The organism is Actinokineospora spheciospongiae (assembly GCF_003182415.1).
In the GTDB taxonomy this organism is placed as follows: domain Bacteria; phylum Actinomycetota; class Actinomycetes; order Mycobacteriales; family Pseudonocardiaceae; genus Actinokineospora; species Actinokineospora spheciospongiae.
In genome coordinates this window covers 57,672-173,014 of the sequence record NZ_QHCP01000013.1, presented here as the reverse complement: position 1 = coordinate 173,014, position 115,343 = coordinate 57,672, and the positions used below count along the sequence as shown (strand labels likewise).

The window sequence follows — 115,343 nt, the reverse complement described above, 5'->3', positions numbered from 1 at the left end:
AGGCTGGTCACCTCCAGCGCGGACTCCTACGACTCGACCGCGCAGCAACGCCTCTGGGCCGTCTCGGAAGACCTCACCGGCGTGCGGTTCCCGGTCGGTCGGGCAACTGTCGCGGCGTGAGCTGCGCCGGGGGACGCCACCCTTGTCCTCGCACTGTTGCGCGCGAGCGAAAGCCTCGGGTTCCGCGGGCGGCGGCGCCCGGCCTCGGGGCGAGGACCGGGCGCCGCCGGGCGATCAGGAGACGGTGTGGACGATCAGGACGTCCACCGAGGACTTGCGGGCGGCCTCGGCCGGGACCGAGCCGAGGATGCGCCCGGCCAGGGTGTTGAGGCCGCGGTTGCCGACCACCAGCAGGTCGGCGTCGCGCTCGAAGACGACCTTGGACAGGACCGAGACGGGGTTGCCGTCGCGGACGAGGGTCTCCACGTCCTTGGCGCCCTGCTTGGCGGCGCGGTCGTGGGCGGTGCGGACGGTGTCCTCGGCCGGGTTGGCGCCGACGACCTGGTAGCCGACGTCGTCGCCGAGGCGGTCCTGGGCGGCTTCGACCTTGCGCGGGTCCGGGGCCTGGTAGGCGCACACCACGAGCAGCTTCGCCCCGGTGTCGGCGGCGAGGGCGGCGGCGCGGTCGACGGCGCGGTAGGAGGAGTTCGAGCCGTCGGTGCCGACGACGATGGTGCGGTAGGCGGTCATGGGTTCTTTCCTGTTCGTTGTCGACTGCGGGCGGACGAGGCGGGGTGGCGGGTCAGCGCCAGGAGGGGAGCCAGAGTTCGGCCTGCCAGTGGCCCTCGGTGATCACGTCGCCGTTGAGGATCGGCCACAGCCAGACGAAGTTGGCCACGACCAGGACGAGGTAGGCGCCGACGAGGACCCGGCCGGTGGTGCGGCCGGTGGCCTTGAGCACGTCGGACAGGACCAGGGTCAGGCCCAGGACCAGGAAGGCGGCCATCGGGGTGGCGTAGAAGAAGTACATCTGCCGGTCGATGTTGGCGAACCAGGGCAGCAGGCCCGCCAGGTAGCCCACCAGCACCGCCGCGTAGCGCCAGTCGAACCGGCCCAGGGCCCGCCACAGCGACCAGCCAAGGAGCGGGAAGGACAGCCACCACAGGGCGGGAGTGCCGACGAGCATGGTGGCCGCCACGCACCGGGCCTCGCCGCAGCCGGTGAGGCCGCCCTCGTAGTAGTAGAGCATCGGCCGCAGGCCCATCGGCCACGTCCACGGCTTGGACTCCCACGGGTGCGGCTTCTCCGGGGTCACCAGCGACTCGTGGAAGTCCAGGACCTTCGACGAGTTCTGCCACAGCGACCCCAGCGCCCCCTTGGCGATCGACAGCGGGTCCGAGCCGCCCGTCTCCACCAGGTGCCGGGCGAACGCGGTCTCCGAGGCGAACCAGCCCCAGTAGGTGGTCAGGTACGCGGTGGCGCCGACGCCCACGAACGCCCACAGGCCCGGCAGCACGTCGCGGCCGAGGGCGCCCAGCCACGGGTGGCGCACCCCGGCCGCCCGGCGGGCGGTCACGTCGAACAGGACGGTCAGCAGGCCGAAGGCGGCGACGAAGTACAGGCCCGACCACTTCACCCCGCACGCCAGCCCGAGCAGGGCGCCCGCGCCGAGGCGCCACCAGCGCACGCCCAGGCGCGGCCCGAGCCCGGATTCGTCGGCCCAGCCCTCGGCGACCGCCACGGTGAGGCGGGCGCGGACCTGGTCGCGGTCGACCAGGACGCAGCCGAAGGCCGCCAGCACGAAGAAGGCCAGGAAGATGTCGAGCATCCCCATCCGCGATTGCAGGTGGGACACCCCGTCGGCGATGAGCAGCAGGCCCGCGACCGCGCCGAGCAGGGTGGAGCGGGTCAGCCTGCGGGCGATCCGCACCACCATGATGATCATCAGCGTGCCGCACAGCGCGGCGGTGAACCGCCACCCCCAACCGCTGTAGCCGAAGAGCCACTCGCCCAGCGAGATCAGCGTCTTGCCCAGCGGGGGGTGCACGGTGAGCATGTAGCCGGGGTTGTCCTCGACGCCGCCGTTGCGCAGCATCTGCCACGCCTGCGGGGTGTAGTGCTTCTCGTCGAAGACCGGGGTGCCCTTGTCGGTGGGCGAGCCCAGGTTCTGGAACCGCACGATCCCGCCGACGAGCCCCAGCACAGCCGCGACGACCCAGCCGCGCAGCCGGTCGGTGGGGGCGGGGTCGGCGGCGACGGCCGGGGGTGGCGGTGGGACGACCGGGTCGGGGGTCGGCTGGGCGGTCCGCTCCGCGGTGGCCTCAGCCGACATGGGCGGGCTCCTCGGGCGCGGGGCGGGCGAGGGGGACCACGCGGAAGCCGCGCAGCCGCCAGCGGTCGGGCTCGTCGGCGGTGACGCCCGCGATCGGGTCGCCCACGCCGTCGACGCGGACCCGGTCGCGCTCCGGGCGGTGGATCTCGCGCACGACCAGCGCGCACAGCAGCAGCAGCGCGAGGTCGCGGGCGATCACGGTGTAGAGGAACGGTTCGGCGGGCAGGCCGTCCGGCCCACCCATGAAGTACAGCATCCGGGGGAACCACACCGCGGCGTCGACGAGCATCCACGCCAGCAGCGGCTTCCACCTCGGCAGCGCCAGCACCGCCAGCGGGACCAGCCACAGCGAGTACTGCGGGCTCCACACCTTGTTGGTGAGCAGGAAGGCCGCGATGATCAGGAACCCCAACTGCGCGACCCGCGGCCGCACCGGCGCGCTCAGGCCGACGTAGGCGATCACCAGGCACACCGCGAGGAACAGCAGCAGGCTCACCGTGTTGAGCACCTCGGGCCCCTCCCCCGGCGGGAACGGCGGGGTGTCGAAGCCGGGCCACGTGGTGAGGGTGCGCAGCACGTAGTAGATCGAGTCCGGGTCCATGTCGCGGGTGGTGTTGAGGCGGAAGAACTCGCCCCAGCCCGCCTTGGTCTCCGGCAGCAGCGCGATGGGGGCGTTCACCGCCACCCACGTGGTGACCGTGGCGGCGGTGGTCGTCCAGAACTCCGACATCCGCCCGGCCCGCAGGCACGGGATGAGCAGCGCGCCGAGCAGCAGCAGCGGGAACAGCTTGAGCGCGCCGCCGATGCCCAGCAGCACCCCGGCGAGCACCGGCCTGCGCCGCGCCCAGGCCAGCAGGGCCAGCACGGCGGCGGCGACCGCGAGGGTGTCGAAGTTGGTGAAGGCGTGCACGACCACCAGCGGCGACGCGGCGATGAGCAGCGCGTCCCAAGGCCTGCGCGCGGTCAGCCGCAGGCTGGCCCAGACCGCCGCCAGCCAGGCCAGGGCCAGCAGCACGGCGGTGATGTCGAAGTAGGCGATCACCGGCACCTCGGCGCCGACCGCGTCCAGCCACACCAGGGTCAGGTGGGCGTTGAGGTACATGAACAGCCCGGTGAGCACCGGGTACTCCATGTACCGCGCCTTCGGCTTCCCGCTGCCGAGGTCGACCCAGCGGGTGGCGTAGGGGAGCGCGCCCTCGGCGAGGTGGTTGTACGAGTAGAGCGGGACGGTGTCGGAGTAGCAGAACCGCTTGTACTGCGACCCCTCGCGCCAGTCGAGCTGGGCGACGCCCGCGCCGTCGACGTAGGTGCCCAGGCAGGGGGCCTTGGCGCCGAAGGCCAGCCCGAGGGCCAGCACGGCGATGACCATCATCAGCTTCAGGGGGGAGAGCGCGCGAGCCCGCGGCGTCGTCGCCGCGGGCTGCTCGGACCGCTCGGAACCGCGCTCCGGTCCGGGTGGCGCGGGTGGCGCGGTCGGTTCGGCGTCCGCCCCGGGCCCCGCCGGGGTCTGCTCCATCACCTGCCCCCGAGCAGTCGGGCGGCGTCGAGCAGGACCTGCACCGGGTTCGGCACGATCGACCGGGTGCGCCTCGGCTCGGTGTCGGCCGCCCGCTGCGTCCGCTCCGGCTGCGCCTGCCGTGCGGGGGCCTCCCGCTCGACCGGGGGCGCGGCCGCGGTGGTGGGGGCGGTGACGACCTCGCCGGTGGCCACGCGCGGGCCGACGACCTCGGTGGCGGCCACCGTGGTCGGCGGGACGGGGGTCTCGGTGAACGGGGTGGAGCGCCCCGGTTCGGCGGAGACCCCGGTGTGGTCGGGGGCGAACTGGTCGTGCAGACCCCACAGGGCGCCGACGACGACCGCCGCCCCCGCCGCGGTCTTGAGGACGCGGCGGGGGCGGTCGGCGCGGCGGCGGACGGCGGGGTCGTCACGGCCCTCGCGGGTCAGCACGTCGGCGACGGGCACCGACCGGACCCGGGACTCGGGACGATCTGTCACGCGGCCACCTCCGAAGGGGTGCGGGGACTGCGGCGCGGGGCCTGGGGCACCGGCAGGGTGCCACACCCGGAGCCGGACCGGCAGGCCCAGGCGGTCGGGATCAGGAGGTCGGGACCGTGCTGGCGGACTCGGAGTCGACCTGCTTGCACCCGGGGGCCTGCTCGAACGCGGTGTTCAGCTCGGGGTTCGCGCGCAGGTCCTTGAGCGCGCCGTCGGTGTTGTTCAGGGCGGTCAGGGAGGGTGCCAGCTCCACCAAGGCCTGCTGGAAGGCGATCGGGTCGGCGGTGTTGATGCCCGCCAGCTTGGTCTTGGCCGAGTCGACGGAGGTCTTGGCACCGTCGATGGTGGCCTTTGCCTTGTCGACGGTGGCCTGGCCATCGGTCACCGGGGGGACGCCCGCCTCGGTGAGGCCGTTCGACAGCGTGGTCAGCGTGTCGGAGAAGTTGGCGAAGAAGGTGATCAGGCCTTCCTTTGCCGCGGCCGGGTTGGCGGGGTCGACGGCGGGCATCTGCGACAGCTTCTGCCCACCGGTCACCATCGTCCCGCAGACCTTGTCGATCCACTGCACAGCGGGGCTGGCCTGGGGGGTGTTGCCACCCTCGGGCGTCGACCCGGAATCCGAACCGCAGGCGGACAGGGTGCCGATGGCGATGGCCATCGAGGCGAGCGCAGGAACGACACGACGACCGATCATTAGTCTGCTTCCTTCTTGGATCGCAAAATAGAGAACGCGCCGAAAGCATTGGTCCCGGCTGCGAATGTCCGACCCCGGAGCCACCGGGCGACTACTGCCTGAAACCCTACTGAAACAACCGGCCCGGCGGCAAGAACCCGTCGGTAACCAACCTCGAAAACCCTCGGTTTTGTCAAGGTGACACAGTTCTCACCGGTGGGTTTTGTGGGAACGGTCAGCTCGTCACCGTGGGCATCCGCTGGGCCGTTCGGGTGAACAAGTGTCAGCCACAAGCCCTGACGTGGGAAAATCTTCCCGAACAGCACGGTATCCGGTGACCCTGCGTTGATGCTACTGCGCGGACAGGTGACGGAGCGTTCCCTGTTTTGTCACAGACCCACAAGATGGGCATCTCGGTTCCACCACATCCATTAAAACGGACCGAAAACCCTGGACCAATCGAGTGTCCGGGACGTCACGTAACGGTTGCATTTGACACCGCGCCGCCTCCGAACTTATGGTCGTCGTCACAAAATGGCGCCCGCCCGACGGCGCGCTGCGGCGGAGTTTTGTGAGCGACAAGGGGACGAGAATGCCAATAGAACTGGGCAACCGACCCGCACCCTCGACCATCCGGAAGGACCAACGCAAAGGAAGCCACCCCGCGGTTCCGGCACCGGCCGGGGCGGGTGGGCGCCTGTCGGTCCAGGACGACCGTGCGACCGCACTGTGGGCCAGCCTGCCCCGGGAGTTGGTGGCGCGGTTCCGACCCATGGTCGGGCAGCTCACCCAGGACATGATCCGCGAGATCCAGCGCGCGGTGCCCGCCTACGCCCAGCCCCTGGAGGGCCACTTCGGCGCCATCATGGTCGCCGGGGTGGAGCAGTCGGTGCTGCGCATCATGGACACCATCGGCATCGGCGGCACCCCGGACGAGAACTGGGCCAACGTCTTCCGCCAGCTCGGCCGGGTGGAGTTCGGCGAGGGCCGCAGCCTGGACTGCCTGCAGACCGCCTACCGGGTCGGCGGCCGGGTCGCCTGGCGGCACCTGGCGGCCTGGGGCCAGCAGCAGCGGCTGCCCACGGCGATGCTGACCGTGGCCGCCGAGGCGATCTTCGCCTACGTCGACGAGATCTCCACGCTGTCGATCGAGGGCTACACCGCCGCGCAGGCGCAGTCGGTCGGCGTGATCGAGCGGTGCAGGCGCAGGCTGGTCGAGCTGATCCTCTCCGAGCCCCCCGCCTCCATGGCGACCATCACCAAGCTGGCGGCCACCGCGCGCTGGCGGGTGCCCGACCAGGTGGCCGTGGTGGTCATCGAGCCCGCCGCGGACGGCGGCGGCGACGAGCTGACCGGGCCCGGCCTGCACGAGGACGTGCTGACCGACTTCGACGGCGACATGCCGTGCCTGGTCATGTCCGACCCGCAGCGGCAGCTCCGCGGGCTGCGCGAGCAGCTTCGCGGGCGCCGGGCGGTGATCGGCCCGATGGTGTCGCTGCGCGAGGCGGCCACCTCGTTGCGCTGGGCGCGGCGGGCGATGAGCCTGGTGCACCGCGGCATCATCGACGACGGCCCGGTCACCTGGTGCCGCGACCACCTCTCGACGCTGTGGCTGCTGGCCGACGAGTTCCTGGTGCGCGAGCTGCTCAAGCGCACGCTGGCCCCGTTGCAGGACCTGACGGTCAAGCAGCGCGCCCGCACCGCGGAGACGCTGCTGGCGTGGCTGGAGACCCGCGGCAGCGCCCCCGAGATCGCCGAGCGGTTGGCGATCCACCCGCAGACCGTGCGCTACCGCATGCGCCAGGTGGAGAAGCTGTTCGGCGACCAGCTCGCCGACCCCGACTCCCGCCTGGACCTGGAGATCGCGCTGCGCGCCCACCGGCTGCTGTGGCCCACCGACCGCGCCCCCGAGGCGGGCCGCCCGGAGCGCCGGGAGGTGCCCGCACGGGCCAGCTAGACCCCACCGGGGCGCTCCTCCACCGGGTCGGGGCGTCCCTCCGAATCCCCACCGCCGACGGCCGGTCCCGCACCCGCGGGGCCGGCCGTCGGCGCGTGCGGTGCGGGAGCACGCCCCGCCACGGTCGGGGGGCGGCGGGACCGGGGCGGGCGACCTTCAAGTACCGCTCAGTACCTGATTCTGCTCCGCTGCGCCGCAGAAGCGCACACCCCGACTGTGGCGTGATGACAAAGTTCCGCGCGCGGCCCGCCACATTCCAGAATAAATGTGGAAAAAGTTCCGGCGAACGCTGTGGCGATGTAGATTCCAGGACGTGCGGCGCTGATACCAGACAAGCGTCGGCGCACTATTCGTGCCCTATTGCAGGCGGCAATCCCACCGACGCGGTCGGGATTGCCACGCCCCGAGGAGGCGACCGTGTCAGAGCAGCGGGACGAACCGGACGGGCTCGCCGAGTTCCCGCTGCGGATCGCCTTCGACTCCCTGCTGTCCCCGGCGAGCACGGCGACCGACCGCGACGACCAGGACGTCACCTCGATCGACCTGTGGTCGTTGCTGCCGTCGGACCTGGCGCCGCTGTTCCGGCCGGGCGTGCAGGACCTGACCGAGGAGATCCGCAGCGAGCTCAGCCGGGCCATCCCGGCGTTCAGCAGGCGCATGGACGGCCCGTTCGGCAAGACCGTGACCGAGGGCATCCAGCAGGCGGTGATGCAGTTCATCGACCGGCTGGCCGACCCGGCGGCACCGCAGGACGACCGGGCGCAGCTTTTCCGGGACATGGGCCTGCACGACTTCTACGACGGCCCGATCCTCGACGTGCTGCAGACCGCGTACCGCATCGGCGCGCGCGTCGCCTGGCGGCGGATCGCGCAGGTCGGCGACCGGGCCGGGGTGCCCACGGCGACGCTGTGCCTGCTCGCCGAGGCCATCTTCGCCTACATCGACGAGCTCTCGGCGCTGTCGGTGGAGGGCCACGCCTCCGTGCGCGCCAGGGAGATGGGCGCCTTGGAGCGGCGGCGCAGGCAACTGCTGGAGGTCATCCTCTCCCCCGCCGCGGCCACCCCGCAGGCGCTGACCAGGCTGGCCGAGGCGGCCCGCTGGCCGGTGCCGGAGCGGATCGTCACCGTCGCCCTGGAGCTGCGCGACGAGCACTCCGAGCTGCCCGGGGCGAGCATGGACGGCCGGGTGCTGGTGGACCTGGAGGGCAGCGAGCCGTGCCTGGTCCTCGCCGAGGAGCACCGCGACCTGCTGCACAAGCTGCCCGAGGAGCTGCCCGGCTGGCGGGCCGCGGTGGGCCCCACGGTGCCGGTCACCGAGGCGGCCGAGTCGCTGCGCTGGGCCCGGCGGACGCTGGTGCTGGTCGGGCAGGGCGCGCTGCCCGACACCGAGGTCACCTGGTTCGAGCGGCACATGTCGGTGCTGTGGCTGCTCAACGACCCGTTCCTGGTGCAGGAGATCTCCGAGCGGGCGCTGGCCCCGATGGCCGAGCTGACCGGCAAGCAGCGCGACAAGCTCAGCGAGACGCTGCTGATCTGGCTGGAGACCCGGCGCAGCGCCCCGGAGATCGCCCAGCTCCTCGACGTGCACCCGCAGACCGTCCGCTACCGCCTGCGGCAGCTCGAGCGGCTGTTCGGGGCCTCGCTGGACGACCCGGACCGGCGCTTCGACATCGAGGTGGCGCTGCGGGCGCGGCGCACCCTGCGCGGGGTCGAGCTGACCCGCTAGCACCCGGCAGAACCGCGAAGGCCCCCGGTGTCCACACCGGGGGCCTTTGACTGCGCAGGGGGTTCGTGGTGCTGTCGGAGCTTCGGTGGTCCGCCGCCGCGCCGCGGCGGTGGACCGGGGCCGGGCACACGGGAGGGCAGGCGCGGTGCGGGCGCCTGCCCTCCCGGGCGGATGCTCGCCCAACAGCAGCCGGGGCCTGAACCACCACCGGGGCATCACGCGGGTGCGGGCACCGTTGCCCGCGAACTCCGGGTGGCGGCACCCGCACCCACCCGGGGTGCGAAGCCATTCCACTCGGCAGCGCATTTGTGTGAACCGTCCACCCGAACGAGTGAGTTTCGCCGGGCAGGGTCGACTTTACCCATTTCGTCAATTACTGGACAATAGCCGGACGGTAATTCACCGGTTGCCGAGTGGACCGGTCGCCGGAATTGTCACGACCGCGGCGTTCCCGAGCCCGCTAGTACGGGTCGATCGAGGAAATCCGCCATACCCCGTCCACCCGCTGCGCGCCGACGGCCAGTTGCGCGCCGCCCACGGTCGCCTCGCCGTTGTCGCCGCGGGTGGAGGTCTGGTCCATGAACACGAGCATGGTGGCGTGGTCCCCGTCGAGCTGGGACACCCCGGACAGGACCACCTTGGACTTGTGCACCAGCTTCTGCGCGGGTGCCAGTTCCCGGACCTTCTTGAACAGCTCCTCGTACTGGCTCGACGCCTTGCCGACGAGGACGGTCTTGGCCGCGGCCTCGGTCAGGGCGGTGTTGTCGTAGCGGTAGGAGAAGACCTGCTCCAGCGCCTCGCGCACGGCCGTGGTGACGGCCACGGTCTGCCCGGCGTCGACCACGGCGACGTTGTTGCCCGCCGCGTCGTCGATCCGCTCGGCGCGCAGCCACAGGAACAGGCCGCCCGCGGCGACCAGCAGGGCCGCGACCAGCAGGACGACCGACAGCCGGGTGGAGAAGGCGGGGGTGCCCACGTCGTCCGCGTCGTCGGGGTCGTCCGGGCCGTCCCGGTCGTCCAGGTCGCCGGGGTCGGCCTCGAGAGCCTCGTCCGCGTCCGGCTCGTCCGGGGTGGCGTACCCGGCCGCGGAGGTCTCGTCGACCTCCTCGACGCCGACGGTGTCGGGGGTGTCGGGAGCCTCACCGGGGGCCGGGTCGACGTGCGGGGCGGGGCGCGGTCGGCTCGTGGGCCTGCCCGCCACCCGGCGGCCCGCCACCCTGGGCGTGCGGCCCCGGGTGGAGGCGTCGCGGCGTCCGGTGCTGCTCATGGGATCTGCTCCTCTGCCTTCGCCCGGTCAGGCCGTCTGGATCTTGACCAGGTCGAGCGACGAGAGCAGCCACCCCTGATCGGTCCTGGTCAGCGTGCCCTGCATCCGGATGCGCTTGGACGACTCGGCGCCGCCCTCCGGGGTCACCGCCGTGAGCACCGAGGCGATGAAGCCCGCGGCGCCCCGGTCGGCGTCGAGTTCGGTCAGCGCGGCGTCGACGACCTCGCCCCGGGTCACCGTGCGCCCGGCGGCCAGGTTCTTGACCGTCACGTCCTTCTCGGTCTCCAGCAGGTCGTGCAGGTCGCCGGTGGACTGGGCCAGCCAGCCGTCCATGGCCGCCGGGGCGTTGCGGTAGTCGAAGGTGTTGAACTGGCCCACGATCGACTTGGCCGCGCGCAGCGCCTCGTCCCGGGCGGTGGCGTCGGCGGCGCGGACGTCGTCGGCGCCGAGCAGCCGCACACCCGAGACGCAGGCGAACACCACGGCCAGCACCAGCAGCACCACCGAGGCCACCCGCAACGGCCCGCCCGCTCGCCTGGTGCGGGTGTCCTCGTCGGTCTCGCTCATCCGGTGCTCCAGCTCCTACGGGGTCAGCGCGAGCAGCTCGTCGAGCGAGCTGCGCATGTTGTCGGTCCCCCCGGGGGCGTTGTTGTCCTGCTCCGGCAGCTCACCCCCGGGACCGAAGTCCGCGGGCTTGACCGCCGGGGGGACGCCACCGTTGGGCGCGTTCTGCGACCCCCGCACGTTACCGCTGCCCGGGGCGAGCACGCAGCGCGCGTTGGTGTTCAGCGGCGCCCCGGAGGTGTCGAGGCCGTTGCGGTAGCGGGTGCCCTCGTAGCCCTGGGTGCAGGGCATGGGGTCGAAGAAGGTCGCCGACAGGCCGAAGTTGGCGCCGTTGGGGGTGATGACGTCGCGGGCCGCGGCGATGGCCTGCGGGGCCACCACCAGCAGCTGCTCCAGGCCCGCCTGCCGGGTGACCAGCACGTTCGAGGTGGTCAGCAGGTTGGCGAACACGCCGCCGAGGCTCTTGCCGCTCTCGCGCAGCAGGCCGGAGATCTGCTCGGCCGCCGCCGGGGCGTTGGCCAGGATGGTGCGGATGTCGCCGTCGGACTTGCTGAGCTGCTCGGCGATGACCTTGGCGTTGACGCCGAAGTCCTGGATCGCCTGCTGCGACTCCACCTGGGTGGTCAGCACGGTGCCCGCGTCGGTGATGAGCTGCAGGGTCTGCGGCAGGTGCTCGGTGGCCAACTGGGTGAAGCTGCTCGCCGAGTCCAGCAGGACCTGCAGGCTGGGGCCGGTGCCCTGGGTGGCCAGGTACAGCTCGTCGACGACGGTGCGCAGCTCGTCCTCCGGCACCGACTCGACCAGCTTGTCCAGGTTGAGCAGGACGGTCTCGTTCGGCAGCGGCAGCGAGGTCGCGTCCTTGGAGATGACCGAGCCCTCGGTCAGGTAGGGCTGGCCGTCGCGGCGGGGGCGCAGGTCGAGGTACTGCTCGCCGACCGCGGAGCGGTTGGCGACCACGGCCTCGACGTCGGCGGGGACCTGCGGGGCGTCGTCGCGGATGCGCAGGTCGACCTCGACGCCGTCGTTGACCAGGTGCAGCTCGTCGACCCGGCCGATGCCGACGCCGCGGTAGGTGACCTCGGCGTTGGTGAAGATGCCGCCGGAGTCGGGCAGGCGCACCTTCACGATGTAGCCCGCGGCGCCGAACATGGTGTCCAGGCCCGCGTACTTGGCGCCGACGTAGCTGATGCCCGCCAGGGCGATCAGCACGAAGACGGTGATCTGGACTCGTACCCGTCGGGTGATCATCAGCCGTTCCCCTCCGGGGCCTGGTCCGCCGAGGGCAGCGACAGCGGGGCCGAGGCGGGGGCGGCCCCCCTCGACTTCGAGTCGAAGTTCAGGTACACGTTCAGGTAGTCGCCCTTGATCGCGTTCAACGCCGAGTCCGGGAACGGGAACGTGAACAGCAGTTCCATGGCCTGCGGCAGGTTCTGCCCGGCCTCGTTGAGCTTGCGCAGCGTCGGCTCCAGGGCCTTGAGGTCGGCCACCAGGTCGTCCTTGCTGGCGTTGACCACCCCCACGGCGGTCGACGACAGCGAGTCCAGCGACTTGAGCATGGTGACGAACTGCTCGCGCTGCTGCGAGAGCACCTCGATGCCCGGGCCGAGGCCCTCCAGGAGCTGGGCGATCTGGTCCTTGCGCTGCCCGAGCGAGCCGGAGAGCCGGTCCAGGCCGTCGAGGGCCCTGGTGATCTCGGCGCGGTGCGTGTCCAGGCCACCGGCGAAGGTGTTGAGGTTGGTCAGCAGCGCCTTGATGTCCTGGGAGTTGCCGCCCAGCGCCGCGTTCAGCTCCTTGGTGATCAACTGGATCTGCCCGACGCCGCCGCCGTTGAGCAGCATCGACAGCGCGCCGAACACCTCCTCGATCTCCGGGTTGCGGTTGGTGCGCTCCAGCGGGATGTTGGCGCCGTCGGCGAGGGTGCCCTGCTTGGCGTCGTCGCTCGGGTCGGCCAGCTCGACGAACTTCTCGCCCAGCACGCTGGACTGGCGCAGCCGGGCCACCGCGGTGCCCGCGAGCTTGACCGAGCCGTTGACGACCATGCTGACCCGCGCGCTGCGGCCGTCGGGGGACAGCTCGATCGCCTCGACCTTGCCGATGGCCACGTCGTTGACCTTGACCCCGGACTGCGGGACCAGGTCCAGCACGTCCTTGAAGTCGGCGGTGACGTGGTAGGGGCGGTCGCCGACGTCGGCGCCGCCGGGGAGGTCGACGTCGTAGAGACCGCCGCCGCAGCCCGCGAGCACGGTCATCCCCAGCCCCGCCGCCACGGCGGCGCGGAGCCCGGGGAACAGCCGGGTGCGCATCAGTTGCCTCCCTGCGCGTTGGCCGTGGCGGGCAGCGGCAGCAACGAGAACTCGTTGAGGTTGCCCCGGCCGTCGAGCGTGCGGGTGTTCGGGTCGTAGGCGTTGAGCAGGTTGCTCAGCGCCAGCGGCGTGGCGTCCAGCGCCTCCGACAGCGAGGCCCGCTGCTGCGAGAGCAGCGCGGTGGTGCCCGCCAGCTTGTCCACGTTGGTCTTGATCAGGCCGCGGTTGTCCTTGATGAAGCCCTGCACCGTGCCCAGGGCGGAGGCCAGTTCGCGCAGCGCCTCGTCGAAGTTGCCGCGCTCGTCGGCGAGGTTCTTCGACACCGACGACAACAGGTCGTCGAGCTGGCGGACCTGGCCGTCGCTCTGCGCCAGCGTGGTGGTGAACTTCTGCAGCCCGTCGACGGTGGCGAACAGGTCGTCCTGGGAGTTGCCCAGGGTGCGGGCAAGGTCGCCGAGGTCGCGCACGGTCTGGCCGAACTCCGCGCCGTTGCCCTCGAGGTAGGTGGCGCCGGTCTTGAGCAGGTCGCTGAGCGCGCCGTCCTTGTTGGACCCCTCCGGGCCCAGGGCGGTGGTCACGTCGTTGAGGCTGGAGAAGAGCTGGTCGATCTCGACCGGGACGACGGTGCGCTCCAGCGGGATCGTGGTGTCGTCGGCCAGCCGGGGGCCGCTGGTGTCGACCGGGCTGAGCTGCACGTACCGGTCGGCGACCAGGCTGGGGGTGACGATCAGCGCGTTGGCGCCCTGCGGGATCGGGGCGTCGGCGTCGATGGTCATGGTGACCTTGACGTTGGGGCCCTGCGGCTCCACGGTGTCCACCGAGCCGATCTTGACGCCGAGCGCGCGCACGTCGGAGTCGGTGTAGAGGCCGACCGCGGCGGTGAAGTACGCCGTCACCGACTTGGTCTTGCCCGCGTTGAGCAGCGCCCAGGTGCCCGCGGCGACCAGCAGGACCGCCGCCGCGCCGATGGCGATCGCGCGGATCAGCTTGTAGCGGGTCTTCGTGGCGGCCATCAGCGTCCTCCTGCCTTGGGTGGCACGCAGCCCGCCGAACCGTCCGTGGACGGGATCAGGCCGCAGATGTAGCTGTCGAGCCAGCGGCCATTGCCGACGGCGTTTCCGATGAGCCGGTAGAACGGGCCCGCCAGGCGCAGCGCCTTGTCCAGGTTGTCCTGGTTGCGCTGGAGCACGTCGGTGACCCGGTTGAGCTGTTCCAGGGCGGGGCCGATCTGCTGCTGGTTGTCGGCGACCAGGCCCTGGAGCTGGCGGGACAGGTCGCGGGTGCCGACCAGCAGGTCGTGGATCGCCTGGCGGCGGCGGTCGAACTCGCCGAGCAGCGTGTTGCCGTCGTTGATCAGCGCGGTGAACTGGTCGGAGCGGTCGGCGATGGTCTTGCTGACCCCGCTGGAGCTCTCCAGGAGCTGCTTGAGGTCCTGGTCCCGGGAGGAGATCGTCTTCGACAGCGACGAGAGGCCGTCCAGGGCGCTCTTGACGGTCTCCGGGGTGGAGGCCGAGAAGGTCTGCGCCAGGGTCTTGAAGCTCTCCGCCAGCCGGTCGGTGTCGATCTCGCCGGAGGTCTTGGCCAGGTCGGCGAACGCGTCGTTCACGTCGTAGGGGGTGATCGTGCGCTCGCTCGGGATCGGGTTGTCCGGGTCGAGTTCCTCGGTGCCCACCGGGTCCAGCGCCAGGTTCTTCTGGCCCAGCAGGGTCTTGATCTTGATGGCGGCGACGGTCTGGTCACCCAGCCACACCCCGCGCGCCCGGAAGGTCACCTTGACGTAGGTGTTCTCCAGCTCGACCGCGGTCACCTTGCCGACCTTGACCCCGGCCACCCGGACCTCGTCGTCGGGCTTGAGCCCCGCGGCCTCCTTGAAGTGCGCGGTGTACTCCCGGCCGCCGATGATCGGCAGCGAGTCCCAGGAGAAGATCAGCAGACCCACCAGCGCCATCAACGCGATGCCGACGAGGCCGACCTTGACGGTGTTGCGTTCGCGGAACGGTTTCACGACCGGCACCTCGCAGCGGTGTTCGGCAGGCCGATGTCGCCGGGACCCTGACCGGGTGCGGGGTCGACGTCGGTGGTGGCCGAGCACAGGTAGAAGTTGAGCCAGGACCCGTAGGAGGCCATCCGGCCGATGGCCTCGTACTTGATCGGCAGGTTCTTGAGGAAGGACTCGAACTGCGGGGTGTTGTTCGCCAGCGTGTTCGAAAGCTGCCCGAGGGCGTCGATGTCGCGCTTGAGCGGCTCCCGGCCCTGCGCGAGCAGGTCCGAGGTGCTGGTGGTCAGCTCGGCGATGCTGGAGATCGCGTCGCCGATCGGCTTGGCGTCCTTGGCCAGGCCGGACACCAACTGCTGGGTGGTCAGCAGCAGCGACGAGAGCTGGTCGCCCTGGGAGTTGACCTGCCCGAGCACGGTGTTCAGGTTCGTGATCACCCGACCGATGACGTCGTCCTTCTGCGCCAGCGTGGTGGTCAGCGAGGCGACGTGGGTCAGCAGGTTGTCCACCGTGCCGCCCTCGCCCTGCAGGACCTGCACGACCTCCAGCGACAGCTTGTTGACGTCCTCGGGCGAGAGCGCCTGGAACAGCGGCTTGAACCCGTTGAACATCGCGGTCAGGTCCAGGGCGGGCCGGGTGCGGTCCAGCGGGATGACCGAGTCCTCCGGCAGCGTGCCGGAACCGGTGCCCTGGTCGATGGAGATGTAGCGCTGGCCGATCAGGTTGCGGAACTTCACCGTGGCGATGGCCGTGGGCGACAGCGCCCAGCGGCGGTCCACGCTGAACTCCACCTGGCTGAACTTGCGGTCCACCACCTCGATGTCCTCGACCTGCCCGACGCGCACACCCGACATGCGGATGTCGTCGCCGGTGTTGAGCGAGGTGACGTCGGTGAACTTCGCCGAGTAGCTGATGGTGTCGCCGCTGCCCTTGTTGGCGATCGTCACGCCGAGCACGATCGTGGCCACCAGCGTGACCACCGTGAAGATCAGGCCCTTGACCAGCGGTCCGGTCACGGACTTCATGACAGGTTCACCTCAGCTCCGCGCAGCAGGGGTCCGACCAGCAGGCTGCTCCAGTCCGCGAGGTCGGCCGGTGCCAGGTTGTCGGTGGTGGGGGCGATCAGCTCGTTGATGAACTGGCTCTCCTCCGCCGAGTTGACGGTGCCCAGCCCGTCGGTGCCGCTCGCCGTGTCCATCGCCACCGCGGGGGTCGCGCCCCCGGAGAGCCCGCCGGGGTAGCAGCGGGGACCGCTCTTGGCGGTGAAGGCCGGGCGGTCGCGGCCGGGGACGTAGGCGCCCCGCGACTGCTTGACGACCAGGTTGACGTGCATGCCCGGCTCGTTGGTGCCGACGCCGAGCGCCCGCTCCACGTCCGGCTTGACGTTGACGACCGCCTGCGCCAGGCAGGGGAACTCCGGGGAGTACCTGGCCAGCAGCTCCAGCGTGGGCCTGCTGCTGTCCGCCAGCCCGATCAGCGTGTTCGCGTTGCCGCGGACGAACTCGCCCAGGTCGTTCGACGCGGTGGTGAGCGAACCGAACAGGTTGGTGAGCTGGTCCTTCTGCTCGGCGATCGTCTTGCTCGTCGTGGTCAGCTCGTCGAGGGCGTCGATGATGTCCGGTGCCGCCTTCTCGTAGACCCCGACGGTGTCGGCGAACTTGGTGATGTCCGCCTGGATCTGCGGCATCTGCGGGTTCAGCTCGGCGAGGTACTTGTTGAGCGAGACCATGGTCTCACCCAGGGTCTTGCCCCGGCCCTCCAGCGCCTGCGACAGCGCGCCGAGGGTGGAGTTGAGCTTCTGCGGCTGCACCGCCTGCAGCACCGGCAGCAGGTCGCGCAGCGCCTTCTCCAGCTCGACCGAGCGCTCGGAGGTGTCCTGGTTGATCGCGTCGCCCTCGCGCAGCGGGCGCGCCGGGCTCTCCGGGACCACCAGGGCCACGTACCGCTGGCCGAAGAGGGTCTTGGGCAGCAGCCGGGCGGTGACGTTGCTGGGCAGGAGCTGCAGCTTGTCCGGCTCCAGCGCCAGCTCGATCGCCACCCCGTCGCCGTCGGTGACGATCGAGTCGACGGTGCCCACGATCATGCCGCGGACCTTGACGTCGGCGTTCTCCTTGAGCTGGTTGCCCACCCGGTCGGCGTGCAGCACGACCCGGGTGGAGCTGACGAACGCCTTGTCGTAGATGGCGATCGCCAGCCAGCCCAGCAGCAGGATGATGATGAGGAAGAAGACACCCATCGTCTGGTTGCGCAGTCGCGTGTTCACCCGGCCACCCGCACCGTCGTCGTCGCGCCCCAGATCGCGAGGCTGAGGAAGAAGTCCAGGACGCTGATGATCACGATCGAGGTCCGCACGGAGCGGCCGACCGCGACACCCACGCCCGCCGGGCCGCCGCTGGCGCGGTAGCCGTAGAAGCAGTGCGTCAGGATGATCGCCACGCTGAAGATCAGCACCTTGACGAACGACCACACCACGTCCTCCGGGGGGAGGAACAGCGAGAAGTAGTGGTCGTAGGTGCCCGCCGACTGCCCGTAGACGCTGACGGTGATCGTCCGCGCCGCCAGGTACGACGTCAGCAGGCCGATCGTGTACAGCGGGATGATCGCCACGAACCCGGCGATGATCCGCGAGGTCACCAGGTACGGCATCGACCGGATCGCCATGACCTCCAGCGCGTCGATCTCCTCGGAGATCCGCATGGCGCCGAGCTGGGCGGTGAAGCCGGAGCCGACCGTGGACGACAGCGCCAGGCTGGCGGCCAGCGGGGCGATCTCGCGGGTGTTGAAGTACGCCGAGAGGAAGCCCGCGAACGCCGAGGTGCCGATCTGGTTCAGCGCCGCGAAGCCCTGCAGGCCGACGACCGTGCCGGTGAAGACCGACAGGCCGACCATGACGCCGATGGTGCCGCCGATGACCGCCAGCGCGCCGGAGCCGAAGCTCACCTCGGCCAGCAGCCGGATGATCTCCCGCAGGTAGCGGGTGAGCGCGAACGGAATCCAGGCCAGCGCGCGGGCGTAGAACACGAGCTGGTCGCCGAGCCGTTCCAGCGCGTTGAACGGGCGCTGGAAGGACACCCGGCCCTTGCCGCGGAGCGTTACCACGTCACGCTCCCTTCGCGGGGACGAGCTGCAGGTAGACCACGGAGATCACCAGGTTCACCAGGAACAGCAGGAGGAAGGTGATGACCACGGACTGGTTCACCACGTCGCCGACGCCCTTCGGGCCGCCCTTGGGGTTCAACCCCCGGTAGGAGGCCACCAGGCCGGCGAGGAAACCGAAGATCACGGCCTTGAGCGTGCCGACCCACAGGTCCGAGAGCTGCGCCAGGGCCGAGAAGCTGGAGAGGAAGGCACCGGGGGTGCCGCCCTGCACGACCACGTTGAAGAAGTAGCCGCCGCACACGCCGACGACCGAGACCATGCCGTTGAGCAGCGCGGCCACACCCATGGCGGCGAGCACGCGGGGCACCACCAGGCGCTGGATCGGGGAGACGCCGAGCACCATCATCGCGTCGATCTCCTCGCGGATGGTCCGCGAGCCCAGGTCCGCGCAGATCGCCGAGCCACCGGCACCGGCGACCACCAGCGTGGTCACGATCGGGCTGGCCTGCTGGATGACCGCGAGCACGCTGGCCGCGCCGTTGAACGAGTCGGCGCCGATCTGCGCGGTCAGCGACCCCAACTGCAGGGTGATGACCGCGCCGAACGGGATGGCGACCAGGGCGGCGGGCATGATCGAGACGCTGGCGATGAACCAGAACTGCTGGATGAACTCCTTGGCCTGGAAGGGCCGCTTGAACATCTGCACGATGACGTCGAGCGCCATGGCGAAGATGTTGCCGAACTCGCGCATGGCCCCCGTGGCCTTGGCCGCGACCGGGGCCAGCGGGGAGGTCTTGCGGGACGTGCGGGTGCTCACTGGTCCCCCTCCTCGCGGCGCCACGGGCGGGGCCGCGGGCGCATGGGCGGGGACTGCTGCGGCTGCTGCGGGGCGGGCGGGCGCGACTGGGCGACCGGGCGCGGGATCTGCTGGGTGGGCTGGGCACCCGCCGCGGGCCGGGTGGGCAACTCCTGGCTGACCCGGGTCTGCTCCCGGGTGGCGGTGGCCGTGCCGGTGGTGCCCGGGCCCGAGGGCATCGCCATGCCGGTGGTGCGGCGGCGCCACTCCTGGTAGCGGTCGTAGTCGTCGCGGCTGAGGCTGGCCAGGATGCCGTGCTGGGCGGACTCGGGCAGCGTGTGCAGGATCTGCATGACCCGCTGGCGGCGGCGCCGGGCGGCGTCGCGCGGCGGCAGCCCCGGGGTCGGCTCGAGCTGCGGGACGACCCCGCGCATGTCCTCCTCGAGCGAGCCGTCGCTGTGCCCGGCGTCCAGGTGCGCCTGCTCCTGGGCCATCTGCGCCTGGTCCTTCTCCTCGGACATGCCGATGGGACCGATGCGGCGACCGTTGAGGAACTGCTCGACGACCGGCTCCTCGCTGGTCAGCAGCACCTCGCGGGGCCCGAACATCACCAGTTCCTTGCGGAACAGCATCCCCAGGTTGTCCGGGACGGTGCGGGCCACGTTGATGTTGTGCGTGACGATGAGGATCGTCGCGTCGATCTGCGCGTTCAGGTCGATCAGCAACTGCGACAGGTACGCGGTGCGGACCGGGTCGAGACCGGAGTCCGGCTCGTCGCACAGGATGATCTGCGGGTCGAGCACCAACGCCCGCGCCAGCCCGGCGCGCTTGCGCATACCACCGGAGATCTCCCCCGGCAGCTTGCCCTCCGCACCGAGCATGCCCACCATGTCGATCTTCGACATGACGATGTCGCGGACCTCCTTCTCGCTCTTGCGCGTGTGCTCGCGCAGCGGGAAGGCGACGTTGTCGAAGATGTTCATCGACCCGAACAGCGCACCGTCCTGGAACAGCACGCCGAACAGCTTGCGGATCTCGTAGAGGTCGCGCTCCGGGCAGGAGCACAGGTCGACCCCGTTGATGACCACGCGGCCCTTCTCCGGCTTGAGCAGCCCGATCAGGCACTTGAGGAACACCGACTTGCCGGTACCGGACGGCCCGAGCAGCACGCTGACCTCACCGGAGGGCAGCGTGAGCGTGACGTCCCGCCAGATGGCCTGCTTGCCGAACGACTTGCTCAGGCCCTCGACGGCGACCTCGACACCCATCACACCTCCTGTGGGAAAACGGCTTGCTTGCTTGACGCGTCGTGCTCGGCTAGTTGGTGCAGCCGACGCACTCGTTCTCCAGGATCACCCGCACCGGGTTGTCCGGGCCGGACACCAGACCGGTCATCAGCCTGCTCAAGTCCTCACCCTGGGCGGTGCGGCAGCCGGTGAACGGCGGGATGGTGGCCACGGTGTTCAGCTCGCTCTTGACGCCCTGCGCGAGCTGGACGTCGCCGTTGAGCTGGGTCACGAGCGGGCTCGCGGTCTTGCAGCCGGGGAGCACGCCGAGGTTCACGCCGCCGTTGGGGTTCTCCGGCGTGGCGCCTTGGCGGATGTTGGAGACGTTGAGGTCGATCGTCGCGGTGGCCTTGGTGCGCGCGAGCGGCAGCTGCAGCTCCATCGTGCCCTCGACCGGCTTGTTCTGCGTGGCCTGGATGTCGTTGAGCACCGGGATGAAGCGGAAGACGACCATGTAGGTGTCCTTGGCGAGGTCGAACTCCACCTCACCGGTGAGCGTGCCGCCGGTGAAGGGCGTGTCGATGGTCAGCTTGCCCTTCAGGGTGACCTCGGCGCCGACCTTCTTGATCTTGGTGATCACGGTCATCTTGAACCGGGACTTCAGCGACTGCAGCGTGCCGACCGGAGGGGCGGCGGGCTGGGCTTGGGCCTGGGGCGCGGCGGGGGCAGCGGCGGTCACCTCGAAGGTGCCCAGCGCGCCGGAATCGGTGGTGGCGGCGCAGGTGATCTCGGTGGTGCCGACGACCATTTGCGCTGTGAGCCCGGTCAGCTCGACCTGGGCGGTGCCCGCCGCTTTGGGGGTGAACGCGACCGGCGCGCCCTCCAGGGTGAGGTTCAGGGCGCCCTGGGCCGGAAGGGTCATGGCCTTCACCGCGAGCGGGGTGGCCTTGAGGTCGGTCCTGGTGGCGCCCTCGACCAGGGTCATGGTGGGGGTGAGGCTGGCGTCCAGGGCGGTCTCGCCGCCCGCGCGCAGCTTGTCCACCGCGGTCGCCGGGAGGGCGATCTTGGCGCTGGGCTTGGCCACCACCTCGGCGCCCGCGGCGGCGGTGTCCGGGATGCCGACGCCGAACTCGATCGGGACGTCGACCCTGTCGCCGCCGGGGAGCACGCAGCCGAAGGCGGTGCCGACCGGGGTCTCACCCGCCGTCGCCGCGCTGGTGCTGTAGTAGATGCCGCCGCCCGCTGCGCCGAGGACGACCGCGGCCAGGGCGGACTTCACCGCGAGGCGACGCCGCTTGCGCGTCTCGGAAACGTTCATGAGATGACCACTCACCTGCCGATGAATATACGGGCAAAATGACGTGAAGGACACGCCGCGAGCACGGGCTCGGACGTTACCAGCGTGTCACCACCGTGACAACAGCGCTTTCCATACCGGCCGGTAACGCTTCTGTTGTTGTCACCCCCGGCGCAGGACCGAGGGGGTGGTTTGTGGTCCACTGGCAACATCATCTGACACCCCCACCAGCGGATTAGTACGTTCGGGCTCCCCGGTTGTCCGGAGTTGAGCATCCATCAGGTCAAACTTGTCACCGTCGGGTGAACCTGCGGTCGGGGTGGTCATAAATCGGATCGATGCCTTTTCGCAGTGCTTTGCCGCCTGCTTTGTTCGGCGTAAGGCGGGCCGGAAAAATCTCCGCCATTGCTCCGGTGGGGGGCGCTAGGCGCCTTCGCGGACCATTCGCAGATCGTCGCGGCTGTCGCGGATGAGGGCGCACGCCTCGGTCAGGTCCAGCGGGTGGCGGGCGGCGTCGAGCAGGCGGGCCGCCTCGGCGTAGGCCAGGGCGGAGCGGCGGCGCTGCTCGGCGACGATGCCGTTGCAGCGGCGCGGGACCGAGGCCAGTTCGTCGGCCAGCGCGGAGATCTCCAGGGTCACCTCGTCGAGCACGAGCCGGAACCGGGCGCGCGCCCGGCGGGCCCGCCACCGCAGCAGGCAGCGGGCTCCGACAGCGCCGGACAGGAGCGGGACGACGGCGGTGACGGTCCACCACCCGGCGCTCACGCGGCGTCGCCGTCGCCCGCGTGCTCGAAGAGGTCACCGTCGGTCAGGACCCGCTTGAGCACCTTGCCGGTCTGGTTGCGCGGCAGTTCGTCGACGAAGATGACCTCGCGCGGCACCGAGAACCGGGCCAGCCGCTGGTGGACGTAGGCGCGGATGGAGTCCTCGTCGAGCCGGGCGCCGGGGCGCACCACCACGTAGGCCACCAGGCGCTGCCCGTACTCGCTGTCCGGGACGCCGACCACCGCGGCCTCGTCGACCTGCGGCAGGTCGACCAGGACCTCCTCCACCGGGCGCGGGAAGACGTTCTCGCCGCCGGAGACGATCATCTCGTCGTCGCGGCCGGAGACGAACAGGCGCCCGTCGGCGTCGAAGTAGCCGCGGTCGCCGGTGTCCATCAGGTCGTGCCGGATCTCGCGGCCCTGCCCGTCGGTGTAGCCGTCGAAGAGCATGTCGTTGCCGACGAAGATGCGCCCGACGACCCCGGGCGGCACCGGGTCGCCGTCCGGGCCGAGCAGCCCGATCCGGGTGCCCTGCGGTGGGCGGCCCGCGGTGGTGGGCGCGGCGCGCAGGTCGGCGGGTCCGGCCACGGTCGCCGAGGAGACCTCGGTGGAGCCGTAGAAGTTGTAGAGCACGTCGCCGAACTCGTCCATGAAGCCGGTGACGAGCTGGCGGGGCAGGGCCGAGCCGCTGGAGGCGACGATGCGCAGCGAGGAGGTGTCGTAGCGGGCCTTGACCTCGCGCGGCAGGTTCAGGATGCGCTGGAGCATGATCGGCACGGCGAACAGCGCGGTGCACTTCGACTCGGCGATGGCGCGCAGGGTGCCCTCGGCGTCGAAGCGGCGCTGCACCACCAGCCCGGCGCGCAGCGGCATGGCGATCTGCAGCGCGGTCAGGCCCCAACTGTGGAAGATCGGCGCGGCCACGAAGATGCGGTCGCCCGCGCGCAGCGGGATGCGGGAGAGCACCTGGGCGGAGTCGGCCAGGCCCGGGGTGGGCCTGCGGGCGCCCTTGGGGGTGCCGGTGGTGCCCGAGGTGAGCACGATCAGCCTGCCCGGCTCGGCGGGGGCGGGCAGGGTGGTGGTGGCGCCCTCGTCGATCAGCTCGTCGATGGTGGTGTCGGTGTCCTCGGTGGGCCGCCCGGTGCCGATCAGCGGCACGTCCTGGGGCAGGTAGCGCAGCAGCGGGACGAACTCGTCGTCGGCGACGAGGGCGGCCACGGTGTGCCTGCGCACCATGTCGTCGATCTGCGACCCGGCCAGGCCGGTGTTGAGCAGGACGGCGTCCGCGCCGAGCTTGCCCAGCGCCACCAGGGTCTGCACCAGGTAGCGGTGGTTGCGGCAGAGCACGCCGACCTTCTTGCCCGTCCCGGCGCCCAGCTCGGCCAGGCCGTGCGCGAGCCGGGTGCTGCGCGCGTCGACCTCGGCGAAGGTCAGCTCGCCCTCCTCGTCGCCGACGGCCAGCGACTTCGGCGAGCGGGCCGAGGCGGCGCAGTAGCCGCCCGCCAGGGTGGCGCCCCACTTGAACAGGGCGTGCAACTGCCGGACCGTGCGGTCGGGGCGGGCCGGGGAGAAGATGCCCGCGCCGACCAGGGTCTTGGCCACGTGCAGCTTGGTGCCGCCGGGCTCGCGGTGCCGGTCGGCGCGCGCGTCGGGCACCCTGGCCAGGAAGTCGCAGACCCGGCGCAGGCCGTCGCGGGCCCAGGTGCGGATCTCCGACTCCGACCAGGTGGCGCCGCGCTCGTGGCGCAGCATCGGCTTGAAGAACACGATCTTGACCTGGGTGCGGCCGGTGCCCGCGTCGGACAGCCGCAGCGAGACCCAGCCGCCGGTGTCCGGCACGCCCGCGAGCACCAACTGCTCGTCGCGGCGGTTGATCACGGTGCGCAGCCGGTGCTCGATGACGGCGAAGTCGCCGAGGCAGGCGCGCAGCGCGTACTCGTCCGGCGCGCCGTACTCGTCGGTGGCGAGCTTGTCGCAGCTGCTGATGCCGCGGAAGAACCGGGGGTAGCGGTCCGGCTCGCCGAGCACCTCCCAGAGGGCGGACCGGGAGTGGTCCACCGTCATGTCGAAAACCACGCAGTCGGCAGCCATCACAACCGTCCTCGCCTCGCGTCCGCGGTCCGATCGCACCTCGGTTCACCGAATGAATCACCCGAATTAACCCCGGGTCAAGGGCGCGCGCGCAGCTACGGGAAAAGTACTCGGTGAACGCACAATCAGCGGGGGTTTTTGTACCCGGTGGACAGTTCGCCGATCTTGGACCGCGACTGGGTTCGCGGCGGCGACCTGCGGCTATGCCGGGGTGCCGGAGGCCGGGGTGTGGGCCGTACGGAGCAACGCGTCGGCGGCCGTGCGCGCTCCGCCCGCCGCCCGCAGCGACTCGGCGACCGCTTGTGCGTTGGCACGGTATCGAGGTTCCGCGAGAATCCCGTCGAGTGCTTTTCCGAGGTGCCCGGCCCCCGCGCGCGCGAATCGCACCCGCACCCCGGACCCGGTCGCCACGACCTGCTCGGCGACCACCGGCTGGTCGTCGCGGATCGGGGCCACCACCAGCGGCAGCCCGCGGGCCAGCGCCTCGCACACGGTGTTGTGCCCGCCGTGGCAGAGCACCGCCCCGCCGGTGGCCGCCGCCCGGTCGAGCACGGCCTGCTGCGGCACGTGCGGCAGCGCCAGCACGTTCGGCGGCGGGTCGGCCAGCGCGCCACCGGGGTCGACCACGACGGCCTGCAGGCCCGGGCGCTCGGCCAGGGCGGCGGCGCACTCGCGCAGGAACCGGTCCCCCGCGTCCGCGCTGACGGTGCCCAGGCTGACCAGCACCAGCGGGCGGTCGTCGAGGCGGTCCCAGGGGAAGTCGGGGGCGGGGACGTCCGGCCGGGGCACCTGCCCGGCGAAGGTGATCGCGCCGCCGCCGGGGTTGCCCACCGGGCCCGCGAGCGCGGGGCTGGTGAAGGCCAGCAGCAGCAGCGGGGAGAAGCGGGGGTCGGTGGTGGCGGCCGGGTCGCCGAAGCGGGCGCGCAGGTCGGCAAGCTGCCCGGCCACCCGCTCGGCCACCGCGGGCACCAGCGCCAGCGGGTCGGTCAGCTCCGCGGAGGTGCTCGCCGAGGTCACCCAGGGCAGGCCCGCGCGCTCGGCGGCGAACGCCCCGGCGAACGCCTGCTGGTCGGCGACCACCAGGTCCGGGGCGGTGTCGGCGATCGCGCGCTCGACGCCGGGGGCCATCGCCTCGGTCAGCGGCACGAAGACGTGGTCCCACAGGTGCTTGAACGCGGCGAAGCCCGAGGCCGCGGGCCTGGGCACGTCCGGGTGGGACCGGCAGGGCCGCACGACAGCGCTGTCGGGCAGCATCCGGCGCAGCAGGTCGGGGTCCCCGGCCCAGACGACCTCGTGGCCGCGCGCGCCCAGCTCGGCCGCCACCCCCACCAGGGGGCTGACGTGGCCGGTGAACGGCGGCACGACCAGGAGGAGACGGCTCACGCGGCCGCCCGCTCGTGCAGCGAGTCGACCCAGTCGAGCACCAGCTCGCGGACCGTGCGGTGCCGCTCGACGAGCACCGAGTGGTTCTGCCCGGCGATGACCTCGGTGCGGCAGTCCGGCAGCAGCCGCCCCACCGCGGCCAGGTCGTCGCTCTGGAACCCGTCGCTGCCCAGGATCGACAGCACCGGGCAGCGGATGGCGGCCAGGCCCTCGGCGTCGAGCAGCGGGCCCGATGGCACGTCCTCGACGATGCTGGTGGCCCGGATCATCGCCGCCGCGCCCTTGGCCAGCCGGGCGTGGTGGGCGCCGAAGGTCTCCGCCAGCCAGCGCAGGTTGTCCTCGTCGTCCATCGCGGCCACGGTGTTGCGCAGGGTGCGCGCCATCTTCGCCGACCAGTCGCCGGTGGCGGGCTCGGCCTCGATGGACACGATCCCGGCCACCCGGTCGGGGTGGCGGGCGGCGAAGCTGAAGGCGATGGTGCCGCCGAAGCTGTTGCCGACCAGGTGCACCGGCCCGGCGACCCCGGTCCGGTCGAGCAGTTCGGCCAGGTCGTCGACGAAGTCGTCGAGGGTGTAGCCGGTGGCCGGGCGCTCGGAGCGGCCGTGGGCGCGCAGGTCGTAGGTGAACACGTCCATGCCCGCCTCGGCCAGCGGGGCGGCGAGGGTCAGGTAGAAGCTGGCCAGGCTGTCGTAGCCGAGGCCGTGCACGAACACCACGGTCGGCGGGGTCGACGCGCCCGCGTTCTTCGCGGGCATCCGCTGGTAGTGCGTGCGGACGCCGTTGACCTCGATCATGGCCATGTCAGTGCCCCGCGGTGTCGGACCCGGCGGTGCTGGATTCCGAGGTGCTGGACTCCACGAAGGACACCAGGTCGCCGACGGTGATGCCGATGACGTCGTCGAGGTCCTTCTCGGCCAGGAAGGCGGCCAGGTTGACCTGCTCGCCGTAGTGCTCGGCCAGCATCTGCCCGACCGCCACCAGGTCGATGCTCTCCAGCCCGAGGTCGTCGTGGAAGGTGGTGTCCTCGGTGATCTCGGAGTCGTCCAGGCCGTACTGGTCGAGCACCTTCTCCAGGACGTCGGTGATCACGGCGAGGATCTCGGTGCGGGTTTCCCGGCTGACCGGCGTGCGGAACTGGGTCACTGCTGCTCCCTCGGGTTCGGTCGGGCCGTGTGCGCCACGGCGTACCTGCGGTCCGGCAGCCCGGGCGGGCTGCCGACGATCTCGGTGGTGGCGGTTCCCCGCCCGGCCCGGGCCAGGGCGGCCGCCTCGGCGGTGGCGGGGTCGCCGGTCACCTCGACCACGGCGACCACCGGCCGGGTGCCGGGGTCGGCGACCACGGCGACGCCCAGCTCCCGGCAGGTCGCCACGGCCAGGTCCAGGGCGGGCAGCTCCAGCCCCTGCCTGCCGCGGGCGACGAGCCCGCCGTCGGCGCCGGTGGCGATCTCGACCTCGGCGGGGAACAGCGGCCCGAAGCCGGTGTCCCACAGCCTGCCGCGCACGGCGTCCTTGAGCACGATCCGGCCCAGCAGCCACTCGCGGCGCTCGCGCGGGGGGCAGCGCTCGTACTCGGCGCGCTCGGCGGCGCCCAGGTACTTGCGCAGGTAGAACTCGCGGGAGGCCAGCGACGCCCACCGCTCGTCGGCGCGCCACCAGCCGCCGTCGTGCCGCCGCGAGAGCGTGCTGGTCTCGGGGAAGCGGTGCACGGCGCTGATGTCGGGGTCGCTGTCGAAGCGGTGGTCGACCCACCCCTCGATGTCGACGACGGTCCGCCCGCCCGCGCTGAGCCGCAGGTCGACCGTCGCCTCCCGGTCGTCGACCGACACCAGCCGCAGCGCGCAGTCCACAGTGGAACCGGCAACGGGTTCCGGGGCGTGGAAGCGGATGCGGCGCACCGACACCGGGAAGGCGATCCAGCGGCGCGGGTGGCACTCCACCAGCCACTGGCCGATGAGCTGACCCGCGTTGTCCAGCAGCGCCCCCGGCGCGGCGGGAGCGGTCAGCTCGGCGCGGGCGGAGGTCTCGGACATGCCCACCGTGCGGGTGATGCCCTGGTAGGCCGGACCGTGGAACAGCCAGCGCTCGTCGTAGAGGCGGGCGGCGGTCAGCGCGGGCGGGCGCTCGTCGGCGGCGGGCTCCCACGGCAGCGGGCCGGGGGCGTACTCGTCGCCGAGGAGGACCAGGGCGTCGGCGTACTGCCCCACGCGGACCTGGAGCCGGTCGGTGCCCATCGGGCGGACGGTGATGGTGAGGGTGTGCGCGGGGGCGGCGACGAGCCACTGGTGCAGCCGCAGCCCCTCCACCCCGGTGACCACGCGGCCGGGTGCGGCGGCCTCGGCGGCGCGCACCATGTGCCAGAGCACGGTGGTGGCGGGCATGACCGGGCGGCGGTCGGTCTCGTCGGTCCAGCCGGGGCGCTGGTGGGCGAAGCAGTGGTCCAGCAGGTACGGCATGTCCCGGGTGGACACGGTCAGGCTGGTCTCCAGCACCGGCTCGGGCACCGCGGCGGCCGGGTGGGCGGTGGGTGCGGCGGCGTGCGGTGCGGTGCTGCGCGGGGCGGCGGTGGGCGCGGCGGTGCTGTAGGCGGCGGTGCTGTGGGCGGCGGCGAGGACGGCGGTGATCGAGTCGGCGGTCTCCCGCACGAGCGCGTCGAGTTCGGCGAACGCCGGGTAGCGGTCCGCCAGCGCCCGCAGGTCCGCCAGCGCGGAGACCCCCGCCACCGCCGGGACGGGGGGCGCGGCGGCGGGAGCGGACCGCCCGCCGGGAGCTGCGAAGCCCGCACCGGGAGCGGTGGGCAGGGCGGCGGACGCGGCGGAAGCCGGGGTGCCGGTTGAGGCGGGGGCGGCAGCCGGGGTGGCTGAGGCTGCGGTGGTTGAGGTGGTGGCGGAGGCCGGGGTGGCTGAGGTGGCCAGGGCGGCGGTGCCTGCCGAGGTGGCGGCGGTGCCTGCCGAGGTCTGGGCGGCCGGGCGTTGGGCGGACTCGATCCGGGTGGGGGCCTGGTCGAGGGCGGCGAAGTCGGGGGCGGCGCCCTCGACCCAGAGGGCCAGGGCGGTGCGGCGCAGTTGGCGCATCCCGGTGGAGCGGGCGGCGTTGGCGGCGACGGTGAGGTGGTCGTGCTCGCGCAGGGTGTCGTCCACCAGCGAGCCGAGCTGCCCCGGTCCGGCCTGCACGAAGGCGCGGATGCCCTCCGCGTGCAGGTCGAGCACCAGGTCGCGGAAGCGCACCGGCTCCAGCAGGTGCCGCACGCACAGCTCGCGGGTGGCGCCGGGGTCGGCGGGGAAGGGGCGGGCGGTGGTGGCCGACCAGACCGGCACGTGCGCCGGGTGCACGCGCAGGCTGGGCACCCCGGACTCGCGGAACGGCGCCAGGTAGGGGGCGAGCATCGGGGTGTGGAAGCCGGAGCGGAAGGGCATGACCTGGCAGATGACCGAGCGGGCGCGCAGGTCCTCCACCACCCCGGCGATCGCCTCGGCGGGCCCGCACACCACGGTCTGGTTGGTGGAGTTCTCGTGCGAGACCACCACCCCCGCCACCCCGTCGACCGCCTCGGCGGCGCGGTCGGCGGGGCAGCCGAGGACGGCGAACTCGACCCCGGGGACGCGCAGCGCGTCGAGGTCGGTGCGGGTGAGCATGGCGTCGAAGTCGGCGCCGGAGAACAGCCCGCCGCAGATCATGGCGGTCCACTCCCCCACGCTGTGCCCGGCGACCGCGGCGGGGGTGATGCCGAGCCTGCGCAGCGCCGCGTCCAGCAGCCTGCCGACGGCGACGACCGAGGCGCCGTGCCTGCCCAGGGTGTCGGTGCTCAGATCCGGGCGCGGCACGCCCAGCCAGTCGGCGACGTCGTCGACGCTGGGGTCGAACTCGGCCTCCAGGCCGGGGTAGAGGAAGGCGATGCCCGCGCCGCCGGGCAGCAGCGGGGCCGGGCTGAACCAGATGTCCTTGCGGGCGCGCCACTCCCGCCCCTTGGCCACGACCTTGCGGGCCAGCGCGAGCCGTTCGTCGGTCGGGTCGAGCAGGCCGAGCCGGGGGCCGGGGGCAGAGGTGGGGCGGCTCGCCCGCAGCTCGACCCCCGGGCGGTCGAGCAGCTCCACCAGCGCCGCGGGGGTGGGCGCGGCGAGGAGCAGGTGCTCGGTGCTCATGCCCGGCTCACCACCCCGAGGCCGTGTAGACGACCGAGCGGACCGACGGCGAACCCCAGGCCAGTTCGGCCAGCAGCGCGGCCACGCCGTCGGCGGGGGCGATGAGCTTGATGCCGCGCTCGGCGTAGGAGCGGCCCAGTTCGGCGCTGACCATGCCGCCGTGCTCGGCGTCCGGCGCCCACGGTCCCCAGTGGACGGTCAGGGCGCGGTGGCCGGTGCGCAGCGCCCACGCCGAGGACAGGGTGTCCAGGGCGTCGTTGGCGGCGGCGTAGTCGGCCTGGCCGCGGTTGCCCAGGGCGGCGGCGATGCTGCCGAAGGACACCACGAACCGGGGTGCGGCGCCGACGTCGTCGAGGCCGTCGAGCAGGGCGGTGAGGCCGTCGACCTTGGTGGTGTAGACGCGGTGGAACGACTCCGGGTCCTTGTCGGCGATGAGCCGGTCCTCGATGACCCCGGCCGCGTGCACGACGCCGTCGATGCGGCCGTGCTCGGCGTGCAGTTGCTTGACCAGCCCGCGCACCGCGTCCGGGTCGCGCACGTCGAGGGTGTGGAAGTCGGCCTGGGCGCCCGCCCGGCGCAGGCCGTCCAGGGTGGCGGCCACCTCGCGGCGGGCCAGGATGTCGCGGGCGGCCCGGTCGACCGCGGCCGGTCCGCTGTGCCCGCCCAGCCCGGCGAGCGCGGCGCGCAGCCCGGCCAGGTCGGCAGCGGCGGCGGTGGCCGGGTGCTCGGCCGCGGTGGGCGGCCCGGTGCGGCCCGCGAGCACGATCCGGCAGCGCGCCGCCGTGGCGAAGGCGGTGGCCACCCTGGCGGTGATGCCGCGGGCGCCGCCGACGAGCAGCACCACCGAGTCCGGGGTCAGGCCGATGGCCTCGGCCTCGGCGTCGCCGGTCCCGGCCGGGCCCGCGCCGGTGGCGGCGAGCGCGCCCAGCGGGGTGGGCACCAGGTCGAAGGCGAGCCTGCTCGCCCCCGCGACCACGACCGGCTCGGCGCCGGGGGTGAGCAGTTCGCCGATGATCGCCCCGGCCGCGTCGGCGGGCAGCCCGTCCCACTCCACCAGCCGGGACGTGGTGTCCGGGTACTCCCGGCGCAGCGTGCGGAAGAACCCGCGCATCCCCGCGGTGCGCGCCGGGTCGCCGTGGGCGACGCCGAGGAGCCAGCGGGGCCGCCGGGTGAGCACGGACCGGAACATGGTGAACGCGGCGGGCAGCAGCGGTTCCTCGGTGGGCAGGCAGACCAGCCCGTCGACCCGGTCGACCCACTCGGCCAGCTCGGGGAACCCGGTCAGCGGCACGGCCAGCGCCCCGCGCGCCGAGAGCTGCCCGGCCAGTTCCTCGACCAGTTCCGGGGTGCCGCCCGCGATGAGGACGGAGCAGCCGAACAGCGCCGCGGGGTCGTCGGAGGGCACCCCGGCCGCGTCGACCAGCCCGAGCACGTACCGCCCCGGCGCCTCCCCCGGCACCTCGGGTGCCCGCACCGCGACGGGGGTGGGAACCGCGGCGGGTGCCTGGGTGGTGGGCGGGGCTGCGAGCAGCGCGGCGAGTTCCGCCGCGGTCCGCGCCCGCACCAGTTCCTCGATGTCGGCCGAGCCGCCGAACCGGGCGATCAGCTCGCCCGCGATCTCGGTCCGCTTGATGGAGTCGACGCTCAGGTCGGCTTCCAGGTCCAGCCCCGGCTCGACCATCTCGACGGGATAACCGGTGCGCTCCGCGATCACGCCGAGCACCGAGCCCAGCGCGTCCTCGACCGGGGCGGCGGGCGCGGCGACCGGGGCGGGCGGCGGGCCCAGCAGCGCGGCCAGCTCCGCGGCGGTCCGCGCCCGCACCAGCTCCTCCACGTCGACCGAACCACCGACCCGGGCCACCAGCTCCCCGGCGATCTCCGTGCGCTTGATCGAGTCCACGCTCAGGTCGGCTTCCAGGTCCAGCCCCGGCTCCACCATCTCCACCGGGTAACCGGTCCGCTCCGCGATCACGCCGAGCACAGTGGACAGCGCGTCCACTGCGGGCGCCGCGTTCCCCACGAGTCCGGTGGCACCCTGCGGCACAGCGGCGCCCACCGGCGCGACGGTGGCCGGTGCGAGCAGTGCCGCCAACTCACCCGCCGTGCGGGCGCGCACCAGGTCCTCGACGTCCGCGCCGCCGCCGAGGCGGGAGCGCAGTTCACCCGCGATCTCCGTGCGCTTGATCGAGTCCACGCTCAGGTCGGCTTCCAGGTCCAGCCCCGGCTCCACCATCTCCACCGGGTAACCGGTCCGCTCCGCGATCACGCCGAGCACAGTGGACAGCGCGTCCACCGTCGGCGCGGGCGCGGCGGGCGTCGGCACGGTCAGCGGGAGCGGTGCGGCGGTCGGCAGCGTGGTCGGCAGCGCGGCGGGCAGGGTGGTCGGCGCGGCGGGAGCGGCGCCGAGGTAGCCGAGCAGCACGTCGCGCTGGGCGGCCATCAGTTCCCGGCTGGAGCGGATGTACTCCGCCACCAACTGGTCCCGCGTGCCTGCCGCGGCGACCGGCACGGGCGCGGCCGAGAGCGGCGCCACCCGGCGGGCGGGCGCGAGCCCCCCGGCGACCGGCTGACCGGACGCGGTGCGCACCAACTGCCCGTCAACAGTCCACTGTGGAGCAGTAGGGGCGGGCAGCGAGCCGACGTCCAGGCCACCGCGGCCCGAGGTGAGCCAGCCGGTGCGCAGCCGCACCCCCGCGACCGCCAACTGGGCCAGCGCGTGCAGCAGCGCGGGCAGCCCACCGTCGCGGGTGGACTCCAGGCTGACGACGGTGTGCGGGCGCTCGCCCAGGGTGGCGCGGACCAGGTTGCCCAGCACCCGGCCGGGCCCGGCCTCCAGGAACACCCGGGCGCCGTCGGCGTACATGGCCTCGACCTGGCCGACGAACAGCACCGGCGAGGCGAGCTGCGCCGACAGCTCGTGCCGGATGCCCGGCGCGTCGTCGACGTACGGACGGGCGGTGCGGTTGGCCCACACCGGCACCCTGGGCGGGGCGAAGTCCACCCCGGCCAGCCGCTCGGCGAACGCGTCGGCGGCCCCGGCGACGACCGGGCTGTGGAACGCGCAGGCCACCTCGATGCGCTTGGCGGGCAGCCCGGCCGCGCGCAGCACCTCGACGGCCTCGGCGACCAGCGCGGTCGGCCCGGAGACCACCATCTGCCGGTGCGCGTTGTGGTTGGCGACCACGACCCGACCGGCCAGCATCGCCGACTCCAGCGCGGCCTGCACCTCGCCGTACTCGCCGGTGACCGCGGCCATCGTGCCCGGGTCCGCGCCCGCGGCGGCCAGGATGGTCTCCGCGCGCACCTCGCTCAGCGGCAGCAGCCGCGCCGGGTCCAGCGACCCGGCCGCGACCAGGGCGACCAGTTCGCCGTAGGAGTGCCCGGCGTACATGTCCGGTTCGACGCCGAGCTTGCCGAGCAGCTCGTTCGCGGCCAGGCCGGTGGCGCCGAGCGCGGGCTGGGCCACCCTGGTGTCGCGCAGCGCGTCGCGCTGGGCGGCGGCGGTCTCGGGGGTGAACGCGTCCGGCGGGAAGATCGCCTCGGCGAGCGCGCCGCGGCCCAGGTGCCTGGCCAGGTCGGGGAAGGCGACGAACAGCTCGGCGAGCATCCCCGGCCGCTGGCTGCCCTGCCCGGGGAACAGCACGGCGAGCTTGCCCGCGGGCTGCCCGCCGGCCCGGTGCAGCCCGGCCTTCGGGTCGGTCTCCCCCGCCAGCGCCCGGCGCAGCAGGGTGGTCAGCGAGTCCAGGTCCGACGCCACGACGGCGACCCGCACCGGGGCGGTCTCCCGCTCGGTGCGCAGCGCGGTCGTGCGGGCCAGGTCGAGCAGCGTCCACGGGTTGCCCGCGGCGGCGTTGGCGGTGGCGGTTTGCAGCAACCGGTCGACCTGGCGGTGCGCGGCGGCGTCGTCGGCGCCGTGGAAGGTGAACAGCTCCGCGGGCCAGCGGCGCACGCCGCGGCGGGTGAACGCGGCCGAGGCGTGCCCGGTGAGCACGACGTGGAAGTTGGTGCCGCCGAAGCCGAAGGCGCTGACCCCGGCCACCCGCTCGGCCGGGTCGCGCGGCCACGGGGTGGCGGTGGCGCGGAAGGCGAGCGGGCCGTCCGGGGTCCAGGCCGGGTTCGGCGCGGTGACGTGCAGGGTGGGCGGGCGGACCCCGGTGTGCAGGGCCATCGCGGTCTTGATCAGCCCGGCCAGGCCCGCGGCGCACTTGGTGTGCCCGATCTGGGACTTGACCGAGCCCACGACGGTGCCGCCGGGGCGGGCGCCCGCCTCGGTGAAGACCTCGGTGAGGGTGCGCAGCTCGGTGCGGTCGCCGACCACGGTGCCGGTGCCGTGCGCCTCGACCAGTTCGACGTCGGCGGGTGAGACCCCGGCGGCTGCGTAGGCGCGGTGCAGCGCGCGGCGCTGGCCGTCGGCGCGCGGGGCGGTCAGGCCGAGGGCCTTGCCGTCGCTGGCGCTGCCGACGGCCTTGATCACCGCGTAGACCCGGTCGCCGTCGTGCTCGGCGTCGGCGAGGCGCTTGAGCACCACGCAGGCCACGCCCTCGCCCAGGGCGATGCCGTCGGCCCGGGAGTCGAAGGTGCGGCAGGCGCCGGTCGGCGACAGCGCGCCGACGGAGGAGAACAGCAGGTAGTCGTCGATGGCGTTGTGCAGGTCGGCGCCACCGGCGAGCATCACCTCGGCGCTGCCGGAGGCGAGTTCCTTGCACGCCACGTCCACCGCGGCCAGCGAGGACGCGCAGGCGGCGTCGACGGTGTAGTTGGCGCCGCCGAGGTCGAGCCGGTTGGCGATGCGCCCGGAGATGACGTTGGCCAGCCTGCCGGGGAAGGAGTCCTCGGTGAGCCGGGGCAGTTGGTCGTCGAGTTCCGGGGGCACCGCGCCGAAGTAGGCGGGCAGCGCCATCCGCAGGTTCGCCGCGGTGGCCAGGTCGGACCCGGCCTCGGCGCCGAACACCACACCGGTCCGGTCGCGGTCGAAGCCGCCGTTGGCGTAACCGGCGTCGACCAGCGCGCGGTGCGCCGCCTCCAGGGCGAGGAGCTGCACCGGCTCGACGGCCGCGAGCGCGGCGGGCGGGATGCCGTAGCGCAGCGGGTCGAACGGGACGGGGTCGAGGAAGCCGCCCCACTTGGACGGGGTGCGGTCGCCGGAGCCGCGGGTGGCCGCGGGGTCGTGGTAGACCTCCGGGTCCCAGCGGTGCGCGGGGACCTCGGTGACGCTGTCGAGGTTGCCGACGACGTTCGCCCAGAACGACGCCAGGTCACCGGCCCCGGGGAACAGGCAGGACATGCCGACCACGGCGATGTCCAGCGGTTCCGGCTCGGGGCGCTGCGGGCGCTCGACGCCCAGTTCGGCGCGCACGGCGACGGCCCTGGCCCGGTGGAACTCCGCGGCCCGGGTGGTCACGTCGGCGTGCAGCCCGGCCACGGTGGTGACGGCCGAGCGCAGCGTGGCGACCTGACCGGCCATGAACAGCCCCTGCTCGAGCTGCCCGGCGGCGTCCACGTCGACCAGTTGCGGCCCCTCGCGGCGCAGTCCCTTGCTGGCGATGCGCAGCCGCCCGGTGTTGAGCCGCTCCAGCTCCTCCCACACCTCGCGCTGCGGCACGCCGGACTCCAGCAGCCGCCTGCCGGTCTCGTCGAAGGTGTCGGTGAACGGGCTGGGCACGCAGCGGGTGGCGTGCCCGGGGGCGGTGCGCAGCACGGCGGTGGTCTCGGCGGCCACGACCTGCCGCTGGAAGGTCTCGGTGACCGCGCCGTGCGCGACGGCCTCCTCGGTGAACAGGTACCCGGTGCCCATGAGCACCCCGACCTCGGCTCCCCGGTCGGCCAGCGGGCCCGCGAGCGCGGCGACCATCGCCGCGGAGCGGGCGTCGTGCACCCCACCGGCGAACAGGACCTGCACACCCGCGACGTCGGGGCGGTCGCGCAGCACGTCGAGCTGGGCCTGCCAGAGCGCGAAGCTGGTGCGCGGGCCGACGTGGCCGCCGCACTCGGCGCCCTCGAAGACGAACCGGCGCGCGCCCGCGTCGAGGAACTGGGTCAGCAGCCCGGGTGAGGGCACGTGCAGGAACGTGGCGATCCCGACGTCCTCCAGCGCCCTGGCCTGGTCCGGGCGGCCCCCGGCGATCAGCGCCACCGGCGGGCGCAGCTCGCGGATCACCTCGAGCTGCGCGGCGCGCAGCTCGGCCGGGGCGAACCCGAGCACGCCGACGCCCCACGGCCGCTCGCCGACCCGGGCGGCGGTCTCGACCATCAGCTCCCGGCTGCGCTCGCCGGAGGACAGCGCCAGCGCCAGGAACGGCAGCCCGCCCTCGGCGGCGACGGCGGCGGCGAACCCGGCGGTGTCGCTCACCCTGGTCATCGGGCCCTGCGCGACCGGCAGCCCGGTGCCCAGCGCGGCGGCCAGCGGCGAACCGGGGCGCAACACGGCCGGGCGGTCCTCGCGCACGGCGTCGCTCACGGCGTTGAGCACAGCGCGGACGGCGCGGGCGACACCGCCGAAGCGGGTCAGGAAGCCCGCGGCGAGGTAGGCGTCCTGGCCGATCGGCAGGCTGCCGGTGGCCGGGGCGCGGCGGGGCAGCACCCGGTGCCCGTCGACGACCACGGTGTCGGTGCCGTCCCCGGTGGACAGGGCGGCGACCAGCGCGTCCGGCACGTCGGCCTCGGGCAGCAGGGCGAGCTGGGTGTCCAGGACGACGCCCGCCGCGCCGCCGACCACGGCCGCGGCGGCGGTGTCCGGGCCGATCCCGCCGCACAGCCACACCGGCAGCGACAGGCCGGGGGCGGACAGGAGCTGTTGCAGCAGCACGAACGCGCCGGTGTCGCCGACCCGGCCGCCCGCCTCGTTGCCGCGGGCGATCACCCCGTCGGCGCCCTGGTCGTCCGCGGCCCTGGCCTCGGCCAGGGAGGTGACCTCGACCAGCACGAAGTACCGGTCGGGCACGTCGGCGACCCGCCAGGCGGAGTCGCCGCCGAGGACCACCACGGCCAGCCGCTCGACCGCCGCGCCGAGCACGGCGGCGACGTCGGCGAACCCGAGGTCGCAGTCGGCGGGCACCCGGATGCCGAAGCGGCGGTCGGCGGGCCAGCCCGCCGCGTAGCGCAGGGCGGCGCGGGCGACCCGGTCGCCCGCGCCGAGGTCGAGCACGCCCAGGCCGCCCGCGGCGCTGACCGCGCCGCAGAGCCCGGCGCAGGGCTGCCCGCCGGGGCCGATGCCCAGCACCAGCTCGGGCCGCTCGTCCCGCGCTCCCGCCGACGCCTCCGTCATCTCCGCGCCTCCGTCGTGTCCGCGTTTCCGCGTGGTGTGGCCTGGTCTGCTGGTCAGGGGGTGGGCTGCGCGCGGCGCCCGGCACCGCGGCGGGCCGTCGCGGCCGCGCGCCGCTCGGCGACCCAGGTCTCCAGGTCGGCGGCCCGGCGGGCGTGCAGCACGCCCACCTCGGGGTGCGGCAGGATCAGGAACCGGTCCTCGGCGATGCCCGCGACGGCGGCCTCGGCGACCTGCTCGGGTTCGATGATCGGAGCGGTCGCGGTGATCGCCCGCGCCGCCGGGTGCCCGGCCTCGACGCCGGGCATCAGGAAGTCGGTGCGCACGCCCATCGGGCACAGCGCGCTCACGCCGATGCCCAGGTGGCCGTAGGAGCAGGCCAGCCACTCGGCCAGGGCGACCGCGGCGTGCTTGGTGACGGTGTAGGGGGCGTCGCCGGGCAGGCCGAGCAGGCCCACCCCGGAGGCGGTGATCAGCAGGTGCCCGCCGCGGCGGCGGGACATGCCCGGCAGCGCAGCCTGGGCCAGGTGCACGTGCGCCATCACGTTGACCGACCAGGAGTCCGCCCACTGCGCCGGGCTCGCGTGCACGCCCATGCCGGTGGCGACGCCCGCGTTGGAGCAGATCAGGTCGGCGCCGCCGTGGTCGCGCTCGGCCAGGGCGACGAGTTCGCGCACCTGGTCGGGGTCGGACACGTCGGTGCGCACCGCGACGGCCGCGACGCCGAGGGCGCGCACCCGGTCGGCGACCGCGCCCGCGGCGTCGGCGTCGAGGTCGGACACGAGCACCACCCGGGGGCGCTCGGCCGCCAGCCGCAGCGCGAGGGCGGCCCCGATGCCGTTGCCCGCGCCGGTGACCAGCACCGACCTGCCCGGGATTTCCATGCCTTGTCCTCCGACCGGAATTGTTCCGCCTACCCGGTCAGCTCGACCGGGTGCGGGCCGAGGAGTTTCCGGCACCTGCCGGGCGAATTTAGAATGCGCCGTCAGACAACGTCAAGCAGGGGTCGTGAAGTTCTCACGGCGAACACTGTTTCTTTATGCCTTCTTGTTGGTCGGTGAGCAGTTACGCCGAGTGGAGCAGCGTGCGACCGCGCGTCAGTCTTGTGCCCTAACAGGTGATAGGTGCAGGTCAGAGGCTCGAAGAGGCGATTTACGCGAGGATTGTTCGCAATCCGTTCGGCGGGCGGCATGTGTCGGATGTGCCAAACATGAGCAGAACCCGCATTCATCGCACCGCGGGCCGGTGTCGCCCAATACCACCACCCCGACCGGTTCGACGAATCGGTCACGCACCGTTCACAATTCCCCCCGGTAACCGCAATTGGCGACCGGGGGCGTTCACAATTCCCCCCAACCGGCGGTTAGGGGAACCGAGCCGCGAAGGCGACCGATCCCCGTGTCCCCCGCCACACGACGGCGGAGCCCAGGGGGACCGGTCTCGGTCCCCCCGGGCTCCGCCGGGGTCGTGCGCGGGCGACTCAGGCCCGCCGCGCCGGGATCAGGCGCAGTTCGGGGTCGCGGGCTTGCCCTCGATCCGGTCCTTCACGAACGCCAGCGCGTCCTTGTTTCCGGTGTAGACCAGGGTGATGTGGTCGGACTGGAACTCCTTGAACTGCACCGAGGTGCCGTTGGCGCAGAGGTCCTTGCGCAGCGTGCGGCCCTGGCTCGGGTCGACGAGGTCGTCCTGGGCACCCAGGTACTGGTAGACCGGCACGGAGAGCTTCTTGGTGCCGAGCTTGTTCTCCGCGACCCTGGCCAGCCACGGCGGGGTGAGCACCGGGCTGGTGGTCGTGTAGTCGAGCAGCTTCTTGTTCGCGTAGGTGGTCAGCAGCTCCACGGTGCAGGCACCGTTCTCCAGGTCGCTGAACATCTTCTTGCCCGCGTCGTTCATGTAGCTCGCGAGCTTGAGGTCCGGGTACGCGTGGTCGAGGCCGAGCAGGGCGTAGGCCAGGAAGCCGAAGCCCTTCTTGCCGTCGAGGGAGAGCGCCACCTGGGTCAGGTCGGCCGGGACGCCGCCCGCGGCCACGCCCACCAGGTTGACGTCGGGGGCGTAGGTGGGCTGGACCTGCGCGCCCCACAGCGCGGCGCCGCCGCCCTGGGAGTAGCCGCGCAGCACGACCTTGGCCGACGGGCTCCACGCCACGTCCGGCAGGCGCTGGCCCGCGCGCACGATGTCGAGCATGGCCGGGCCCTCGGCCTTGCCGGTGATGTAGGTGGTCTTGCTGGGGTTGGGGCCGTAGCCCTCGTAGTCGGTCATCGCGACGGAGTAGCCGGCGGCGATGAAGTCGTTGACCGCGGGCTGCTCGTAGAGCGCGCCGATCTCGGACATGTACGACGGGGTGCACTTGAACGCCGGGCCGTGCGTGCCGACCCCGAAGCTGATCACCGGGGTGGTCTTGGGGTCCTTGCCCTTGGGGGTCAGGATCGTGCCGGTCACCGCGATCGGGGCGCCCAGGGCGTTGGTCGACAGGTACATGACCTGCCAGGCGTTGATCTTGTCGGTCGCGGCGCCCGCTTTCGACGGCTTCGACCGGATGATGTCACCGGGCTTTCCCGCGGGCAGCGGGTTCGGCGGCACGTAGAAAGCGGGGTCTTCCGGTTCGGTGGAGTAGGCGGGCGCCGCAGCGGCGACGGCCTGCGCTTTCACACCCTCGGCAGCCACTCCGGCTGGCGCCTGCCACACGGCCGTGACCAGGCCCAATGCCAGCAGCGGCACCATGACCGCCGCACGTGGCACACGCGTTTTCATCCTGGACAACTCGACCTCCGGAACGGCGGGAAATTATTTTCGGAAACGACGGGGAAATATTACCACCAGATAGCGCGACAATTCCTCATTGGATTCTCACAAATAGCACCATTGCGCTTTTAGTGCCCATGACAAGCCGGATGCCCGGCGGAGCCGAGGCTCCGCCGGGCATCCGGGGGTCGTGCTGGTGGGGATCAGGCCTCGTTGCGGGTCCGGCGGCGCTGCCAGAACAGCGCACCGGTACCGGCGAGCAGGAGCGCCCCGCCGATGGCCAGCGGCAGGCCGATCGAGGCACCGGTGGAGGCGAGGCCGCCACTGTTGCCCGTCGGGTAGCTGCTGCCGGGGTAGCTGCCGCCACCGGGGTAGTTGCCGCCGCCGGAGTAGGCGGGCGGGTCCTGGGTCAGGACCGGCGGCAGGGTGGTGGTGACGTCAGTGGTCGTGGTGACCGGCGGGGTCGTCGAACCCGAGGTGGGCGGGGTGGTCGAGCCCGAGGTCGGCGGCGTGGTCGACCCGGAGGTCGGCGGGGTCGTCGAACCCGAGGTCGGCGGGGTGGTGGAGCCCGAGGTGGGCGGGGTGGTCGAGCCCGAGGTCGGCGGCGTGGTGGTGCCACCGCCGCCACCGATGGTGAAGCGGCCCAGCTCGGTGTCCTGGCCCTCGACGAGCTTGCACGGCGCGTCGAAGGTGCCCAGGCCGGTGGCGGTGCCGTCGGCCTTCTTCGGGGTCAGCGTCGTGGTGAAGTCGCCGACGTTGATGACGGTCTCGCCCGCGGCCGGGACCGGCTGCGGCGCGACGTCACCCGAGGCGGTCACGGTGAAGCTGCCGCTGGCCGGGACGTCGGTCTTGGGCACGTTCAGACCCGGGATGGTGATGTCGATCTTGCTGCCCGCGTTGTCCGCGATGACCTTGGCCTCGGCCGAGCCCTCGACGGTGGCCGCACCGACCAGGGACAGGCCCTGGGTGGCGGTCGGCGGCACCGTGGCGATGGCGGAGAAGTCCGTCGTGGTCAGGTCGCCACCGGCGGCGGCGGGCGGGGTCAGCGTGGCCTTGATCTGCACCGCGAGCTGCTGCGAACCGATCAGCGGGAACGGGCAGAGGTAGTTCAGCGACTTGTCGACCGTGATCGGCGTGCCGCCGCCACCGGGCTCGCTGGTGGGCGGCTCGCTGGTGCCCGAGGTGGGCTCGGTGGTGCCGGAGGTCGGCTCGGTCGTGCCCGAGGTCGGCTCCGTGGTGCCCGAGGTGGGCTCCGTGGTGCCGGAGGTCGGCTCCGTGGTCGGGGCGGTCGTGCCGCCGCCACCCGGGGCGCCGACGACGAAGTCGAGGATCTTGGCGTCCTGGCCCGCGTCCATCTTGCACTTGGACTCGAAGGTGCCCAGGCCGGTGGGGGTGCCGTCGGCCCGCTTCGGGGTCAGGGTGGTGGAGAAGTCGCCGACCACGACCGTGGTCGGGCCCTGCTTCGGGTACGCGGTGGGCACCTGACCCTTGGCGGTCACCGTGAACGAGCCGGAGGCGGGCACGTTCGTCTTGGCCACGGCGAGGTCGGGGATGGCGATCGGCAGCGCGATGCCCGCGTTGTTCAGCGTGATCCCCGCGCTGCCGCCGCCCTCGACGGTGGCGGCGCCGACCAGGGTCAGGCCCTGGGTGGCGGTCTCCGGCACGGTCACCGTGGCGGTGAACTCACCGGCCTTGAGCTCGCCGCCCTCGTTGGCGGGCGTCTCCACGACCGTCTGGATCTGCACAACCAGCTTCTGATCGCCGATCAGCGGGAACGGGCAGGTGTAGTTGAGCGTCTTGTCGACGGTCACCGTGGCGGCGGAGCTCTGCCCGGCCGACAGCAGCAGTCCGCCGATCACCACCCCGGTCACTCCGATGGCGGACGTCGCCGCCATCAGCTTATTCGACTTCAGAATCCTCATGTCCTCTTCCGTTTCCCGTGGGGACGCACTCGGCCCGCCGGTGGCGGGGTCGAGCCCGGGGGGTTGGGTGGTCAGCCCGGAACCGCGCTGACCACGGTGGCACCTATCTCGTGTCGGTCAACGCGGTCTCAGGGGTGTTGCGGACGCGGCTCCCGGCCGTGCCCCGGTGGCGGGGACCGGACGGACGGGGGGCGCGCGGGCAGCCGGAACCGACGGCGGCTCTCGCACGATCCGCTCCGTTGCGCGATCCCATTGTTCGTCTCCCAGCGGGACAAATCACGATCGGTTGTCAACACACCGGCGAGAATGCTGACTTCACCAGCGCCCTACCACCCTTGCCGAATCCTGAAACACACTGACCGAATGCGCTCCGGGGACGCCGGTGGGTGGCTGAAACTTTCCAGCCACTTCAGGGCAACTTACCCATTGGTAAGATGTGATGCAAGACCCCGATAAGACGCAGATATCGGCAATTGATTGGCCGCCAATGCCAAGTGGCGGCACCCACGCGCGCATCCCCGTGACAACTGTGACGCGCTGCACCCGAATGGACGCACAGCGTGTGCCAAGCCTCCGGACGGGGCATGACCAGGAGTTTCTGTATACCGCAGGTCGCCGAGCGGTGCTTGTCATGATCGGACGATGTTCCCGGCGCCAGGTCGTCACCCAGTGACAATAAATTTTTTCATGTTCCCGCTCACAGTGGGATTTCCGGCGTGTTTCACGAACTGTTTGACACCCGAGACGACACATATTTATCGTCAGCGGAGCAAACCGGTCACCGTCCCTGTTGACACGGACGGCTGTTTTGTCACGAAGAGGTGGCGCATGACGATGGAACCGACACGGAACTTCGCAACACCGAGTTCGACCGCGGTCGGGTTGCGACTCGCGGCCCACCACGGCGCCACCACCCACGCGGCCGAGCGCGCCGCCGCCCCCGGCACCCCCACCGGGCGCGGGATCAGCGCCGCCCGCGCCCTCTGGTCGGCCATCCCCCCGGAGCTGTCGGTGCGCATGCGCAGGCAGTCCGTCGACCTCGTGCGCGAGGTGATCGGGGAGATCCAGGCCGCCGTGCCCGCCTACGCCCAACCGCTGCAGGGCCAGTTCCGCGAGGTGCTGGTCGGCTCGGTGGAGATGGCGATCGTGCGCTGCTTCGACAGCTCCGGCGACGTCAACGGGGCCGTGCACGACTGGACGAACGCCTTCACCTACGCGGGCAAGGTCGAGTACGCCCAGGGCCGCACCATGGACGCGCTGCAGACCGCGGTCCGCGTCGGCGCCCGGGTGGTCTGGCGGCGGATGAGCGCCGTCGGCCGCACCATGGGCGTGCCCACCGAGACCCTGTTCACCCTGGCCGACCGGATCTTCGCCTACGTCGACGAGGTCTGCGCGATCGCCATCGCCGGCTACACCGAGGCGCAGGGCAACGCGACCGGCGCACTGGAGCGCCGCCGCAGGCAACTGCTCAAGCTGATCCTGTCCAACCCGCCGGTGCCCCCGCAGGCGATCGCCGACCTGGCGGGCACCACCGACTGGGCGGTGCCGGAGCGGCTGGCGGTGATCGCCCTGGAGTACCGGCCCGCCGCCGACCAGCTCCCCGCCTCCGTCTTCGGCGGCGACGTGCTGGTCGACCTGGAGAGCGCCGACCCGTGCCTGGTCGTGGCCGACCCGGACGCGCACCTGCCCGCGCTGGTGCGCGAACTGGCGGGCCGCCGCGCCGCCATCGGCCCCACCGTCCCACTGGCCGAGGCCCACCGCTCGCTGTCCTGCGCCCGGCGCACCCTGCTGCTGGCCCAGCGCGGGGTGCTGCCCGACGAGAAGGTGCTGCGCTGCTCCGACCACCTGTCCGCGCTGGTGCTGCTCTCCGACGAGTTCCTGCTCGACCAGCTCACCCAGCGCGCCCTGGAGCCGTTCGCCGACCTCACCCCCAAGCAGCGCGACCGGCTGACCACGACCCTGCTGGCCTGGCTGGAGACCCGGGGCGGCATCAACGAGATCGCCACCCGCCTCGACGTGCACCCGCAGACCGTGCGCTACCGCATGCACCAGATCGAGGAACTCCTCGGCGACCGGATCGACGACCCGCAGGAGCGGCTGTGCATGGAGATCGCCCTGCGCGCCCGCACCCTGCTCGACCCCGGCGTGCCCGCGCAGCGCAGCCCCCACGACGAGGACGACGAGGAGACCGCCCCGGCACCGGTCTCCCTGGCGGACCGGCGCCGCTGACCCCGCCCGGGTGGCGCGAAAGCGCCACGGCCCGCGATATCCAGGCCGATCACCAGGGGTGAACACGCAGCGCGAGCAACCGGTCGCCGACAGCACCCGACCGTGGGGTTGTGTCCTGCGGGCCGAAGCGTAGCGTCGGAGGGGTCCCACTCTTGGTGACGCTGCGTTGGGAATGCCGCCCGGACCCCTGCTCCGGGCAGCGACCGAGCATTTTCATCGTGGCCGCCCCGACCCCCCGGAGCGCCACATGCCCGAGACGATGACCCTGTCCGTGCGGCACGACCACATCGCCGACGTGCCGGTGCTGCGGCTGTCCGGCGACATCGACCTGGCCACCCGCGACACCGCCGCCGCGGCCATCGCCGTCCGCCAGCGCGGCAGGCCACCGGTGCTGGTCCTCGACCTCGGCGGGGTCGACTTCGTCGGCGCCTGCGGGCTGTCCCTGCTGGTCCGCGCCCGGCACCGGGCGGCGGACGACGGTGGGGTGCTGCTGGTGGTCGGGTGCGGGCGGTCGGTGCTGCGGGGGCTCGAGGTGACGGGGCTGCTGGGAGTGGTCCAGCCGTACACGAGCATCGCGGAGGCGCTGGTGGCGATCGGCACCATCCCGAGGCAGCGCACGCGCTGACGCTGGTGCGGGGTGCCGGTGTTCGCCGTGTGCTTCGGTCCGAAGCCCGGGGTTTCGGTGGTGGTGCCCGGGTGGGCTGATCTGTTCAGCCGTGGCTGTGGTTCAAGGGCCCGGTCGTTTTCGGGGCGTGCCCAGGTGGATCTGCCCAACCGTGCCGTGGTTTCAAAGCCCGGTCGTTTGTTGGGCGTGCCCAGGTGCGCTGACCTGCTCGGCCGTGCCGTGTTTTCAAAGCCCGGTCGTTTTGTGGGCGTGCCCGGGTGGGTGGATCTGCTTGGGCGGGGCCCCTACAGCGATCATGTGCCTGGTGTGACCGAGTGGGGCGAAAAGAGTGCCCCACTGCCCAGGCAGGCTTGCACATGATCGCTTCCCCCACCCAAGCACATCCACCCACCCGGGCATGTCCGTAGCCGGGCCGGCGGTTGCGGGGGTGGTCGGCGGCTGCGCCGCTGACGGCTCGGGGTGGCTGGCCGCCAGGCTGGTGGTTTGTGGGGTGGCTGGCCGCCAGGCCGGCGGCTGGCGGGCCGGCGGCTGGCGGGGTGATCGGCGGCTGGCGGGGTGATCGGCGGCTGCGCGCGATGGGATTCAGCGCGACTGGCCGCCAGGCTGGTGGTCTGTGGGGTGGCTGGCCGCCGGGCCGCCGGTTTGGAGGTGGTCGGTGGCTGTGCGCGGTGGGGGTCGGTGTGGCTGGCCGCTGGCCGGCGGTTTGTGGGGTGGCTGGCGGCCGGGCTGGGCTGGTGGTTCTCGGGGGGTCGACTTCCTCCGGAACAGCCCGGCTGCTCGCCGTGGTGGTGGGTGGTCAGTCCCTCTCGATCAGGTGGCCGACCACGTCCGGTCCCGGGTGTGCCGCTCCGGAGCCGTCGCGGCGGGGTTCGATGGCGGGGAGTTCCACTGCGGAGCCGTTCTTGCCGGCGGCGGCGGGGCGGGAGCCGACCCAGGCCAGGACTAGGCCGGTTTCGCCCTTGAGGAACCGGTGGGCGCGGACACCCCCGGTGGCCCGGCCCTTCGCCGGGTACTCGGCGAAGGGGGTGACCTTGACCGACTGGCCCGTGGAGGTGACCACCACCGGGTCGCCGTGCGTGGGATCGGCTGTGGCCACCGCGCCGAAGAACAGGGCGTGGGCGTTCGCGGGGAGGTTGATGCCCGCCATGCCGCCGCCCTTGAGGCCCTGGGGGCGGACCAGGCCTGCCGCGTAGCGCAGCAGTGATGCCTCCGAGGAGACGAAGACCAGGGACTCGGTGCCGTCGCCGAGCCAGGTGGCGCCGACGATCTCGTCGCCCGGTTTGAGGGAGATGACCTCGAACTCGTCGGAGCGGACGGGCCATTCCGGGGCGCAGACCTTGACCACGCCCTGGCGGGTGCCCAGGGCCAGGCCGGGTGATCCGGCCGCCTGCTCGCCCAGCGGGGCGATGCCGACGACCTTCTCACCCTTGACCAGCGGGACCAGTTCGCCCGCCGCCATGCCGCCGCTGAGCGACACGGTGCCCACCTGCTCCGGCAGCACCGGCAGTGGGAGCACATCGGTCTTGAACGCGCGTCCGTGGTTGGTCACCAGCAACACCTGGCCGCGCGCGGTGGAGTGGACCACGGCGCTGACCGCGTCGTGGCGGGCGCGGCCGTTGCGCCTGCGGGCCTCGGAGGACTCCTCGGATTCCGCCGCCGTGCGGGCCACCAGGCCGGTGGCCGAGAGGATCACCTGGCACGGGTCGTCGGCGACCTCCAGGGGGCCCGCGGGCTTGGACGCGGCCAGGACCTCCTTGAGGTCGCCGTCGATCAGGGCGGTCCGCCGCTCGGCGGTGAGGTCCTTGGCCACCCGGCCCAGCTCGGCCGACACGACCCGGCGCAGCACGGCGTCGTCGTCGAGGATCTTGGCCAGTTCGGCGATCTCGGCGGTGAGGCGGTCCTGTTCGGTCTCGAGTTCGAGCTTGTCGAACTTGGTCAACCGGCGCAGCGGCGTGTCCAGGATGTACGTCGACTGGACCTCCGAGAGGCCGAAGCGCGACATCAGCCCGGACTTCGCGGCGGCGGCGTCCGCGCTGGAGCGGATGAGCGCGATGACCTTGTCGATGTCGACCAGGGCCCGCAGCAGGCCCTCGACCAGGTGCAGCCGCTCCTCGCGCTTGCGCTTGCGGTACCGGGTGCGCCGGGTGACCACCTCGTAGCGGTGCCCGAGGAACACCTCCAGCAGCGCCTTGAGCCCGAGGGTGCGCGGCTGCCCCTCGACGAGCACCAGGTTGTTGATGCCGAAGGACTGCTCCATGGGCGTCAGCCGGTACAGGTCGGCCAGCAGCGCCTGCGGGTTCACCCCCACCTTGCACTCGATCACCAACCGGGTCCCGTTCTCCCGGTCGGTCAGGTCCTTGACGTCGGCGATCCCGGTGAGCCGCTTGGACTTGGTGACCTCGTCGGTGATCTTCTCGATGATCTTCTCCGAGCCCACCTGGTAGGGCAGCTCGGTCACCGTGATCGCCTGCCGCCCCCGGCTGCCCTCCAGCGGGCCGATCTGCACCTTGGCCCGCATCCGCACGATCCCGCGCCCGGTCTCGTAGGCCTTGCGCACCTCGTCGAGGCCCAGCAGCATCCCCCCGGTCGGCAGGTCCGGGCCGGGGACGAACTCCATCAACTTGTCCAGCGTCGCCGTCGGGTGGTTGATCAGCCACCGCGCGGCGGCCACCACCTCCCCCAGGTTGTGCGGGATCATGTTGGTGGCCATGCCCACGGCGATGCCGGAGGTCCCGTTGACCAGCAGGTTCGGGAACGCGGCGGGCAACACGGTCGGTTCGAGCAGCGACCCGTCGTAGTTGGGCCGGAAGTCGACCGTGTCCTCCCCCAGCTCCCCGACGAGCAGCATCGCCTCGGCCGACATCCTGGCCTCGGTGTTGTGGTTGACGAACCCGCCCGCGAGGAAGGAGTGGTCCTCGGTCACGACGCGGACCGAGTACACCTCCTCCGGCGCCCCGGCCTCCACCGAGGCCACGGTCTCGAACCGGTACCCGGAGTCCATGACGGGCAGGACCGTGGCGAGGACCTCCGGGTCCTCGATCCGCTCGATGATCCGCAGCCGCTCGGTCTCCCAGCGCTCCACGCGGTCGAAGTCGTGCCGGGTCGACTCCCCGCCGCCACGCCCGTCCTCCTCGACGGCGCCGCGGACGAAGTCGCCGACGAACGGCACCCGCTCCTCGTCCGGCCCGGCCGGGGAGCGCCGGATCAGGTCGTCGAGCCCGGACTGCCCGGCGCCGGGGAACCCGACCCGCTCGGCGAACACCCGCACGTCGCGGAGCCCCGACACGGTGAGGCGGTGCTCGCCCGAACCGTCCGACCGCACGTGGTCGCGGAGCCGGGCGAGGACACCGAACTCGGCCAGGAGTTCCTGGACCTCCCGGCCCAGCCGCACCCCGGGGGTGCCGCAGTGGACGGTGACACCACCCTCGGCTGCCTGCACCGCACCGCCGTGCTCGAACAGCGACATCAGGAAGGCCCGCTTGATCCCCCAGCCCCCGGACCACACGGACTCGGGGATGCCCTCGTCCGACGCCGGGTCCGCGGAGACCCGGGCTGCCGCCCGGACGCCGAGCGCCCGCTCCTCGGCGGTGGGCGTGACCTGCTGCCAGGCGTTGCGGGCCACGCAGACCGTCATGCCCGGGGTGAGCTCGTCGAGCCTGCGCCACTGGAACAGGGGGACGCCCATCGGCGCTTCGAGGCAGAGAACGAGGTGGTTCTCACTGCCGCGCAGCGAGAACCCGCTGTCGGTCTCCAGGCGGAGCGTGGGGTGCACGCCGGAGTTGAAGACCCGGTTGACGCGGACCGCCTTGCCGTCCTTGTCCAGGACTTCGAAGTCCGCCTCGACCTCGGTGTCCGGGTCGAGGTCGGCCAGGTCGGCGATGCGCGGGCTGGTGCCGTCGGCCAGGCGGATGCGGGTGTCACCGACGACGCAGTAGCGGCTGGCCGCCGGGCCGTCGTCCGGGGAGCCGAAGTTGCCGTGGCCGTCGATCAGGGGGGCGTTGAGGGAGAAGTCCTGGGCGAGGCGGACCATCGCGTCGTAGATGGCGGTGTCGCCGTGGGGGTGGTACTTGCCCATGCAGTTGTGCACGACGTGGCCTTCGACGACGAAGGCGTGGTCCGGGGAGCCGACCTGGATGTCGTGGGTGGTGGCGGGGGTGACCGGGGTGACCGAGACGACCGGCCGGGGGTCGGTGGGGGCGGTCATGGCGCGTAGCTGGCGGTGCAGTTCGGGGTCGGTGGCCGCGCAGGCGATGCCGGTGGGGTCGAGGCCGCCGTCGGTGAGGCCGGCGAGGAAGCGGGGCCAGGTGGCGCGGTCGGACAGGACGTCCTCGGGGACGCGGCCCGCCAGGGCCTCGGTCATCGGGCGGGCGACCGGCTCGACCGGGGTGAAGGCCAGCACGTGCAGGTCGCGGCCGTCGGGGGCGGCGGCCTCGCGCTTGTCGCGGCTGACCGCGACGCCCGCGCCGATGGCCCAGCCGTGGGCCCGGTCGACGGCGTCGACCTCGGGGGTGCGCAGCAGCACCCGGCCGTCGGCGTCGACCGCGCCGAGGGCGGTGAGCAGGCCGAGGACGTACTCGGTGCCGGTGTCCTCCGCGCGGACCGGGGGGCGGGGGGCGGCGGGGACGGTCGTGGCGCCTGCCAGGGACCGGGCCTCCACCCAGCCGTCGGGGGTCATGAAGCGCTGGCCGGGGGTGACCACCAGGGTGTGGCCGTCGGCCCAGGTGAGGCGGACCAGGTCGGACACCGGGTTCTCGTAGACCTCGACCACCGGGACCGGTGCGCCCGCGCCGTCGAGCACCAGGTCGCCGACCTCCAGGGCCTCGATCGGGCGCAGCCCGGCCGGGGTGGAGACCAGGGCGCCGCGCACGAAGCAGTCGCCGACCACGCGGGAGGACTTCACGTAGGCGTGGGTGGGCCGGTAGCCCTGCTCGTTCATCGAGTACAGGATGCGGCGGTGCACCGGCTTGAGGCCGTCGCGCGCGTCGGGGAGGGCGCGGGAGTGGATGACCGAGTAGGCGTACTCCAGGTAGGAGTCCTCGATCTCGGTCTTCACCGGGTTGTCGAACACCTGGGCGCCCGCCTGGTCGAAGGCGGTGGGGTCGACCTTGGTGGTGGGGCCCTTGCGGCGTGCCATGACTCAGCAGCTCTCTCTCGCGGTGGTTCTCAGGCTCTCGCGGTGTTCAGCGGGTTCGGGGCTCAGACGGCTCACACGTCGATGGCGGACTGGTCGACCCGGTCGGAGGACTCCACCAGCCACGCCCGCCGCGGTTCGACCTTCTCGCCCATCAGCAGTTCCAGCGCGGTCTCGGCGGCCTCGGCGTCGTCGAGGGTGATCCGCCGGACCGAGCGGGTGGCCGGGTTCATCGTGGTGTCCCACAGCTCGTCGGCGTCCATCTCGCCGAGCCCCTTGAACCGGGGCACCGGGGTCACGACCTGCTTGCCCGCCTTCTCCAGCGCGGCGAGGGTGGTCTCCATCTCGCGCTGGGTGAAGGTGAACCGGGTCTCCGGGTTGCGCCCCTTGGTGGTGATCTTGTGCAGGGGCGGCATGGCGGCGTAGAGCCGCCCGTCCTCGATGACCGGCCGCATGTACTTGGCGAACAGGGTGATCAGCAGGGTGCGGATGTGCGAGCCGTCGACGTCGGCGTCGGCCATCAGGATGACCCGCCCGTAGCGCATGGTCGACAGGTCGAACGTGCGCCCGGTGCCCGCCCCGAGGACCTGCACGATGGAGGCGATCTCGGCGTTGCGCAGGGTGTCGGCGAGGCTGGCCTTCTGCACGTTGAGGATCTTGCCGCGCAGCGGGAGCAGCGCCTGGTACTCCGAGACCCTGGCCATCCTGGCCGAGCCCAGGGCGCTGTCACCCTCCACCAGGAACAGTTCGCTGCGGGCCAGGCCGGTGGTGCGGCAGTCGACGAGCTTGGCGGGCATGGCCGCGCCCTCCAGCGCGGTCTTGCGGCGGGCGGCGTCCTTCTGCTGCTTCTGCGTGAGCCGGACCCGGCTGGCGTCGACGACCTTCTGCAGCACGACCTTGGCCTCTGCCTTGGTCCTGCGGTCGTCGACCCAGGCCTTGAGCTCGCGCTCGACCACGGCGCCGATGACCTTGGTGATGCCCGCGGTGGACAGCTCGTCCTTGGTCTGGGAGGTGAACTGCGGTTCCGGGACGCGGACGTGGACGACCGCGGTCATGCCCTCCAGCACGTCGTCGAGGGTGGGCGGGTCCTCTTTGGGCTTGAGCAGGCCCCGGGTGCGGGCGATGGCCTCCTGCACGGACTTGAGCGCCGCCCGCTCGAAGCCCTTGCGGTGGGTGCCGCCGTGGACGTTGCGGATGGTGTTGGTGAAGCACTCGACGGTGCGCTCGTAGCCGGTGCCCCAGCGGAAGGCGACCTCGACCTCGGCCCGGCGCTCCACTTTGGAGCGCATGACGCCGTTCTCGTCGGCGGCGTTCTCGGTGTAGGTGCCCTCGCCCACGGCGAGCAGGGTGCCCGAGACCGCGCGGTCGCCCGCGGGGGTGAGGAATTCGACCATGTCGGTGAGGCCGTGCGGGAAGTGGAACGACTCCTCGGAGATCGCGTCGTCGACGGCGGTGCGCAGCACGTAGGCGACGCCGGGGACGAGGAACGCGGTGTTGCGCATCTTCTGCCGGACGCCGTCGACGTCGAGCTTGGCGCCGTTCTCGAAGTACCGCGCGTCGTACCAGTAGCGGATGGACGTGCCGGTGCGCTCACCGCGCTTCATCTTCCCGGTGATCTCCAGCCCCGACCTGCGGGTGAACTTCGCCGTCGGGCCGGGACCGTCGAAGACGCCGGGGACGCCGTGCGCGAAGGACATCTGGTGGACCTTGCCCTCGCGCTTGACCACCACGTCGAAGCGGTGCGACAGGGCGTTGACCGCGGAGGCGCCGACGCCGTGCAGGCCGCCGGAGGTCTTGTAGCCGGAGCCGCCGAACTTGCCGCCCGCGTGCAGCCGGGTGAGGACGAGTTCCACTCCCGAGAGGCCCGACTTGGCGTGCGTGCCGGTGGGGATGCCGCGGCCGTCGTCGTCGACCTGGACGCTGCCGTCGGCGTGCAGGGTGACGACCACCCTGGTGGCCTCCCCGGCGACGCCCTCGTCGGTGGAGTTGTCGACGATCTCGGCGAACAGGTGGTTGATGCCGCGGCTGTCGGTGGACCCGATGTACATGCCGGGGCGCTTGCGGACCGCCTCGAGCCCTTCGAGGTGGGTGAGGTCGTCCGCCCCGTAGAGGGTCTCGGCAGTCACCGCGCAGCACTCCAATGCAGGTCTGGCCCAGGTCAGTCGAACAGGTGTCCCAAGGTACCGGAGGGTATCGGCCCGCCCCGACACGATGAGGGAACCGCCACCCGGGGCTCGGTCGGGTTCCGCCGGGATACCTTGACGGATTGTCCGAAACCGACTTATGGTCTAGACCAAATTCTCTCCGGCACCCCTGGTCCAGCCCGTTTCACCCCCCGACCCGCGGGGGTGGACACCCCGTCTCACCCCCCGACCCGCGGGGGTGGACACCCTGTGGAGGAGCAGCCCATGAGATTCCCGCGCAAGCTCGCCGCCCTCGCCGCCGTCCCGCTGCTGTGGCTCGCCGTCCCGGCGACCCCGGCGCTGGCCCACGGCTACGTCGACTTCCCACCGAGCCGCCAGGCCAACTGCGCCGCGGGCCGGGTCGCCGGGTGCGGCGAGATCATCTGGGAACCGCAGAGCGTCGAGGGCCCCAAGGGCCTGCGGAGCTGCCACGGCGGCAACGCCAGGTTCGCCCAGCTCAGCGACGAGACGAAGACCTGGCCGACGACGTGGGTCGGCAGGCAGGTGGCCTTCACCTGGCGGCTGACCGCCCGGCACGCCACCAGCACCTGGCAGTACTTCATCGGCTCCACGAAGATCGCCGAGTTCAACGACGGCGGCGCGCAGCCCGGCTCCACGGTGACCCACCAGGTCGACACGGCCGGGTTCACCGGGCGGCAGAAGGTGCTGGCGGTGTGGAACATCGCCGACACGCCGAACGCCTTCTACGCCTGCGTCGACCTGCAGATCGGCTGATCCACCGCGGGCCGCCTCCCCGTCGTCCCGCGGGGAGGCGGTCCGCGTTCAGCGGCCCGCGGTGATCTCGTCGAAGGTCGGGAAGCGGGCGGCGATCGAGTCCTCCAGGAAGGAGGCCACCCAGCCGTCGTCGTCGTGGAAGAAGCGGATGGACACGTAGTCCGGGGTGGTGCCCATGTCGAACCAGTGGGTGGTCCGGGCGGGCACGCTGAGCAGGTCGCCCGCCTCGCAGAGCACCGCGTGGACGCGACCGGCGACGTGCAGGTAGAAGATGCCGGAGCCGCGGGCGAAGAAGCGGTCCTCGTCGTCGTCGTGGGTGTGCTCGGCGAGGAACTTCGCCCTGGCCTTCGCGGCGTCCTCCGCTGGGGCGGCCGGGGTCATGGCGACCGCGTCCACGAAGCCGTAGCCCTCGCGGGTGGACACCTCCTCGACCCGGTCGCGGTAGGCCGCCAGGACCTCATCCGACGTCGGGTCGGCGGGCAGGTCGACCAGCGGCCAGCGGGTGAAGCGGACCCCCAGCGCGGACAGCACGCCGGTGATCTCCCCGACGTCCTCGGTCCGGGTCAGCACGGTCCCCGGGTCGTCCTCGGGCCACACCGTCAACAGCGTCACGCGAAACCCCCGGCCGTGTCGATCCCCTGTACCGAGTTCACGAACCGCAGCAGCCACTCCAGGCACTCGGCGCGGTGGCGGGCCTGCTCCAGGTCCGCCCCCCACACGTACACCCCGTGCCGGGCGACGACAAGGGCCGGGGTGGCCGGGTCGAAGCCCGCCTCGAACGCGTCGCCGAGCACGCGCATGTCCTGGCTGTTGGGCACGACCGGGACGCGCACCTCGTCGTCGTGGGCCGCCCGGCCGAAGCCCTTGAGCATCTCCAGGTCGCGCAGCACGATCCCGCCGGGGTTGCGCTCGGCGGCGATCACCGGGGCCAGTTGGTGCAGGTGCACCACCGCCCCCGCCCGCGCCACCCTGGCGATCCTGGCGTGCAGCGCCGCCTCCGCCGACGGGGGCAGCGTCCCGGAGACGGGGTCGCCGTGGAAGTCGACCTCCACCACGTCGGTCTCGGTCAGGGTCCCCTTGTCCAAACCGCTGGCGGTGACGGCGAGGCGCAGCGGGTCGCGCCCCAGCGTGACCGACAGGTTGCCCGAGGTGCCGCGCATCCAGCCCAGGGCGGCGAAGCGCGCGGACTCCGCCGCCAGCGCCCGGCCCGCCTCGACGAGGTTCACGCGGCCTCGATCCGCAGGTCGTCGAACGTGCCGACCACGAGGTGCGCGCCGAAGTCGGCGTCGGCGTACGGCTCCCCCGCGCGCGCCAGCCCCACGGTCTGCCACCCGGCCTCGGCCGCCGCGTCGAGTTCGGCGGGCACGTCGGACAGGAACACGACCGCCCCGGGGTCGGGGTCCCCCAGGCCCGCGGTGATGGCCGCGTACGACGGCGCCTCCCGCTTCGGGCCGGCGTTGACGGTGTCGAAGTGGGAGCGGAACAGGCCGGTCAGGTCGCCGTCGGTGGTGTTGGAGAAGGACGCGACCTGGCCCTTCACCGCCCCGGAGGAGAACACCGCCAGCGCCAGCCCGGCCGCGTGCCAGGCGCGCAGGGCCCCGACCACGTCGGGGAAGTAGGACGAGACCAGTTCCCCGGAGGCGTACCCCTGCTGCCAGATCTCGCCCTGGAGGTCCTTGAGCGGGGCGGCCTTGCGGTCCTCGGCCATCCACCGGTGCAGCACGGCGACGACCTCGGCGGTCCCGGCGTCGTCGGGCAGACCGGCCTCCGCCCTGGTCCTGGCCACCGCGGAGCGGACCAACTCGGAGTCGGGGTGCGCGTCGATCCACGGCCCCAGCCGGGGGCGGGCGAAGTCGTAGAGCCCGACGTGGACGGCGCTGGTCGGCATCAGGGTGCCCTCGATGTCGAGGACGACCCACTGCGCCCGCAGGACCTCAGTCACTGACTGCCTTTCGGTGGTATCCGTCGAGTGCGTCCGGCGCGAACGGGCCGCGGTCGGTCACGACGGTGTGCACGAACCGCGGCGGCGTCACGTCGAAGGCAGGGTAGTGCCCGCGCACCCGGGTGCTGGCGGTGCGCACGCCGAGCGTGTGCAGGACCTCATCGCCGCAGCGGTGCTCGATCGGCACGTCGGCGGCCGTCGGCGCGGCCGGGTCGGGGGCCTGCACCTGCGCCAGGAACGGCACGCCGAAGGCGTGCGCGGCGACGGCGAGGCCCAGCGTGCCGACCTTGTTGACCACGTGCCCGTCCATGGTGACCCGGTCGGCGGCGGTGAGCAGCGCGTCGACCTCCCCGGCGGCCAGCACGGCCGCGCCCATGCCGTCGGTGATCAGCGTGGTGTCCACGCCCATCTCGGCCAGGGTCTCCGCGGTGAGCCGGGCGCCCTGCAGGTACGGGCGGGTCTCGGTGCAGACGAAGGACACCTCGTTGCCCAGCGCGCGCACGGCGTTGACCGTCTCGATCAGGTAGGAGTCGGCCCAGCAGTGCGTCAGCACCCGCGCGCCCGGGGGCAGCAGCCGGGCGCTGTGCTCCCCCAGGGCGCGGCTGCGGGCGTGGTAGACCTCCGCGCCCCGCCGGGCGCCCAGTTCCGCCGCCGCCACCAGTTCCGCCCCGGACACCGGGCCGCACGGTGCCAGCACGGCGTCCACGGCCTTGCGCAGGTGGTTGTTGGTGGACCGGCTGGCGACCAGCAGCGCCCCGGCCCGCTCCAGCTCCGCCCTGGCCTCGGCGGGCGGGCGGGTCGCGGCGGCGCGGGCGGCGAGGACCATGCCGTGCAGGGCGGCGAAGTACGGGCCCGAGGACTGGGTGACCATGTCGGCGATGGCCGCCGCGACCTCCTCCACGCTCGCGCAGCGCACCCAGTTCCGCTCGAACGGGAAGCGGCGCCGGTCCAGGATCAGCACCGCGTCGTCGGTCAGCCGGACGCTGTCGGCGAGCGTGGGCACGGTCCACGGTGCCGTCGGCTCCGCCACCGGGTGCGCTGCCTGCCCTGTCACCGGCTCTGCCGTCGGGTGTGCCATCAGCTGTAGCCGTCGGGCACCGGCAGCTCACCGGTGAGCAGGTGCCTGCCGAGCTCGGTCGCCTTGTAGACGGTGGGGTCGTGCAGGGTGAGGGTGCGGGCGTTGCGCCAGAAGCGGTCCAGCCCGACCCTGGCGGAGGTGGCGCGGGCACCGGTCAGCTCGAAGACCCGGTTCGCGACCTCCACGGCGAGGTCGGCGGTGACCACCTTGGCGGCGGACACGCGCAGGGCCAGCTCACCGCGCGCCCCGGCGGTGAGCGCGGCCCCGGCCAGGTCGGCCTCGGCGAAGGCGGCGGTGGCCGCGTCCACCAGCAGGTCGGCGGCGTCGAGCCGGGCGCTCAGGCCCCCGTAGGCGGCGAGCACGTGCGGGTCCTCGACCGCCCGCTCAACCCCGGCGGCGGGCCAGGCGCGCGACTGGGTGCGGGTGTAGTCGGCCGCGGTCCCCAGCGCGCCACGACCCACGGCGGCCAACACCCGGCTCAACACGAGCTGGAAGCCCAGCGCGGGCAGCGAGTCGCGCGGGGCGGTGGGGGCGTCGTGGGCGGGCTGGGCGCCGAGGACGTCGCGGGCGGGCACGGCGACCCCGCGGAAGTCGACCCCGCCGCTGGCCGACATCCGCTGCCCGAGGTTGTCCCAGTCGCCCAGGTAGCGGATGCCGGGGGCGCCCGCGTCCACGACGAAGGTGAGCTTGCCCCCGGTGGGCGGGTGCACCCCGCTGACCACCAGCCGGTCGGCGACGCTGGCCCCGGTGGCGAAGAACTTCCGCCCGTCGACGGTGAACCCGCCGCCGGGGGCGTCGGTGAGCACCAGGGCGTCGTCGCGCGGGTTGGCCACCCCCGCCCAGAACCACCCGTGCTCGACCGTCGCCCGCACCAGCTCGGCGGCCCGCTCGGGGACGTCGAAGAGCCACAGCCGCCACAGGTGCAGGTAGTGGTAGCCGAGCAGGTGCCCCACGGAGGCGTCGGCGGCGGCGACCTCGGCCAGGACCGCGTGCGCGGTGGCCCAGTCCTGCCCGTGCCCGCCCAGCCCGGCGGGGGCGGTCAGCGCCAGCAGCCCGCTCTCGCGCAGCAGGGCGATCTCCGGCAGCGGCTCGGCCCCCTTGCCCTCCCGCTCCACCGCGTCCCCGGCCAACCGGTCGGCGACACCGCGCGCGACCCCCACCCACCGCTGCCTGCCCATGCCCCACCCCTCCCGGTCCCGGCGCCGCAGTATCGCAACGTCCGCCGCCCCCCGGAACCCGTCGCCGGCATGTGGGACGGACACCACCACCCCGAACCCCACCGGGCGCAGCAACAACCAGCCACAGGCCCGCCTCCAGCCACCCCGAACCCCACCGGCGCAGCGGCCCAACCGGCCACCCCGAGAACCGGCGGCCTGGCGAGCGAACTGCCCGGGTGGGTGGATGTGCTCGGCCAGCCGACCACCCAACAAACCGCCGCCCCGGCTACGGCCCTGCCCGGGTGGGTGGATGTGTTTGGCCGGGGGTGGCGATCATGTGACAGCCTGCCTGGGCGGTGGGGCATCTTTTCAGCCCCACCTGACGCACTGGAGCACATGATCGCCATAGGGGCCCCGGCCAAACACATCCACCCAGCCGGGCACCACCCACAAACAACCGGGCTCGAAAGCCGAGCACATCCACCACCCGAGCACCCCAACGAAGCGCCCTCGGTGACACAGCACCGGTCAACCCCCGAGGCGACGAGGTCGCCCGGACGGCCGAACTTCGAGGGCGAACCGGTTCGCCCGGCGCCCGAACGGAGTACCCGGTTCGGCCGGGACTGATCATCGCCACTAAATTGTGCCGACATGGCGGGTGTTGAGGAGATCCGGGCCGCGATCGCGCAGGCCACCGAGAAGGCGCAGTCCGGCATCGCCGCGATCACCCAGGCCTCGATGCAGCTCGACGAGGCCCAGAGCGCGCTGCTGAACGCGACCCGGGGCAGCACCCGGGCGGAGGCGTCGCAGTCTCAGGCGTTGCTCGCGGAGGCGTTGCAGGCCCTGCGGGGCGTGCAGACGACCATCCAGTCGAGCATCGCCTCGGCGGAGGAGTACGCGGAGCGGCTGTGAGCACCCGGCCGGGACCCCGCGCGCGGTCCCGGCGGCGGCCGAACCCGTGGCGTGGGCGCGGGAGACAATCGACGACTACCGGACGAGGCTGTGGGACATGGCCAGGGGTGAGCGCAGGCGGCGGGTCGACGAGGCGCTGACGGCGTTGCGGACCGTGCTCGGGCACGCGCTGGGCGCCGCCGAGGGCGCGCGGGTGCGCGCGGAGACCCGGCACCGGCAACTGGAGTTCGAGAAGGAGATCCGCCTGCTCGGGCTGGCCGCCGCGGCCACCGACGCGGACCTGGCCCGGCGGATGGCCGAGGACGACGCGCTGCGCGCGGTGTGGGACGGCATCACCGCCCGCCGCGACGCCGGTTACGAGCAGTGGCACCGCGAGGGCCTGGCCCAGGTGCACCGGCTGGTGCTCGACGAGGCCCCGGGGGCCGCGGGCGAGCCGTGGCAGACCTGGCTGGGTCCGGCGGGCACCGACCCGGGCGCGCACGCGCCGCGGCTGTGGCGCATCGGGTCGGCCCTGGTGGAGCACTCCGCGCCGGAGGACGCCTTCCCGCTGGCGGTGCCGCTGCTCGACGTCGGGCACCTGCGGGTCAACACCACCACCGGCAGCAGGCCCGCCGCCGACGCGCTGGTCGAGACCCTGGTGATGCGGCTGGTCAGCGCCTTCGCCCCGGGCCTGGTGCGGCTGCACCTGTGGGACGTGGGGCACCTGACCGGGCCGCTGCCGTCGCTGCACCCGCTGACCGCCGCGGGTGTGATGGTGGTGCACGACCCCACCCGGCTCGACGACCTGCTGGCGCAGCTCGCCGGGCACATCCGCCGGGTGCACGCGCAGTCGCTGCGGGTGCACCAGACGCCGCGGGCGGCCAGCGCCGCGGCGGGCAGGCGGGTGGAGCCGTGGCGGGTGGCGGTGCTGTTCGGCAACGGCGACCCGCTGCCCGACGAGCAGTACCGCGAGCTCAACCGCATCGCCCGCACCGGCCCGGAGGCCGGGGTGCACCTGGTGCTGGTGGACATGCCGATCACGGCGAACTCCCCGGTGGAGACGGTCACCTTCACCGACGCCGAGCGGGCCACGTGCAGCATGACCGGCCCCGGCGTGGTGGTCCGCGCCGACCCGGCGCCGCCGCCCGCGCAGGTCAACCACGCCGCCACCACCATCGCCGCGGACGTGCTGGTGCGCCGGGGTCGCCCGCGCGAGTTCGCCGACCTGTTCCCGGACACCCTGGGCACCGGCAGCTCGGTGGAGGAGCTGCGCACCCCGATCGGCTTCCACGAGGGCGAACCGGTCGAGGTGGTGCTCGGCGACGCCACCCCGCACGCCCTGGTCGCGGGCCCCAGCGGCTCGGGCAAGACGAACCTGCTCTACGCCGTGCTCGGCGGGCTGGCCGCGCGCTACCCGCCGTCGGAGCTGGAGCTGTACCTGCTGGACTTCAAGGAGGGCGTGTCCTTCGCGGGCCTGACCCCGGGCCGCAAGGACCCGTCCTGGCTGCCGCAGGCGCGGCTGGTCGGGGTGAACGTCAACACCGACCGCGAGTTCGGGTTGGCGCTGCTGCGGTTCCTGACCGGGGAACTGGCCAGGCGGGCGGCGGCGGCCAAGCGCCAGGAGGTCACCAAGCTCGCCGAGCTGCGCGAAGCCGACCCGGACGGGCACTGGCCGCGGATCGTCGCGGTCATCGACGAGTTCCAGGCGCTGTTCGGCGGGCGCGACCAGATCACCCAGCAGGCCGCGGCGCTGCTGGAGGACGTGGCCCGCCGCGGTCGCTCGCAGGGCATCCACCTGGTGCTGGCCAGCCAGGACATCGCCGGGATCGAGGCGTTCTGGGGCAAGCCCGCGGTCTACGACCAGTGCACGCTGCGCATCGCCATGCCCAAGGCCAAGCGGGTGCTGGCGCAGGAGAACAACGCCGCGCTGGCGCTGCCGCGCTGGCACGCGGTGGTCAACCACGAGTCGGGGGTGGCGCACGGCAACGAGGTCGCCCACGTCCCCGACGCGTCGAGCCGGGGCACCTTCGACGAGTTGCAGCGCACCCTGTGGGCGCGGATGACCTCGCCGAAACCGCGCCTGTTCGACGGCGCGCACCAGCCGGAACTGGTGCACGCGGCCGACTTCACCGGCCCGCGCGGACCGGTGCTGGGCCAGATCATCGAGGTGGACGACAAGGCGGCGGTGTTCCGGCTGGAACCGGTGCCCGGCCGCAACCTCGCGGTGATCGGCACCGCCACCGCCGACGCCCTGTCGGTGCTGGAGAGCGCCGCGCTGTCGCTGGGCGAACTGCACTCCGCGGGCGAGTGCGAGTTCCACCTGTGGTGCCCGGTGCAGTCGCTGGAGCCCAGGGTGACCGCCGCGGCGGACCGGTTGCGCGCGAAGGGGCACGAGGTGTCGGTGCGCACCGGCGACGACGTCGCCAAGATCACCGAGGAGATCACCAAGCTCGCCGACGTGACCGCCCCGGTGCGGCAGTACGTGTTCTTCTACGCCGTCGACGCCACCGCGCACCTGCTGGAGGCCAAGGAGACACCGCTGGCCAAGAGCGGGTTCGACAAGCTGCGCGAACTGCTCAAGAACGGACCCGCCCGGCACGTGCACACCTTCGGCTGGTGGCGCGGCATGGGCCGGTTCAAGGAAACCCTCGGCTTCGCGGGCATGGACGACATCGGCGGCTGGGTGGCGCTCGACGTGCAGGGCGCGGAGCTCAACACCCTCGCCGCCGGGCAGGTCGTCGACTGGTCGCCGCGACCGCACCGGGCGGTGTTCTTCGACCGCACCACGCACAGCCGCCCCGACGTGCTGATCCCGTTCGACACCACCAGCGCCCTGGAGCTGCCATGACGGCCCCCGACCCGGCGAACCGCTACAAGGCCCTGCTCGGCCTGGCCCACCAGGCCGAGCAGGAGTTCCGCCAGCAGGAATCCGTCCGCGCGGCGAAGCTCGGCGGGGAGCTGTTCGAGGCCGGGCGCGCGGTGGAGGCCACCACCAAGCACGAGGCGGAGGTCGTCCGGGAGGTCACCGCATGGTGGTCGGACGTGACCGCGAAGCTGCTCAGGGTGAGCTGGGCGCACCCCGGCCCGCGCCCCAAACCGGACCCGGCGGGCCACCCCGAACTGCTGGGCGACTACCTCGCCGAGGTGGAACCGAAGACCGAGGCGCTGTTCGCCGCGCTGCGCCGGGCGGTCTGGCCGCGCAAGCTCTGACCCCGGCGGGCAGCGCCCTCAGGAACGGTCTGAGAGGGTGGGCGCGTGACTGATGTGGACTGGGAAGCCCGGCTCGCGGGCACGTGGGCGGAGCTGGACACCCGAGGCGAGGCCGAGTTCCGGGCCCTCATCACGGACCTGACCGAGGAACTGCCCGCCGACGACCCGCGCTCGCCGTTCGAACGGGCCGCGGCGCTGGACTCCACCGGGCACTCCGACCTGGCGGTGCCGCTCTACCGGGACGCGCTGGCGGCGGGGCTGGTCGGGGAGCGCCGTCGGCGGGCGCTGATCCAGCTCGCGAGCTCACTGCGCAACACGGGTGACCCGGCGGCGGGGGTGGCCCTGCTGGAACCCGAGCTGTCGGCGCCGTCGGATCACCTGGACGGTGCGGTGCGGGGGTTCCTGGCGTTGTGCCTGGCCGATGTGGGGCGGGAGCGGGAGGCGGTGGCGGTGGCGTTGGGGGCGTTGGCTCCGCTGCTGCCGCGCTACCAGCGTTCGCTGGCGAACTACGCGCGGGCGCTGGTGTAGTTCAAGCCCGGGGTTTGGTGGGGCGCCCGATCGTTTGTGGGTGGTGCCCGGGTGGGTGGATGTGCTTCGCCGCGCGCTTCGGCTCAGGCCCGGTCGTTTGGTGGGTGGTGCCCGGCTGGGTGGATGTGTTTGGCCGGGGCCCCTATGGCGATCATGTGCTCCAGTGTGACCGGGTGGGGCTGAAAAGATGCCCCACCGCCCAGGCAGGCTGTCACATGATCGCCACCCCCGGCCAAACACATCCACCCACCCGGGCAGGGCCGTAGCCGGGCCGGCGGTTCTCGGGGTGGTCGGCCTGCGTTCAGGACCTCCACCCACCCGGGCAGTTCGCTCGCCGGGCCGGCGGTTTTGGGGGTGGCTGGTCTGCGTTCAGGACCTCCGCCCACCGCGCAGGGGCGTAGCCGGGCCAGCGGTTTTCGGGGTGGTCGGTTGGGCTGCTGCGCCGGTGGGGTTTCGGGTGGCTGGTGGCCGGGGCCGGCGGTTGGCGGGGTGATCGGGTGGCGGGCCAAGCACCTCCACCCAGCCGGGCATCCGCTCGCCGGGCCGGCGGCTTTCGGGGTGGCTGCCTGGTTGTTGCTGCGCCGGTGGGGTTCGGGGGTGGTCCGGTCCGGTCTCTTGTGGTCCGGGCCGGTGGGGTTTGACGGTCCCGCCCCGGGAGCGCTCGGGGTGTTCCCGGGGCGGTGCCGCCGTCCGGCCGGGGGCATCGGCCGGACCAGTGCCGCCGCCGAAGTCGGACACCCCACTGCTACCAGGCGAAACGGTTCGCGGCCAGCCCGTGGCCGGGTCGGGGTCGGGGATAACCCGGTTCAGGTGACAACCGCCCGGTGTGGGCTTGGCCGGTCGGATCGGGCGGTGGGTGCGACGATCGGGGTATGCAGACACGCAGCATCGGAACCGCCACCGTCAGCGCCATCGGCCTGGGGGGCATGCCCCTGTCGGTTTCCGGGAGGCCTGATCGGGACCGGGCCGTGGCCACCATCCGGGCCGCTGTGGAGGCCGGGGTCACCCTCATCGACACCGCTGACGCCTACTCCCTGGACGACAGCGACTTCGGGCACAACGAGGAGTTGATCGCCGAGGTCCTGCGCGGCACCCGGGAGGAGGTGCTGGTTTCCACGAAGGGTGGGCACACCCGGGTCCCGGGGGGTGGCTGGGAGCTGGACGGGCGGCCGGAGCACCTCAAGTCCGCCTGCGAGGCCTCGCTGCGCAGGCTCGGGGTGGAGGCGATCGACCTGTACCACTTCCACCGGCCGGACCCGAAGGTGCCGACCGCCGAATCGGTGGGTGCGCTGGCCGACCTGCTCGACGCCGGGAAGATCCGGATGGCGGCGGTGTCCAACTTCGACCCGGACCAGATCCGGGAGGCGCACGAGGTGCTCGGCGGGCGGCTCTCGGCGGTGCAGAACCAGTACTCGCCCGTGTTCCGCAGCAGCGAGCCGGAGCTGGAGCTGTGCGCGGAGCTGGGGGTGGCCTTCCTGCCCTGGAGCCCGTTGGGCGGCATCGGCAAGGCGGGTGACCTCGGCGGCGGGGCGGAGCCGTTCGCGGCGGTGGCGCGGGCGCGCGGGGTGAGCCCGCAGCAGGTGGCGCTGGCCTGGATGCTGGCGAAGGCGCCGGTCGTGGTGCCGATCCCCGGTTCGTCTCGGCCGGAGAGCATCCGCGACTCCGCTGCCGCCGCCGAGCTGACCCTCACCGGGGCGGAGCTGGCCGACCTGGGGTAGACCGCGCCCTCCTCCGCGCTGCGGTGCCCGGGGCTGTCGTGCCGGGTGCGGTGGGGTGTGCCAGCCTCGGATCATGACCACCCGCACCCGGCTCTACCGCGACGGCAAGCCCGTCGAGGAGGACTTCGCGCTGTGCGACCTGGCCGACCTCCTGGTGGAGCCGGGTCCGGTGGCCTGGGTCGACCTGCACGACCCGGACGACGGGGACTTGGCGCAGCTCGGGGACGTGCTCGGGCTGCACCAGCTCGCCCTGGAGGACGTGCGGGAGAGCAGGCAGCGGCCCAAGGTCGACCACTACAAGAGCCACCTGTTCCTCACCGTCTACAGCACGCGCGTCGGCGAGGACGGTGAGCTGGCCACGGCCGAGCTGGGGTTGTTCGTCACCGGGCGGGCGCTGGTCACCGTGCACGACGGGTTCGACATGGACGACGTGCTGCGCCGCTGGGACACCGCCGACCTGGCCGAGGACCGGGTCGGGGTGCTGCTGCACGGGGTTCTCGACGCCGTGGTGGACGGGCACCTGGAGTCCGCGCTGGCGCTGGAGGAGGACCTGGAGCAACTGGAGGACGCGGTCTTCGAGGAGCGGGTGGGCGACCGCGAGCTGCAGCGCGACACCGTGCGGCTGCGGCGCAGCCTCAGCGGGCTGCGGCGGGTGGTGCAGCCGATGCGCGAGGTGATGGTGGCCCTGTCCCGGGACCGGACGCTGGTGGACGACGACCTGCGGCCCTACTTCGCCGACATCCGCGACCACGTCTCGCACGCGGCGGAGATGACCGACTCGCTGCGCGACCAGTTGACGACCGTGCGGGAGACGCAGCTCAACATCCAGAGCAACCGGCTGAACCTGATCATGAAGAAGGTCACCGGGTGGGCGGCGGTCATCGCCATCCCGACCGCCATCACCGGGTTCTACGGGCAGAACGTGCCGTACCCGGGGGCCGAGCAACCGTGGGGGTTCTGGGTGTCGACCACCGCCATCGTGGTGCTCTCCGGTGGCCTCTACCTCATGTTCAAGCGCCGGGACTGGCTCTGAGGCCGCGTATCCGGCTGACCCGCGGCGGGGTTTCTGGTAGACCGGGGCCGAACGGGGGAAGGGGTGTCCGTGGCTGAGTTCAAGCTGGTGGAGGTCGACCGGGCGGAAGCGCCCGCGGTGTACCTGGTGGTGGGGATACCGGGCAGCGGCAAGACCACGGTGGCCCGGGAGCTGGCCGGGCGGTTCCCGTTGGCCGCGCACATCGAGGTCGACGCGTTGCAGGACATGGTGGTCTCGGGCGGGCGGTGGCCGGGGCCGGAACCGGAGGACGAGGCCGACCGGCAGTTGTTCCTGCGCGCCCGCAACGCGTGCCTGCTCGCCCGCAGCTTCCACGCCGCCGGGGTGGTGCCGGTGGTCGACGACGTCGTGGTGCGGTCGGTGCACCTGGGGTTCTACCGGGAGCACCTGGCCGGGCTGCCGGTGCGCCTGGTCGTGCTGGCCCCCGGCCCGCGGGTCGCGGCCGCGCGGATCGCCGCGCGGGACAAGCAGCTCGCCCACGACTGGGGCTTCCTGGACGCGGTGATGCGGACCGAGCTCGCCGAGCAGGGCCGCTGGATCGACACCTCGGAGCTGGACCCGGACCAGACCGTGGCGCTGGCGCTCGCCGAGCACACCATGTCCACCTAGGACGGGCCGGGCGGGCGCCGTGGGCGCCCGGGTGCGGTTAACCTGGCGGTGGGAAGGCGGTGGAGACGATGTCAGACCCGGCGCGGTGCCCGCTCCCGCCCGAACCCACCACCTACGTCGGCCGGGGCGCGGAGATCGACGCGGCGGCGCGGCTGCTGACCCGCTCCCCCCTGGTCACGCTGACCGGGCCGGGGGGCGTCGGCAAGACCCGGCTGGCGCTGCGGGTGGCCGACCGGGCGCGCGCCGCCTTCCCCGACGGCGCGGTGTTCGTCGGCCTGGCCGAGCTGCGCGAGCCGGAACTGCTGGTCAACACCGTCGCCGACCACCTGGGGCTGGGCAGCCGCTCGGCGAAGCCGCCGATCGAGCTGCTGGTGGAGCAGTTGGCCGGGAGCAGGTTGCTGCTGGTGCTGGACAACTGCGAGCACCTGGTGCAGGCGTGCGCGGAGGTGGTGCACGCCCTGCTGCGCTCCTGCCCGGAGCTGGCCGTGCTGGCCACCAGCAGGCAGTCGCTGGGCGTGGTCGGGGAACGGGTGCTGCCGGTGGGGCCGCTGCCGGTCGACGGGGACGCGGTGGCGCTGTTCACCGACCGGGCGACGGCGGTGGTGCCGTCGTTCACCGTCGACGGGGGCAACCGGGACGACGTGGTGCGGCTGTGCCGGGCGCTGGAGGGGCTGCCGCTGGCGATCGAGCTGGCGGCGGTGCGGCTGCGGTCGCTGTCGGTGCGCCAGCTCGCCGACCGGCTCGACGGGCGGATGACGCTGCTCAGCGACAACCGAGGGCGGCTGCCGGACCGGCACGGCACGATCGCCGCGCTGATCGGCTGGAGCCACGAGCTGTGCACCGACCGGGAGCGGCTGCTGTGGGCGCGGGCGTCGGTGTTCGCGGGCACCTTCGACCTCGACGCCGCCGAACTGGTGTGCGCCGGGCCGGGCCTGGCCGCCACCGACGTGCTGGACGTGGTCGACAGCCTGGTCGACAAGTCGGTGCTGCTGCGCGGGGAGCACGCGGGCACGGTCCGCTACCGGATGCTGGAGATGCTGCGCCACCACGGCGAGGAGCGCGCCCGGGCCGCGGGCGAGCACGACCGCCTGCGCCGCGCGCACCGCGACTGGTGCCTGGGGCTGACCGCCCGGTTCGCCGAGGACTGGTTCGGGCCGAGGCAGCCGGAGTGGGTCGAGCGGTTCCGGCTGGAGCAGCCGAACCTGCGCGCCGCCCTGGATTTCTGCCGCACCGACCCGGCCGAGGCGGTGGTGGGGTTGGGGATGGTGCACGCGGTGAAGGAGCTGTGGGTCGCCCACGGCCTCAACACCGAGGGCCGGATCTGGCTGGACAAGCTGTCGGCGGTGGCCCCGCCGGACGCCCCGGTGCGCGGCAGCGCGTCCTGGATGTACGCCTTCCTCGCCCTGGTGCAGAACGACATCCCCGCCTACGAGCGCGCCCTCGCCGACGCCGCCCGCTCCACCGACGAGACCACCCTGGCCTACGTCGACCACGTCCACGGCTACCAGGCGCTGATCGACGCGGACTTCCCCACCGCCACCGACCTGTTCGACGCCGCCGCCAAGTCCTTCACCACCCTGGGCGACGAGGGCGGCCGGGTCTGGGCCACCCTCAACCACGGCCTGGCCCTGATGCTCGACGGCCACCTGGACGAGGGCCGCCGGGTCCTGCGCGAGAGCGAGGCGGCCTGCGCCGCCCACCAAGAGGTCTTCTGGCGCTCCTGGGCCCTCTGGTCCCGGGGCGCGGGCGAATACGTCCGCGGCGACCTCACCACCGCCGCCGACCTGATCCGCGAACTCCTGCGCCTGCAGGCCCACCTCACCGACCGGGTGCTGACGGCGTTCTCGCTGACCGTGCTCGCGGGCTGCGCCACCCACCTGTCCGACCCGCGCCGCGCCGCCCGCCTGATGGGCGCGGCGAGCACGGTCTGGCGCTCGGTGGGCGCCTCCCCCACCCGGTACCCGTCCTTCACCGGCCCGATCGAACGCGACACGAACCTGGTCATCGCCGCCATCGGCCCCGAGGCCGCGGTGGCCGAGTTCACCGCGGGCGCGGCGCTGTCCACCCGGGAAGCGGTGGCCCACGCCCTGGACGAGCACGAACGCGCCACCCCACCCCTGGCGGTGCTGACCCCCCGGGAGACCGAGATCGCCGCCCTGGTCGCCGAGGGCCTGACCAACCGCCAGATCGCCGAACGCCTGGTCATCGCGATCCGCACCGCCGACACCCACGTCGAGCACATCCTGACCAAACTGGACTTCAACACCCGCGCCCAGATCGCGGCCTGGTTCGTCCGCTCGGGCCACCCCGGAACCCGCGGGCCCGACGCCCCACCACCCCGGTAGCCGCCGACCAGCCGCTCGGACACGCCGGGACCACCGGAACACCCGGTCCCCGGCACGGCCGGACGAACGTCAGGCGTCGCGGACCTCGGCGTAGCGGGCGCGCACGTGGGGTGTGGGGTCCGCCTCGTACAGCGACGTCCGCGCGCTCCCCCACCGCGGCGGTTCCGCTTCGCCGGTGAGGGTCCAGGCGGCTTGGCGGGCGGCGCCTTCCGCGGCGTACTCGGCTGGTTCGGGGACGAGGACCGGGCGGCCGAAGATGCCGGGGGCGATGGCGCGCAGGGCGGCGGAGCGGGCGCCGCCGCCGACCAGGACGACGCGGTCGGCGCGGACGCCCGCGGTGGTGAGGGCGTCGAGGCCGTCGGCGAGGCCGCAGAGGACGCCTTCGACGGCGGCCCGGGCCAGGTGGGCGGGGGTGCTGGTGGCGAGGGTGAGGCCGTGGACGCTGCCGGTGGCGTCCGGGCGGTTGGGGGTGCGTTCGCCTTCCAGGTACGGGAGGAACACGACGCCGTCGGCGCCGGGTGGGGCGGACAGGGCCAACTCGCTGAGCCGGTCCAGGTCGACCGAGAGGATTTCGCGGGTGGCGGTGAGGACGCGGGCGGCGTTGAGGGTGCAGACCAGGGGGAGGTGGCGGCCGGTGGCGTCGGCGAAGCCCGCGATGGTGCCGGTCTCGTCGGCGGTGGGGGTGTCGCTGACGGCGAAGACCGTGCCGGAGGTGCCGATGGAGACGACCACGTCGCCCGGTTCGGCGCCGACGCCGAGGGCGACGGCGGCGTTGTCGCCGGTGCCGGGGCCGAGGCGGACGGGGCCCGCGGTGCCGACCTGTTCGGCCGGTCCGGCGACCCGGGGCAGGTGGGCGCCGTGGCCGAGGGCGCGGGTCAGGTGCTCGGGCAGGTAGGTGCCGGTGCGGGTGGCGTAGTAGCCGGTGCCGCTGGCGTCGCCGCGGTCGGTGGTGAGGGTGTCGAGGTCAGCGTGGTCGGCACCGCCCGCGAGGCGCCAGGTCAGCCAGTCGTGCGGGAGGGCGACCGCGGCGACCCTGGCGGCGTTGTCCGGCTCGTGCTCGGCGAGCCAGCGCAGCTTGGTGACGGTGAACGACGCCGTGGGCACGGTGCCGACGGCGTCCGCCCACGCCTTCGGCCCGCCCAGTTCGGCGATCAGGTCGGCCGCCGCCCGGGCCGAGCGGGTGTCGTTCCACAGCAGCGCGTCGCGGATGACCGCGCCGGTGTCGTCGAGGGCGACCATGCCGTGCTGCTGCCCGCCGACCGACAGGGCGGCCACGTCGTCCAGGCCGCCCGCCCGCTCGATCGCCAGGGCCAGCGCCGACCACCAGTGCCGGGGGTCCACTTCGGACCCGTCGGGGTGGGCGGCGCTGCCCGAGCGCACCGCGGTGCCGTCCTCGGCGTCGCGGACGACGACCTTGCAGGACTGGGTGGAGGAGTCGACGCCCGCGACCAGGGTCCTCATCCCCGGGCGCCCATGAGGTGCTCCATCGCCAGTTGGGCGAGCGCGACGAACCCGTAGCCGCGCTCCCCGGCCTTGTCGGCGTCGAAGTCCTCGAAGGCGGACCGGTCGGCCAGCAGGTCGGCGGTGGTCTCACCGGCGGCCAGGGTCGGCCGGGTCAGCTCGTCCACCCCGGACACCGCCAGCGCCGCGCGCACCTCCGGGTCGGCCCGGAACGCCGCCGCCCGCTCCTTGAGCAGCAGGTACATCCGCATGTTCGCCGCCGCCGACGCCCACACCCCGGTCATGTCCTCGGTGCGGGTCGGCTTGTAGTCGAAGTGCCTCGGCCCGGTGTACCCGGCGGACTCCAGCAGGTCGACGAGGAAGAACGCCGAGACCAGGTCGCCGTGGCCGAAGACCATGTCCTGGTCGTAGCGCGGGCCCTTCTGGCCGTTGAGGTCGAGGTGGAACAGCTTGCCCGCCCACAGCGCCTGCGCCGCGCCGTGCACGAAGTCCAGCCCGGCCATCTGCTCGTGCCCGACCTCGGGGTTCACCCCGACGATGTCGCCGTGCTCCAGTTCGGCGATGAACGCCAGCGCGTGCCCGATGGTGGGCAGCAGGATGTCGCCGCGCGGCTCGTTCGGCTTGGGTTCCAGGGCCAGCCGCAGGTCGTAGCCCTGGTCCTTGACGTACCCGGCGACGGTGTCGATGCCCTCCCGGTAGCGGTCGAGGGCGACCCGGAAGTCCTTGGCGGCGTCGGTCTCGGAGCCCTCGCGGCCACCCCAGAGCACGAAGGTCCGCGCGCCCAGCTCGGCGGCCAGGTCGACGTTGCGCAGCGCCTTGCGCAGCGCGAAGCGGCGGACCGAGCGGTCGTTGCTGGTGAACGCGCCGTCCTTGAACACCGGGTGGCCGAACAGGTTCGTGGTGACCATCGGCGCGACCATGCCGGTCTCGTCGAGCGCGGCCCGGAACCGGGCGACGTGCGCGTCGCGGGCGGCGGTGTCGGAGCCGAAGGGGATGAGGTCGTCGTCGTGGAAGGTGATGCCCCACGCGCCGAGTTCGGCCAGCCGGTGCACGGCCTCGACCGGGTCGAGCTCGGGCCGGGTCGCCGAACCGAACGGGTCGGCCGCCCGCCAGCCGACCGTCCAGAGGCCGAAGCTGAACCTGTCGTCCGGGCTGGGTGTTGGCATCGTCGCCTCCGATGGCAGTATTCGTTCAGTCGCTGAACTTAAATCGGGGTTCGGCGTCCGTCAAGCGCGGGAGGTCCCGGGGTGCGCCCAGCAGGTCAGCTCGACGTGCGCAGGCACAACAGCGCCCTGCTGCTCGCCGCCGTCACCGCCAACCCGGGCTGCTCCCGCGCGGGCCTGGCCGCGATGACCGGCCTGGCCAAGGCCACGGTGTCCAGCCTGGTCGACCACCTGGTCGCGGGCGGGCTGGTCGCCGAGACGGGCCCGGTCGAGCGGACCGGCCGCGGTCGCACCGGCACCGGGCTGGCCCTGTCGGCCACCGGCCCGCACGGGGTGGGGGTGGCCGTCGGCGTCGACCACGTGACGGCCTGCCTGGTCGACCCGCTCGGCGGTGTCCGCGCCCGCCGGGTGCGCTCCGGCGACAACCGCGGCCGGGCCCCGGAGCAGGTGCTGGCGGTCGTCACCCGGGTTGTCCGGTCCCTGGCCGGGCAGGGGGTGCCGGTGGGCGGGGTGGGCGTCGCGGTGCCCGGCCTGGTCCGCGGCGGCGTGCTGCTCTCCGCGCCGAACCTGGACTGGTCCGAAGTGGACATCGCGCTGGACGTCGGCGTGCCGGTCACCGTCGCCAACGAGGCCAACGCGGCGGCCCTGGCCGAACTGCGCCCCGACGGCCCCCGCGACTACGTCCTCGTCTCCGGCGAGGTCGGCGTCGGCGCGGGCATCGTCCGCGACGGCGCCCTGCTGACCGGGGTCCACGGCTTCGCGGGCGAACTGGGCCACCTCTGCGTCGACCCCACCGGCCCCCGCTGCGGCTGCGGGGCCCGCGGCTGCCTGGAGACCTACGCGGGCACGGCCGCGCTGCCCACCCGCCAGGCGGCGGCGGACGGCGACCCGGAAGCGTTGTCGGCGCTGGAAAGCGCGGGCACCCGCCTGGGCCAGGCCCTGTCCGGGTTGGTCAACCTGCTGGACATCCCGACGATCGTGCTCGGCGGGGACCACGCCCGCCTCGCCCCCTGGCTGCTCGGCCCACTGCGCGCGGAACTGGCCCGCCGGGTGATCGGCGCGCGCTGGTCCCCGCCCACGGTGGTCGCGTCCACCCTCGGCCGCGAGGCGGCGGCCCTGGGCGTGGCCAGGGCCGCCGTCGACCACATCCGCGCGGACCCCGATTCCTACCTGCGGGGCGCCGGTCAGGCGCTGTGACCCTTGGGCAGGGCGGGAGTGGCGACGATCGTCCCGGCCCATTCCGACCACGGTCGCACCGGGCGCAGGCGCCCTCCCGCGTTGGCAGACACCGGAGCGCCTGCGGGAGCCGGGCCACGCCGCGGTGCGCGCCGCCCACTGGCCGCTCTGCGGTCCGATCGACGAACACGCCGCACCCTGGATGTGGTTGCCGCGCCGAACCCGCCGGTGGAGCGACCTAGTCCTGGTCGGCGCGGGGCGCGGGGAGGTTGCGCGCGTCGCGGGCGCGGCGGCGGAACTCCTCGACCAGGTGGTCGTTGGCGTCGTGGTCGTTGGCGTCGGCGTTGGCGAGGAAGTACCCCAGCAACGCGCGGGCGGCGTCTTGCCGGTCCAGGATCACCGGGTCCTGGGTCGATTCGACGACCCCCTCGGTGTGCTCGCAGTCGAACATGCGCTCCCCCATCCGTGTACGGGTCCAGCATCTCGAGTGGACGCCACGGAGGGGTCACGAAAGGGTGAACAAGACTGCTGAATTCAGTTACTTCCGGTTCACGTACCCCATCCTGCAGCAGTGCGGCCACCCTAATGGCCTAGCACACGAGGCGCCAGTCGACACTTACCGTTGCGAATCCCCTTCAGGTTCCCGCATGCAGCGCGATCGCGTCCCCGGCGCCCACCGTTGCGGTGAAAGTACCGTCGGATGCGATGGTGTAGCGCGTGGTGCACCCGGCGCCCGGTTCTGCATGTTGCACGTCGCAATAGGATGCCGCGGGGAGCGAGGTCTGGAACACCCGGGTCAGCGGTGCCCCCTCGCGGTTGATCACCACGTAGCCCTTCGAGCCGCGGCCGAAGGCGATCGCGTTGGCGCCGTTGGACCACCACCGCGTCACCGGCTGCCCGGCGACCGCGTTGCGGAACCCGACCATGTTCGCGATCTGCCGCCACAGGTGCTGGCACCGCCACCCGTCGGCGAAGCAGGCGTTCACCGCGCCGCCGTTGGGCGGTCCGTCGTCGGTGGAGCCGAAGCTGTAGCCCGAGTACACGTTCGGCGACCCGTACGGCCACGCCAGCATGAACACGTTGGCCAGCGTGTAGGTCGACCCGTACCGCTCGTTCAGCGTCGACCCGTTGCGCTCGGTGTCCCAGTTGTCCACGAACGACCGGGCCTTGGCCGAGGGCACGAACCCCCACGCCTCGCCGAACTGGCTCAGGTCCGCCAACTTCCCGCCGCTGAACACCGACTTGAGGCTCGTGGCGTAGCGGAACTCGTCGACGTCGCCGATCGACAGGTACTCCGAGGGTTGCACTGCCTCGCCCGCGCCGTGGATGACCTCCTGCACCCAGTACTTCGACGGGTCGGTCAGCCGGGACTTGATCGCCGCGACGTCGGCGGCGGCCATGTGCTTCGCCGCGTCCACGCGGAAACCGTCGACCCCGAGCGACGACAGGTCGTTGAGGTACGCGGCGATGGCGCCGCGCACGTAGTCGTTGCCGGTGTCCAGATCGGACAGGTTGACCAGCTCGCAGTTCTGCACGTTGTAGCGGTCGCCGTAGTTGGTGATCGGCTGGCGGCAGGAGTGGAAGTCCTGGTTCTGGTAGTACCCGGGGTAGTTGTACTTGCTGTAGGACGTGCCGCCGGTGCCGGTGCCCGAACCCGCCGACATGTGGTTGACCACCGCGTCCGCGACGACGCGCACCCCCGCCGCGTGGCAGGTGTCGACCATGTTCTTGAATGCGGCCCGGTCGCCGAGCCGCCCGGCGATGCGGTAGCTGACCGGCTGGTAGGAGGTCCACCACTGCGGGCCCCGGATGTGCTCGGTGGCGGGTGAGACCTCCACGTACCCGTACCCCTCCGGGCCGAGGACGTCGCGGCACTCGCGCGCCACGGAGTCGTAGCGCCACTCGAACAGGGTGGCGGTGACGTCCTTGGCGCCCGGTGGCGCGGCCCCGGCCGGGGCCGCCGGGGCGACGACACCGACGGAGAGGACGGCCAGGGCGGCGAGCAGCGGGCGCAGGGTCGAGACCACGGTGTCTCCTCGTCGGTCGGCTTCGCGGGAGCGGCGGGACACGACTGGAACTTTCTGAAACCCAGCATCGGGACGGTGGGCACGGCCGTCAAGCCCCCGAGCGGCGCTGCCAGTTCCCAGAGTTGCGGTGTGTCGGGAACCACCGGGATGCGGGGAAGAGCGGGGGCTTGCCACAAAGTTGCTGAATCGGGTTGCAAGCCCTTTCGAGTCGTCGTTCCCCGCTGCTAGCGTCGATCCCGGACCTGAGCAACCGGGAGGGGTGCCATGGCTGGGGACTGGTGGCGGGACGCGGTCATCTACCAGGTGTACGTGCGCAGCTTCGCCGACGGCAACGGCGACGGGATCGGCGACCTGCCGGGCATCCGGTCGCGGCTGCCGTACCTGGCGGGCCTGGGCGTCGACGCGCTGTGGATCACCCCGTTCTACACCTCGCCGATGGCCGACGGCGGCTACGACGTCGCCGACTACCGCGACGTCGACCCGACCCTGGGCACCCTGGACGACGCGCGCGGGCTGGTGCGGGCCGCGCACGAGCAGGGCCTCAAGGTCATCGTCGACATCGTCCCCAACCACACCTCGTCGCGGCACGAGTGGTTCCGGCAGGCCCTGCAGAGCGCGCCGGGCTCCCCCGAGCGCGACCGCTACCTCTTCCGCGAGGGCACCGGCGACGCGCCGCCCAACGACTGGGAGTCGGTCTTCGGCGGCGGGGCGTGGACCCGGCTGCCCGACGGCCAGTGGTACCTGCACCTGTTCGACCCCACCCAGCCGGACCTGAACTGGGCCAACCCGCAGGTGCGCGACGAGTTCCACGACGTGCTGCGGTTCTGGCTCGACCTGGGCGTCGACGGCTTCCGCATCGACGTGGCGCACGGCATGGTCAAGCAGGACGGGTTCCCCGACGTCGGCGCCCAGGAGCAGCACAAGCTCCTGGAGACCCGCCCGCTGCCGTACTTCGACCAGGACGGCGTGCACGAGATCTACCGCGAGTGGCGCAAGGTCCTCGACACCTACGACCCGCCGCGCATCGGGGTCGCCGAGGCGTGGACGGCCACCGCCGAGCGGCTCGCCCGCTACCTGCGCCCGGACGAACTGCACCAGGCGTTCAACTTCCACTACCTGACGACCGGCTGGGAGGCGCGGGCCCTGCGCGAGGTCGTCGACCACTCGCTGACCGCCATCCCGGCCGTGGGCGCCCCCGCCACCTGGGTGCTGTCCAACCACGACGTGCACCGGCACGCCACCCGCTACGGCGGCGGCCCGGCGGGGGTCCGCCGGGCCCGCGCGGCGATCCTGCTCATGCTGGCGCTGCCCGGTTCGGTCTACCTCTACCAGGGCGAGGAACTGGGCCTGGAGGAAGTGCTGGACTTGCCCGAGGAGGTGTTGCAGGACCCGATGTGGGAGCGCTCCGGGCACACCGACCGCGGCCGCGACGGCTGCCGGGTGCCGATCCCGTGGACCCGGGGCGGCAGCGCGCTCGGCTTCGGCGCGGACGGCTCGACCCCGTGGCTGCCGCAGCCGGAGGCGTGGTCCGAGCTGTCGGTCGAGGCGCAGACCGGCGTGGAGGGCTCCACCCTGGAGCTGTACCGCGGCGCCCTGCACACCCGCCGCGAACACCCCGCCCTGGGCGCGGGCGACGCGGTGGACTGGCAGGACAGCGAACCGGAGGTGCTGTGGTTCTCCCGCACGGCGGCCGGTCGCACCCTGCACTGCGCGGTCAACCTCGGCCCCGAACCGGCCCGGCTGCCCGCCGGGACCGTGCTGCTGGCCTCGGACGAGTACGAAGTGGACGGTTCGGACACCCTGCTGCCGACCGACACCTCGGTGTGGTGGGAAGCCTGACGTGCCAACACCCCCCGCGTCCGGGTCCACCGCGCGGCTGAGCGACATCGCCGCGCAGGCCGGGGTCAGCGAGGCCACGGTCAGCCGGGTGCTCAACGGCAAGGCGGGCGTGTCCACCACGACCCGCCAGACCGTGCTGGCCGCCCTCGACACCCTCGGCTACGAACGCCCCGCCCGCCTCCAGGCCCGCAGCGCGGGCCTCATCGGCCTGATCACCCCGGAACTGAGCAACCCCATCTTCCCGGCGTTCGCCCAGGTGATCGAACAGGTCCTGACCCGCGACGGCTACACCCCGGTCCTGTGCACGCAGAGCCCCGGCGGCTCCACCGAGGACGAACTGACCAACACCCTGGTCGACCGGGGCGTCAACGGCATCATCTACGTCTCCGGCCTGCACGCGGACTCCACCGCCGACATGGACCGCTACGTCAAGCTGGCGGGCCGGGGCGTCCCCTTCGTGATGATCAACGGCTACACCGAACGCGTCTCGGCCCCCTTCGTCTCCACCGACGACCGCTCGGCCATGAGGCTGGCGGTGCAACACCTGGTGGAACTGGGCCACGAACGCATCGGCCTGGCCGTGGGCCCCCGCCGCTACGTCCCGGTCGTCCGCAAGATCGAGGGCTTCGTCCAGCACATGCGCACCGCCCTCCCCCTGTCGGCGGAGCAGGCGGAGGGCTTCATCCAACACTCCCTGTTCACCGTCGAGGGCGGCCAAGCGGCGGCCAACGCCCTCATCGACCGCGACTGCACGGCGATCATCTGCGGCAGCGACCTGATGGCCTTCGGCGCCATCCGAGCCGCCCGCCAACGCGGCCTCGCCGTCCCCAGGGACATCTCGGTGGTCGGCTTCGACGACTCCCCCCTGATCGTCTTCGCCGACCCCCCGCTGACCACGCTGCGCCAACCGGTCGACGCGATGGGCCAGGCGGCGGTGAACGCCCTGCTGGAGGAGGTCACCGGCAACCCGGCCCCGCACGCGGAGTACGTGTTCATGCCGGAACTGGTCGTACGCGGCTCCACCGCCGCCGCCCGCCACCCGGGCTGACCGCCACAGGCCACCCGACAAACCGCAGGCCCGGCGAACGAATGCCCGGTGGGCGGATGCGCTTGGCGGTCAGCCAGCCACCCCCGCAACCGCCGGCCCGGCGAGCGAACTGCCCGGGTGGGTGGAGGTCCTGAACGCAGGCCGACCACCCGAGAACCGGCGGCCCGGCCAAGCAACTGCCCGGGTGGGTGGAGGTCCTGAACGCAGGCCGACCACCCCGAAACCGCCGGCCCGGCCACAAAATGCCCGGGTGGGTGGATGTGTTTGGCCGGGGGTGGCGATCATGTGACAGCCTGCCTGGGCGGTGGGGCATCTTTTCAGCCCCACCTGACGCACTGGAGCACATGATCGCCATAGGGGCCCCGGCCAAACACATCCACCCAGCCGGGCACCACCCACCAAACAACCGGGCCTGAGCCGAAGCTCGCGGCGAAGCACATCCACCCACCCGGGCACCAGCCACACAAAGACCGGGCTCTGAAACCAGAGCACATCCACCCACCCGGGCACCCCGGCAAAAGACCGGCGCTTTACAAACACAGACACGGCGCACCAACAGCCGCAGCGCGTAAAGCACCGGACGCCCCGCGGGCCCTGAGTCCGCGGGGCGTCCGGCACCACACATCAAACCAGGCGAGCGCCACTGCGCGGGTCGAACAGGTGCAACTCGCCCGCATCGCGGACGGTCACCGTCACCGTCTGCCCCAGCGCGGGCGGCGTGCGCCCGTCGACCCGCATCACCAACCGGTCCCCGCCCTCCCCGGCGATGGACCCGTGCACCAGCGCGTCCGCCCCCAACTCCTCGACCAGCTCAACCACCAGCTCGAACCCACCGTCGCTGCCCGAGGGAACCAGCCCCAGCGACTCCGGCCGAACACCCAGCGTGACCTCCGACAGACCGGCGTCACCAATGGCCTTGATCGTCTCCCGGGGCAGCGGAACCGCCAGCCCACCCAGCAGAACCGCGTCCCCCTCCACCCGAGCGGTGTGCAGGTTCATCGCGGGCGACCCGATGAACCCCGCGACAAAAGCGTTCTGCGGCCGGTCGTACAAAGCGCGCGGAGTGTCACACTGCTGCAACAACCCATCCTTGAGCACCGCCACCCGATGCCCCATCGTCATCGCCTCAACCTGATCATGCGTCACATAGATCGTCGTCGTCCCCAACCGCCGCTGCAACGCGGCAATGTTCGCCCGCGTCTCCACCCGCAACTTCGCATCCAAGTTCGACAACGGCTCATCCATCAAGAACACCGCCGGATCACGCACGATCGCCCGCCCCATCGCCACCCGCTGCCGCTGCCCACCCGACAACGCCTTCGGCTTCCGAGCCAGATACTTCTCCAAGTCAAGCAACCTGGCAGCTTCCTGCACCTTGGTCTCGATCTCCGACTTCGCCAACCCCTGCAACTTCAGCGCGAACCCCATGTTCTGCGCCACCGTCATATGCGGGTACAACGCATACGACTGAAACACCATCGCGATATCCCGCCCCTTCGGCGGCACATTGGTCACATCCCGATCACCGATGCGGATGACGCCCTCGTTGACGTCCTCCAGGCCCGCCAACATCCGCAGGGCGGTGGACTTGCCGGAACCGGACGGGCCGACCAGGACCAGGAACTCCCCGTCGGCGACCTCCAGGTCGAGGCCGTCGACCGCCTTCACCGGGGGCGATCCCGGGTAGATCCTCGACGCTGCCTCGTAACGCACCTCGGCCATCTCGCGTCATCCTTCATCAGCTCGGCGATGGGGTGCCCGGCGGCGGCCGCGATCGCGACACCGCGCCGGGGTCGCCCCAGGATGCCGGAAACCCCTGTGCCGCACCAGGGGAACCTGCAAGGCTTTCCGCAATTCCATGACGGAGGCGTCACGGTTCCAGTCTCGAAACGGTAACGACGAACCCATGTGCGTTCCCTTGGCGGCAACTTGCGTGAACAGTCCGCTTAACACTGAGCGGGGCCCGGCGTCGATCGGCGCACGCGCGCCCCGGAGTCGAATCACCTGTGGAGGCGTCGTGGTAACGCAAGGTCGTGTCGCACGCGGTGCCGCATTAGCGGCCGCCCTGGTCCTGGGCGTCAGCGCGTGCGGGTCGTCGGATTCCGGTTCGTCCCCCAGTTCCGGGTCGACCCCGGCGGCCCTGGAGGGCGTCGGTCCGATCACCCTGGTGACGGGCAAGGACTTCTCCGGCAACCTGCAGAACCAGGTCGACACCTGGAACCAGCAGCACCCGGACCAGATCGTGAAGGTCATCGAGCTGCCCGAGGACGCCGACGCGCAGCGCCAGCAGATGGTGCAGAACGCGACGACGAAGTCCGACGCGTACACCGTGCTCAACCTCGACGTCATCTGGACCGCGGAGTTCGCGGCCAACCAGTGGGTCACCCAGCTTCCCGAGTCGGAGCTGCCGCTGGACAAGCTGCTGCCCGCCACCGTCGAGACCGGCAAGTACTTCAACAAGCTCTACGCGGTGCCGACCACCTCCGACGGCGGCCTGCTGTACTACCGCAAGGACCTGCTCGACGCGGCGGGCGTGAAGCCGCCGACCACGTGGGCGGAGATGAAGGCGGCCTGCGACAAGGTCCTGCCGACCGCGCCCGGGACCTCCTGCTACGCCGGGCAGTTCGAGAAGTACGAGGGCCTGACGGTCAACTTCTCCGAGGCGGTCAACTCCGCGGGCGGTGTCGTCGTCGGTGACGACGGCAAGCCGAACGTCAACACCCCGGAGGCCAAGAAGGGCCTGGACTTCCTCGTCGAGGGCATCAAGTCCGGCCAGATCAGCCAGAAGGCGCGCACCTTCAAGGAGGAGGAGGGCCGCCGCGCCTTCCAGGCCGGTGAGCTGCTGTTCCAGCGCCAGTGGCCGTACCAGTACGCCAAGGCCAACGCGACCGACGGTTCCTCGCAGGTGGCGGGCAAGTTCGCCGTCGCCCCGCTGCCCGGCCTCGACGGCCCCGGCGCCTCGACCCTGGGCGGGCACAACTACGCCATCTCCAGCTTCGCCAAGAACAAGAAGACCGCGCTGGACTTCATCAAGTACTCGATCGACGAGAAGCAGCAGCGCGACAACCTGGAGAAGACCTCGCAGGCGCCGACCTGGGCCTCCCTGTACGACGAGCAGGCCCTGATCGCGCAGTTCCCGTACCTGACCGAGCTGAAGAAGAGCATCGAGGCGGCCAAGAAGCGCCCCGCGGTGGTCAAGTACCAGGAGGTGTCCTCGGCGATCCAGCAGGCCGCCTACGACGCCATGGGCGGCACCACGACCAGTGAGGACGCGCTCAAGAAGTTGCAGTCCAAGCTGGAAGAGCTGACCAAGCAGTAGTCGCGCGGCACGGGGCCTCGGCGGATCAGCCGAGGCCCCGTTCCCGTACCGGAAGCACCCCTGTTCCCGTTCCGCCGCTGGAGATCCCGCATGGCGACCACTGTCGACGCACCGCCCACACCACCCCCTCCCGCCCCGCCCGTGAAGCAGGACCGGCGCGCGGGCACCGGCCGACTGGCCGCGCTGCTGGTCTCCCCCACCATGCTCGTGCTGGCACTGGTGGTGGCCTACCCGATCCTCGCGGCGTTCCGGCTGTCCTTCTACCGCGACAACGACGGCATCGACCCGGAGACGGGCCTGGTGCAGTCCGGCGAGACGTTCGTCGGACTGGACAACTTCACCGACATGTTCAGCGGGGACGCCGGTGAGCGCTTCCGCAACGCGCTGATGAACACCACCACGTTCACCGTCGTCGCGGTGTCCATCGAGGTCGTGCTCGGGGTGCTGATGGCGCTGGTGATGCACCGGGCGTTCAAGGGCCGGGCACTGGTGCGCGCGGCGATCCTGGTGCCGTGGGCGGTGCCCACGGCGATCGCCGGTCTGCTGTGGCGGTGGATCTTCCAGGCCGACGGCGTGGTGAACAAGGTCCTGGACCTGGACGAGCCGGTCCTGTGGACCACCGACGGCATCCAGGCCTGGTTCGCCGTCATCATCGCCGACACGTGGAAGACCGCGCCGTTCATCGGCCTGCTGGTCCTGGCGGGCCTGCAGGTCATCTCCAACGAGGTGTACGAGGCGGCCAAGCTGGACGGCGCGTCGCCGTGGAAGACCTTCTGGTCGATCACGCTGCCGCTGGTCAAGCCGACGCTGCTGGTGGCGGTGCTGTTCCGCATCCTCGACACGCTGCGCCTGTTCGACCTGCCGTTCACCCTGATCGGGCCGGGCAAGGACGCCACCGACACCATCACCGTGATCGCCTACGAGGAGGCGGTGAAGTTCGGCAAGTACGGCCCGGCGTCGGCGTACTCGATCTTCCTGTTCGCCTACGTCGCGGTCGTGGCGTTCGTGTTCGTCAAACTCCTCGGCGCCGACGTCCTCGGCACCCGCGACGGGAAGAAGGGCCGATGACCACCACCCTCGACGCACCCCCGCGGGCCGCCGCGGCCACGCTGGGCAAGGGCCGCCCCTGGTACTGGTGGGCGCCGTACGCGGGCATCGGCGCGATCGTGCTGTACTGCCTGTCGCCGTTCTACTGGATGCTGGTCTCCAGCCTGCGCCGCTCGAACGACATCTTCTCCGACGCCCCGGTGCCCAGCCCGTTCTCGGTGGAGAACTACAGCGCCGCGTTCTCGGAGGACAACGGCTTCCTGCGCGCGCTGCTCAACTCGTTCCTGGTCGCGGGCATCACCACGGTGCTGGTCCTGCTGATCGGCACGCTCACCGCGTACGCCCTGGCCCGGTTGGACTTCAGGTTCAAGAACCTGGTGCTGGGCATCGTCATGGTCACCTCGATGTTCCCGACGATCTCCCTGCTGGTGCCGCTGCTGGAGCTGTTCAGCTCGATCGGCTGGATCAACACCTACCAGGCGATGATCGTGCCGAGCATGAGCTTCGCCCTGCCGCTGGCGGTGTGGAACCTGACCGCGTTCTTCCGGCAGATGCCCACCGAGCTGGAGGAGGCTGCCCAGATCGACGGCTGCACCCCGGCGCAGGCCTTCCGGAAGGTCATCCTCCCGCTGGCCGCCCCCGGGGTGTTCACCACCGCGATCATCACCTTCATCGCGGCGTGGAACGAGTTCATCATCGCCCTGTCGGTGGTGAACGAGAAGAGCCTCAAGACGGCGCCGGTCATCAGCTCCCAGTTCACCGGCACCACCGACTTCGACGCCCCCTTCGGCACCCAGATGGCGGCGGGCGTGATCGTCACCATCCCGCTGGTGATCCTGGTGCTGCTCTTCCAGCGCCGGATCGTCGCCGGGCTGACCGCGGGCGGCGTCAAGTAGCCGACCGCGCATGCACACCGAGGCCGTTCCCGCCCCCGGGAACGGCCTCGTTGCTTTGTGAAACCGATCACGCACCCCCCGTGACGGGGGGCGTTTTTGTTGTGATCGACCAAGCAAGATCCACGCTGTTGCGCACGATGGTGTGGATTCACCCGAAAAACTGACACTTTGTTGCGGAGCGCCACTTTTCTCCCGAAAAAGGTCACGGTTGTGGACTTGATCCGCCAAAGGGATGACGGCCATCCTGGCGGTCCCGATCGGCCATTCGGCCCCGTCCGACCTTGGAGTCCCCCGTGCGTCCTCCCCGCCTGTTCGCTCTCTCCGCCGCTGTTGCAGGCACCGCCGCGCTGACCGCGCTGACCGCCCCGTTCGCGGCCGCCACCGGTGGTCCCACGGGTAGCGCCTTCGCCGTGTCCGTGCAGGCCAAGGCGCTCAACGCCGCCTCGGTGTCGGTCGGCCCGGCGCCGCTGGCCACCTACCCGGCCGGGGACGACAAGTCGGTCGTCAAGGTGGACCTGGCCAAGGCGGGCGTGGTGGCGAAGGTCGTCAACGCGTCCTCCGACCTCACCGGCTCGAAGCTGGTCAGCACCGCCAGCATCGCCGAGGTCGACGTGCTGGGCATCCTCAAGGCGAAGATCGTCGAGGCCACCTGCACCAGCGACGGCAAGACCGTCACCGGCAAGTCCACCCTGGCCGAGGTGACCCTGATGGGTCACAAGGTCGACGTCTCGGCGCGCGGCAAGGTCGACGTCGCGGGCCTGGCGACCGTCTCGGTGGACGAGCAGATCACCGGCGCCGACGGTTCGCTGACCGTCAACGCCCTGCACGTCAGCTTCGGCGGCCAGCTCAAGAACCTGGCGCAGGGCGACATCATCCTGTCGCAGGCCAAGTGCGGCAAGACCACGGGCGGCGGCGACGGCGGCCCGTCGACCACCGCCCCGAACGCGGGCGGCGGCGACAAGGACGTGGAGACGCCCTCCAACCCCACCTCCTCCCCCGTGGCCACCACCCCGGGCTCCGGCTCCGGTTCGGACTCGGGTTCGGGCTCCGGTGACAACGGCGGCGTGACCCCGGTCGCCAACGAGGACGACCTGGCCAACACCGGCGCCACCGGCATCCTCCCGCTGGCCATCGGCGGCGTCGCCCTCGTCGGCGGCGGCGCGGGCGCGTTCTGGTACGCCCGCCGCAAGCGCACCGCCTGAGCACGGCACTGACCGGAAGGGCCGTCCCCCGGCGGGGCGGCCCTTCCGCGCGTCCCGGGCTCGGCCGAGTGCCGCTGTTCGGCTGAGCGTGGCCCTCCCCGCAACCGGGTACCCCGGGCAGATGAAGCTCTACGCCGACGAACCGACCCGCCGCACCAGGCAGGCGGTCGGCGACCTGGTCGCCCTCCTCCTGGTCCTGCTCGCCACCTGGCTGGCCAAGGAGGTCCGCGAGCGCATCCTCGAACTCCGCGGCCCCGGCGACGGCCTCATCACCGCGGGCACCAACCTGCGCGACACCTTCGACCAGGCCGCCTCCCACGCCGACGACGTCCCCCTGGTCGGCGACGAACTGGCGGGCGCCCTCAAGACCGGCTCCGGCGCGGGCGACAAGCTCACCGCGGCGGGCCAGTGGCAGATCGAGGCGGTCCAGGACCTCGCCCTCTGGGTCACCGTCGCCCTCATCGCCGTCCCGATCGCCTTCCTCCTCATCGTCTGGTTCCCCCGCCGCCACCGCTACGTCCGCGAGGCCACCGCCGCCACCCGCCTGCGCGCCGCGGGCACCGAGGGCCACGACCTCCTCGCCCTGCGCGCCCTGGTCACCACCTCCCTCCCCCGCCTCGCCAAGACCAAGGGCATCGCCACCGGCTGGCGCACCGGCGACCCCGACGCCATCGACACCCTCGCCCGCCACGAACTCCGCAGGCTCGGCCTGGACCTCTAGACCCCGCCCCCGACGCCACCCCGGCCACCCGAGAACCGGCGGCCTGGCACCCACCGAAACCCGGATTCCAAACAGACACCCAGTTGCGCAACCCCTCGCAAGCCATTGCAGCCAAACGGACCTATACCCCGACATGCAGCCGTGGTTTGGTGCTCTGGCCTGCCCCGCCACGCGACGGCAGGCGTGCAAGGGCTTACGACAAGGAGGTCGTCATGGGTGGACGCAGGCGCAGCGGAGTGGCGCTCGGCCTCGCGGCACTGCTCGCACTCCCGGCAGCCCCCGGCCAGGCCCAGGCAACCCCCGCACCACCGGCACCCCGACGCCTCGCGGTCGGCGCCGTCACCGACATCGCCCCGGGCACCCGCCCGCAGGACCGCCACCTCGCGGGCGAAGCCCTCCGCGACGACCTCACCGGCGAGCGCTTCTACTTCGTCATGCCCGACCGCTTCGCCAACGGCGACCCGCGCAACGACCGCGGCGGCACAGCCGACCCCGACCGCCTCAGGACCGGCTTCGACCCCACCGACAAGGGCTTCTACCACGGCGGCGACCTCCCCGGTCTCCGGTCCAAACTGGACTACCTGGACGGCATGGGCACCACCGCCATCTGGATGACCCCGATGTTCGCCAACCAGTGGGTGCAGGGCAGCGGCGCCGACGTCTCGGCCGGGTACCACGGCTACTGGACCACCGACTTCACCCGCCTCGACCCGCACTTCGGGACCACGGCGGACATGCGGGCCCTGATCCGGGACGCGCACCGCAGGGGCATCAAGGTCTTCTTCGACATCGTCGCCAACCACACCGCCGACGTGATCGACTACGCCGAGGGCGAGCACGACTACATCGGCACCGGCGCGCAGCCCTACCTCGACGCCCGGGGCAACGTCGTCGACATCGGGGCCGCCGCGGGCAAGCCGGGCTTCCCCGCCCTGGACCCGGCGAAGTCCTTCCCGTACACCCCCGTCTTCCGCACCCCCGCCGACGCCACCAAGAAGGTCCCCGCCTGGCTCAACGACCCGGCGCTCTACCACAACCGCGGCGACTCGACCTACACCGGCGAGTCCACCGAGTACGGCGACTTCTCCGGCCTCGACGACCTGATGACCGAGAACCCGAGGGTCGTCGACGGCATGGAGCGGATCTTCACGAGCTGGATCGACACCCTCGGCATCGACGGCTACCGGGTGGACACCGTCAAGCACGTGAACATGGAGTTCTGGCAAGCGCTCGCCCCGCACGTCAAGGCGTACGCGAAGGCCAGGGGCAAGGAGGACTTCTTCGTCTTCGGCGAGGTCTACGACTCCGACGCGGCCAACACCTCCGCCTACACCACGACCGGCCGGATGCAGGCCACCCTGGACTTCCCGTTCCAGAGCGGCGCACTGGACTTCCTGTCCGGCAGGGGCTCCGCCCGCCTGGCCGAGGTGCTGACCGACGACGACCGCTACACCGACGCCGACTCCAACGCGTCCTCCCTGCCCACGTTCCTCGGCAACCACGACATGGGCCGGATGGCGTGGATGCTGCGCCAGCAGGGCGTGCCCGAAGACCAGCTCCTCAACCGGCTCAAGCTCGGCAACACCCTGATGTACCTGTGGCGCGGCAACCCGGTCGTCTACTACGGCGACGAGCAGGGCTTCGCGGGCGGTGGCGGCGACAAGCTGGCCCGGCAGGACATGTTCGCCAGCAAGACCCCCGAGTACGCCGGTGAGCGGTTCATCGGCAGCGACCGCACCGGCGCGGTGGACAACTTCAACACCGCCCACCCCCTCTACCGCCAGCTCGCCGACCTGGCGGAGTTCGTCGACCGCGATCGCGTCTGGGCGGACGGCAACCAGACCCTGCGCTTCAACCAGGGTGACGTGCTCGCGTTCAGCCGCACCACCCGCTGGGAGCAGCGCGAGCACCTGGTGGTGGCCAACGCGGGCGCGGCCCCGGCGACCGTGGACATCCCGGCCGCCGCCGCGAACCTGCGCTACCGCACCGAGTTCCCCGCCCAGGGCGCCGGTCCGACCAGCGGCGCCGACGGCAAGGTGCGGGTCACCGTCCCCGCCTTCTCCGTCGTCTCCCTGGTCGCCACCGACCGCGTCCGCGCCACGGCGGGCGACCCGACGCTGATCGCCCCGGCCGCGGGCACGGTCCTCGACACCCGCGTGGAGGTCAAGGCCGACGGTGTCGGCGCGGGCCAGGCCACCTTCGCCGCGAAGGTCGAGGGCAGCCGCGACTGGACCACCCTGGGCACCGACGACTCCGCGCCGCACCGCGTCTTCGCCGACCTGGGTTCGCTGCCCGGCGCGGGCGTGGGCAAGAAGGTCGAGCTGCGCGTGGTGACCAGGGGCTCGACCGGTCAGGTCGGTGCCGACGGCGCCACCATCACCCTCGCCGCCGCCCCGCCGGTCCAGCCGCCGGGCGCGGGTCAGAGCCCGGACTGGCTGGTGGTGCACTACGCCCGCGCCGACCACGCGGGGTGGGGCCTGCACGTCTGGGGCGACGTGGAGACCCCGACCGAGTGGTCCGCGCCGCTGCCGTTCGCGGGTGAGACCCCCTTCGGCCGGTTCGCCTGGGTGAAGCTCAAGCCGGGCGCCAAGTCCGTCGGCATGATCACGCACCGGGGTGACGAGAAGGACGGCGGGGACCGCGTGGTCGACCCGTCGGTCACCCCGCAGGTGTGGTTGGAGCAGGGCGCGGCGGAGGTGTTCCCCAGTGAGGTCGCGGCCACCGGACAGGCCGTCGTGCACGTGCAGCGAGCTTCGGGCGACTACGCGGGCCTCGCGGTGAGGGTCGCCGGGCAGCCCGATGTGCCGCTGTCCGGCCGCGACGACTTCGGCGCCGTCGCCACCGTGCCCACCACCGTGTCCCCACTCGACTTCACCATCGTCAACGGCGCGACCACCGTGGCCACCGGCAAGCTGACCGGCGCGCGGGCGTGGGTGAAGGAGACCACCACCTTCGCCAGTCGGGCGGCGGCGGAGAACCGCGCGGTCATCCACTACCACCGCCCCGACGGCAACTACGCCGACTGGGTCCTCTACCACTGGACCGGTTCCCTGGAACCGAGTCCGGGGTGGACGCGGTCGCGGCAGCCGGACGCCACCGACGGCTTCGGCGTGACCTGGTCCGTGCCGCTGGCACCGGGCGCGGGCGGGCTGGCCAACATCATCCACCGGGGCGACACCAAGGACCCCGGCGCCGACCAGTTCCTCGACGTGGCGGGCACCGGGTACGAGGTGTGGTTCGTCTCCGGCTCGGCGAAGGCGGACGGTTCCGCGTCCTTCGTCCTCCCGTCGTCGTCCGCCCCGGCCGCCGACGCCGACCTGGGCAAGGCCAAAGCGGTCTGGGTCGCCAAGGACCGGCTGGTGTGGGAGGTCCCCGCGGTCGCCGGTGACGGCTACCAGGTCCGCTACGACGCCGACGGCGGGATCGCCGTGGTCGACGGCCGGATCAGCGGCGGCAAGGTCCTGCGCCTGGACCCCGGCGGCGCCCTCGGCGGGGACCTCGCGGCGAAGTACCCGCACCTGGCGGGCAAGCCCACCTTCACCGTGCGGGCGGCCGACGCGGGCCGGGTCGACGAGGCGCTGCGCGCCCAGCAGGCCGCCGTGCACGTCGATTCCGGCGGCGCCTTGCGCCACGCCAACGGCACCCAGCTCGCGGGCGCCCTGGACGACCGCTACGCCGCCGAGGCCACCCGGTTCACCTACCGCCCCGTGTTCGACAGCGACCGGGTGACCGCCCGCCTGTGGGCGCCGACGGCGAAGTCCGTGCGGCTGCGCCTGTTCGACACCCGGGCGCCCGCGCCCGACGCCCGGCCCGCGCAGGTCGTGGACCTGCGCCGCGACGACCGCAGCGGCTCCTGGGCGGGCACGGGTGACTGGAAGAACCGGTACTACCAGTACGAGGTGACCGGCTGGTCGTCCACCGAGCGCAAGCTGCGCACGGTCGTGGTCACCGATCCCTACTCGGTGGCGCTGTCGGTGGGGTCCACGCACTCGCAGTTCGCCGACCTGCGCGAGCAGGCGGCCACCCCGGCGGGCTGGGACCGCCAGGTCGCCCACGGCCTCGACGGCGACCCGACCGAGCACGGCATCACCGAGCTGCACGTGCGCGACTTCTCCGCCATCGACACCTCCGTGCCCGCCGCCGAGCGCGGCACCTACAAGGCGTTCACCCACCGCGACTCCACCGGCATGAAGCACCTGCGGGCGCTGGCCGAGGCGGGCATGGACACCGTGCACCTGCTGCCCACCTTCGACATCGCCTCGATCCCCGAACGCCGCGCCGACCAGCGCCAACCCGCCTGCGACCTGCCCGCCGCCGCACCGGACTCGCAGGCCCAGCAGGAGTGCGTCGCGGCCACCGCCGCCACCGATGCCTTCAACTGGGGGTATGACCCGCTGCACTACGACGTGCCCGAGGGCTCGTACGCGGTGGACGCCGACCAGTCCGGCACGGCCCGCAACCGCGAGTACCGGGAGATGGTCAAGGCACTGCACGACAACGGCAACCGGGTCGTCCTCGACGTGGTCTACAACCACACCACCGCCGCCGGGGACGCGCCGAACTCGGTACTGGACAAGGTCGTCCCCGGCTACTACCAGCGCCTCGACGCCGATGGCGCGGTCGCGAACTCCACCTGCTGCGCCAACACCGCGCCGGAGAACGCGATGATGGGCAAACTGGTCGTCGACTCCGTCGTGCACTGGGCTCGGGCGTACAAGGTGGACGGTTTCCGGTTCGACCTCATGGGCCACCACCCGAAGGCCAACATCCTCGCCGTCCGCGCCGCGCTGGACGCGCTGACGGTGGCGGAGGACGGCGTCGACGGGACCAAGGTCCGCCTCTACGGCGAGGGCTGGGACTTCGGCGAGGTCGCGGGCGGCGCGCGGTTCGAGCAGGCCACCCAGGCCAACATGCGCGGCACGGGCGTCGGCACCTTCTCCGACCGCTCCCGCGACGCGCTGCGCGGCGGCGGCCCGTTCGACGAGGACCCGCGCGTGCAGGGCCTGGCCTCGGGGCTGGCGGGCGCCTACAACGGCGTCGGCGGCTCCCCGGAGGCCCGGCTGGCCAACTACACCGACCTGGTGAAGCTGGGCATGGCGGGCAACCTGGCCGACTACGGCTTCGTCGGCTCAGCGGGCCCCACCACCGGCAAGGACGTCTCCTACAACGGCTCCCCCGCCGGCTACACCGGCACCCCGGCCGAGCAGATCGCCTACGCCGACGCGCACGACAACGAGACGCTGTTCGACGCCCTCACGCTCAAGCTGCCCACCGGCACCCCCATGGCCGACCGGGTGCGGATGCAGAACATCGCGCACGCGCCGGTCCTGCTCGGCCAGGGCCAGCCGTTCATGCTGGCGGGCACGGAGTTCCTGCGCTCGAAGTCCCTCGACCGCAACAGCTACGACTCCGGCGACTGGTTCAACCCGTACGACCCCTCGCTGCGCGACAACGGCTTCGCCCGCGGCCTGCCGCCGAAGCCGGACAACGAGGCCAAGTACTCCTTCATGGCCCCGGCGCTGGGCGACCCGGCGCTCAAGCCGACCACCCCGGACATGCGCCGCGCGGTCGACAACACGCTGGAACTGCTGCGCATCCGCAAGTCCTCCCCACTGTTCACCTTGAACGACGCGGCGCTGGTACAGACCAAGCTGTCCTTCCCCGCCGCCGAGCAGGGCATGGTGGTGGCGTATCTGGACGACACGGCGGGCACCGACGTCGACCCGGCGCGCCACGGCCTGCTGGTGGTGGTCAACCCGTTCCCGACCGCCAAGACCGTCACCACCCCCGCGTCCGGCTGGTCAGCGCACCCGCTGAGCACGGACGCGGGGGCGACCGCGCTCACCGCGACGACGGCCACCGTCCCCGCCCGATCCGTGGTCGTCCTCACGCGCTGAATCCTGGTCGGGCGGGGTGTGCGCGGGTGTGGCACCTTCATCCCGCACACCCCGCCTGACCTGCGCGAAGGGTGTCCGGAATGAGCGAAACCGCTGAGTTCGCACTGCCCGAGGGGGTGGACACCCCTGGGCCCGGACCGGTCACCCACGGCACCCTGGGCACCTGGCTGCTCAAGCACCGCGTGCAGCGGCCCGGCCGCGCCTCCGACGAGGGGCACGGCGACCAGCAGGCCTGGTGGAAGGTCATGTGCCTGACCGGGGTCGACTACTTCTCCACCCTGTCCTGCCTCCCGGCGATCGCGGCCCTGGCCGCGGGCGCGCTGTCCCCGCTGGCGACGCTGCTGATCGTGGTGCTGACCCTGTTCGGGATGCTGCCGATGTACCGCAGGGTCGCCGAGGAGTCCCCGCACGGCCGTGGTGGTCGCCGGGGTCGTCACCCTGCTCGGCACACCCGGGGTGCTGTCGGCGTGGTGGGGCGCGGTGACCTCGGGGCCGGGCGTCGTCGGCCCGGCCGTGCCTGCGTTCCCGCTGCTGGTGCTGGGGCTGTCCGGGTTCGAGACCGGGGTGAGCATGATGCCGCTGGTGGCGGCGGGGACCGAGGCGGAGAAGGTCCGCAACACCCGCAGGCTGCTGACCACCGCCGCCGCGATCATGTCGGTGTACCTGCCGGCCACCAGCTTCATCACCACCGTGCTGATCCCGGCGGCGCAGTTCCAGCCGGGCGGCGAGGCGAACGGGCGCGCGCTGGCCCACCTCGCCCACCAGGAGCTGGGGTCGCTGTTCGGCACGGTCCACGACATCAGCAGCGTGCTCATCCTGTGGTTCGCGGGCGCCTCGGCGATGGCCGGTCTGATCAACATCGTGCCGCGCCACCTGCCCGGCTACGGCATGGTTCGACGAGGCCGCCCGCCGCTTCGTCACCGAATCCCTGGCCTTCGACGGCGCCCTCAACATCATCGCTAACCGCCGCCAGGTCGGGGACGAGGCGGAGTACGACGAGAAGGAGACCGCCCAGCGGGCGATGAACCCGGTCCCCGGCCGCGCCGACGTCCTGTTCCTGGAGATCGACGTCGACGACCTCTCGGACTTCAGCGAGGCCCTGGAGGTCCGCGGCGTCGAGCTGGGCGGGCACCGCGTCCTGCGCGCCTCCAGCCCCGCCGCCCCCAACGCCATCGCCGCGATCCTGCCGGCCCTGCGCGACGCCACCGGGGTCCGCCCGCACTGCTACTTCGAGTGGTCCGAGGGCAACCCCCTGGGCCACCTCTTCCGCCACCTCATCCTCGGCCGCGGCGACACCGCCCCCGTCGTCCGGGAGATCATCCGCTCGGTTGAGGAGGACCCCGCCCGCCGCCCCGGCATCCACGTGGGCGGCTGACCTGCGGTTTGCGTGATCTCGCGGCGTACCGGGTACCTTCGGGCGAGCCGAGAAGAGGAGCTGCCGGGTGAGCGCTGACACGTCCTTGACCATCGAGCACCACCGCACGCCCCAGGGGCACCACCTGACCCTCGCTGGTGATCTCGACTACACCAACGCGGTCGACCTGGAGACCGCGCTCACCGACCTCCCGCTGGGCGAGGGGGACGTCCTCACCCTGGACCTCGGCGAGCTGGGCTTCTGCGACTCCACGGGCCTGTCCACCCTGATCACCGCCCAGCGCCTGCTGGCCCAGGTGGGCGGGCGGGTGTCGGTCACCGCCATCGACCGCAACCTCGCCCGGGTCATGTCCATCACCGGCATCGCCCACCTCTTCGACGCGGCAGCGGACACCCCCACGGCCTCCGGCGCCAAGGAGGCCTGACCCGTCCTGCGTCCGGGGCGCGGGTTCCCGGACCGGGTCGTGCCGTCGAGGCCGGTGCGCCGTCAGGGCTGCGGGTCGTAGGTGGTCCCGCCGTACCAGGCGAGTGCGGCGCGCAGGTCGGCGACGTCGCGGGACCGCCGACCCGGACCCACGCCGTGCCCGACCGGGGCCAGCCGCATCCCCGAGCCGACCGAGCCCAACCCCGCCACCCCGTCCCGGGGCCACACCGCCAGCCAGGGCCGCCCGGCGACCCCGCTGACGACCCGCACCTTCGCGATCTGCTGCCAGTCGACCCGGATGCGCCGCCCCGGCCGCAGCACCACGATCCCCTGCCCCGACACCTCGACCACGGACTTCGGCCGCAGCGCCGTCCACAGCGCGCCCACCGCCAGCAGCCCCAGCCCGGCGGCGAACAGGAACAGCAGCGTCGCCTGCTCCACGTCGTGCCGCTGCGCCCCGGACCACCCGAGGAAGAACAGCGACGCCAGCCCGGTCCCCATGCTGTGGACCAGCGGCCGCAGCCGCCCGCTCTCGAACACCATCCGGGCGGGCGGCCCAGCGGCATCCGAGCGGTACGGTGCGGGCGCCTCGGCCCCACCGCCCCACGCGGCCACCTCACCACCCCGGCCGAAGCCGCTCGGCACGACCTCCCGAGCCCCCGACCCCGGGGTCGCGGGCCCGCCCACCTCGGCACCCCGAGCCGCACCCGGCCACGACCCGGGCTCAGCCGCCAACGGCCGCGACCCCGCGGGCAGCGACCCCGAGTCCTCCGGACGCGCCCCCAGCGCCGCGGGCCACGACCCGACATCCCCACCGCCCGACCCCGAATCCCCGGACGCCCGCACCTCGGCGGACCCGGCCCGGAAGTCCTGCGGCCCTGCCCCGGCGGCCGCCCGGTGTCCATCCCCGACGGCGGACCCAGGTCGGGAATCCCTCAGCCCCGCCTCAGCGGCCGCCCGGTGTTCATCCCCGGCGGCGAACCCGGGCCGGGAATTCGGCCCCGCCTCAGCGGCCGCTCGATGTCCATCCCGGTCGGCGGACCCGGGTCGGGAATCCCTCAGCCCCGCCTCGGCAGCCGCTCGGTGTTGATCCCGGTCGGCGGTCCCGGCGGTGTTCGCGGGCTGTGCGGGGATCACCCGCTCCGTGGGCGAATCCTCGGCGATCGCCGCCCCCGCACCGGGTGCACCCCGGTCAGCCCCGCGCGTCATCCCCCGCGCGTCCGAGTCACGGGCATCCCGCCCGGCCGTCCCCGCATCGCCCGTGGAGTCGGGCGATTCCGCCCGCCGCGCCACAAGCCCCTGCGCGGCAACGGGTTCAACCCGCTCGGTGCGGCTCTCCTCCGCCAGCGGAGCAACCTCATCCGGCGCCGGACGACCCTCACCCCGCCCCGTGGGCCGACCCACCGACGCGGCCTCGGTCGACCCGCCGGGGCGGAACCCGGGAGCCACGTCACTGCCCGCCGCCCCCGGGCCGGGGTCGGCCAGACCGCCCGACCGGAACGCCCCGCCTGCGGGCGTCCCGGGACCGACAACCGGAAAACCCGGCGCCGGAAAACCCTGGGCCGGGAAGCCGTCGGACGGTGTTCCCGCGCCGAACCCGGCGCCCGGTCGGGCCGGTTCGGGCGATGCGCCGACCGAGGTGGCCGCGTTGCCCGTCGGTGGTTCCACCGTGGCCGCCGGGCCGACCGGTGCCGCCCCGGTGTAGGCCCGCGTGCCCGGTCGGGGCACCGGTGCCAGCATCCGGGTCCGGTGCTCCTCCACCAGGTCGCGCACCGCGGGCGGCAGCCACTCCGCGTGCTCAGGGTGGCCGATCTCCGCCAGCAGGTCCCCCGGGGTCGGCCGCGCCTCCGGCCGGGGGTCAAGGCACCGCGACGCGATCCCGCGCAGCCGGGCGGGCACCCCGTCGAGGTCCGGTTGCCCGTGCACGATCTTGTACAGGGTCGTCGCCAGGCCGAAGTCGCCGAACGGCCCCCGGCCCGCGGCGGCGTGGACCAGGACCGACCCGAGGGCGAACACGTCGCTGGCCGGGCCGACCTCGCCCGCCTCGATCTGCTCCGGGGACAGGAACCCCGGGGTGCCCACCACGATGCCGGTGCCGGTCACCCCGGAGGCGGCGTGCACCGCCTTGGCGATGCCGAAGTCGATCACCCGGGGGCCGTCGGCGGCGAGGAGCACGTTGGACGGTTTCAGGTCGCGGTGCAGCAGGCCCGCGGCGTGGATCGCGGCCAGCGCCTCGGCCAGGCCCGCGGTCAGCCGGAGCAGGGCCGGTTCGGGCAGCGGCCCGTGCCGCTCCACCGCCTCGGCGAGGGTCGGGCCGGGGACGTACTCGGTGGCCAGCCACGGCTGCTCGGCGGCCGGGTCGGCGTCGACCACGGCGGCGGTCCAGAAGCCGCCGACCGCGCGGGCGCTGTCGATCTCCTGGCGGAAGCGGTCGCGGAACTCACGATCGCGGGCGAGTTCGGCGCGGACGACCTTGAGGGCGACGCTGCGGCCGCCGGGGGACAGGCCCAGGTAGACCGTGCCCATCGCCCCCTGGCCCAGCCTGGCGCGGATGGCGTAGTTGCCGATCCGCTGCGGATCTTCGACCTCAACCCGGCGCACGCGTGTCCCCTCACCCCGACTGGTCCGCAGGCTACCCATTTGTCCCGCCACCCGGGCAGGCCACCACCCCGGGAAATGGGGATGAAGACGGCAAAAGCGCCAGGATAACAGTGGGTGATCGCTCCACCTACTGGACACACCAGGTGAGCCTTACCTAAATTCAACCGGTGCGGGGTCCGCCGCCCAGCGGACCGAGGACCCACCAGGACGGGACCGGCGATGGAGTACGTGTTCAGCAGCGCGCTGATCGGCCTGCGCGAGGGGCTGGAAGCGGCGCTCGTGGTCAGCATCCTGGTCGCCTACCTGGTCAAGACCGAGCGGCGGTCCGCGCTGCGCTGGGTGTGGGCGGGTGTGGTGACCGCGGTCGCGCTGTCGGTGGCCTTCGGGGCCGTCGTGTCCTACACCAGCTCGACGATGTCCTTCGAGCAGCAGGAGCTGTTCGGCGGGACGATGTCGCTGGTCGCGGTGGCGTTCGTGACCGGGATGGTCTTCTGGATGCGCAGCACCGCCCGGCGGATCTCCGGTGAGCTGCGCGGCAGGCTCGACCGGGCCGCGCGGGTCGGGCCGGTGGCGATCGCGCTGGTGGCGTTCCTGTCGGTGGGGCGCGAGGGGCTGGAGACGGCCGTGTTCTTCTACGCCGCCACCGACTCGGCGGGCGAGAACTCCGGGCCGCTGGTCGGGTTCCTGGTCGGGCTGGTGGTGGCGGTCGCGCTCGGCTGGGCGATCTACCTCGGTGCGCTCAGGGTCAACCTGACCAGGTTCTTCACCGTCACCGGGGTGCTGCTGGTGTTCGTCGCGGCGGGCGTGCTCGGCTACGGCCTGCACGACCTGCAGGAGGCCGCGTTCCTGCCGGGGTTGGACACCTTGGCGTTCGACCTGTCCGGCCCGGTGCCCGAGGACTCCTGGTACGGCGCCCTGCTCAAGGGCGTCTTCAACTACTCCGCCCGCACCACCGTGCTCCAGGCAGTCGCCTGGGTCGCCTACGTCGCCACCACCCTGACCCTGTTCCTCCGGCCCGCGAAGAAGCAGGCCCAGCCCCCCGTTCCCCAAGGAGCACAGCCGTGAGCCGTCCCACCCTCAGCGCCGCACTCGCGGCGGCCGCCGCCTTCTCGCTGACCGCCTGCGGCGGCGGGAACGCGGGCACCGACCCCGCCGCGGGCGGGCCGATCGCGGTGGAGGCGAAGGACGACTCCTGCGGTGTGGCCCGGTCGGAGGCCGCGGCGGGTCAGATCACCTTCGAGGTCAGCAACAAGGGCAGCCGGGTCACCGAGTTCTACCTCTACGCCGAGGGCGACCGGATCATGGGCGAGGTGGAGAACATCGCCCCCGGCCTGACCCGGCGGCTGATCGTCGAGGTGGCCGACGGCGGCAAGTACCAGACCTCGTGCCGCCCGGGGATGACCGGCGACGGCATCCGCGCCGACTTCACCGTCACCGGCGGCGCGACCCGCCAGGTCGACACCGACGCCCGACTGGCCGAGGCCACCGAGGGCTACCAGACCTACGTGGCCAACCAGGCCGACGCGTTCGACGCCAAGACCAAGGAGTTCGTGGCCGCGGTCAAGGCGGGTCGGGTCGACGAGGCGAAGGCGCTGTACCCGGTCGCGCGCACCTACTGGGAGCGCATCGAGCCGGTGGCGGAGAGCTTCGGCGACCTCGACCCGCGCACCGACGCCCGCGAGGCCGACCTGGAGCCCGGCCAGGAGTGGACCGGCTGGCACCGGTTGGAGAAGGAGCTGTGGGTCACCGGCCTCAGCGCCGACGCCCCGGCCGTGGCCGACACCCTGGCCACCGACGTCGCCGAGATCGTGACCAGGTCCAAGGCGGTGGAGCTGACCCCGCTGGACCTGGCCAACGGCGCCAAGGGCCTGCTCGACGAGGTGGCCACCGGCAAGATCACCGGCGAGGAGGACATCTTCTCGCACACCGACCTGTGGGACTTCCAGGCCAACGTCGAGGGCTCGCAGGCCGCGATCGCCGCCCTGCGCCCGGTCGTCGTCGAGCGCGACCCGGCGCTGGTGGAGACGCTGGAGGAGCGGTTCGCCGCCGTGACCGACCTGCTGGCCGCGCAGCGCCAGGGCGACGGCTTCAAGCTCTACACCGACCTGTCCCCCGAGCAGGTCAAGGCCTTCGCCACCGCGGTCGACGCGCTCAGCGAGCCGATCAGCAAGGTGGCCGAGGTGGTGGCGCAGAAATGACCGGCCCGGGGGAAAGCGGTGCGGCGGTGAACGGCACCGGAGCGGACAAGCAGGCGGGGGTGTCCCGGCGGCGGCTGTTCGGCCTCACCGGGGCGGGGGTCGCGGTCGCCGGGCTCGGCGCGGCGGCCGGGGCGCTGGCGACCGGCGCGGCGCGGGTGCGCCCGACCGCGGCCGACCCCGCCGCCCCGGTGCCCTTCCGCGGCGAGCACCAGGCGGGCATCGTGACGCCCGCGCAGGACCGCACGCACTTCGTCGCGTTCGACGTGACCACCCGCGACCGCGCCGAGCTGCGCGACCTGCTGCGCGAGTGGACCGCTGCGGCCGAGCGGATGACCAGGGGCGAGGAGGCCGAGCCGGACGGCGCGATCGGCGGCGGCGCCGCGGCCCCGCCCGCCGACACCGGGGAGGCGCTGGGCCTGCCCGCCTCGGCGCTGACGCTGACCATCGGCTTCGGCCCGTCGCTGTTCGACGACCGGTTCGGCCTGGCCGGGCAGCGCCCGCCCGCGCTGATCGACCTGCCGCGCTTCCCGAAGGACAACCTGGACCCGAACCGCACCGGCGGCGACCTCTGCGTGCAGGCGTGCGCGAACGACCCGCAGGTGGCGGTGCACGCGATCCGCAACCTGGCCAGGGTCGGGTTCGGCCGGGTGGCGGTGCGCTGGTCGCAACTGGGCTTCGGCCGCACGTCGTCGACCTCGACCGCGCAGGCCACCCCGCGCAACCTGTTCGGCTTCAAGGACGGCACCAACAACCTCAAGGCCGAGGACCCGGCCGGGCTCGCCGAGCACGTGTGGGTGGCCGAGTCCGACGGCCCGCCGTGGATGGTCGGCGGCAGCTACCTGGTGGCCCGCCGAATCCGGATGCGCGTGGAGACCTGGGACCGCGCCCCGCTCGCCGAGCAGGAGGCCATCGTAGGCCGCCGCAAGGGCAGCGGTGCCCCGCTGGGGCAGCAGGACGAGTTCGACCCGGTCGACCCGCACGTGCGCGGCGCGGGTGGGGTGCCGGTGATCGCCGAGGACGCCCACGTGCGGCTGGCGTCGGCGGAAGCCCTGGAGGGGGCCAGAATCCTGCGCCGCGGCTACAACTTCGCCGACGGCAGCGACGGCCTGGGCCACCTGGACGCGGGGCTGTTCTTCCTCTGCTTCAACCGGGACACCCGCACCCGGTTCGTGCCCATGCAGCGGGCGCTGTCGTCGAAGGACCCGATGATGGAGTACCTGGAGCACAACGGTTCCGGGCACTTCGCCGTGCCCCCGGGGGTCAGGGACGGGCAGTACTGGGGTCAGGGCCTGTTCGGCTGAACGGGGAGACGTCGAGGTTGTCGGCGAGGTCGAGGACCGACGGGAACACCACCTCGGCCCCGGCGTCGCGCAGCTCGGCCTCGCCGAAGCCGCCGGTGAGCAGGCCGACCGTGCCCAGGCCCAGCTTGCGGGCGGCGTGGAAGTCCCACACCGAGTCGCCCAGGGCGACCGCGTCGGTGGCCCCGACCTTGTCCAGGGCGACCTGCATGAGGTCCGGGGCGGGCTTGGTGTCCTCGACGTCCTCGGACGTGGTGTAGGGGAGGTCGCGGGCGTCGAGCAGGTCGCGGAAGACATCCACGTGCTTGGGCTTGCCCGAGGTGGCGAGCACGACCTGGAACCCGCGCTCGCGCAGCCCGCCCAGCAGCCGGTCCACACCCTCGAACGGGCGCACCTCGTCGATCAGGGCGTCGAACTCCCCGACCCAGGCCTCGCGCACCTCGTCGCCGAAGGCGCGCTCGAAGTCCTCACCCGCCACCGCGGGCACCAGGCGGTCGCCGCCCATCCCGATGTGCCGGTGCAACTGCCACACCGGCAGGGTCCGGCCGACACCGCGGAAGGCGCGGTACCAGGCCACGGCGTGCTGGTAGTTGGTGTCGACCAGCGTCCCGTCGACGTCGAGGACGGCGGTGGGGCGTTCGGGGGTGTCGGGCATGGCCGGTGGGTGCCCGGGGGCGGGGCGGGGAAAACCTCAGAGCGGGTCGTGGCCCCAGTTCAGCAGCGAGTACCGCCACGGGGTGTGCTCCACGTCGCCGTGCGGGCGCTGGGCGGTGTGGCGGTGCACGTAGCCCACGACCTTGCGCATGTGCGCGTAGTCCGCGTCGGACAGTTCGTCGTGCTTCGAGCGCAGGATGCGCACGATGTGCCGCCCGGACTGGTGCCCGGTGGACTCGCCGCCGCCGTCCTTGTCGCCCACCGACTTCGACTCGTCGGTGTCGAGCCACTTCTCCAGCCGCGCCGGGGTCACGTTGACCACGTCGTCGAACTCGGCCCTGACCTGCTTGCGCTCGTCGTCGTCCATGCCCCCGGGCTACCCACCGGCGGGCGCGGCTACCGTCCCGGTCAGGTGAACAGGTCCGGCGGCGGCACCGGGGCGGTCACGGGTTCGCCGTCGACCATCGGCCGCGCGGAGCCGGACAGCTCGCGCAGGTCCCGGTCGGTCACGCACCGGGCGGGGAAGGGCGCCGCCGCCGCGCGCCCGGCGACCTCCGCCACCGGCAGCGGCGCGGCGGACGCGGCGACCACCAGGTTGCTGAACCGCCGACCGCGCAGCACCGCGGGCTCCCCCACCAGCATCACCTCGGCGAACACGGCGCCCAGGGTGGCCAGCACCCGCCGCGCGTAGGGCAGGCCGGGCCCGTCGGTCACGTTCACCAGGCACACCCCGTCGGCCCGCAGCACGCGCGCCACCTCCGCCACCGACTCCACGGTCACCATCCCCTCCGGGACCACCGCCCGCACGAACGCGTCGAGGATGACCACGTCCCGCGACCCCGCCCCGGCGGCGGCCAGCGCGGGCCGCCCCTCCCCCACCACCACCTCCAGCCCCGGCACCCGGTCGAGCCCGAACTGCTCCACCGCCAGCGCCACCAACTCCGCGTCCGCGTCCACCAGCCCCTGCGCCGACCCGGGCCGGGTGGCGGCCAGGTAGCGCGCGAGCGTGCCCGCCCCACCACCGACGTGCAGCACGTCCAACGGCCCCCCGGGCAGGCAGTCGAGGACGTCGGCGATCCGGCGCATGTAGTCGAACTCCAGGTGCGCCGGATCGGCGAGGTCCACGTACGACTGCGCGATCCCCCCGACCGACAGCAGCCAGCCGTCGGCCCGGTCGAGGTCGCGCAGGATCTCGGCGGTGCCGAACCGCACCGGGTACCGCCCCTGCCGTGGAAACCGCTCGCTGCACACGCGCACAGCAGACCACACCCGCCGAGCGGGCGTCGTGTCGTGTGCGGAGAACCGGTGGGCAGGCGCCGAACGAGACCCGTCACCCCGCCCAGCACAACCGATCAGAGCAGGCGACGCGCGGTCAGGGAAGTTCCGGCTCGACCAGCTTCGCCGCGTCCAGCACCTTCGGGCACAGCAAGGCGGGCTCCATCGTCCCCCCAGTCCCGATCCCCGACACATCCACCCGCGACGGCGACCGTGAAGTTGTAGCTGTCCGCGATCGAACCTTTGTCGACCTTCCACTGACAGAGTCGCGCGATCCTCGTCTCATCGGGCTTGGCGGGGCCTGTCACGCCGAGCGCGGCCTTCGTCTCCGAGGTGAACAGAGCACACGGATCGATGGTGTCCGCGGAATCGCCGGACCCGGTCGGCCCCCCGACTCCGAGGTCGACCTGGTTGGGGTTGTCGACGGCTCGGGGTCACCCGAATCCACCACGCCGGGCACAGCACGCCCAGCAGTCTCGGTCGAACACCCGGTTGCCGCCGCGAACACCAGCACCGCGAAGACGACACAGGCGCGGATGCGCATCACGGATCAGCCCCCCCCCACGTGAGCCTGCTCGCAGCGTCCTCGTCGACTTCGCGGTAGTTCTCCATTGCCTGCTTGATGGCGACCTCGGCTTGGCTCAGTGACTTCGCCAGAGCATTGAGCCGGGTCAGGAGGCCCTGGGATCAACAGCCACCCGCTGGACGTACAACCTGCGCCGATGAGTTGGCGCACCTGGCGCGGGCCACCTGCCGGGGGCTTCTCCGGCAGGTGGCCCGCGGGTCCTCAGGGGTTCAGCACAGGACCTGGATCTTGCGCCCGATCCCGTTGCGGAACAGGTCGAGCGCGTGCGGGTACTCCGCCAGCGGCATCCGGTCGCTGATGAACACGTCCGGGTCGAGGACGCCTGCGGCGAACAGGTCGGCGGCGCGTTCGTAGGAGTGCAGGACCGCCATCGAGCCGGTGATGGTGATCTCCTGGTTGTAGATCTTGTACGGCTCTATCGTCACCCGGGTCGCGTAGTCGGAGACGCCGAACTGGAGGAACGTGCCGCCGGGGGCGACGCGACCGATGCCGTCCTGGATGGCCTTCTGGTTGCCGGTGGCGTCGATGACGACGTCCCAGCCGCGCGGGTTGTCCAGTTCGTCGGCGTTGACCCCGGTGGCGGAGACGCCGAGCTGCACGGCGGTCTTGAGCCGCTCCTCGTTGAGGTCGACCACGTCGATCGACGCCGCGCCGGTGAGCTTGCCCAGTTGCAGCATCATCAGGCCCATGGTGCCGGAGCCGTAGATGAGCACCCGGGCGGCCATCTGCGCGCGCAGGACGTCGTAGCCGCGGACCGCGCACGACAGCGGCTCGATGAGCGCGGCGTCCTCGGTGCGGATGTGGTCGGGCAGCTTCACGCAGTTGGCGACCGGGGCGACCGCGAACTCCGCGGCCCCGCCGGGCTTGGAGACCCCGATCGCGTTCCACCGCTCGCACAGGTTGTTGCGGCCCACCCGGCACATGCGGCACTCGTGGCAGTACAGCGACGGGTCGACCGCCACCCGGTCCCCCACCCGGACCTCGGTGACCTCCGCGCCGAGCGCCACGACCGTCCCGGCGAACTCGTGGCCGGGCACGATCGGCAGCGTGGGGGCGAACTCGCCCTGGAGGATGTGCAGGTCGGTGCCGCACAGGCCGCAGGCGGCGACGTCGACGACCACGTCGCGCGGACCCGGTGTCGGGTCGGGCACCTCGGTGACCTCGACCGCACCGACACCGGTGATGACCGCAGCCTTCATTTCACAGCTCCCAGTGACAGGCCCTGGACCAGCTTGTCCTGGGCGGCGAACCCGGCGATGAGGACCGGGAGGGACACGACCGTGGCCGCGGCGCACACCTTGGCCAGGAACAGGCCCTGGCTGGTGACGAAACCGGTCAGGTAGACCGGCGCGGTGCCCGCGACGACACCGGTGAGGACCCGGGCGAACAGCAGCTCGTTCCAGCTGAAGATGAAGCAGATCAGCGCGGTGGCCGCGATGCCGGGCATGGCCACCGGCGCCACGACGCGGCGCAGGGTGGTGAACAGCCCGGCCCCGTCGATCGCCGCGGCCTCCAGGATCTCCTTGGGGACCTCGGCGAGGAACGAGCGCATCAGCCACACCGCGATGGGCAGGTTCATCGAGGTGTAGAGCACGGTCAGGAACGAGATGTTGTCCAGCATCCCGCTGTACTGCGCGACCAGGTAGATCGGCAGCAGCGCGGCGACGACCGGCATCATCTTGGTGGACAGGAAGAAGAACAGGACGTCGGTCCACTTCTCCACCGGTTTGATGCTCAGCGCGTAGGCCGCCGGGATCGCCAGCAGCAGCACCAGGACCGTCGAGCCGATGCTCGCGCTGAAGGAGTTGATCAGCGGCGGCCACGGGCCCGCGCCGCCGGTGCCGCTGAAGAACTCCGCGTACCCGTCGAAGGTGAGCGGGGCGCCGAGCGAGGGCGGGTTGGTGGCGGCGTCGGGTTCGCTGTGCAGCGAGGTGAGAACCATCCACAGCACCGGGGCGACGAAGATCAGCCCGCAGATCCAGGCGACCAGACCCCAGGGGCGCCAGGCCTTCCGGGGCTTGTCCACGTGGGTGGACCGGGCGGCGGTGGCGGTGCTCATCGTGCCCCCTCGTTCTTGAACAGCGACGACACCGTGCGCAGCGCGAAGGTGGCGATGACGATCGAGCCGACCACCACGACCACGCCCGCCGCGGACGCCTGCCCGTAGTCGTGGGCCTGGTAGAAGGTCTGGTAGATCTGGTACGGCAGGTTCGCCGTGCCGAGCCCGCCGGAGGTGATGGTGAAGACCGCGTCGAAGTTCTGCACGACGTAGATCGACCCCAGCAGCCCGCCGAGTTCGAGGTACTGGCGCAGGTGCGGGAAGGTCAGGTACCGGAACACCTGGAACGCGCCCGCCCCGTCGATGGAAGCGGCCTCGACCACGTCCATCGGCCGCGATTGCAGGCCCGCCAGCAGGATCAGCATCATGAACGGCGTCCACTGCCACACCAGCGAGATGATGACCGCGGTGAGCGGCATGTCGCTGATCCACTCCGGCTGCGGCGCCTGGAAGCCGAAGAGGTTCCCCAGCCAGTTGAGCGCGCCGTTGAGCAGGCCGTAGTCGGGGTTGTAGAGCGCGTGCTTCCACAGCAGCGCCGCGGCGACGGGCACCACCAGGAAGGGCGCGATGAGCATGGTGCGCACCGCGCCCCGCCCGCGGAACTTCTGGTCGAGCAGCAGGGCCAGGCCGAGCCCGAGGACCAGGCTGACGATCACCACCACCGCGGTGAGGACCACCGTGGTGACCACCGAGTCGCGCAGCGCCGGGTCGGAGAAGACCGCGACGTAGTTGTCCACCCCCGCGAAGCCCCGGTTGTCCGGGTCCAGCGAGTTCCAGCGCAGCGTCGAGATCACCAGCGTGGCCAGGAACGGAAGCTGGGTGACCACGATCGTGAAGATCAGCGCGGGCAGCAGCGGTGCCCGGCGGACCCAGCGGGCGGCCCGGCCCGCGCCGGACCCGGGCCGCCCCTGCGCGCGGGGGCCGGTGCGGGTGGGCGGTGGTGCGGTGTCGATCGCCATGTCTGCCTCCCGATCCGCTCGGAGTTACTTGCCCGCGTACTTCGCGCCGACCTTGGTGGCCAGCTCCTGGCTCTGCGCCAGCGCGTCGTCCACGGAGGACGACCCGGCGATGGCCGCGCTGATCTTCTGCGAGACCTGGGTGCCGAGGTCGGTGAACTCCGGGATGCCGACGAACTGGATGCCCGGGGCGGGGCGCTTGGTGGTGCCGGGGTCGTCCGGCTTGGCGCCCTTGATGGCTTCCTCGACCTGCTTGGCGAACGCGCCGCCCTTGGCCAGGTAGTCCGGGTTGGCGTAGGTGGAGGCGCGCTTGCCGTCGGGGACCTTCGCCCAGCCCTCGGTCGTGCCGACCAGCTTCTCGTACTCCTTGCCCGAGGCCCAGGAGATGAACTTCCACGCGGCGTCGGTCTTCTTCGACGCCTTCTGCACGCCGAACGCCCAGGTGTAGAGCCACTGCGAGGCCTCGGTCCTGACCACCGGGGCCTGCGCGTAGGCCAGCTTGCCCTTGACCGGGGAGTTGTCGGCCTCCAACTGGCCCGCCGCGGAGGTCGCGTCGTACCACATGGCGGTCTTGCTCTGGGTCATGGAGTTCAGGCACTCGGCGAACCCGGCCTGCGCCGCACCGGGTTCACCGTGCGCGCGCACCAGGTCGACGTAGAACTTGGTGGCCTCGGCGAACTCGGGGGCGTTGACCTTCGCCTGCCAGTCCTCGGCGAACCAGGTGCCGCCGAAGGTGTTGACCACGGTGGTCAGCGGGGCCATCAGCTCGCCCCAGCCCGGCTGCCCGCGCAGGCAGATGCCCTTCATGCCCGGCTGCGCCCCGTCGACCTGGGCGGCGATGTCGGCCACCTGCTGCCAGGTCGGCTTCTCCGGCATGGTGATGCCCTTGGCGTCCAGGACGTCCTTGCGGTACATCAGCATCGAGGCCTCGCCGTAGAACGGCTCGGCGTAGACCTTGCCGTCCGCCGCGGTGAGCGACTTGCTGATGGGCTCGAGGATGTCGGCCTGGTCGAAGGCGGGGTCGCCCTTGATGTGGTCGTCGAGCGGGGCCAGCCACTGGTTCTTGGCGTAGATAGGCGTCTCGTAGTTGGAGATCGTCGCCACGTCGTACTGCCCGGCCTGGCTGGAGAAGTCCTGGCTGATCTTGTCCCGGACGTCGTTCTCCGGCAGCACGGTGAAGTTCACCTTGATGCCGGTCTGCTTGGTGAAGTTGTCGGTGGTCAGCTTCTGCAGGTCCACCATCTGCGGGTTGTTCACCATCAGCACGTTGATCGACTGGGCGTCGTCGGACGACCCCCCGCCCCCGGCGCCGCTGCACGCGGCGACCACCAGTCCGGCCGTGGACAGAGCCGCGGCCACCCGCAGGTGAGACCTCATCGTCTTCCCTTCCTCGCGGCCGCGCGCGGCCGTCCTCCACCGGGGCCGCCACCGCGGGCGGCCCTGGACAGTTGTGGTTCTCGCGTCGTGGGGACTAGGTCCGCAGCACCCGGGGACCCAGCGCCGCGTACCGGTGCGCCTCGGCGACGGGCAGCGACGAGTCGGTCACGATGGCCTCCAGGTCGGGCACGGTGGCGAACCGGCTGAAGCTGGCCACGCCGAACTTCGTGTGCACGCCGACGAACACCCGCCGCCGCGACACCCTGACCGCCTGCGCCTTCACCGCCCCGACCACCGGGTCCGGGGTGGTCAGCCCGTGTTCGCGGGAGATCCCGTTGGCACCGATGTAGGCCAGGTCGATCACCATCTCCCCGAGCATCGCCACCGCCCAGTGCTCCACGGTGGCCAGCGTCCGCCCGCGCACCCGCCCACCGAGCATCAGCACGGTGGTCAACGGCGAGGTCGACAGGCTCGCCGCGGTCGGCAGCGAAGCGGTCACGACGGTCAGCGGCCGATCCGTCGGCAACGCCTCGGCCACCAACTGCGGCGTGAACCCCTCGTCCACGAAGATCGTCTCCGCGTCGTCGAGCCGTTCCGCCGCCACCTGCGCGATCCGCCGCTTCTCCGCCACCTTCGACGAGGCCCGGGAGGCCAACCCGGTCTCGAACCCGGCGCTCTCCACCGGCAGCGCCCCACCGTGGGTACGCCGCACCAACCCGTGCTCGTGCAGCAGCCGCAGGTCCCGGCGCACCGTTTCCGGCGCCACCTCGAACTCGGCCGCCATGTCCATCACGTCGACCCGCCCGTCGGTGCGGGCCCGGGCCAGGATTCGGCGCTTGCGCTCCTCGGCCTGCACGTGCACCTCCCGCTCCCGGACGGCCCCGGCGGACGCCCTGTCTGATCGGACACCGGAGTGCCCGCTCGGGCACCGTCAATGAGTAACACCGACCTGACGCCCGAACAACCCGCGCACCACCCGGTCGTGGAACCGAGTGGTGCCCGTTTCACACCACCCACGTCTGGCCCACCAGCGGGGTTCAGCGGAGTGACCGGAGCCACACGCCCGGTTGCTGTTGCCCGAATGCCCGTTTGCCGCAGGCACGCCCGGGCGCACACGGATCGTCACCGGTCCCTTGGGCCATTCGCGCACCCCTGCCCGCCCACAGGCGGGCGAGCAGGGGTTGACAGAAGATATGCGCGCATATTGTATGTACGCATGACTTCCTTCGAGTACGAGCACTCCGCCACCACCACCGCCCCCGCCGCCGCCGTCTGGGCGTTGTGGGCCGACACGACCACGTGGCCGACCTGGGACGCGGGCATGGAGAATGTGTCCGTGGACGGCGACTTCACCGTGGGCACCAGCGGCACCATGACCATCACCGGTCAGCCGCCGATCCCGTTCACCCTGACCGAGGTCGAGCCGAACGCGCGGTTCGCCGACGTCACCGAGATCCCCGGCGCGACCCTGCGCTTCACCCACACCCTGACCCCGACCGGCACGGGCACCGAGATCAGCCACCGGGTCACCATCGAGGGTCCCGCCGCGCAGGAGCTGGGGCCGGTCGTGACCGCCGGGGTGCCCGCCGCGCTGGCGAAGCTGGCGTCGTTGGCCGAGGAGTCCAGCCTGGTATGACCACACCGCGTCCGGATTGGGTCGCCCCGGAGCAGAGTGCCGGATTTCTGCTCTGGCGGGTGACGCTCGCCTGGCAGCGGGCCATGCGCGCCGCGCTGGCGCGGCACGAGCTGACCCACGTGCAGTTCGTGCTGCTGGCGAGCCTGCTCTGGCTGGAGTCGCGCGGCGACCCGCCCAGCCAGCAGCGGCTCGCGGACTTCGTGGGGATCGACCCCATGATGGCCAGCCAGGTGCTGCGCAAGCTCGCCGACCGGGGTCTGCTGGTCCGCGAGGTGGACCCGGCGGACAGCAGAGCCCGCCTGCTCAAGCTGACCACGGTCGGCCGGGCGCTGGCGGCGGTGGCCCTGACCGACGTGGAGAAGGCGGACGCCGAGTACTTCGGCGTCCTGGGTGGGGACCGCGCGGACTTCGTGCGGTCGCTGTCCGCCCTGTCGTCGTTCGCGCAGCGCTGACGAGGGCACGAGGGAAGATCACCGCAGAAGCGTGGGCGCTGACGACGGCGGGCCGATGCGGGTCCGGTCCGGGTCGCACCCGGCGGGGCGCTCCCGGCGCCGGTGGCGTGGCCGATGCGGAGGCCCGGCCCCCGGACCGCGCGAGCGGACCGACCCCGCCGACCGGTACGAGATGGACCGGTGCGAGGACGAGACGAGCGCGGCCACCCCCGGGGTCGGGGGTGGCCGCGCTCGCGTCCGGTGCCCGTGCGGGCGCGATCAGCCGGAGAAGGCCGCCTTCTTGGCCTTGCCGCCGCCGCCCTTGGGCTTGGCGGCGTGCGCCTCCTCGAAGGCCTCGACGACCGCGGACGGGATGCGGCCGCGCTCGGAGATCTCGTGGCCGTTCTGCCTGGCCCAGTCGCGGATGGCCTTGGTCTGCTCCTTGGAGCGCCCCTCGCCCGCGGCCTTGACCGGGCTGGACGCGGCGGCCGAGCGCTTGACGCGCCCGCCGGTGCGGCGCGCGGCCTCGATGAACTCGGCCAACTCGTCGCGCAGTCGGCTCGCGTTCGATTCGTTCAGGTCGATCTCGTAGCGCACCCCGTCGAGGCTGAACTCGACGGAGCGGATGTCGTCACCGGTCGAACCGTCCAGGTCGTCGAAGAGCTGGACAATTGTCTTCTGAGCCATGGGGGGCACCTCGTGTGAGCATGGTTGTTGCTTGTGGACGGGAAGTTAGCAGCAAGAAGCATTCGACGGAAAGCTGACCCGCCGAAAAAGATACGGTTCGTCCACCATCCGGCAACTCACACCCGGTCGTGTTCGACTGATTTACCACCCGGGACCACCCCTGGGCCGGATAGGGGTACCTTGACGCGCCCTCGGGCTTTGTCCGGCTCCCGCCCACACAGGGAGCCCACCGGGGGAAAGCAGCCGCTTTCCCTTTCGCGCACGCGATATCCGCCACCGGCGATTAAACCCCATTGCCCACGCGGGCGCAACGCGGCAGGTGAACCGGCGGAAACAGGACGTGGACGGCTCGGGGCAGGTCAGACCCCCGACCCGGCGCAGGTCCCACTTCGGGCGGCCGAACCGGCACCGCGGAACCACGCCGACCGTACCGGCGGGTATCGGATCGGCGGATGCCGGTGGGCGAGACCCGTGCGAGCACCGCGCCGGACCGAGAAGTGGGAATGGGAAGCGGTGCCACCGCCTCGCCCGCACCCCGCCGAGCGCACCGCGCCCACGGCCATACCACCCCGCTTTATCACCGCGCGACAGCCCGCCTTCCTGGTCGATTTCCCGGGCAGTTCGGCGGAAAGTGTCGGTTCCCGGACGCAGCGTCGCCCGCGCGCCCCGGTGGGAACGCCAATGAGCCGGGTGCGAAATCAGGCGGCCACCCGTACGCGGACGTGACCGGAACCGCACGCGCGGGACGTGGCCGCGGCGGAGGTGTTCCCGGGCGCGTTGTTCTCCGGCGACTCCAGCGGCGAAGGGGGATCGGCTCGCGGAGCGGCGATCGGGTGGCCGAGCCGGTGCCCGCGCATTCCGGAACGCCCGCTCGACGGCACGGACGCGGTGACGAGCGGGCGGGGAAGGGACTTCGACGGCGATCCGGGGCCGGACCGCGCGGCCCGGCCCCGGGTGGTCGTCAATCGGTGACGGCGCCCAGGGTGTTCCAGAACAGCAGCTCGTAGTTCTGCAGCAGGCGGCCGTAGCCCATGGCGCGCTCCTCGGTCCACCCGTCGTCCAGGGCCTGCTGGAGCGCCACGACGTACCGGGCCTCCAGCTCGGGGACGGGGGTGGCGAAGAAGTCGAAGAACGCGGTGCCGGTCTCGTCGAAGCCGTAGTGCTCGCGCAGGCCCGCGGAGATCGACGCGCAGTAGCCGCCCCACGCGGCGAAGTTGGCCAGGATGGCCAGCAGGGCGTCGCGCGGGTTGCCGTTGAGGGCCAGCCAGGCGAGGTAGGACGGGTAGGCCTGGCAGCCCGCGCGCGGCTCGGTGGGGGCGTCGGGGTCGAGGCCCGCGGCGGTGGCGAAGTCGCGCAGCCTGGCCAGGGCCACACCCTCGCCACCGGCCAGCGCGGAGAAGACGTCGCGGGCGGCGGGGTCGACGGCCTGGGCGGCCAGGGTCAGGAAGGTGCGCCAGTCGCTGGGGACGATGCGCAGCTCCTCCTCGGCCAGCGCGCGCAGCGCCGCGAGCGGCGCGGCGCCGGAGGCCACCCGGGGGACGAACAGGTTCTCGTGCTCCCCCGGGAGCAGCTCCCGCTGCGCCCGGGCCAGCAGTTCACTCGCGGATCGCGTCATCGCATTCCCTTCGGCGGAAACCGGGCGCCTGCGGACCACCCGGGCACCACGAAGCGTAGATCAACGGCGGTGGCACGACGCCGACCAGGCATCGACCGACACGAGAGGTCTAAACCAAAAATAATGGTCTAGACCTTGACTCGCCCAACCCCGGTCAGCTTGAGTAATCCTCACCACACGGTGGGTCACCGTGCCCACCACGTGCCGGTCCGTCCACGAAACGGAGTGATCACGTGTCGAGAACCCGCTTCCTCGCCCTCCTGTCCGCCCTCGCCGCCGCCGCGGGCCTCGCCGTCGCTGGCGCGGGCCCGGCCACCGCGGCCGACTGCGCCGCGCCATGGAACCCGGGCACCGTCTACGTCGGCGGCAACACCGCCTCGCACAACGGGCACAACTGGTCCGCGAAGTGGTGGACGCAGGGGGAGACCCCCGGCTCCGCGCAGGTCTGGGCCGACGCGGGCGGCTGCGGCGGCACGACCCCGCCGGACAACCCCTCCGGGTTCGTGGTCGGCGAGCAGCAGTTCAACTCGATGTTCCCCAGCCGGAACCCCTTCTACACCTACGCGGGGTTGACCGCGGCCATCAGCGCCTACCCCGGCTTCGCCAACACCGGCGACGACACCACGAAGCGCCGCGAGGCGGCGGCCTTCCTGGCCAACGTCAACCACGAGACCGGCGGCCTGGTGTACGTCAAGGAGATCAACGAGGCGAACTACCCGCACTACTGCGACGCGACCCAGCCCTACGGCTGCCCGGCGGGCCAGGCCGCCTACTACGGCCGCGGACCGATCCAGCTCTCGTGGAACTTCAACTACAAGGCGGCGGGCGACGCCCTGGGCATCGACCTGCTGCGCAACCCGTACCTGGTGGAGCGCGACTCGGCCGTGGCCTGGAAGACCGGCCTCTGGTACTGGAACACCCAGTCCGGCCCCGGCACCATGACCCCGCACAACGCCATGGTCACCGGCGCGGGCTTCGGCGAGACCATCCGCAGCATCAACGGCGCCCTGGAGTGCAACGGCGGCAACCCCGCCCAGGTCCAGAGCCGCATCGACGCCTACCGCAGGTTCACCGCGGCCCTGGGCACGACGCCGGGCAACAACCTCGGCTGCTGACACGCGCGCGTTGTGACGATTGAGTGACGGGGCCCGCGGCGCACGCGCCGCGGGCCCCGTCGTCCGCGGCGTTCCGACCAGGACCGTTTGCACGTCCTTTGTGGAGTGAGTGACCACCGCGACGGTTTCCGCTGTTCGCCACCGGGCAACAATGTTGGTACTAATGGAAATTGCCGCCGACTCCCGGAAGGAGACACCCATGACCGTCTTCGACAGCTCCTGGCGGGGGTACCACCGGGGTCAGGTGGACCGAGCCATCGGCGAACTCCGCGCCGCCGCCGCCGAGCACCAGCGCGCCGGGCAGCGCCTCGGTGCGGAGCTGACCACCCTGCGCGAGGAGAACCAACTCCTGCGCGGCCGCCTCGCCCGGATCAGGCGGGCACCGCTGTCGGCGGAGTCGCTGACCGAGCGGCTGACGGGCATGGTCGAGATCGCCAGGGAGGAAGCCGAGGAGATCGTCGCCCGCGCCTCGGCCGAGGCGGCGGACATCCGCGGCCGGGTCCGCGCGGAGGACGAGCACGCCCGCCGGGAACGCGCCCGCCTGGACGCGCGGGCCGCCGCGGCCCGCGACGCGGAGTTCTCCGACGAGCGGGCGGCCCTGGTCGCCGAGCGCGAGGCGCTGATCGCCGACCGTGCCCGCACCACCGCTGAGCTGGCCGAACTCCGCACCGAGACCACCGCCGAGCTGGCGGAGCTGCGCACCCGGACCACCTCGGAGATGGCCGAACTGCGCACCCGCACCCAGGCCGAACTGACCGCGGACCGCCTCCGCACCGAGACCGAGCTCACCGAGCTGCGCACCCGCACCGAGGCCGAACTGGCCGCCGACCGCCTCCGCACCGAGACCGAGCTGGCCGAGCTGCGCGCGAGCACGGAGGCGGAGCTGACCCGGCTCCGGCAGGCCACCGACGCCGACCTCGCCGCGGCGCGCGCGGAAACCGCCGCCGACAGCGAGCAGACCAGCGCGGACCTGGTCCGGGCCAGGGAGCGGACCGACGCCGAGCTGGCCCGCACGCGCGAGCGGGTCGAGGCCGAGTTGGCCGAACTCCGCGCCCGCACCGGGGCGGACCTGACCGCCGAGCGCGAGCGGGTGGCCGAGGAGATGGCCGAACTGCGCGTGCGGCTGGCCGCCGAACTCGACGTCGAGCGCGCCCGCACCACCGCTGAGCTGGCCGAACGCACCGCCGCCACCGAACGCGAGTGCGCCGCGATGACCGAGGGCGCCCGGGAGCGGGCCAACCGCGTGCTCGCCGCCGCCCGCGCCGAGTTCGCCGAGCTGGTGGACCGCAAGCGCCGGGTCCACGCGCAGCTCGTGGCCAGCCTGGCCACCGTCCGCGAAGCGGGCCTGGACCTCCTCTCGGACCCGGTGCCCACCCCGACCACCTCCTCCCGCACCCCGCCCGCCCCGGTGGACGACGACGACCCGGACCGCACCCTCCCCCGCATCCCGGTCACCGCGGGAGCCTGACCGGCACCACTTCCCGCTGACCCGCGCGGGTGAACCGAGACCCGCGCGGGCAGTCCCCGCCACCCCGCGACCACACCCCCGCGCCGCCCGGCGAGCCCGCGCTCCGACAGCAGGCCCGCGCCGACATGAACAGCGGGCAAACCCGCTCCTGCCCACGTCACGGGCACCCGCCCGCCCCCGTCAGGCTGACCTGCGGGTTCACCGCAGACCAGGTCCACGCAGCCCTCCCGGCCACCGCCCGCACCGGGTGAGAGCACGGGGCAGCGGCTTTCCGCCCCGTATCCTCGGCAGGCGGTCATCGTTGTGCGGTTGTGCCATGATGTTGGGCCGAACGGGCGATGAGTCGGATACCGATGGTTCCCGCGCGGACCCCACCCGATGCGGCATGATCGCTGTCTGCCGACACAGCGCGACGGCCGGGCGGGCCGGAGCGGGATGAGCGTCCGGGGTGATGGAGACGGAGAACGGCGCGGGCGACCGGGGAGGCACCCGGCCCGACAACGGGACCGGCACCGCGCGCGGTGCCTGGCTGGTGTACCTGCTGGCAGGGTTCGCGCTGGTCGTCGTGTACTACCTCACACCCGTCCGCGCCGACGGCTTCCCCGTCCGGGTCGTGCTCTACAGCCTGCTGAGCGGGTCGGCGGCCGTGGCGGTGGGCGTGGGGGCGGCCCGGGCGCGGCGCGGGGACCGGTTGCCGTGGGCGCTCATCGCGGTGAGCCAGGCCACCTACTTCACCGCCGACGCGGTCTTCTACGTCTCGCACTACACCTTCGGGATCACCGCGTTCCCGTCCTGGGCGGACGTGTTCTACCTGGGGCACTACCTGCCCGCCGCGCTCGGGTTGCTGCTGCTCATCCGCAGGCGGGCGCCGGGGCGCGACCTGCCGGGGCTGCTCGACGCGGGGACGCTGGCCGTGGTCGCGGCGATGCTGTCGTGGGTGTACCTGATCGGCCCGCAGAGCAGGCGGGACGCGCCGGTGCTGGTCGAGCTGGCCTCGGTCGGGTACCCGGTGATGGACCTGGTGCTGCTGACCGTCGCGCTCGGGCTGCTGCTGGGCGCGGGCGCCCGGCCGAAGGCGTTCTTCCTGCTGGTCGGGTGGCTGGCGCTGATCCTCACCGCCGACACGATCTACGTGGCGCAGCAGGTGACCGGCACCTACGCGGCGGGCAACTACCTGGACGCGATCTGGCTCACCGGCAACCTCCTGCTCGGGGCCAGCGCGCTGCACCCGACGATGGGGCGGGTCAGCGAGCGGGCCCAGGTGCACGAGGGGCCGCTGAACCCGATCCGGATCGCGCTGCTGTCCGGGGTGGCGCTGCTGGCCCCCGCGGTGCTGCTGGCGCAGTACTTCTCCGGCGCGCTGCGCGACATCCCGGTGGTGGCCGGGGCCTGCGCACTGCTGTTCCTGCTGACCATCACCCGGCTGGCGATCCTGGTGTCCGACCAGCGCAGGCTGGCCATCACCGACGTGCTCACCGGCCTGCACACCCGGCGCTTCTTCGAGGCGCAGCTACCGCTGGAGATGGCCAGGGCCCGCCGCTCGGGCGGGTCGGTGGCGGTGCTCATCGTGGACGTGGACCACTTCAAGTCCATCAACGACCGCTACGGGCACCCGGCGGGCGACGGGGTGCTGGTGGAGATCGCCGCCCGGCTGCGCTCGACCGTGCGCGGCGGCGAGGTGCTGGTCCGCTACGGCGGCGAGGAGTTCGCCCTGATCGTGCCCAACGCCGAGCTGGACTCGCTGGCGGTGCTGGCCGACCGGCTGCGCGAGCAGGTGGCCAGCGCCCCGATCGTGGTGACCCAGCAGCGGTGGGTGGCGGTCACCGTCTCCATCGGCACCGCGCGCTACCCCACCCACGGCACCAGCCCGGCCGAGCTGGTGGCCATCGCCGACCGCGCCCTCTACAGCGCCAAGGCCGCGGGCCGCGACCGGGTGGTGGTGGCCAGCGACAGCAACCCCGAGGTGCCCGAGGAGCAGGAGCGGCCGGAGCCGCACGGCACCGACTACCTGCACCTGGTGGCCGACGCGGTCGACGACCTGCTCGACGACCACGGGCACAGCCGGGCGGTGGCCAGGTGGGCGCGGATGCTGGCGCACGAGTTCGGCTACGACTCCGACCTGGTCCGCCGCACCGAGCTGGCCGGGCGGCTGCACGACGTGGGCAAGATCCTGCTGCCGCGCTCGGTGCTGGTGAAGCCGGGGCGGCTCGACGAGGACGAGTGGGAGCTGGTGCGCAAGCACCCCGAGCACGGGTTCCGGATGACCTCGCTGCTGCCGGGGCACCTGGGGGTGGCGCACGTGATCCGCCAGCACCACGAGCGGTGGGACGGGCGCGGCTACCCCGACCGGATGGCCGGGCGCGACATCCGGGTCGAGGCCCGGATCGTGGCGGTGTGCGACTCCTGGGCGGCGATGCGGTCGCAGCGGCCGTACCAGGCGGCGCTGTCGGCCGACCAGGCCCGCGAGGAGATCCGCGCCGCCCGGGGCACCCAGTTCGACCCGGACGTCGCCGACCTGTTCCTGCGGCTGCACGACCGCGGCGCCATCGCCGACCTGCACCTGGTGCACCGCGGCCCCTCCTGAGGTGTCGGCGGTGCCGGGGTGTTCGATCCCGGTGCCGGTGTCGGGCGCGACCACCCGCTCGGACTCCCCCAGCCGCCCGACTCGCGCAGTCGAGTGGCCCCCGGTCCGACCCCGGGTGGGATCAGGGTGATCTCCGGGTTCTCCCAGGAGGTGGGAACACCCGCCCGCGCGGCAGGGTGTGCGCCCATGGCGACGAAGAGATGGCGACACCTGCTCGTGTGGCTGCACGTGCTCACCTCGGTCGGTTGGATGGCGCAGGCGCTGAGCCTGTTCGTCCTGCTGTCCGCGAGCGAGGCGACCGACGACCGGGCGGTGCGGATCGCGGCCACCACCATGGCCGAGAAGCTCGACCTGGCCCTGCTGGCGCCGATGGCGAACGCGTCGGCGATGACCGGCATCGTGCTGGCGGCGGCCACCTCGTGGGGCTTCTTCCGGCACTGGTGGGTGGCGGCGAAGTTCGCCATCACCCTGATCCAGTTGTATATCGGGATATTCGTGCTATCCGGAAAGCTGCACGCGGCCGTCGACGCGGCCGCGGCGGGCACCCCGGCCCCGCCCGCGCTGCTGGTCGGGCCCGCGCTCATGGCGGGCGCGATCGCCTTGCAGGCCTGGCTGTCGGTGGCCAAACCGCGCGGGCGCGTGCCCGGCGGGCGCGGGGCCGCCCCGGGCACGGCACCGACCTGGGTGTTCGCGCTCGCCTGCGCCGTGGTCCCCGCCGACATCGCGATCGCGACTGTGCTGGGTAACCCGATGCCGCTACTGTCGTTGGTCACGGTGGTGGTCGCGGTCGGCAGGCGGGCCGCCGCGTCCTCAGTGGACCCAGTGGCACCGGCTCCGGCGTGAGCTGGTCCACACTGGACGACAACCCCGAGGAGACCTCGGGAACTCGCAGGTCGGAGGATATGTGGCGCAAATGGGAAATCTCCGACCGATAGGGGTCGCGCACGGCGACGCCGGGCCCTGGTACCCAGTACGATCGGAGAACCATGGCTAAGGACGGGACCAAGGGTCAAACCAGGGACCACAGCGGCGGCGGCGACCCGGCGCGGAGCCTGGCGCTGCTGTGGCGGGACCAGAAGCGCCCCGCGCGCAGCGGCAGGCGCGACCTCAGCGTCGACCGGATCGTCGCGGCGGCCATCGAGGTCGCCGACGCCGACGGCGTGGTGGCCCTGTCCATGCGCCGGGTGGCCGACTCCCTCGGCGTGGGCACGATGTCGCTCTACACCTACGTGCCGGGCAAGGCCGAGCTGATCGACCTGATGCTCGACACCGTCTACGCCGAGACCGACAAGCCCGAGCACGTGCCGGGCGGCTGGCGGGCGCGGCTGGAGCAGGTGGCCAAGGAGAACTGGGCGCTGTTCCACCGGCACCCGTGGATGCTGCAACTGGGCATCACCCGGCCGCCGCTGGGCCCCAACGTCATGGTCAAGTACGACTACGAGCTGCGCGCCGTCGCCGACATCGGCCTGGGCGAGATCGAGATGGACACGGTGCTCAACCTGGTGGTCGGCCACGCGGAGAACACCGCGCGCCGGGCGCTCGACGCCCGCCAGGTGCAGAAGGACACCGGCCTGACCGACGTCGAGTGGTGGCAGGCCAACGGCCAGGCGCTCGCCGCCCTCATCGACTTCGCCAGCTACCCCACGGCCGCCGCCGTCGGCGAGGCGGTCGGCACCGCGTACGGCTCGGCCTACGACGCCACCCACAACTTCGACTTCGGCCTCCAACGCATCCTCGACGGCGTCGAGGCCCTGCTCGCCACCCGCAAAACCCCCACCGGCGACTGATCCGGCCACCCGGTCCACTGTGTCCGGTGCGCGGCGGGCCCGGTGCGCGGCGGCTCACCCACCGGCCTGAGTGGAGACGACCGGTCCTGACCCGGAATCCTCGGGACAGGACCGGTCTCCCTCCGGCGCCTCGGGTCCGGTCCGCTGTGAGCGGAATGAGCCGAGGGTGAAATCCGCTGCGCACCACCCCCGATGCCCACCACGATGACCCGGTGAGCGAACCGGGGTCCAGCGGCGACGTCGTCGACTTCCACCACCGGTACCGGCGCGGGTACTCCCCGTCGCTGGTGGAGGCGGTGTGCGTGGAGTTCGACCTGACCGACCGCGACAGCGCGGTGGACCTCGGCTGCGGAACCGGCCAGTTGACCCGCCCGCTCACCCGGCGGCTCCGGGTCGTCCTGGGGGTCGACCCGGAGCCGGACGTGGTGGTCGCCGTCAGGGCAACGACCACCGAGGACACCGCGCCCACGGGCAGCGCCGGTGGCTGTCCGAGGAGTTGTCCACAGGCTCACCGCCGG

The 115,343-nt window shown here is 72.6% G+C and carries 84 protein-coding genes and 2 pseudogenes (2 of these 86 cut by a window edge); 36 read left to right on the top strand and 50 right to left on the bottom strand.

The features are described 5' to 3' along the window. Positions 1 to 120, top strand: partial view of an SDR family NAD(P)-dependent oxidoreductase gene (locus DFQ13_RS27925; RefSeq protein ID WP_110081929.1) — the 3' end only. It extends 795 nt beyond the left edge of the window; only the last 120 of its 915 coding nucleotides appear in the window; the start codon falls outside the window, past its left edge; its stop codon occupies positions 118 to 120. 114 nt (positions 121 to 234) lie between these two features. Here DFQ13_RS27925 and DFQ13_RS27920 read toward each other — a convergent pair whose 3' ends face one another. From DFQ13_RS27920 to DFQ13_RS34165, 5 genes are all read right to left on the bottom strand, one after another. Then, a complete protein-coding gene (locus DFQ13_RS27920) occupies positions 235 to 690 on the bottom strand; it encodes a universal stress protein (protein ID WP_035283062.1) in 456 nt (151 codons plus the stop codon). A 52-nt stretch (positions 691 to 742) separates the two neighbouring features. Then, positions 743 to 2,272: a dolichyl-phosphate-mannose--protein mannosyltransferase gene (locus DFQ13_RS27915; protein WP_110081928.1), complete on the bottom strand. Its 1,530-nt coding sequence runs from the start codon at positions 2,270 to 2,272 to the stop codon at positions 743 to 745. Next, a complete protein-coding gene (locus tag DFQ13_RS27910) occupies positions 2,262 to 3,788 on the bottom strand; it encodes a glycosyltransferase family 87 protein (protein WP_110081927.1) in 1,527 nt (508 codons plus the stop codon). Before DFQ13_RS27910 ends, DFQ13_RS27915 begins: the two co-directional genes overlap by 11 nt. Then, positions 3,788 to 4,267 (bottom strand): hypothetical protein, encoded by a 480-nt coding sequence (locus DFQ13_RS27905; protein WP_146241376.1) that lies wholly within the window; start codon positions 4,265 to 4,267, stop codon positions 3,788 to 3,790. The genes DFQ13_RS27910 and DFQ13_RS27905 overlap by 1 nt, the downstream gene beginning before the upstream one ends. A 100-nt stretch (positions 4,268 to 4,367) precedes the next feature. Then, a complete protein-coding gene (locus tag DFQ13_RS34165) occupies positions 4,368 to 4,961 on the bottom strand; it encodes a TolC family protein (RefSeq protein WP_181400173.1) in 594 nt (197 codons plus the stop codon). Positions 4,962 to 5,712: 751 nt separating this feature from the next. Between DFQ13_RS34165 and DFQ13_RS27890 the strand changes: the two genes are divergently transcribed. Continuing rightward, positions 5,713 to 6,897, top strand: coding sequence for a helix-turn-helix domain-containing protein (locus tag DFQ13_RS27890; protein ID WP_063935945.1), 1,185 nt, complete (start codon positions 5,713 to 5,715; stop codon positions 6,895 to 6,897). 417 nt (positions 6,898 to 7,314) lie between these two features. Continuing rightward, positions 7,315 to 8,622, top strand: coding sequence for a PucR family transcriptional regulator (locus tag DFQ13_RS27885; RefSeq protein ID WP_233438605.1), 1,308 nt, complete (start codon positions 7,315 to 7,317; stop codon positions 8,620 to 8,622). 460 nt (positions 8,623 to 9,082) lie between these two features. On the opposite strand, the gene DFQ13_RS27880 is transcribed toward DFQ13_RS27885, so the two are convergent. The 22 genes from DFQ13_RS27880 to DFQ13_RS34160 all read right to left on the bottom strand — a co-directional run bounded on the left by DFQ13_RS27880 (position 9,083) and on the right by DFQ13_RS34160 (position 41,472). Beyond that, entirely contained in the window at positions 9,083 to 9,889 is an 807-nt protein-coding gene (locus DFQ13_RS27880; protein WP_110081925.1) for a nuclear transport factor 2 family protein, read from the bottom strand. A 27-nt stretch (positions 9,890 to 9,916) separates the two neighbouring features. Next, positions 9,917 to 10,456, bottom strand: a complete 540-nt coding sequence (locus DFQ13_RS27875; protein ID WP_052021205.1) for a hypothetical protein — start codon at positions 10,454 to 10,456, stop codon at positions 9,917 to 9,919. 15 nt (positions 10,457 to 10,471) lie between these two features. Further along, positions 10,472 to 11,701, bottom strand: coding sequence for an MCE family protein (locus DFQ13_RS27870; protein ID WP_035283068.1), 1,230 nt, complete (start codon positions 11,699 to 11,701; stop codon positions 10,472 to 10,474). Beyond that, positions 11,701 to 12,756, bottom strand: a complete 1,056-nt coding sequence (locus tag DFQ13_RS27865) for an MCE family protein (RefSeq protein WP_110081924.1) — start codon at positions 12,754 to 12,756, stop codon at positions 11,701 to 11,703. The genes DFQ13_RS27870 and DFQ13_RS27865 overlap by 1 nt, the downstream gene beginning before the upstream one ends. Next, the gene (locus tag DFQ13_RS27860; RefSeq protein WP_110081923.1) at positions 12,756 to 13,769 is read right to left on the bottom strand and encodes an MCE family protein; all 1,014 of its coding nucleotides are present in this window, start codon (positions 13,767 to 13,769) and stop codon (positions 12,756 to 12,758) included. Before DFQ13_RS27860 ends, DFQ13_RS27865 begins: the two co-directional genes overlap by 1 nt. Next, complete coding sequence (locus tag DFQ13_RS27855; RefSeq protein WP_035283072.1) at positions 13,769 to 14,761, bottom strand: MCE family protein; 993 nt, start codon at positions 14,759 to 14,761, stop codon at positions 13,769 to 13,771. The genes DFQ13_RS27860 and DFQ13_RS27855 overlap by 1 nt, the downstream gene beginning before the upstream one ends. Continuing rightward, complete coding sequence (locus tag DFQ13_RS27850; protein WP_035283074.1) at positions 14,758 to 15,777, bottom strand: MCE family protein; 1,020 nt, start codon at positions 15,775 to 15,777, stop codon at positions 14,758 to 14,760. The genes DFQ13_RS27855 and DFQ13_RS27850 overlap by 4 nt, the downstream gene beginning before the upstream one ends. Beyond that, positions 15,774 to 17,015, bottom strand: a complete 1,242-nt coding sequence (locus DFQ13_RS27845) for an MCE family protein (protein WP_233438604.1) — start codon at positions 17,013 to 17,015, stop codon at positions 15,774 to 15,776. The genes DFQ13_RS27850 and DFQ13_RS27845 overlap by 4 nt, the downstream gene beginning before the upstream one ends. Next, positions 17,012 to 17,851: an MlaE family ABC transporter permease gene (locus tag DFQ13_RS27840; protein ID WP_035283076.1), complete on the bottom strand. Its 840-nt coding sequence runs from the start codon at positions 17,849 to 17,851 to the stop codon at positions 17,012 to 17,014. Before DFQ13_RS27840 ends, DFQ13_RS27845 begins: the two co-directional genes overlap by 4 nt. A 1-nt stretch (position 17,852) precedes the next feature. Then, on the bottom strand, positions 17,853 to 18,602 hold the full coding sequence (locus DFQ13_RS27835) for an MlaE family ABC transporter permease (protein ID WP_052021213.1): 750 nt from the start codon (positions 18,600 to 18,602) through the stop codon (positions 17,853 to 17,855). Between the two features lie 62 nt (positions 18,603 to 18,664). Beyond that, positions 18,665 to 19,915 carry an ABC transporter ATP-binding protein gene (locus DFQ13_RS27830; RefSeq protein WP_052021207.1) on the bottom strand — a complete coding sequence of 417 codons (1,251 nt, stop codon included), beginning with the start codon at positions 19,913 to 19,915 and terminating at the stop codon, positions 18,665 to 18,667. A 49-nt stretch (positions 19,916 to 19,964) separates the two neighbouring features. Next, entirely contained in the window at positions 19,965 to 21,191 is a 1,227-nt protein-coding gene (locus tag DFQ13_RS27825; protein ID WP_110081922.1) for a hypothetical protein, read from the bottom strand. 402 nt (positions 21,192 to 21,593) lie between these two features. Further along, positions 21,594 to 21,935, bottom strand: a complete 342-nt coding sequence (locus DFQ13_RS27820) for a hypothetical protein (protein ID WP_035283078.1) — start codon at positions 21,933 to 21,935, stop codon at positions 21,594 to 21,596. Next, positions 21,932 to 24,025, bottom strand: coding sequence for an AMP-binding protein (locus DFQ13_RS27815; RefSeq protein WP_035283079.1), 2,094 nt, complete (start codon positions 24,023 to 24,025; stop codon positions 21,932 to 21,934). The genes DFQ13_RS27820 and DFQ13_RS27815 overlap by 4 nt, the downstream gene beginning before the upstream one ends. A gap of 201 nt (positions 24,026 to 24,226) precedes the next feature. Beyond that, positions 24,227 to 25,408, bottom strand: a complete 1,182-nt coding sequence (locus DFQ13_RS27810; RefSeq protein WP_035283080.1) for a glycosyltransferase — start codon at positions 25,406 to 25,408, stop codon at positions 24,227 to 24,229. Continuing rightward, complete coding sequence (locus tag DFQ13_RS27805) at positions 25,405 to 26,208, bottom strand: alpha/beta fold hydrolase (protein ID WP_035283081.1); 804 nt, start codon at positions 26,206 to 26,208, stop codon at positions 25,405 to 25,407. Before DFQ13_RS27805 ends, DFQ13_RS27810 begins: the two co-directional genes overlap by 4 nt. 1 nt (position 26,209) lies before the next feature. Continuing rightward, complete coding sequence (locus DFQ13_RS27800; protein ID WP_052021208.1) at positions 26,210 to 26,551, bottom strand: acyl carrier protein; 342 nt, start codon at positions 26,549 to 26,551, stop codon at positions 26,210 to 26,212. Continuing rightward, complete coding sequence (locus DFQ13_RS35695) at positions 26,548 to 29,547, bottom strand: acyltransferase domain-containing protein (protein WP_110081921.1); 3,000 nt, start codon at positions 29,545 to 29,547, stop codon at positions 26,548 to 26,550. Before DFQ13_RS35695 ends, DFQ13_RS27800 begins: the two co-directional genes overlap by 4 nt. A gap of 7 nt (positions 29,548 to 29,554) precedes the next feature. Next, positions 29,555 to 36,811 carry a type I polyketide synthase gene (locus DFQ13_RS27790; protein WP_110081920.1) on the bottom strand — a complete coding sequence of 2,419 codons (7,257 nt, stop codon included), beginning with the start codon at positions 36,809 to 36,811 and terminating at the stop codon, positions 29,555 to 29,557. A 53-nt stretch (positions 36,812 to 36,864) separates the two neighbouring features. Continuing rightward, positions 36,865 to 37,692, bottom strand: coding sequence for an SDR family oxidoreductase (locus tag DFQ13_RS27785; protein ID WP_110081919.1), 828 nt, complete (start codon positions 37,690 to 37,692; stop codon positions 36,865 to 36,867). Positions 37,693 to 38,308: 616 nt separating this feature from the next. Then, positions 38,309 to 39,559, bottom strand: a complete 1,251-nt coding sequence (locus tag DFQ13_RS27780; RefSeq protein WP_035282213.1) for a lipase family protein — start codon at positions 39,557 to 39,559, stop codon at positions 38,309 to 38,311. 194 nt (positions 39,560 to 39,753) lie between these two features. Then, positions 39,754 to 41,472, bottom strand: a complete 1,719-nt coding sequence (locus DFQ13_RS34160) for a DUF6801 domain-containing protein (RefSeq protein WP_161784461.1) — start codon at positions 41,470 to 41,472, stop codon at positions 39,754 to 39,756. A gap of 834 nt (positions 41,473 to 42,306) precedes the next feature. On the opposite strand from DFQ13_RS34160, the gene DFQ13_RS27770 reads away from it, so the two are divergent. Together DFQ13_RS27770 and DFQ13_RS27765 are read left to right on the top strand one after the other, a co-directional pair. Beyond that, a complete protein-coding gene (locus DFQ13_RS27770) occupies positions 42,307 to 43,701 on the top strand; it encodes a PucR family transcriptional regulator (RefSeq protein WP_084175535.1) in 1,395 nt (464 codons plus the stop codon). Between the two features lie 247 nt (positions 43,702 to 43,948). Next, positions 43,949 to 44,326 (top strand): anti-sigma factor antagonist, encoded by a 378-nt coding sequence (locus tag DFQ13_RS27765; RefSeq protein WP_052021126.1) that lies wholly within the window; start codon positions 43,949 to 43,951, stop codon positions 44,324 to 44,326. 796 nt (positions 44,327 to 45,122) lie between these two features. Here the strand turns inward: DFQ13_RS27765 and DFQ13_RS36085 are convergent. Together DFQ13_RS36085 and DFQ13_RS27755 are read right to left on the bottom strand one after the other, a co-directional pair. Then, positions 45,123 to 49,358 (bottom strand): annotated as a pseudogene (locus DFQ13_RS36085) (DNA gyrase subunit A); the annotation flags it as partial. 173 nt (positions 49,359 to 49,531) lie between these two features. After that, entirely contained in the window at positions 49,532 to 51,583 is a 2,052-nt protein-coding gene (locus tag DFQ13_RS27755) for a DNA gyrase/topoisomerase IV subunit B (protein ID WP_110081917.1), read from the bottom strand. Between the two features lie 282 nt (positions 51,584 to 51,865). Between DFQ13_RS27755 and DFQ13_RS27750 the strand changes: the two genes are divergently transcribed. Further along, on the top strand, positions 51,866 to 52,375 hold the full coding sequence (locus DFQ13_RS27750) for a lytic polysaccharide monooxygenase auxiliary activity family 9 protein (RefSeq protein ID WP_110081916.1): 510 nt from the start codon (positions 51,866 to 51,868) through the stop codon (positions 52,373 to 52,375). Positions 52,376 to 52,423: 48 nt separating this feature from the next. Here the strand turns inward: DFQ13_RS27750 and DFQ13_RS27745 are convergent, their stop codons facing one another. The 5 genes from DFQ13_RS27745 to DFQ13_RS27725 are packed head-to-tail and all read right to left on the bottom strand — an operon-like array spanning position 52,424 to position 56,573. Further along, positions 52,424 to 52,987: a 1,2-dihydroxy-3-keto-5-methylthiopentene dioxygenase gene (locus tag DFQ13_RS27745; RefSeq protein WP_110081915.1), complete on the bottom strand. Its 564-nt coding sequence runs from the start codon at positions 52,985 to 52,987 to the stop codon at positions 52,424 to 52,426. Next, entirely contained in the window at positions 52,984 to 53,601 is a 618-nt protein-coding gene (gene mtnB / locus DFQ13_RS27740; protein WP_110081914.1) for a methylthioribulose 1-phosphate dehydratase, read from the bottom strand. The genes DFQ13_RS27745 and mtnB overlap by 4 nt, the downstream gene beginning before the upstream one ends. After that, positions 53,598 to 54,317 carry an acireductone synthase gene (mtnC, locus tag DFQ13_RS27735; RefSeq protein WP_110081913.1) on the bottom strand — a complete coding sequence of 240 codons (720 nt, stop codon included), beginning with the start codon at positions 54,315 to 54,317 and terminating at the stop codon, positions 53,598 to 53,600. The genes mtnB and mtnC overlap by 4 nt, the downstream gene beginning before the upstream one ends. Beyond that, complete coding sequence (locus DFQ13_RS27730; protein WP_233438603.1) at positions 54,310 to 55,371, bottom strand: s-methyl-5-thioribose-1-phosphate isomerase; 1,062 nt, start codon at positions 55,369 to 55,371, stop codon at positions 54,310 to 54,312. The genes mtnC and DFQ13_RS27730 overlap by 8 nt, the downstream gene beginning before the upstream one ends. A gap of 23 nt (positions 55,372 to 55,394) precedes the next feature. Then, positions 55,395 to 56,573: an acyl-CoA dehydrogenase family protein gene (locus DFQ13_RS27725; RefSeq protein ID WP_110081911.1), complete on the bottom strand. Its 1,179-nt coding sequence runs from the start codon at positions 56,571 to 56,573 to the stop codon at positions 55,395 to 55,397. Between the two features lie 630 nt (positions 56,574 to 57,203). Between DFQ13_RS27725 and DFQ13_RS27720 the strand changes: the two genes are divergently transcribed. The 8 genes from DFQ13_RS27720 to DFQ13_RS27685 all read left to right on the top strand — a co-directional run bounded on the left by DFQ13_RS27720 (position 57,204) and on the right by DFQ13_RS27685 (position 66,904). Beyond that, entirely contained in the window at positions 57,204 to 57,464 is a 261-nt protein-coding gene (locus tag DFQ13_RS27720) for a hypothetical protein (RefSeq protein WP_110081910.1), read from the top strand. A gap of 97 nt (positions 57,465 to 57,561) precedes the next feature. Beyond that, a complete protein-coding gene (locus DFQ13_RS27715) occupies positions 57,562 to 60,291 on the top strand; it encodes an FtsK/SpoIIIE domain-containing protein (protein ID WP_110081909.1) in 2,730 nt (909 codons plus the stop codon). Beyond that, a complete protein-coding gene (locus DFQ13_RS27710) occupies positions 60,288 to 60,653 on the top strand; it encodes a hypothetical protein (protein ID WP_035278410.1) in 366 nt (121 codons plus the stop codon). The genes DFQ13_RS27715 and DFQ13_RS27710 overlap by 4 nt, the downstream gene beginning before the upstream one ends. 45 nt (positions 60,654 to 60,698) lie before the next feature. After that, positions 60,699 to 61,181: a tetratricopeptide repeat protein gene (locus DFQ13_RS27705; RefSeq protein ID WP_035278412.1), complete on the top strand. Its 483-nt coding sequence runs from the start codon at positions 60,699 to 60,701 to the stop codon at positions 61,179 to 61,181. A gap of 872 nt (positions 61,182 to 62,053) precedes the next feature. After that, entirely contained in the window at positions 62,054 to 62,899 is an 846-nt protein-coding gene (locus tag DFQ13_RS27700; protein ID WP_110081908.1) for an aldo/keto reductase, read from the top strand. Positions 62,900 to 62,972: 73 nt separating this feature from the next. Continuing rightward, positions 62,973 to 63,932: a magnesium transporter CorA family protein gene (locus tag DFQ13_RS27695; protein WP_110081907.1), complete on the top strand. Its 960-nt coding sequence runs from the start codon at positions 62,973 to 62,975 to the stop codon at positions 63,930 to 63,932. A gap of 69 nt (positions 63,933 to 64,001) precedes the next feature. Then, the gene (locus DFQ13_RS27690) at positions 64,002 to 64,559 is read left to right on the top strand and encodes an AAA family ATPase (protein WP_219994678.1); all 558 of its coding nucleotides are present in this window, start codon (positions 64,002 to 64,004) and stop codon (positions 64,557 to 64,559) included. Between the two features lie 68 nt (positions 64,560 to 64,627). Next, on the top strand, positions 64,628 to 66,904 hold the full coding sequence (locus DFQ13_RS27685; RefSeq protein ID WP_110081906.1) for an ATP-binding protein: 2,277 nt from the start codon (positions 64,628 to 64,630) through the stop codon (positions 66,902 to 66,904). 69 nt (positions 66,905 to 66,973) lie between these two features. Here DFQ13_RS27685 and xylB read toward each other — a convergent pair whose 3' ends face one another. Further along, entirely contained in the window at positions 66,974 to 68,365 is a 1,392-nt protein-coding gene (xylB, locus tag DFQ13_RS27680; protein WP_110081905.1) for a xylulokinase, read from the bottom strand. Beyond that, the gene (xylA, locus tag DFQ13_RS27675; protein WP_110081904.1) at positions 68,362 to 69,531 is read right to left on the bottom strand and encodes a xylose isomerase; all 1,170 of its coding nucleotides are present in this window, start codon (positions 69,529 to 69,531) and stop codon (positions 68,362 to 68,364) included. Before xylA ends, xylB begins: the two co-directional genes overlap by 4 nt. Positions 69,532 to 69,612: 81 nt before the next feature. On the opposite strand from xylA, the gene DFQ13_RS27670 reads away from it, so the two are divergent. Continuing rightward, the gene (locus DFQ13_RS27670; RefSeq protein WP_233438602.1) at positions 69,613 to 70,725 is read left to right on the top strand and encodes an ROK family transcriptional regulator; all 1,113 of its coding nucleotides are present in this window, start codon (positions 69,613 to 69,615) and stop codon (positions 70,723 to 70,725) included. A 217-nt stretch (positions 70,726 to 70,942) separates the two neighbouring features. Here DFQ13_RS27670 and DFQ13_RS27665 read toward each other — a convergent pair whose 3' ends face one another. Next, a complete protein-coding gene (locus tag DFQ13_RS27665) occupies positions 70,943 to 71,167 on the bottom strand; it encodes a hypothetical protein (RefSeq protein WP_146241374.1) in 225 nt (74 codons plus the stop codon). Between the two features lie 172 nt (positions 71,168 to 71,339). Then, entirely contained in the window at positions 71,340 to 72,731 is a 1,392-nt protein-coding gene (locus DFQ13_RS27660; protein ID WP_110081901.1) for an alpha-amylase, read from the bottom strand. Between the two features lie 264 nt (positions 72,732 to 72,995). On the opposite strand from DFQ13_RS27660, the gene DFQ13_RS27655 reads away from it, so the two are divergent. Continuing rightward, positions 72,996 to 74,570, top strand: a complete 1,575-nt coding sequence (locus tag DFQ13_RS27655; protein ID WP_110081900.1) for a glycoside hydrolase family 13 protein — start codon at positions 72,996 to 72,998, stop codon at positions 74,568 to 74,570. 1 nt (position 74,571) lies between these two features. Then, positions 74,572 to 75,618: a LacI family DNA-binding transcriptional regulator gene (locus DFQ13_RS27650; protein WP_110081899.1), complete on the top strand. Its 1,047-nt coding sequence runs from the start codon at positions 74,572 to 74,574 to the stop codon at positions 75,616 to 75,618. Positions 75,619 to 76,242: 624 nt separating this feature from the next. On the opposite strand, the gene DFQ13_RS27645 is transcribed toward DFQ13_RS27650, so the two are convergent. Continuing rightward, positions 76,243 to 77,340 carry an ABC transporter ATP-binding protein gene (locus DFQ13_RS27645; RefSeq protein ID WP_110081898.1) on the bottom strand — a complete coding sequence of 366 codons (1,098 nt, stop codon included), beginning with the start codon at positions 77,338 to 77,340 and terminating at the stop codon, positions 76,243 to 76,245. A 445-nt stretch (positions 77,341 to 77,785) separates the two neighbouring features. Between DFQ13_RS27645 and DFQ13_RS27640 the strand changes: the two genes are divergently transcribed. The 8 genes and pseudogenes from DFQ13_RS27640 (at position 77,786) to DFQ13_RS27605 (ending at position 90,499) form a co-directional block, all read left to right on the top strand. After that, positions 77,786 to 78,937, top strand: coding sequence for an ABC transporter substrate-binding protein (locus DFQ13_RS27640; RefSeq protein ID WP_233427900.1), 1,152 nt, complete (start codon positions 77,786 to 77,788; stop codon positions 78,935 to 78,937). Positions 78,938 to 79,027: 90 nt separating this feature from the next. Beyond that, on the top strand, positions 79,028 to 80,005 hold the full coding sequence (locus tag DFQ13_RS27635; RefSeq protein WP_110081897.1) for a carbohydrate ABC transporter permease: 978 nt from the start codon (positions 79,028 to 79,030) through the stop codon (positions 80,003 to 80,005). Further along, on the top strand, positions 80,002 to 80,880 hold the full coding sequence (locus DFQ13_RS27630) for a carbohydrate ABC transporter permease (protein ID WP_084176394.1): 879 nt from the start codon (positions 80,002 to 80,004) through the stop codon (positions 80,878 to 80,880). Before DFQ13_RS27635 ends, DFQ13_RS27630 begins: the two co-directional genes overlap by 4 nt. 293 nt (positions 80,881 to 81,173) lie before the next feature. Then, complete coding sequence (locus tag DFQ13_RS27625) at positions 81,174 to 82,082, top strand: choice-of-anchor P family protein (protein WP_110081896.1); 909 nt, start codon at positions 81,174 to 81,176, stop codon at positions 82,080 to 82,082. 121 nt (positions 82,083 to 82,203) lie between these two features. After that, entirely contained in the window at positions 82,204 to 82,803 is a 600-nt protein-coding gene (locus DFQ13_RS27620) for a hypothetical protein (RefSeq protein WP_110081895.1), read from the top strand. A gap of 212 nt (positions 82,804 to 83,015) precedes the next feature. Next, positions 83,016 to 88,700, top strand: coding sequence for a pullulanase-type alpha-1,6-glucosidase (gene pulA, locus DFQ13_RS27615; RefSeq protein ID WP_110081894.1), 5,685 nt, complete (start codon positions 83,016 to 83,018; stop codon positions 88,698 to 88,700). 414 nt (positions 88,701 to 89,114) lie between these two features. Continuing rightward, positions 89,115 to 90,075, top strand: a pseudogene (locus DFQ13_RS35820) (amino acid transporter); the annotation flags it as partial. Between the two features lie 67 nt (positions 90,076 to 90,142). Then, positions 90,143 to 90,499: an STAS domain-containing protein gene (locus DFQ13_RS27605; RefSeq protein WP_110081893.1), complete on the top strand. Its 357-nt coding sequence runs from the start codon at positions 90,143 to 90,145 to the stop codon at positions 90,497 to 90,499. A gap of 62 nt (positions 90,500 to 90,561) precedes the next feature. On the opposite strand, the gene DFQ13_RS34560 is transcribed toward DFQ13_RS27605, so the two are convergent. Beyond that, positions 90,562 to 93,099, bottom strand: a complete 2,538-nt coding sequence (locus DFQ13_RS34560) for a serine/threonine-protein kinase (protein ID WP_233438599.1) — start codon at positions 93,097 to 93,099, stop codon at positions 90,562 to 90,564. Between the two features lie 219 nt (positions 93,100 to 93,318). Here DFQ13_RS34560 and efeU point away from each other — a divergent pair, with 219 nt between their 5' ends. Genes efeU through efeB form a run of 3 tightly spaced genes read left to right on the top strand, consistent with a single transcriptional unit; the run spans position 93,319 to position 96,598 of the window. Then, positions 93,319 to 94,164 (top strand): iron uptake transporter permease EfeU, encoded by an 846-nt coding sequence (gene efeU, locus DFQ13_RS27595; protein ID WP_110081891.1) that lies wholly within the window; start codon positions 93,319 to 93,321, stop codon positions 94,162 to 94,164. Next, positions 94,161 to 95,297, top strand: a complete 1,137-nt coding sequence (gene efeO / locus DFQ13_RS27590; protein WP_110081890.1) for an iron uptake system protein EfeO — start codon at positions 94,161 to 94,163, stop codon at positions 95,295 to 95,297. Before efeU ends, efeO begins: the two co-directional genes overlap by 4 nt. Further along, complete coding sequence (gene efeB / locus DFQ13_RS27585; RefSeq protein WP_110081889.1) at positions 95,294 to 96,598, top strand: iron uptake transporter deferrochelatase/peroxidase subunit; 1,305 nt, start codon at positions 95,294 to 95,296, stop codon at positions 96,596 to 96,598. Before efeO ends, efeB begins: the two co-directional genes overlap by 4 nt. Here efeB and DFQ13_RS27580 read toward each other — a convergent pair. The 8 genes from DFQ13_RS27580 to DFQ13_RS27545 form a co-directional block, all read right to left on the bottom strand. Next, positions 96,558 to 97,250, bottom strand: a complete 693-nt coding sequence (locus DFQ13_RS27580; protein WP_110081888.1) for an HAD family hydrolase — start codon at positions 97,248 to 97,250, stop codon at positions 96,558 to 96,560. The two genes, efeB and DFQ13_RS27580, sit on opposite strands and share 41 nt — an antisense overlap. Before the next feature lie 36 nt (positions 97,251 to 97,286). Further along, positions 97,287 to 97,616 carry a DUF3140 domain-containing protein gene (locus DFQ13_RS27575; protein WP_035289559.1) on the bottom strand — a complete coding sequence of 110 codons (330 nt, stop codon included), beginning with the start codon at positions 97,614 to 97,616 and terminating at the stop codon, positions 97,287 to 97,289. Positions 97,617 to 97,657: 41 nt separating this feature from the next. Then, on the bottom strand, positions 97,658 to 98,461 hold the full coding sequence (locus DFQ13_RS27570) for a spermidine synthase (RefSeq protein ID WP_233438598.1): 804 nt from the start codon (positions 98,459 to 98,461) through the stop codon (positions 97,658 to 97,660). 858 nt (positions 98,462 to 99,319) lie between these two features. Continuing rightward, positions 99,320 to 100,309, bottom strand: a complete 990-nt coding sequence (locus tag DFQ13_RS27565; protein ID WP_110081886.1) for a zinc-dependent alcohol dehydrogenase family protein — start codon at positions 100,307 to 100,309, stop codon at positions 99,320 to 99,322. Next, complete coding sequence (locus DFQ13_RS27560; RefSeq protein ID WP_110081885.1) at positions 100,306 to 101,169, bottom strand: carbohydrate ABC transporter permease; 864 nt, start codon at positions 101,167 to 101,169, stop codon at positions 100,306 to 100,308. Before DFQ13_RS27560 ends, DFQ13_RS27565 begins: the two co-directional genes overlap by 4 nt. Further along, positions 101,166 to 102,128 (bottom strand): carbohydrate ABC transporter permease, encoded by a 963-nt coding sequence (locus DFQ13_RS27555; protein WP_110081884.1) that lies wholly within the window; start codon positions 102,126 to 102,128, stop codon positions 101,166 to 101,168. The genes DFQ13_RS27560 and DFQ13_RS27555 overlap by 4 nt, the downstream gene beginning before the upstream one ends. Positions 102,129 to 102,152: 24 nt before the next feature. After that, positions 102,153 to 103,502, bottom strand: a complete 1,350-nt coding sequence (locus DFQ13_RS27550) for an ABC transporter substrate-binding protein (protein WP_110081883.1) — start codon at positions 103,500 to 103,502, stop codon at positions 102,153 to 102,155. A gap of 94 nt (positions 103,503 to 103,596) precedes the next feature. Beyond that, positions 103,597 to 104,364, bottom strand: coding sequence for a DeoR/GlpR family DNA-binding transcription regulator (locus DFQ13_RS27545; protein ID WP_233427829.1), 768 nt, complete (start codon positions 104,362 to 104,364; stop codon positions 103,597 to 103,599). Between the two features lie 354 nt (positions 104,365 to 104,718). Here DFQ13_RS27545 and DFQ13_RS27540 point away from each other — a divergent pair, with 354 nt between their 5' ends. Continuing rightward, positions 104,719 to 105,138, top strand: coding sequence for an SRPBCC family protein (locus DFQ13_RS27540; protein WP_110081882.1), 420 nt, complete (start codon positions 104,719 to 104,721; stop codon positions 105,136 to 105,138). Next, complete coding sequence (locus DFQ13_RS27535) at positions 105,135 to 105,590, top strand: MarR family winged helix-turn-helix transcriptional regulator (RefSeq protein ID WP_110081881.1); 456 nt, start codon at positions 105,135 to 105,137, stop codon at positions 105,588 to 105,590. Before DFQ13_RS27540 ends, DFQ13_RS27535 begins: the two co-directional genes overlap by 4 nt. Before the next feature lie 258 nt (positions 105,591 to 105,848). Here the strand turns inward: DFQ13_RS27535 and DFQ13_RS27530 are convergent, their stop codons facing one another. After that, entirely contained in the window at positions 105,849 to 106,256 is a 408-nt protein-coding gene (locus DFQ13_RS27530) for a histone-like nucleoid-structuring protein Lsr2 (RefSeq protein ID WP_110081880.1), read from the bottom strand. 961 nt (positions 106,257 to 107,217) lie between these two features. Continuing rightward, positions 107,218 to 107,871 carry a thiaminase II/PqqC family protein gene (locus DFQ13_RS27525; RefSeq protein ID WP_110081879.1) on the bottom strand — a complete coding sequence of 218 codons (654 nt, stop codon included), beginning with the start codon at positions 107,869 to 107,871 and terminating at the stop codon, positions 107,218 to 107,220. A gap of 233 nt (positions 107,872 to 108,104) precedes the next feature. Between DFQ13_RS27525 and DFQ13_RS27520 the strand changes: the two genes are divergently transcribed. The 6 genes from DFQ13_RS27520 to DFQ13_RS27495 form a co-directional block, all read left to right on the top strand. After that, positions 108,105 to 108,986 (top strand): glycoside hydrolase family 19 protein, encoded by an 882-nt coding sequence (locus tag DFQ13_RS27520; RefSeq protein WP_035278105.1) that lies wholly within the window; start codon positions 108,105 to 108,107, stop codon positions 108,984 to 108,986. 199 nt (positions 108,987 to 109,185) lie between these two features. After that, positions 109,186 to 110,454 (top strand): DivIVA domain-containing protein, encoded by a 1,269-nt coding sequence (locus tag DFQ13_RS27515; RefSeq protein WP_181400172.1) that lies wholly within the window; start codon positions 109,186 to 109,188, stop codon positions 110,452 to 110,454. A gap of 451 nt (positions 110,455 to 110,905) precedes the next feature. Beyond that, positions 110,906 to 113,038 carry a bifunctional diguanylate cyclase/phosphohydrolase gene (locus tag DFQ13_RS27510; RefSeq protein WP_110081877.1) on the top strand — a complete coding sequence of 711 codons (2,133 nt, stop codon included), beginning with the start codon at positions 110,906 to 110,908 and terminating at the stop codon, positions 113,036 to 113,038. A 186-nt stretch (positions 113,039 to 113,224) separates the two neighbouring features. Beyond that, positions 113,225 to 113,881 carry a hypothetical protein gene (locus DFQ13_RS27505; RefSeq protein ID WP_035278110.1) on the top strand — a complete coding sequence of 219 codons (657 nt, stop codon included), beginning with the start codon at positions 113,225 to 113,227 and terminating at the stop codon, positions 113,879 to 113,881. Between the two features lie 143 nt (positions 113,882 to 114,024). Continuing rightward, a complete protein-coding gene (locus tag DFQ13_RS27500) occupies positions 114,025 to 114,825 on the top strand; it encodes a TetR/AcrR family transcriptional regulator (RefSeq protein ID WP_035278113.1) in 801 nt (266 codons plus the stop codon). A 212-nt stretch (positions 114,826 to 115,037) separates the two neighbouring features. Next, positions 115,038 to 115,343, top strand: partial view of a methyltransferase domain-containing protein gene (locus DFQ13_RS27495; RefSeq protein WP_110081876.1) — the 5' portion only. 30 nt of this gene lie beyond the right edge of the window; only the first 306 of its 336 coding nucleotides appear in the window; it begins with the start codon at positions 115,038 to 115,040; the stop codon falls past the right edge of the window.

What these genes read in the sequence shown, in the direction of transcription:
- DFQ13_RS27645 (WP_110081898.1), bottom strand. Translation starts at nt 77,340, where the DNA reads ATGGCCGAGGTGCGTTACGAGGCAGCGTCGAGGATCTACCCGGGATCG.
- DFQ13_RS27770 (WP_084175535.1), top strand. Translation starts at nt 42,307, where the DNA reads ATGGAACCGACACGGAACTTCGCAACACCGAGTTCGACCGCGGTCGGG.
- DFQ13_RS27860 (WP_110081923.1), bottom strand. Translation starts at nt 13,769, where the DNA reads ATGGCCGCCACGAAGACCCGCTACAAGCTGATCCGCGCGATCGCCATC.
- DFQ13_RS27550 (WP_110081883.1), bottom strand. Translation starts at nt 103,502, where the DNA reads ATGAGGTCTCACCTGCGGGTGGCCGCGGCTCTGTCCACGGCCGGACTG.
- DFQ13_RS27665 (WP_146241374.1), bottom strand. Translation starts at nt 71,167, where the DNA reads ATGGGGGAGCGCATGTTCGACTGCGAGCACACCGAGGGGGTCGTCGAA.
- DFQ13_RS27630 (WP_084176394.1), top strand. Translation starts at nt 80,002, where the DNA reads ATGACCACCACCCTCGACGCACCCCCGCGGGCCGCCGCGGCCACGCTG.
- DFQ13_RS27635 (WP_110081897.1), top strand. Translation starts at nt 79,028, where the DNA reads ATGGCGACCACTGTCGACGCACCGCCCACACCACCCCCTCCCGCCCCG.
- efeU (WP_110081891.1), top strand. Translation starts at nt 93,319, where the DNA reads ATGGAGTACGTGTTCAGCAGCGCGCTGATCGGCCTGCGCGAGGGGCTG.
- DFQ13_RS34160 (WP_161784461.1), bottom strand. Translation starts at nt 41,472, where the DNA reads ATGAGGATTCTGAAGTCGAATAAGCTGATGGCGGCGACGTCCGCCATC.
- DFQ13_RS27890 (WP_063935945.1), top strand. Translation starts at nt 5,713, where the DNA reads ATGGTCGGGCAGCTCACCCAGGACATGATCCGCGAGATCCAGCGCGCG.
- DFQ13_RS27515 (WP_181400172.1), top strand. Translation starts at nt 109,186, where the DNA reads ATGACCGTCTTCGACAGCTCCTGGCGGGGGTACCACCGGGGTCAGGTG.
- DFQ13_RS27765 (WP_052021126.1), top strand. Translation starts at nt 43,949, where the DNA reads ATGCCCGAGACGATGACCCTGTCCGTGCGGCACGACCACATCGCCGAC.
- DFQ13_RS27720 (WP_110081910.1), top strand. Translation starts at nt 57,204, where the DNA reads ATGGCGGGTGTTGAGGAGATCCGGGCCGCGATCGCGCAGGCCACCGAG.
- DFQ13_RS27620 (WP_110081895.1), top strand. Translation starts at nt 82,204, where the DNA reads ATGAAGCTCTACGCCGACGAACCGACCCGCCGCACCAGGCAGGCGGTC.
- DFQ13_RS27835 (WP_052021213.1), bottom strand. Translation starts at nt 18,602, where the DNA reads ATGCGCGAGTTCGGCAACATCTTCGCCATGGCGCTCGACGTCATCGTG.
- DFQ13_RS27920 (WP_035283062.1), bottom strand. Translation starts at nt 690, where the DNA reads ATGACCGCCTACCGCACCATCGTCGTCGGCACCGACGGCTCGAACTCC.
- DFQ13_RS27910 (WP_110081927.1), bottom strand. Translation starts at nt 3,788, where the DNA reads ATGGAGCAGACCCCGGCGGGGCCCGGGGCGGACGCCGAACCGACCGCG.
- DFQ13_RS27530 (WP_110081880.1), bottom strand. Translation starts at nt 106,256, where the DNA reads ATGGCTCAGAAGACAATTGTCCAGCTCTTCGACGACCTGGACGGTTCG.
- DFQ13_RS27565 (WP_110081886.1), bottom strand. Translation starts at nt 100,309, where the DNA reads ATGAAGGCTGCGGTCATCACCGGTGTCGGTGCGGTCGAGGTCACCGAG.
- DFQ13_RS35695 (WP_110081921.1), bottom strand. Translation starts at nt 29,547, where the DNA reads ATGAGCACCGAGCACCTGCTCCTCGCCGCGCCCACCCCCGCGGCGCTG.
- DFQ13_RS34165 (WP_181400173.1), bottom strand. Translation starts at nt 4,961, where the DNA reads ATGATCGGTCGTCGTGTCGTTCCTGCGCTCGCCTCGATGGCCATCGCC.
- DFQ13_RS27555 (WP_110081884.1), bottom strand. Translation starts at nt 102,128, where the DNA reads ATGGCGATCGACACCGCACCACCGCCCACCCGCACCGGCCCCCGCGCG.
- DFQ13_RS27790 (WP_110081920.1), bottom strand. Translation starts at nt 36,811, where the DNA reads ATGACGGAGGCGTCGGCGGGAGCGCGGGACGAGCGGCCCGAGCTGGTG.
- DFQ13_RS27825 (WP_110081922.1), bottom strand. Translation starts at nt 21,191, where the DNA reads ATGAACGTTTCCGAGACGCGCAAGCGGCGTCGCCTCGCGGTGAAGTCC.
- DFQ13_RS27875 (WP_052021205.1), bottom strand. Translation starts at nt 10,456, where the DNA reads ATGAGCGAGACCGACGAGGACACCCGCACCAGGCGAGCGGGCGGGCCG.
- DFQ13_RS27535 (WP_110081881.1), top strand. Translation starts at nt 105,135, where the DNA reads ATGACCACACCGCGTCCGGATTGGGTCGCCCCGGAGCAGAGTGCCGGA.
- DFQ13_RS27880 (WP_110081925.1), bottom strand. Translation starts at nt 9,889, where the DNA reads ATGAGCAGCACCGGACGCCGCGACGCCTCCACCCGGGGCCGCACGCCC.
- DFQ13_RS27505 (WP_035278110.1), top strand. Translation starts at nt 113,225, where the DNA reads ATGGCGACGAAGAGATGGCGACACCTGCTCGTGTGGCTGCACGTGCTC.
- DFQ13_RS27580 (WP_110081888.1), bottom strand. Translation starts at nt 97,250, where the DNA reads ATGCCCGACACCCCCGAACGCCCCACCGCCGTCCTCGACGTCGACGGG.
- DFQ13_RS27870 (WP_035283068.1), bottom strand. Translation starts at nt 11,701, where the DNA reads ATGATCACCCGACGGGTACGAGTCCAGATCACCGTCTTCGTGCTGATC.
- DFQ13_RS27525 (WP_110081879.1), bottom strand. Translation starts at nt 107,871, where the DNA reads ATGACGCGATCCGCGAGTGAACTGCTGGCCCGGGCGCAGCGGGAGCTG.
- DFQ13_RS27695 (WP_110081907.1), top strand. Translation starts at nt 62,973, where the DNA reads ATGACCACCCGCACCCGGCTCTACCGCGACGGCAAGCCCGTCGAGGAG.
- DFQ13_RS27540 (WP_110081882.1), top strand. Translation starts at nt 104,719, where the DNA reads ATGACTTCCTTCGAGTACGAGCACTCCGCCACCACCACCGCCCCCGCC.
- efeB (WP_110081889.1), top strand. Translation starts at nt 95,294, where the DNA reads ATGACCGGCCCGGGGGAAAGCGGTGCGGCGGTGAACGGCACCGGAGCG.
- DFQ13_RS27815 (WP_035283079.1), bottom strand. Translation starts at nt 24,025, where the DNA reads ATGGCTGCCGACTGCGTGGTTTTCGACATGACGGTGGACCACTCCCGG.
- DFQ13_RS27575 (WP_035289559.1), bottom strand. Translation starts at nt 97,616, where the DNA reads ATGGACGACGACGAGCGCAAGCAGGTCAGGGCCGAGTTCGACGACGTG.
- DFQ13_RS27850 (WP_035283074.1), bottom strand. Translation starts at nt 15,777, where the DNA reads ATGAAGTCCGTGACCGGACCGCTGGTCAAGGGCCTGATCTTCACGGTG.
- DFQ13_RS27715 (WP_110081909.1), top strand. Translation starts at nt 57,562, where the DNA reads ATGGCCAGGGGTGAGCGCAGGCGGCGGGTCGACGAGGCGCTGACGGCG.
- DFQ13_RS27915 (WP_110081928.1), bottom strand. Translation starts at nt 2,272, where the DNA reads ATGTCGGCTGAGGCCACCGCGGAGCGGACCGCCCAGCCGACCCCCGAC.
- DFQ13_RS27725 (WP_110081911.1), bottom strand. Translation starts at nt 56,573, where the DNA reads ATGGGCAGGCAGCGGTGGGTGGGGGTCGCGCGCGGTGTCGCCGACCGG.
- DFQ13_RS27830 (WP_052021207.1), bottom strand. Translation starts at nt 19,915, where the DNA reads ATGGGTGTCGAGGTCGCCGTCGAGGGCCTGAGCAAGTCGTTCGGCAAG.
- DFQ13_RS27750 (WP_110081916.1), top strand. Translation starts at nt 51,866, where the DNA reads ATGAGATTCCCGCGCAAGCTCGCCGCCCTCGCCGCCGTCCCGCTGCTG.
- DFQ13_RS27710 (WP_035278410.1), top strand. Translation starts at nt 60,288, where the DNA reads ATGACGGCCCCCGACCCGGCGAACCGCTACAAGGCCCTGCTCGGCCTG.
- DFQ13_RS27780 (WP_035282213.1), bottom strand. Translation starts at nt 39,559, where the DNA reads ATGAAAACGCGTGTGCCACGTGCGGCGGTCATGGTGCCGCTGCTGGCA.
- DFQ13_RS27510 (WP_110081877.1), top strand. Translation starts at nt 110,906, where the DNA reads ATGGAGACGGAGAACGGCGCGGGCGACCGGGGAGGCACCCGGCCCGAC.
- DFQ13_RS27805 (WP_035283081.1), bottom strand. Translation starts at nt 26,208, where the DNA reads ATGGCCATGATCGAGGTCAACGGCGTCCGCACGCACTACCAGCGGATG.
- DFQ13_RS27560 (WP_110081885.1), bottom strand. Translation starts at nt 101,169, where the DNA reads ATGAGCACCGCCACCGCCGCCCGGTCCACCCACGTGGACAAGCCCCGG.
- DFQ13_RS27685 (WP_110081906.1), top strand. Translation starts at nt 64,628, where the DNA reads ATGTCAGACCCGGCGCGGTGCCCGCTCCCGCCCGAACCCACCACCTAC.
- DFQ13_RS27500 (WP_035278113.1), top strand. Translation starts at nt 114,025, where the DNA reads ATGGCTAAGGACGGGACCAAGGGTCAAACCAGGGACCACAGCGGCGGC.
- xylB (WP_110081905.1), bottom strand. Translation starts at nt 68,365, where the DNA reads ATGAGGACCCTGGTCGCGGGCGTCGACTCCTCCACCCAGTCCTGCAAG.
- DFQ13_RS27700 (WP_110081908.1), top strand. Translation starts at nt 62,054, where the DNA reads ATGCAGACACGCAGCATCGGAACCGCCACCGTCAGCGCCATCGGCCTG.
- pulA (WP_110081894.1), top strand. Translation starts at nt 83,016, where the DNA reads ATGGGTGGACGCAGGCGCAGCGGAGTGGCGCTCGGCCTCGCGGCACTG.
- DFQ13_RS27785 (WP_110081919.1), bottom strand. Translation starts at nt 37,692, where the DNA reads ATGGAAATCCCGGGCAGGTCGGTGCTGGTCACCGGCGCGGGCAACGGC.
- xylA (WP_110081904.1), bottom strand. Translation starts at nt 69,531, where the DNA reads ATGCCAACACCCAGCCCGGACGACAGGTTCAGCTTCGGCCTCTGGACG.
- DFQ13_RS27655 (WP_110081900.1), top strand. Translation starts at nt 72,996, where the DNA reads ATGGCTGGGGACTGGTGGCGGGACGCGGTCATCTACCAGGTGTACGTG.
- DFQ13_RS27865 (WP_110081924.1), bottom strand. Translation starts at nt 12,756, where the DNA reads ATGCGCACCCGGCTGTTCCCCGGGCTCCGCGCCGCCGTGGCGGCGGGG.